The 84,958-nt window shown below is 66.8% G+C and carries 68 protein-coding genes, 1 other RNA gene and 1 riboswitch; of the genes, 28 read left to right on the top strand and 41 right to left on the bottom strand.

Annotation, left to right across the window (positions count from 1 at the left end):
* Positions 1-157: 157 nt before the first annotated feature.
* From ACVOLJ_RS10415 to ACVOLJ_RS10405, 3 genes are all read right to left on the bottom strand, one after another.
* Positions 158-1,318 carry an MFS transporter gene (locus ACVOLJ_RS10415; protein ID WP_481564092.1) on the bottom strand — a complete coding sequence of 387 codons (1,161 nt, stop codon included), beginning with the start codon at positions 1,316-1,318 and terminating at the stop codon, positions 158-160.
* A 193-nt stretch (positions 1,319-1,511) separates the two neighbouring features.
* The gene (locus ACVOLJ_RS10410; protein ID WP_475279193.1) at positions 1,512-2,261 is read right to left on the bottom strand and encodes a TerC family protein; all 750 of its coding nucleotides are present in this window, start codon (positions 2,259-2,261) and stop codon (positions 1,512-1,514) included.
* 32 nt (positions 2,262-2,293) lie between these two features.
* Positions 2,294-2,689 (bottom strand): diacylglycerol kinase, encoded by a 396-nt coding sequence (locus ACVOLJ_RS10405; protein WP_475279194.1) that lies wholly within the window; start codon positions 2,687-2,689, stop codon positions 2,294-2,296.
* A 223-nt stretch (positions 2,690-2,912) separates the two neighbouring features.
* Between ACVOLJ_RS10405 and ACVOLJ_RS10400 the strand changes: the two genes are divergently transcribed.
* Positions 2,913-3,611: an SGNH/GDSL hydrolase family protein gene (locus ACVOLJ_RS10400; protein ID WP_481564091.1), complete on the top strand. Its 699-nt coding sequence runs from the start codon at positions 2,913-2,915 to the stop codon at positions 3,609-3,611.
* Positions 3,612-3,779: 168 nt separating this feature from the next.
* Here the strand turns inward: ACVOLJ_RS10400 and ACVOLJ_RS10395 are convergent, their stop codons facing one another.
* The 3 genes from ACVOLJ_RS10395 to ACVOLJ_RS10385 all read right to left on the bottom strand — a co-directional run bounded on the left by ACVOLJ_RS10395 (position 3,780) and on the right by ACVOLJ_RS10385 (position 6,647).
* Positions 3,780-5,051, bottom strand: coding sequence for a sensor histidine kinase (locus ACVOLJ_RS10395; protein ID WP_475279196.1), 1,272 nt, complete (start codon positions 5,049-5,051; stop codon positions 3,780-3,782).
* Between the two features lie 147 nt (positions 5,052-5,198).
* On the bottom strand, positions 5,199-5,912 hold the full coding sequence (locus tag ACVOLJ_RS10390; RefSeq protein WP_002811889.1) for a response regulator transcription factor: 714 nt from the start codon (positions 5,910-5,912) through the stop codon (positions 5,199-5,201).
* 90 nt (positions 5,913-6,002) lie between these two features.
* Positions 6,003-6,647: an arylesterase gene (locus tag ACVOLJ_RS10385; RefSeq protein ID WP_475279197.1), complete on the bottom strand. Its 645-nt coding sequence runs from the start codon at positions 6,645-6,647 to the stop codon at positions 6,003-6,005.
* A gap of 75 nt (positions 6,648-6,722) precedes the next feature.
* Between ACVOLJ_RS10385 and ACVOLJ_RS10380 the strand changes: the two genes are divergently transcribed.
* Both ACVOLJ_RS10380 and ACVOLJ_RS10375 read left to right on the top strand, forming a co-directional pair.
* Complete coding sequence (locus ACVOLJ_RS10380; protein ID WP_481564094.1) at positions 6,723-7,370, top strand: ABC transporter ATP-binding protein; 648 nt, start codon at positions 6,723-6,725, stop codon at positions 7,368-7,370.
* Positions 7,367-9,880 carry an ABC transporter permease gene (locus tag ACVOLJ_RS10375; protein WP_481564090.1) on the top strand — a complete coding sequence of 838 codons (2,514 nt, stop codon included), beginning with the start codon at positions 7,367-7,369 and terminating at the stop codon, positions 9,878-9,880. The genes ACVOLJ_RS10380 and ACVOLJ_RS10375 overlap by 4 nt, the downstream gene beginning before the upstream one ends.
* Before the next feature lie 1,064 nt (positions 9,881-10,944).
* On the opposite strand, the gene ACVOLJ_RS10370 is transcribed toward ACVOLJ_RS10375, so the two are convergent.
* The 5 genes from ACVOLJ_RS10370 to ACVOLJ_RS10350 form a co-directional block, all read right to left on the bottom strand.
* On the bottom strand, positions 10,945-11,874 hold the full coding sequence (locus tag ACVOLJ_RS10370) for a DUF6607 family protein (RefSeq protein ID WP_475279200.1): 930 nt from the start codon (positions 11,872-11,874) through the stop codon (positions 10,945-10,947).
* 73 nt (positions 11,875-11,947) lie between these two features.
* A complete protein-coding gene (locus tag ACVOLJ_RS10365) occupies positions 11,948-12,547 on the bottom strand; it encodes a Hemin transport protein (protein WP_475279201.1) in 600 nt (199 codons plus the stop codon).
* A gap of 6 nt (positions 12,548-12,553) precedes the next feature.
* Entirely contained in the window at positions 12,554-14,740 is a 2,187-nt protein-coding gene (locus ACVOLJ_RS10360; protein ID WP_481564089.1) for a TonB-dependent hemoglobin/transferrin/lactoferrin family receptor, read from the bottom strand.
* A gap of 152 nt (positions 14,741-14,892) precedes the next feature.
* Complete coding sequence (gene hemP / locus ACVOLJ_RS10355; RefSeq protein ID WP_005412278.1) at positions 14,893-15,087, bottom strand: hemin uptake protein HemP; 195 nt, start codon at positions 15,085-15,087, stop codon at positions 14,893-14,895.
* A gap of 137 nt (positions 15,088-15,224) precedes the next feature.
* On the bottom strand, positions 15,225-16,196 hold the full coding sequence (locus ACVOLJ_RS10350; protein WP_475279203.1) for an aldo/keto reductase: 972 nt from the start codon (positions 16,194-16,196) through the stop codon (positions 15,225-15,227).
* 193 nt (positions 16,197-16,389) lie between these two features.
* Between ACVOLJ_RS10350 and ACVOLJ_RS10345 the strand changes: the two genes are divergently transcribed.
* The 5 genes from ACVOLJ_RS10345 to ACVOLJ_RS10325 all read left to right on the top strand — a co-directional run bounded on the left by ACVOLJ_RS10345 (position 16,390) and on the right by ACVOLJ_RS10325 (position 21,235).
* Entirely contained in the window at positions 16,390-17,688 is a 1,299-nt protein-coding gene (locus ACVOLJ_RS10345) for a NupC/NupG family nucleoside CNT transporter (RefSeq protein WP_475279204.1), read from the top strand.
* Positions 17,689-17,713: 25 nt separating this feature from the next.
* The gene (locus tag ACVOLJ_RS10340) at positions 17,714-18,679 is read left to right on the top strand and encodes a ribokinase (protein WP_475279205.1); all 966 of its coding nucleotides are present in this window, start codon (positions 17,714-17,716) and stop codon (positions 18,677-18,679) included.
* Positions 18,680-18,818: 139 nt separating this feature from the next.
* Positions 18,819-19,229 carry a hypothetical protein gene (locus tag ACVOLJ_RS10335; protein WP_481564088.1) on the top strand — a complete coding sequence of 137 codons (411 nt, stop codon included), beginning with the start codon at positions 18,819-18,821 and terminating at the stop codon, positions 19,227-19,229.
* A 172-nt stretch (positions 19,230-19,401) separates the two neighbouring features.
* Positions 19,402-20,397 carry a tRNA dihydrouridine synthase DusB gene (dusB, locus tag ACVOLJ_RS10330; RefSeq protein WP_481564087.1) on the top strand — a complete coding sequence of 332 codons (996 nt, stop codon included), beginning with the start codon at positions 19,402-19,404 and terminating at the stop codon, positions 20,395-20,397.
* Positions 20,398-20,407: 10 nt separating this feature from the next.
* The gene (locus ACVOLJ_RS10325) at positions 20,408-21,235 is read left to right on the top strand and encodes a methyltransferase domain-containing protein (protein WP_475279208.1); all 828 of its coding nucleotides are present in this window, start codon (positions 20,408-20,410) and stop codon (positions 21,233-21,235) included.
* Positions 21,236-21,272: 37 nt separating this feature from the next.
* Here ACVOLJ_RS10325 and ACVOLJ_RS10320 read toward each other — a convergent pair whose 3' ends face one another.
* From ACVOLJ_RS10320 to olsF, 3 genes are all read right to left on the bottom strand, one after another.
* A complete protein-coding gene (locus ACVOLJ_RS10320; RefSeq protein ID WP_481564086.1) occupies positions 21,273-22,331 on the bottom strand; it encodes a metal-dependent hydrolase in 1,059 nt (352 codons plus the stop codon).
* A 126-nt stretch (positions 22,332-22,457) separates the two neighbouring features.
* Positions 22,458-23,258 carry a UDP-2,3-diacylglucosamine diphosphatase gene (locus tag ACVOLJ_RS10315; protein ID WP_481564085.1) on the bottom strand — a complete coding sequence of 267 codons (801 nt, stop codon included), beginning with the start codon at positions 23,256-23,258 and terminating at the stop codon, positions 22,458-22,460.
* Positions 23,255-24,964 (bottom strand): bifunctional ornithine lipid synthase OlsF, encoded by a 1,710-nt coding sequence (olsF, locus tag ACVOLJ_RS10310; RefSeq protein ID WP_481564084.1) that lies wholly within the window; start codon positions 24,962-24,964, stop codon positions 23,255-23,257. The genes ACVOLJ_RS10315 and olsF overlap by 4 nt, the downstream gene beginning before the upstream one ends.
* Before the next feature lie 312 nt (positions 24,965-25,276).
* Here olsF and metK point away from each other — a divergent pair, with 312 nt between their 5' ends.
* Positions 25,277-26,488, top strand: a complete 1,212-nt coding sequence (gene metK / locus ACVOLJ_RS10305) for a methionine adenosyltransferase (protein WP_475279212.1) — start codon at positions 25,277-25,279, stop codon at positions 26,486-26,488.
* Between the two features lie 139 nt (positions 26,489-26,627).
* Complete coding sequence (locus ACVOLJ_RS10300; RefSeq protein WP_475279213.1) at positions 26,628-27,134, top strand: acyl-CoA thioesterase; 507 nt, start codon at positions 26,628-26,630, stop codon at positions 27,132-27,134.
* A 67-nt stretch (positions 27,135-27,201) separates the two neighbouring features.
* Here ACVOLJ_RS10300 and ppc read toward each other — a convergent pair whose 3' ends face one another.
* Together ppc and ACVOLJ_RS10290 are read right to left on the bottom strand one after the other, a co-directional pair.
* On the bottom strand, positions 27,202-29,913 hold the full coding sequence (ppc, locus tag ACVOLJ_RS10295; protein ID WP_481564093.1) for a phosphoenolpyruvate carboxylase: 2,712 nt from the start codon (positions 29,911-29,913) through the stop codon (positions 27,202-27,204).
* 164 nt (positions 29,914-30,077) lie between these two features.
* The gene (locus tag ACVOLJ_RS10290) at positions 30,078-32,594 is read right to left on the bottom strand and encodes a S9 family peptidase (RefSeq protein ID WP_481564083.1); all 2,517 of its coding nucleotides are present in this window, start codon (positions 32,592-32,594) and stop codon (positions 30,078-30,080) included.
* 123 nt (positions 32,595-32,717) lie between these two features.
* A riboswitch (S-adenosyl-L-homocysteine riboswitch) is annotated at positions 32,718-32,800 on the top strand.
* A 36-nt stretch (positions 32,801-32,836) separates the two neighbouring features.
* Here ACVOLJ_RS10290 and ahcY point away from each other — a divergent pair.
* The 5 genes from ahcY (at position 32,837) to ACVOLJ_RS10265 (ending at position 37,872) form a co-directional block, all read left to right on the top strand.
* The gene (gene ahcY / locus ACVOLJ_RS10285) at positions 32,837-34,282 is read left to right on the top strand and encodes an adenosylhomocysteinase (RefSeq protein ID WP_475279215.1); all 1,446 of its coding nucleotides are present in this window, start codon (positions 32,837-32,839) and stop codon (positions 34,280-34,282) included.
* Between the two features lie 313 nt (positions 34,283-34,595).
* The gene (locus ACVOLJ_RS10280) at positions 34,596-35,363 is read left to right on the top strand and encodes a lysozyme inhibitor LprI family protein (protein ID WP_481564082.1); all 768 of its coding nucleotides are present in this window, start codon (positions 34,596-34,598) and stop codon (positions 35,361-35,363) included.
* 50 nt (positions 35,364-35,413) lie between these two features.
* Positions 35,414-36,781 (top strand): peptidoglycan-binding protein, encoded by a 1,368-nt coding sequence (locus ACVOLJ_RS10275; RefSeq protein ID WP_475279217.1) that lies wholly within the window; start codon positions 35,414-35,416, stop codon positions 36,779-36,781.
* A 114-nt stretch (positions 36,782-36,895) separates the two neighbouring features.
* Entirely contained in the window at positions 36,896-37,369 is a 474-nt protein-coding gene (ybaK, locus tag ACVOLJ_RS10270; RefSeq protein WP_481564081.1) for a Cys-tRNA(Pro) deacylase, read from the top strand.
* Positions 37,369-37,872 carry a hypothetical protein gene (locus tag ACVOLJ_RS10265; RefSeq protein WP_481564080.1) on the top strand — a complete coding sequence of 168 codons (504 nt, stop codon included), beginning with the start codon at positions 37,369-37,371 and terminating at the stop codon, positions 37,870-37,872. Before ybaK ends, ACVOLJ_RS10265 begins: the two co-directional genes overlap by 1 nt.
* Here ACVOLJ_RS10265 and ACVOLJ_RS10260 read toward each other — a convergent pair.
* Positions 37,869-38,501, bottom strand: coding sequence for an energy transducer TonB (locus tag ACVOLJ_RS10260; RefSeq protein WP_481564079.1), 633 nt, complete (start codon positions 38,499-38,501; stop codon positions 37,869-37,871). The genes ACVOLJ_RS10265 and ACVOLJ_RS10260 overlap by 4 nt on opposite strands.
* A 70-nt stretch (positions 38,502-38,571) precedes the next feature.
* Positions 38,572-39,129, bottom strand: a complete 558-nt coding sequence (locus tag ACVOLJ_RS10255) for a DUF3228 family protein (RefSeq protein ID WP_481564078.1) — start codon at positions 39,127-39,129, stop codon at positions 38,572-38,574.
* Positions 39,130-39,265: 136 nt separating this feature from the next.
* On the opposite strand from ACVOLJ_RS10255, the gene ACVOLJ_RS10250 reads away from it, so the two are divergent.
* The 3 genes from ACVOLJ_RS10250 to ACVOLJ_RS10240 all read left to right on the top strand — a co-directional run bounded on the left by ACVOLJ_RS10250 (position 39,266) and on the right by ACVOLJ_RS10240 (position 42,329).
* A complete protein-coding gene (locus ACVOLJ_RS10250; RefSeq protein WP_481564077.1) occupies positions 39,266-40,789 on the top strand; it encodes an amidohydrolase family protein in 1,524 nt (507 codons plus the stop codon).
* Between the two features lie 93 nt (positions 40,790-40,882).
* Positions 40,883-41,710 carry a methylenetetrahydrofolate reductase [NAD(P)H] gene (gene metF, locus ACVOLJ_RS10245; protein ID WP_475279223.1) on the top strand — a complete coding sequence of 276 codons (828 nt, stop codon included), beginning with the start codon at positions 40,883-40,885 and terminating at the stop codon, positions 41,708-41,710.
* A gap of 40 nt (positions 41,711-41,750) precedes the next feature.
* Positions 41,751-42,329 carry a DUF4124 domain-containing protein gene (locus ACVOLJ_RS10240; RefSeq protein ID WP_481564076.1) on the top strand — a complete coding sequence of 193 codons (579 nt, stop codon included), beginning with the start codon at positions 41,751-41,753 and terminating at the stop codon, positions 42,327-42,329.
* Between the two features lie 87 nt (positions 42,330-42,416).
* Here ACVOLJ_RS10240 and ACVOLJ_RS10235 read toward each other — a convergent pair whose 3' ends face one another.
* From ACVOLJ_RS10235 to ACVOLJ_RS10225, 3 genes are all read right to left on the bottom strand, one after another.
* Positions 42,417-43,373, bottom strand: coding sequence for a Nudix family hydrolase (locus ACVOLJ_RS10235; protein WP_481564075.1), 957 nt, complete (start codon positions 43,371-43,373; stop codon positions 42,417-42,419).
* 87 nt (positions 43,374-43,460) lie between these two features.
* A complete protein-coding gene (secA, locus tag ACVOLJ_RS10230) occupies positions 43,461-46,193 on the bottom strand; it encodes a preprotein translocase subunit SecA (RefSeq protein WP_481564074.1) in 2,733 nt (910 codons plus the stop codon).
* Between the two features lie 255 nt (positions 46,194-46,448).
* Positions 46,449-47,402, bottom strand: coding sequence for a M23 family metallopeptidase (locus ACVOLJ_RS10225; protein WP_108267187.1), 954 nt, complete (start codon positions 47,400-47,402; stop codon positions 46,449-46,451).
* Between the two features lie 12 nt (positions 47,403-47,414).
* Here ACVOLJ_RS10225 and ACVOLJ_RS10220 point away from each other — a divergent pair, with 12 nt between their 5' ends.
* The gene (locus tag ACVOLJ_RS10220; protein ID WP_475279227.1) at positions 47,415-47,864 is read left to right on the top strand and encodes a DciA family protein; all 450 of its coding nucleotides are present in this window, start codon (positions 47,415-47,417) and stop codon (positions 47,862-47,864) included.
* Positions 47,865-48,145: 281 nt separating this feature from the next.
* Here ACVOLJ_RS10220 and lpxC read toward each other — a convergent pair whose 3' ends face one another.
* From lpxC to mraZ, 15 genes are all read right to left on the bottom strand, one after another.
* A complete protein-coding gene (gene lpxC / locus ACVOLJ_RS10215; protein WP_475279228.1) occupies positions 48,146-49,057 on the bottom strand; it encodes a UDP-3-O-acyl-N-acetylglucosamine deacetylase in 912 nt (303 codons plus the stop codon).
* A gap of 193 nt (positions 49,058-49,250) precedes the next feature.
* Positions 49,251-50,486, bottom strand: coding sequence for a cell division protein FtsZ (gene ftsZ, locus ACVOLJ_RS10210; RefSeq protein WP_025876577.1), 1,236 nt, complete (start codon positions 50,484-50,486; stop codon positions 49,251-49,253).
* 161 nt (positions 50,487-50,647) lie between these two features.
* Positions 50,648-51,883 (bottom strand): cell division protein FtsA, encoded by a 1,236-nt coding sequence (ftsA, locus tag ACVOLJ_RS10205; protein ID WP_025876580.1) that lies wholly within the window; start codon positions 51,881-51,883, stop codon positions 50,648-50,650.
* A complete protein-coding gene (locus tag ACVOLJ_RS10200) occupies positions 51,880-52,629 on the bottom strand; it encodes a cell division protein FtsQ/DivIB (RefSeq protein WP_475279229.1) in 750 nt (249 codons plus the stop codon). The genes ftsA and ACVOLJ_RS10200 overlap by 4 nt, the downstream gene beginning before the upstream one ends.
* Complete coding sequence (locus tag ACVOLJ_RS10195) at positions 52,626-53,588, bottom strand: D-alanine--D-alanine ligase (RefSeq protein ID WP_481564073.1); 963 nt, start codon at positions 53,586-53,588, stop codon at positions 52,626-52,628. The genes ACVOLJ_RS10200 and ACVOLJ_RS10195 overlap by 4 nt, the downstream gene beginning before the upstream one ends.
* The gene (murC, locus tag ACVOLJ_RS10190; RefSeq protein WP_481564072.1) at positions 53,585-55,021 is read right to left on the bottom strand and encodes a UDP-N-acetylmuramate--L-alanine ligase; all 1,437 of its coding nucleotides are present in this window, start codon (positions 55,019-55,021) and stop codon (positions 53,585-53,587) included. Before murC ends, ACVOLJ_RS10195 begins: the two co-directional genes overlap by 4 nt.
* Positions 55,022-55,061: 40 nt before the next feature.
* Entirely contained in the window at positions 55,062-56,150 is a 1,089-nt protein-coding gene (gene murG, locus ACVOLJ_RS10185) for an undecaprenyldiphospho-muramoylpentapeptide beta-N-acetylglucosaminyltransferase (RefSeq protein ID WP_481564071.1), read from the bottom strand.
* Complete coding sequence (gene ftsW, locus ACVOLJ_RS10180; protein ID WP_475279233.1) at positions 56,147-57,469, bottom strand: putative lipid II flippase FtsW; 1,323 nt, start codon at positions 57,467-57,469, stop codon at positions 56,147-56,149. The genes murG and ftsW overlap by 4 nt, the downstream gene beginning before the upstream one ends.
* A 2-nt stretch (positions 57,470-57,471) precedes the next feature.
* Positions 57,472-58,557 (bottom strand): phospho-N-acetylmuramoyl-pentapeptide-transferase, encoded by a 1,086-nt coding sequence (gene mraY / locus ACVOLJ_RS10175; protein WP_475279234.1) that lies wholly within the window; start codon positions 58,555-58,557, stop codon positions 57,472-57,474.
* A complete protein-coding gene (locus tag ACVOLJ_RS10170) occupies positions 58,547-59,941 on the bottom strand; it encodes a UDP-N-acetylmuramoyl-tripeptide--D-alanyl-D-alanine ligase (RefSeq protein ID WP_481564070.1) in 1,395 nt (464 codons plus the stop codon). The genes mraY and ACVOLJ_RS10170 overlap by 11 nt, the downstream gene beginning before the upstream one ends.
* Entirely contained in the window at positions 59,938-61,434 is a 1,497-nt protein-coding gene (locus tag ACVOLJ_RS10165) for a UDP-N-acetylmuramoyl-L-alanyl-D-glutamate--2,6-diaminopimelate ligase (protein ID WP_475279236.1), read from the bottom strand. The genes ACVOLJ_RS10170 and ACVOLJ_RS10165 overlap by 4 nt, the downstream gene beginning before the upstream one ends.
* On the bottom strand, positions 61,431-63,275 hold the full coding sequence (locus tag ACVOLJ_RS10160) for a peptidoglycan D,D-transpeptidase FtsI family protein (RefSeq protein ID WP_475279237.1): 1,845 nt from the start codon (positions 63,273-63,275) through the stop codon (positions 61,431-61,433). Before ACVOLJ_RS10160 ends, ACVOLJ_RS10165 begins: the two co-directional genes overlap by 4 nt.
* Positions 63,272-63,535: a cell division protein FtsL gene (gene ftsL / locus ACVOLJ_RS10155; protein WP_475279238.1), complete on the bottom strand. Its 264-nt coding sequence runs from the start codon at positions 63,533-63,535 to the stop codon at positions 63,272-63,274. The genes ACVOLJ_RS10160 and ftsL overlap by 4 nt, the downstream gene beginning before the upstream one ends.
* Entirely contained in the window at positions 63,532-64,500 is a 969-nt protein-coding gene (rsmH, locus tag ACVOLJ_RS10150) for a 16S rRNA (cytosine(1402)-N(4))-methyltransferase RsmH (protein ID WP_481564069.1), read from the bottom strand. The genes ftsL and rsmH overlap by 4 nt, the downstream gene beginning before the upstream one ends.
* A 14-nt stretch (positions 64,501-64,514) precedes the next feature.
* Positions 64,515-64,961 carry a division/cell wall cluster transcriptional repressor MraZ gene (gene mraZ, locus ACVOLJ_RS10145; RefSeq protein ID WP_481564068.1) on the bottom strand — a complete coding sequence of 149 codons (447 nt, stop codon included), beginning with the start codon at positions 64,959-64,961 and terminating at the stop codon, positions 64,515-64,517.
* A gap of 323 nt (positions 64,962-65,284) precedes the next feature.
* Here mraZ and ACVOLJ_RS10140 point away from each other — a divergent pair, with 323 nt between their 5' ends.
* Both ACVOLJ_RS10140 and ACVOLJ_RS10135 read left to right on the top strand, forming a co-directional pair.
* The gene (locus tag ACVOLJ_RS10140; RefSeq protein ID WP_475279241.1) at positions 65,285-66,037 is read left to right on the top strand and encodes an NRDE family protein; all 753 of its coding nucleotides are present in this window, start codon (positions 65,285-65,287) and stop codon (positions 66,035-66,037) included.
* 252 nt (positions 66,038-66,289) lie between these two features.
* Positions 66,290-66,769: a DM13 domain-containing protein gene (locus ACVOLJ_RS10135; RefSeq protein WP_475279242.1), complete on the top strand. Its 480-nt coding sequence runs from the start codon at positions 66,290-66,292 to the stop codon at positions 66,767-66,769.
* Positions 66,770-66,858: 89 nt separating this feature from the next.
* Here the strand turns inward: ACVOLJ_RS10135 and rnpB are convergent.
* Together rnpB and rsmI are read right to left on the bottom strand one after the other, a co-directional pair.
* Positions 66,859-67,210, bottom strand: an RNA gene (rnpB, locus tag ACVOLJ_RS10130) — RNase P RNA component class A.
* Positions 67,211-67,319: 109 nt separating this feature from the next.
* Positions 67,320-68,138, bottom strand: coding sequence for a 16S rRNA (cytidine(1402)-2'-O)-methyltransferase (gene rsmI, locus ACVOLJ_RS10125; protein WP_475279243.1), 819 nt, complete (start codon positions 68,136-68,138; stop codon positions 67,320-67,322).
* Positions 68,139-68,219: 81 nt separating this feature from the next.
* On the opposite strand from rsmI, the gene ACVOLJ_RS10120 reads away from it, so the two are divergent.
* The 4 genes from ACVOLJ_RS10120 to ACVOLJ_RS10105 are packed head-to-tail and all read left to right on the top strand — an operon-like array spanning position 68,220 to position 72,334.
* Positions 68,220-69,941 (top strand): penicillin-binding protein activator, encoded by a 1,722-nt coding sequence (locus ACVOLJ_RS10120; RefSeq protein ID WP_475279244.1) that lies wholly within the window; start codon positions 68,220-68,222, stop codon positions 69,939-69,941.
* Positions 69,931-70,299 (top strand): YraN family protein, encoded by a 369-nt coding sequence (locus ACVOLJ_RS10115; protein ID WP_475279245.1) that lies wholly within the window; start codon positions 69,931-69,933, stop codon positions 70,297-70,299. Before ACVOLJ_RS10120 ends, ACVOLJ_RS10115 begins: the two co-directional genes overlap by 11 nt.
* Positions 70,299-70,952: a metal-dependent hydrolase gene (locus ACVOLJ_RS10110; RefSeq protein WP_475279246.1), complete on the top strand. Its 654-nt coding sequence runs from the start codon at positions 70,299-70,301 to the stop codon at positions 70,950-70,952. The genes ACVOLJ_RS10115 and ACVOLJ_RS10110 overlap by 1 nt, the downstream gene beginning before the upstream one ends.
* On the top strand, positions 70,949-72,334 hold the full coding sequence (locus ACVOLJ_RS10105) for an FAD-binding oxidoreductase (protein ID WP_475279247.1): 1,386 nt from the start codon (positions 70,949-70,951) through the stop codon (positions 72,332-72,334). The genes ACVOLJ_RS10110 and ACVOLJ_RS10105 overlap by 4 nt, the downstream gene beginning before the upstream one ends.
* A 56-nt stretch (positions 72,335-72,390) precedes the next feature.
* Here ACVOLJ_RS10105 and ACVOLJ_RS10100 read toward each other — a convergent pair whose 3' ends face one another.
* Together ACVOLJ_RS10100 and ACVOLJ_RS10095 are read right to left on the bottom strand one after the other, a co-directional pair.
* Positions 72,391-74,358 (bottom strand): acyltransferase family protein, encoded by a 1,968-nt coding sequence (locus ACVOLJ_RS10100; protein ID WP_481564067.1) that lies wholly within the window; start codon positions 74,356-74,358, stop codon positions 72,391-72,393.
* A 243-nt stretch (positions 74,359-74,601) separates the two neighbouring features.
* Complete coding sequence (locus tag ACVOLJ_RS10095; RefSeq protein WP_481564066.1) at positions 74,602-77,823, bottom strand: autotransporter family protein; 3,222 nt, start codon at positions 77,821-77,823, stop codon at positions 74,602-74,604.
* Between the two features lie 306 nt (positions 77,824-78,129).
* Between ACVOLJ_RS10095 and ACVOLJ_RS10090 the strand changes: the two genes are divergently transcribed.
* Together ACVOLJ_RS10090 and ACVOLJ_RS10085 are read left to right on the top strand one after the other, a co-directional pair.
* Positions 78,130-80,532, top strand: a complete 2,403-nt coding sequence (locus ACVOLJ_RS10090) for an autotransporter family protein (protein ID WP_481564065.1) — start codon at positions 78,130-78,132, stop codon at positions 80,530-80,532.
* A gap of 446 nt (positions 80,533-80,978) precedes the next feature.
* Positions 80,979-81,389 (top strand): hypothetical protein, encoded by a 411-nt coding sequence (locus tag ACVOLJ_RS10085; protein ID WP_475279252.1) that lies wholly within the window; start codon positions 80,979-80,981, stop codon positions 81,387-81,389.
* A 121-nt stretch (positions 81,390-81,510) separates the two neighbouring features.
* Here ACVOLJ_RS10085 and ACVOLJ_RS10080 read toward each other — a convergent pair whose 3' ends face one another.
* Positions 81,511-83,430 carry an autotransporter family protein gene (locus tag ACVOLJ_RS10080; RefSeq protein WP_481564064.1) on the bottom strand — a complete coding sequence of 640 codons (1,920 nt, stop codon included), beginning with the start codon at positions 83,428-83,430 and terminating at the stop codon, positions 81,511-81,513.
* 670 nt (positions 83,431-84,100) lie between these two features.
* Here ACVOLJ_RS10080 and ACVOLJ_RS10075 point away from each other — a divergent pair.
* Positions 84,101-84,472, top strand: a complete 372-nt coding sequence (locus ACVOLJ_RS10075; protein ID WP_475279254.1) for a DUF805 domain-containing protein — start codon at positions 84,101-84,103, stop codon at positions 84,470-84,472.
* Positions 84,473-84,958: the final 486 nt, after the last annotated feature.

Raw genomic sequence — 84,958 nt, 5'->3', positions numbered from 1 at the left:
GGTTGAGGGGGCGTGAGCCGCATGGATGCGGCGACCGAGCTTACATGGACGTACTTGCAGCGCCCCCCTCAACCGGACCCACCCCGCCATCCCACGGAATGCACGCTGTTGCTTCGGCAGGTGCAGGGCTGCAAGCCCTGCCGGAACCCACCACCGCTCAGCAAGTCTCAGCCAACGCAGCGCGGGGACGCCCCAGCCATGCCAGCAGCAGGCCCGATGCGGCCAACAGGCCACCCGCCACCGGAATGGCGGCATAGCCCAGGCCCGAACTGATCACCGCCCCGCCCAATGCCGCACCCACCGCATTGCCGAGATTGAACGCACCGACGTTGATCGACGACGCCAGGCCTGGCGCCTCGCTGGCCGCCTGCATCACCCGGATCTGCAACGGCGGCACGATCGCGAACGTCGCCGCGCCGAACAGCAGTACACCCAGCGCCGCCGTCGCGTGATTCATGAAAGCCAGCGGCAGCACGAACATCAGCACGGCCAGTACCGCCAGCAGGATCCGGGTGGCGCCATCCAGCGACCAGTCGGCCATGCGGCCACCGATGCCATTGCCGAAGGTGAAGCCGATGCCGATCAGTGCCAGCGACATCGCCACGAAGGCGTTGGACGCACCGGTCAGCTCGGTCAGCACCGGTGCCACGTAGGTGTACAGGGTGAACATGGCACCAGCACCCAGCACCGTGGTGGCCATCGCCAGCAGCACCTGCGGCTGCGCGATCGCCTTCAGCTCGCGGCGCACATCCGGGCGCGGTCCTGCCGCTGAGGGCGGCAGTGCCATCGCCAGCGCGCTGATCGCAACCACACCGAGTACGGCGGTGCCGGCAAAGGCCAGGCGCCAACCCAGCTGCTGGCCGACCCAGGTGGCCAGCGGCACGCCGCCGATGTTGGCGATGGTCAGGCCCATGAACATCGTCGCTACCGCCGCAGCCTGCTTCTCCTTCGGTACCAGGCTGGCGGCAACCACCGCGCCGATGCCGAAGAACGCACCGTGGTTGAGGCTGGTGACCAGCCGTGACAACAGCAGCAGTCCGTAGCTGGGCGCCAACGCCGACAGCAGGTTGCCGACGATGAAGATCGACATCAGCAGCATCAGCGCGGTGCGCTTGCCGAAGCGGCCCATCAGCAGGGTCATGACCGGTGCGCCCAGCATCACGCCCACCGCGTAGGCGGTGATCAGCATGCCAGCGGTTGGGATGCTGACCCCGACGCCGCTGGCAATGACCGGCAGCAGACCCATCGGGGTGAACTCGGTGGTGCCGATGGCGAATGCACCGACAGCAAGGGCGAGCAAGGCGGCTCTGGAATTCATGGGGATTGCCTGCGTGGGGGCAGGCCCTGTGGAAAATGAGCGCGTAGCCTGCGCGCTTTGCCGGCCGGGAGTAAGCCTCGCCCCGGGAAAACACTGTTGACCACGATTCACAGCTGACGGAAACCGCCCCGCCGGGCAAAGCGTGCCGCATAACGCAGAACCCCCGGCGCTGGCCGGGGGTTCGGGAGAGTGCTTACCAGTTGCCGGCGCCCGGCACGTGGTGCTCGCGTGCGCGGCGGCGCATCAGCAGGTTCAACCACTCCACCAGCACCGAGAAGCCCATCGCGGCGTAGATGTAGGGCTTGGGCACGTGCACGTCCAGGCCGTCCAGGATCAGCACCGCACCGATCAGCAGGATGAAGGCCAGGGCCAGCATCTTCACGGTCGGGTTGGCGTCGATGAATCGGCCCAGCGGGTTGGCCGCCAGCAGCATCACCGCCACCGACAACAGGATCGCGGCCACCATCACCGGCACATGGTCGGCGATGCCGACAGCGGTGATCACCGAATCCAGCGAGAACACGATGTCGATGACGGCGATCTGCGCGATCACATAGCCGAACACGGCCGAGGTCTTGGTGGTGCTCGGGTCTTCATCCTCGCCACCGGTGATCATTTCCCTGATCTCCATGCAGCCCTTGATGATCAGGAACAGGCCGCCGACGATCAGCACCAGGTCGCGGATGGAGATGCCCATGCCGGCCACGGTGAACAGGTTGGCTTCCATGTGCGCCAGGTAGGCCAGCGATACCAGCAGGCCGATGCGGGTGATGCAGGCCACGGCGATACCGAGCTTGCGTGCGAACGGGCGGCGATGCTCGGGCAGCTTGCTGACGGCAATGGAGATGAACACCAGGTTGTCGATGCCGAGCACGATTTCCAGCGCGCTCAGGGTGAACAAGGTCAACCAGACGTTGGGATCGGCGAGAAACTCAAGGGACATGGGAAGTCTTCAACAAGGGGGAGGAAGAAGGATCAGGCGGCGCCGGCCGGGAACAACCGCGGCACCAGCACCAGGGCCCAGCACAGCAGCACGTTCATCATCAGCACGAACACCGCTGCCGAACCCATGTCCTTGGCGCGACCGGCCAGCTCGTGGATCTCCGCGCCGTAGCGCTCGATCACCGCCTCGATGGCCGAGTTGGCCAGTTCCATCGCCAGCACCAGCAGCATCGAGCCGATCATCAATGCGCGCTCGACCGGTGTCTGGCCCAGCCACAGCGCCAGCGGCGCCAGCAGCACCAGAAGGTAGACCTCCAGCCGGAACGAGGATTCGTGCAGCCAGGCAGCACGCAGGCCCTGCCAGGACCAACGGGCAGCCTGGAAGATGCGGCGCGGGCCGCGGGGCATGTGGCCGAACTGATCAGCCACGGGAGGAACAACCAGCAACAGGGGCGCGGCGCAGCGACCGCTCAGACGCACGGCAGGGAATCATGGGTGCACAGGGATAGGCAGATGGCCCCCATTTTGCCACAAGGGCGGCAACGGCACCCCCGGACCCCGCTCCGGGGCCCGGGCCAATGGCCCGTCACGGCCAAGCGCGACGCCAGGCCAGCTCCTATGATGGATACCCCCTGCCCTGCCGGAGCGCCTGATGGCCCATCCCCGCACCTGCCTGATCCTCCTTGGCCTGCTGGCCGCGCCACTGGCCCAGGCGCTGAGCCCGCCGGCACCGCCGCGGGTACCCGAACAGGTCTCCAACGTCGCCTGGGCCGGGGATATGGCGACATTCGCCGCAGCTGACCGCACCGCGCCGCCGCCCAAGGGCGGCATCGAATTCATCGGCAGCTCGTCCTTCCGCATGTGGGACAGCCTGGCCCGTGACTTCCCCGGGCAACCGGTGTTCAACCGTGGCTTCGGCGGCTCGGAGGTGCGCGACAGCACCTGGTATGCCGGCCAGGCCATCGTGCCGTATGCGCCCTGCAAGGTGTTCTTCTACGCCGGCGACAACGACCTCAACAGCGGCCGCAGCGCCACCCAGGTGCGCGACGATGTGGTTGCCTTCGTACAGCGCGTGCACCGCGACCTGCCCAGGACAAAGGTCGAGTACGTGTCGATCAAGCCCAGCCCGTCGCGGGCGCACCTGCTGCCGGCGATCAACGATGCCAACGCGATGATCCGGGTGGCGCTGGCGAAGCTGCCCAACACCGGCTACACCGACGTCTACACGCCGATGCTTGGAGCCGACGGCCAGCCCGATGCATCGCTGTTCCGCGAAGACATGCTGCACATGACGCCGGCCGGCTATGCGATCTGGACCAAAGCGCTGGCGCCCAAGGTCAACTGCAACTGATTGATCCCGAGGTTGCCGGCCAGCGGCCGGCACTACCGGAAACGCCCATCCACGCATGGCGTGGATCTACGGTTGGTTCAATCCACGCATGGCGTGGATCTACTGATCGGTCGGTGGCATGGAAATCAGCAGCCGGTAACCTGTCGAAGGCCGGGCGCAGCCCGGCCCTCAGCGGAAAACAACCGTCGCGGCGGTGCCCTTGCCGGGCTCGCTTTCCAGGCTGACCTTCCAGCCGAAGCGATCGCACAGCCGGCGCACGATCGACAACCCCAGCCCCGTTCCCTGCGGGCGGCTCGGTTCGGCGCGGTAGAACGGTTCGAACGCACGTGACAGGGCTTCGGCCGACATGCCGATGCCGGTATCGCGCACCACCACGCGATCGTTGAGCACCTGCACGTCGATCCGGCCTTCGTCGGTGTAGCTGCAGGCATTGCGTACCAGATTGCTGACCACCACCTGCAGCACCCGCGGCGGTGCATGCAGCTGCACCGGTCCGTCGCTGTGCAGGTGCACCGCCACCGGGCGGTTGACCAGCAGTTCGTTGGCGTTGTCGACCTCGTAGCGCACGATATCGTTGACGTCGAACAGTTCGACCTGGGGTTCGACATCGGCCTCGCGGGCCAGGATCAGGAAGGCATCGATCACCGCTTCCATATCGCGGCCGGCACGCTGGATGCGCTGCAGGCTGCGGCGCAGGCGTGGTTCCAGGCTGTCATCGCCCAGCGCCATGTCGCTGGCCACGCGGATGACCGTGAGCGGCGTACGCAGTTCATGGCTGGCATCGCGGGTGAAGTTGCGCTCGCGCGCCACATGCGCGGTGACCCGGTTGGCCAGCGAATGCAGCGCTGCCGCCAGCTGGCGCGTCTCGCCCTGCATGTCTGCGGGCAGCTTGTCCGGTTCCAGATCGGCGGCTTCGGGATGACCCGGGTCCCAGCGCGAGACGCGGCGCGCCAGCCAGTTCACCGGTGATACCAGTCGTTTGGAGGCGCGGTAGGTGATCCACGAGGCGCCGTACACCGCCAGCAGGGTCAGCAGCACCGGCACGATGCCGAACCAGAATGCCAGCATCTCCGCGCGCGAGCGCAGGAACACCAGGTACAACCGGCCCTGCTCGCGGGCATCGACCAGCACCAGCTGGTCATCGTCGGGAAGTTCGTGGAAGCCGGGTTCCAGCGTACGCAGGTTGGCAGGCAGCGACAGGCTGGACTGCCCGCGTTCCAGCAGGTAGCCGCGGATGTTCTGGGTATTGGGAGGCGGTTGCACGGGCGAAGCCTCGTGCAGGGTCCAGTAATAGGCCGCTTCTTCGCGCAGGGCGGCGCCGACCAGGCTGTGCTTGATCACCAGCGACACCAGCCAGGCACCCAGCAGGATGCCCAGGCTGGCCAACACGGCTTGCAGGATGAAGGCGATACGGATCTTGCGCGGCAGGCCGTGCGGCATTGCGATGTCCCGGTCAGAGCGCTGCAATTATAGGCAGCGCGCTGTGCCGTGTTCGTGCATGGACGATGATGACCGGGTCGGCGGAATCTTCCCCCCTTCCCTGCCGACCACCGCCGTACCGGTGCTGCTGTACCGGCACGACGTCGATCAGGCCATCGGCTGGGCGATATCGGCGATGCGATAGCCCGCGCTCTGCACGGTGTGCAGCAGCGGCCGGTCGAACGGCTTGTCGATGATCTTGCGCAGGTTGTACAGATGGCTGCGCAGGGTGTCTGAATCGGGCAGGCCGTTGCCCCAGATCTCGCGTTCGATTTCCTGGCGGGTGACCACGCGCGGCGATTCGCGCATCAGGATGGTCAGCAGGCGCAGGCCGATCGGCGACAGCTGCAGCTCGGTGCCGGCACGGGTAGCGCGCATGCTGACCGGATCGAGCACCAGGTCGGCCACCTTCAGCACTTCCGAACCGACCTGGCGACGTTCGCGGCGGATCAGCGCGCGCAGGCGGGCTTCCAGTTCCTGGATGGCGAACGGCTTGGTCAGGTAGTCATCGGCACCAAAACCCAGGCCGGTGAGCTTGTCGTCCAGCGTGTCGCGCGCGGTCAGCATCAGCACCGGGGTCGACTTGCGCGCATCGTTGCGCAACCGGCGGCATACTTCGATGCCATCCAGTCGCGGCAGCATCAGGTCCAGCACGACCACGTCGTAGCTGTTCTCGGCAGCCAGACGGTAGCCGTCCAGGCCATCCTGCGCATAGTCCACCTCGAAGCCACGGCCTTCCAGGTACTCGCCGATCATCTCGGAGATATTGCGGTTGTCTTCGACCACCAGCACCAAGCCGGAAGTCTCCTTCGTCTGACGCATGAGAATCCCTTTTTCTTCAGCTTTGTGAAACATGCCCGATTGACGGTGCACGCGATGTGAAGCTGCGTCAACGAAAAAGCGATGGCGTACTCACAGCAGCGGTTTCAGCAACGGCCACACGTTGTCCAGCACCTTCGGCTGCGCCTGCGCGGTGGGATGCAGCCCATCGGCCTGCATCAATCCCGGCTGCAGGGCCACCCCTTCCAGCAGGAACGGCAGCAGCGGCACCTTGTACTGGCTGGCCAGCGCGCGATAGGCCGCCGCCAGGCGTTGCCGATAGCCAGGGCCGTAGTTGGGGGGCACGTCGATGCCCAGCAGCAGCACCTTGGCACCGGCTTTCTGGCTGGCCTCCACCATCTTTCCCAGGTTGCCCTGCACCTGCACCGGGGTGAGCCCGCGCAGCGCATCGTTGCCGCCCAGGGCAATCACCACCACGCTGGGCTTCTCCCGGGCCAGCAGGCCTGGCAGGCGGGTCAACGCCCCCGCGGTGGTTTCCCCGCTCATGCTGGCGTTGACGATGCGTGGCGGGGTTTTCGACTGCTGCCTGACCCGCTGCTGCAGCAGGCTGACCCAGCCGGCATCGGCCGGGATATTGTGGGCGGCACTGAGGCTGTCACCGAGCACCAGCACCGTGCCGGCCGGCGCCTTGGCAACTGCCAGTGCCGGCACCAGCAGCACCCCCAGCATCAGCAGCAACATCGCGCCGGCTTGCCGGCTCCATCCTGTCTTGCGCATTGGAGTCTCCTCATCGACAGCCTGTCCCCCCGCAGCGCGCCCGTCGCCATCGCCGTCGACCAGGTCGGCAAATCCGTGCATGGCCCGGAGGGTGAAGTCCACATACTGGACAACATCACCCTGACCGTCCATGAAGGGACCAGCGCGGCGATCGTCGGCGCCTCCGGTTCGGGCAAGACCACCCTGCTCGGGCTGCTGGCCGGACTGGACCTGCCCAGCCGCGGCCGCATCACGCTGGCCGGCCAGGATCTGGCTGCACTGGACGAGGAAGCGCGCGCTCAGCTGCGCGCGCGCGAAGTCGGCTTCGTGTTCCAGAGCTTCCATCTGCTGCCGGCGCTGACCGCCGCCGAGAACGTGGCGCTGCCGCTGGAGCTGGCCGGACGCGAGGACCGTGCGCGGGTGGATGAGGTGCTGGCGGCAGTCGGTCTTTCGCACCGCGCGCGTCATTACCCACGGCAGTTGTCCGGCGGCGAACAGCAGCGCGTGGCGCTGGCCCGCGCGTTCGTCACCCGCCCGCGCATCCTGTTTGCCGACGAACCCACCGGCTCGCTGGACCAGGCCACCGGCCAGCACATCAGTGACCTGTTGTTCGAACTCAATGCCGGCAGCGGCACCACCCTGGTGCTGGTCACCCACGACCTGCGCCTGGCCCAGCGCTGCCAGTACATCCACCGCATCGACAACGGCCGCCTGCAGCCGGTGGAACACGGAGTGCAGGCATGAACCTGCTGCGGCATGCGTGGCGCGCATTGCGCCGCGAAGCCCTGGCTGGCGACCTGCTGACCGTCTTCGCTGCGCTGGTGCTGGGCGTGGCGGTGATGACGGCGGTGGGCACGCTGGTGAACCGGGTCAATCTGGCGCTGACCGGCAGTGCAGCAGAAATGCTCGGCGGCGACCTGGGCGTTGCCGGGCGCGATGAACCGCCTGCGCTGTTTGGCGAAGAAGCCCAACGGCGTGGCCTTGCGCACACACGGCTGGCCAGCTTCGGCAGTGTGCTGTTCCAGGGCGACGCCAGCCAGATGGCCAGCATCAAGGCGGTGGAAGCCGGCTACCCGCTGCGCGGCACACTGCGCGTGCGGGCCGCGCCTGGGGGCGCGCTGATCGCCGGCGCCGGCATGCCGGCCCGGGGCCAGGCCTACGCCGATCCGCGCCTGCTGCAGGCGCTGGGGCTGAAGGCTGGCGACGATCTGGAATTCGGTGCGGGAACATTGCGCATTGCCGGCATCATCGAATCGGAACCCGATACCGGCGGCGATCTGCTGACGCTGTCCCCCACCCTGCTGGTCAACCGTGCCGATGTGGATGGCACCGGCCTGCTGGGGCCCGGCAGCCGCATCAACTACCGGGTGATGTTCGCCGGCCCCGCCGCCGACATCGCCGCACTACGGCAGTGGCTGCTGCCACAGGTAAAGGGCATGCGCCTGCTCGGCATCGACGATACCCAGCGCGGCGTGCGCCAGGCCTTTGACCTGGCCGGCCGCTTCCTTGGCCTGAGTGCCTTGCTGGCGGTGCTGCTGGCCGGTGTGGCGACAGCATTGGCGGCAAACCGGTTCGCCCTGCGCCGCATCGACCAGGTGGCGATCCTGCGTTGCCTGGGCGCGCGTCAACGCGACATCCTGGCTGGCCTGGCCCTGCAGCTGCTGATGCTGGCCGTGCCGGCCTGTGCGATCGGCATTGGCCTGGGCATGGCGGCGCAGGAAGGACTGGTGCAGGTGCTGGGCAGCCTGGTGCCGCAACGCCTGCCGCTGCCCGAGGCGATGCCGGCGCTGACCGGCGCGGGCATCGGCCTGTTGCTGCTGTTCGGCTTCGGCCTGCCGCCACTGCTGCGCCTGCGCGGCGTGCCTCCGATGCGCGTGCTCAACCGCTCCTTCGCCACGTTGCCGCCGGCCTCGCTGCTGGCCTACGTGGCGGCGCTGGCGGCCAGCCTGGTGCTGGCGGTGCAGGTGACCGGCGACCTGAAACTGGCGCTGTGGGTGCTGGGTGGACTGGCCGCGCTGGCCGTGGCTGCCGGCGGCGCCGGTTTCCTGCTGCTGCAGCTGCTGCGCGGCCTGCAGCACCGCCTGCACGGCAACTGGCGGCTGGGCCTTGCCGCGTTGACCCGGCGGCGGATGCTGGCGGTGATGCAGCTGGTGGGGCTGTCGCTGTCGCTGTGCGCATTGCTGCTGCTGGCGGTAATCGGACCCGGCCTGCTGCAGCAATGGCGTGAGCGCCTGCCTGCCGACACGCCGAATTACTTCCTGATCAACATCCAGCCCGAACAGCGCGACAGCGTGCTGGCAACGCTGCGCGGACTGGGCGCCGATGACGCCAGCATCGAACCGATGGCGACCGGCCGCCTGATTGCGATCAACGGCAAGCCACCACTGCGCGTGGACCGCACACCCGGCGGCGACAACGATGCACGCGGCGAGGGTCAGCGCGAGGACGATGACGAGAACCGACCGCTGAATTTCAGCTGGCGCAGCACCTTCCCACCGGCCAATACGCTGGTCAACGGCACCTTCTGGAAGGCCGACAGCACGGCTGCCGAAGCGTCGGTGGAGATCGGCTGGGCCAAGCGCTACGGCGTGTATCCGGGTGACCGCATCACCATTGCGGTGGGCGAGCAGGAACGTGCGTTCACCGTCACCAGTGTCCGCAAGGCCGACTGGAACACCTTCCGGCCGAACTTCTTCGTGCTGCTCAATCCCAACGCGGTGGGCGATACCCCGCACAACCTGCTTTCAGCGTTCCACCTTCCTGCGGGCAACGCCGCCGGGTTGGGCGCGCTGGTGCGTGCGCAACCGAACCTGTCGCTGCTGGACGTGGATGCGGTGATCTCGCAGGTGCGCGGTGTGATGGAACGGGTGGCGCAGGCCGTGCAGCTGGTGATGGTGTTCAGCCTGCTGGCCGGGGTGCTGGTACTGCTGGCCGCGCTGCAGTCCACCGCAGGTGAGCGCCGCTACGACAGTGCGGTGCTGCGTACGCTGGGCGCGACCCGACGCCAGCTGCGTGGTGCGGTGCTGGTGGAGTTCGGCACGCTGGGTGCATTGGCCGCGCTGCTTGCAGTGGGTGCGGCGGCGGTGATCGGCGTGGTGGTTTCGCAGAAGGTGTTCGAGCTGCCGTTGCTGCCGCCATGGCCCGGCCTGCTGCTGGGCGGGCTGGTGGGCATCGGGCTGAGCCTGCTGGCCGGCTGGTGGGGTACGCGGACCATCCTGCATACGCCGCCGGCGCTGGCACTGCGCGAGGCCTAAGGCGATCGCGACACACACGGGTGGGGCGGGCGCCATGCTGCGCGCCCCACCCGATCAGCACCAACGGAAGCGCGGACGGTTGTCCGCTGCGTTCCCGATGCTGGATGCGGTGTGCGATCACCGGCGAAGAGTGTGCCGAGCAAGCCCGGCACCTACCAAAGCAAAGGTCGGCTCGGTAGATCCACGCCATGCGTGGATGCGGTGTGCGATCACCAGCGAAGAGCGTGCCGAGCAAGCTCGGCACCTGCCAGAGCAAAGGTCGGCTCGGTAGATCCACGCCATGCGTGGATGCGGTGTGCGATCACCGGCGAAGAGCGTGCCGAGCAAGCTCGGCACCTACCAAAGCAAGGGTCGGCTCGGTAGATCCACGCCATGCGTGGATGCGGTGTGCGATCACCGGCGAAGAGCGTGCCGAGCAAGCTCGGCACCTACCAGAGCAAGGGTCGGCTCGGTAGATCCACGCCATGCGTGGATGCGGTGTGCGATCACCGGCGAAGAGCGTGCCGAGCAAGCCCGGCACCTACCAAAGCAAAGGTCGGCTCAGTAGATCCACGCCATGCGTGGATGCGGTGTGCGATCACTGGCGAAGAGCGTGCCGAGCAAGCTCGGCACCTACCAGAGCAAAGGTCGGCTCAGTAGATCCACGCCGTGCGTGGATGCGTGTGCGATCACCGGCGAAGCGCGTGCCGAGCAAGGTCGGCACCTACCAGAGCAAAGGTCGGCTCGGTAGATCCACGCCGTGCGTGGATGCGTGTGCGATCACCGGCGAAGCGCGTGCCGAGCAAGCTCGGCACCTACCAGAGCAAAGGTCGGCTCGGTAGATCCACGCCGTGCGTGGATGCGTGTGCGATCACCGGCGAAGCGCGTGCCGAGCAAGCTCGGCACCTACCAGAGCAAGGGTCGGCTCGGTAGATCCACGCCGTGCGTGGATGCGGTGTGCGATCACCGGCGAAGAGCGTGCCGAGCAAGCTGGGCACCTACCAAAGCAAGGGTCGGCTCAGTAGACCCACGCCGTGCGTGGATGCGGTCGTGGAGCCGAGCAGCGCTCGACTCCACCGCTGGCCTTACTTCGGCGCCTTTTCCACGTACTTGGCGAACACTTCGTCGATCTGCTTGTCCTTCACCGTCTTGCCGGCCTGGATCTCCTCGGCCTGGGTGAACAGCGGGATGATCATCGCCATGCCGTCCAGCTTGGTCTTCAGGTGCACGCCCGGCGCCTGGCCGAGGAAGCCGTCCCAGCGCTGGCGGACCTTGGCCCAGTAGCCGGCCGTGGCCTTCCAGTAATCCAGCGCCGGGGTGAAGTCGACCTCGGTGGTCTTGATGTAGTCGTTGAAGCCGAACTCGCGGGCAATCTCGACCTGGCTGCCATCAGCGTTGCGCTGCACCTTGGTGTTGAACTGCTCGTGGGTCCAGCCGTTCGGGGTCAGGGTGTGGCGGTTGATCACGGCCAGCGCGTTGTAGTCACTGCGCTTGGTGTACTCACGGCGCGGCAGCGGGCGCCAGCTCAGGTCGCTGGTCCAGCTGGGGACGTTGTTGCCGTAGCTCCACTTGCCGGTGCCGCAATAGCGCGGCGCATCGCTCACTTCGTACACGCACTGGGTCCAGGCACCCTGGTTGATCGCCGCCGGAATGCTGCGCACCTGCCAGGTCTGGTCGGCACTGAACTCGAAGCGGTTCGGCGCTTCGTACACCCAGTCCTGGCGCCAGTGCTTGGTCACGTGGCCGCTCTTGCTGTCCACCAGCAGGTGCTGCAGCACGATGCGCGTGGGGGTGTCTTCGACCACCACCACCACTTCGTCGCCGCCGCTGCGCATGGCCGGGGCGCGCTCGTAACCGGGCTTCAGCAGCACGGTTTCGTCGAAGGCGAAGTCCACGCTGTACTGCCCCTGCATGGCCAGGATGCTGTCGTGGTCGCGGGCGATGTCGGCGGGCTGCGCGCTGGCTGCGCCACTGCTGGCAAGCAGCAGCATCACGCTGGCTGTCTGGAACTTCATCTGGGCTTTCCTTGAGGGTTTCAGGGTCATTGGGTGGCCGGTCCGTGGCCGTGATCACTCCATGAGGTTCAACTCACAGACGTACCAGTGGCAGATCGCCTGCGGCACGTGGTGCGGGACGGCGGGCGGCCTCGGCGCAGCAGCAGTCATCAATCGAAAGCTCGCCTTCGGCGCTTTCCAGCCGGGCGATGCGGCGCGCGGTGGCCGCACCGAGCGATGACAGGGCAGACAGGCTGGCGGCCAGGGTGCGGCCATCGTCGGCGGCGTGCAGGCGCAGCGCGCACAGGCGCCAGCGCTGCCCCCCCAGGTGGCCGGCAAGGCGTCGCCACAGGCGTTCGCCAACGCTGCCATCGGCGTCGTGTTCCGGGCCAGGCGGCAACGCGGCGACCAGCCGGTCCCAGGCCAGGAAATCGCTGTCGGGCAACAGGTACAGCCGCCACACGCAACGACCGCGCGCGTCCAGGAAGCACAGGCTTTCGCGCAGTCCTTCGCTGTCCACACCCTGGCAGGCATGCACGCGCACCGCCTGCCGCCAGCCGCCGAGTTCGCTGCCATCGGCGTGGTACAGGCACAACACGGTGCCGAGCGTGGCCAGTTGCATGGGCGTCGGCCAAGCGGCGCCATGCGGTGCCTGGGTGACGTCATTCCTGCGTGCGGACAATGCTCGGCTCATGGGCGGTTACCAGGAAACGGCGAGGCTGGCCGACAACGTGCGGCCGGGGCTGGTGAAACGATCGGTGACGCGGCTGCCGGTGGCCAGGGTCGAACCGACCGTGGACCACTCGGTGTAGCGCTTGTCGGCTAGGTTGAAGACGCCGACGTTGAAGGTCGCACCCGGTGCGAAATCCCAGTGCGCCATCAGATCGAGCACGCCATAGCCGGCCGGGCGGAATGCGGTGGCGCTGGCCAGCCGGTCCTTGCGCTTGACGAAGGTGCCCGCCAGTTCCACGCCCCACGCGTCCGCGTCGTACATCAGGCCGACGGTGCCACGCAGCGGGTCGACCGAATCCAGCGGCAGGTCTTCGGTCTTGTTGTCACCACGCGACCACGCCACCGCGCTGCGCAGCGCCCAGCCCTGCAGCGCCGGCGACAGTTCGCCGAAGTCCACGCCGGCCTTCAGTTCGGCACCGTAGATGCGGGCATCGGCGATGTTCTGCGACTGGAACACGGTCAGGCCCTGCGCGTTGCGGCCGACGTCACGGGTGGATTCGATGAAATCCTTGTAGTCGTTGTAGTAGCCGCTCAGGCTGACGTACGCGGCCGGGGTGAGGAAACGCAGGCCCAGTTCGACGCCATCGCTGGTTTCCGGCTTCAGGTCCGGATTGGGAATGGCGGTGTAGCCGAACATGACGTTGGTGAAACCGAGATTGACGTCGTTGTACGGCGGCGAACGGAAGCCGCGCGAGTAGCCTGCAAACAGCGACCATTCGTCGCTGAAACGCCAGACCATGCCGAGCTTCGGCGACACGCTGGTCTTCTTCAGCTGCGACACCGCCACACCCGGGTTGTCATCGGCGAAGATGCTGTCCAGTTCCGGCTTCAGCTCGTAACGGTCCACGCGCACGCCGGGCACCAGCGACAGGCGGCCATCGGCCATGCGCATTTCGTCCTGCGCATACAGGCCCAGCTCGGTGGTCTTGCTGATGGGGAAATCGCGTACCGGGAAGGCGTCGGGCAGGATCGTCGTGCTGACCACGCCGCGGTTGCTGACCTGGTAGCCATCGCGCTTCTGGCGGATCTCGGTGCGCGCGCCATCAAAACCATAGGTCAACGCATGCTCGACACTGCCGGTGCTGAAGGCCTTGTTGAACACCGCCTGCAGGCCATATACACGCTGGTCGAAGCTGAACTCGCGATGGCGGGTGCTGCCGTTGGCACGCGCTTCGTCGGTGCGCTGGGTGGTCTCGCTGTTCTGCGCATACACCTGCCAATGCAGGCTGTCGGCGAAGCCCTTGTCCAGCGCATCCATTTCATGGGCGAACGACACGCGGCCGCGCGTCTGCTTGTCGCGCGCCTTCATGCCGGTGGTGGTGGTGTGGTCGATGGCCGACAGCACGTTGGTGTCGGTGTTGTCTTCATTGCCTTCCACGGTGAGGCGGAAGCGCTGGTCCTCGCTGGGCGCATACACCAGCTTGCTGAGCAGGCTGCGGCCGTCGCGGTCCTGCGGGTTGGCGGCAGTGCGCGTGTTGTCGGCGCTGCGCACGTCGCCCTTGTTGTCGGTTTCCTGGCCCTGGTGGTGGTTGACGTTGACCAGGCCACTCCAGTGTTCGCCACCGAAGGCAGTGGTGGCGCCGCCGAACAGGCCCTTCCATTCGCCGTCATACCCGAACTTCAGCCCAACGTAGCTGTTCTTGCCGTCTTCCAGGTAGTCGGCCGGATCCTTGGTGACGAAGGCCACCACGCCGCCCAGCGCATCGGAGCCATACAGCGAACTGGCCGGGCCGCGCATGATCTCCACGCGCTTGAGCGTATCCAGATCGGTGAAGTTGCGGTTGGCATTGGAGAACGAGCCGATGTTGAAGCTGGTCGGCATGGCGATGCCATCGGTCTGGATGCGCACCCGGTTGCCATCCAGTCCGCGGATGCGGATGCCGCCCAGGCCGAAGCGGGTAACGCTGCGGGTGACCGACAGGCCTGGCTCGTAACGCACCAGATCCTTGAGGTCATGCACCAGTTGCCGGTCCATCTGCTCGCGGTCGATCACATCGACGGTGGCGGCGACATCGCTGACCGCCCGCTCGGTGCGGGTGGCGGTGACCTGCACGCGATCGACCTGGCGTGCATCGGTCGCGGTATCGGCTGCAGCATGGGCAGACAGCGGCAAAGCCATCCACAGGGCAATGGAAAGAGCGTTCGGGCGGGTCATCGGCATCGATCAGTCAGGCAGGGGAACCCCCGGCCACCGCCACGCCATGCAGACGTAAACGGTAGACCGAGGGGGAGAGAGCGGGAGCGGACGGGTCGCCCACCCTGCCGACAACGCCGGCAGGAGGGAGGGAGGCGGGCGACCAGACCGCGTTACTTGGTCAGGATCAGCTTGTCGTTGCTGGTATGACGCAGACGGTAGAAGCGGTCACCGTGCTGGATCAGGATTTCACGACGGCCCTTGAGCAGGGCTTCGCTGTCGATGACCTCTTCCGGCGGAACGACACGGACCGGTCGATCGCGGAGGGTCAGCGTTTCGGGGCGCAGCAGTACAGGTTGAGCATTCATGAGCATCTGGACTCGTGCGAGGGACGAGTTAAATGATAATGATTCTCAGTTGACAATCAACAACCATTCTCAATTCCATTGATGGAATTTATGATCGAAATCGCGAATTCGATAGATATGATCTATCAAAACCAACGTCAGGCGAAGGCGGCTTCCACCCGGGCCCAGCCAGCCTCGTCCACCTGCTCCAGCGTCGCCAGCGCCTGCAGGTTCTGCAGCAGCTGGCTGACCTGGCTGGCGCCGAGGATCACGCTGGACACATTCGGATTGCGCAGGCACCAGGCGATCGCCAGGCTGGCCGGGGCATGGCCGAGATCGCGCGCCACCGCGCTGAAGCGGCGTACCTGGGCCAGGCGCACGGTGGCGTTGTCGCCCAGCACCAGATCCTGCAGCCAGCCCATGCCCTCGCGGCCAAGCCGCGCGTCGGCTGGAATGCCATCATCGTATTTGCCGCTGAGCAGGCCCGAAGCCAGCGGCGAGAAGATCGTCGTGCCCAGCCCGGCGGTGGCGTAGAGCGGTGCGTACTCCACTTCCACGCGCTCGCGGTGCAGCAGGTTGTACTGCGGCTGCTCCATCGAGGGTGCCTGCCAGTTGTGCCGGGCGGCGATGTCCACCGCTTCCTGGATCTGCGTGGCCGACCATTCCGAGGTGCCCCAGTACAGCACCTTGCCCTGGCGGACGAGGGTGTCCATGGCATGCACCGTCTCGGCGATCGGTGCGTCCGGGTCCGGGCGATGGCAATAATAAAGGTCCAGGTAGTCCACCCGCAGGCGCTTGAGCGCGGCATGGCAGGCGTCGGTCACGTGCTTGCGCGACAGGCCGCGCTGGGTTGGCCGCGGGTCCTTGGCGCTGCCGAAGAACACCTTGCTGGACACGCAGAACCCGTCGCGCGGCAACCGCAGGTCGGCGATCACATCGCCCATCACCTGCTCGGCGCGGCCATTGGCATAGCCCTCGGCGTTGTCGAAGAAGTTGATGCCGTGATCCCAGGCCGCCGCCACCAGGTTGCGGGCCTCGTCGCGCGGCACCTGGTCGCCGAAGGTCACCCAGGCGCCAAAGGACAGGGCGGAAACCGGCAGGCCGGTGGAGCCGAGGCGACGGTAGAGCATGCGATTCTCCTGCTGCGGGCCCGCATACGGGCCGGGATCAAGCATCCATTCTACCTGCCCCGGCAGCCGCAACCCCTTGCCGTTGTTGGCCCGATCGCTGGCGATGGACGCGCGCTGCGCGCTTTTCCTTGCTCCTGCCCCGGCCCTGCACTAGGCTTCCCGTTTTTCGCGACGCCCCAGGGGAGTCACTCAGATGGTCGAAGGTTTGGGCAGGATCGGCTTCGGCCTGTTCGGTTTGGCGGTGCTGATCGGCATCACCTGGCTGTTTTCCAACAACAAGCGTGCGGTGGACTGGAAGCTGGTTGCTACCGGTATCACCCTGCAGATCGCGTTTGCCGCACTGGTGATCCTGGTGCCGGGCGGGCGCGACGTGTTCGACGCGCTGGGCCAGGGCTTCGTGAAAGTGCTGAGTTTCGTCAACGAAGGCTCGAAGTTCATCTTCGGCTCGTTGATGGATACCCAGAACTACGGCTTCATCTTCGCCTTCCAGGTGCTGCCCACCATCATCTTCTTCTCGGCGCTGATGGGGGTCATGTACCACCTCAACGTCATGCAGGCGATCGTGCGGGTGATGGCCTGGTCGATCACCAAGGTGATGCGCGTGTCGGGTGCGGAAACCACCAGCGTCTGCGCCAGTGTGTTCATCGGCCAGACCGAGGCGCCGCTGACGGTCCGCCCGTACATCGCCAAGATGACCCAGTCCGAGCTGCTGACCATGATGATCGGCGGCATGGCGCACATCGCCGGCGGCGTGCTGGCCGCGTATGTGGGCATGCTGGGCGGTGGCGACCCGGTGCAGCAGGCGTTCTACGCCAAGCATCTGCTGGCTGCCAGCATCATGGCCGCCCCCGCCACCCTGGTGGTGGCCAAGCTGCTGATTCCGGAAACCGGCACCCCGCTGACCCGCGGCACGGTCAAGATGGAAGTGGAGAAGACCTCCAGCAACATCATTGACGCGGCTGCGGCCGGCGCCGGCGATGGCCTGAAGCTGGCGCTGAACATCGGCGCGATGCTGCTGGCCTTCATCGCCCTGATCGCGCTGTTGAACGCACCGCTGACCTGGTTCGGTGAAGTGACCGGCCTGGCGGCCATGATCGGCAAGCCGACCGACCTGTCGACCATCTTCGGCTACGTGCTGGCCCCGATTGCCTGGGTGATCGGTACGCCGTGGGCGGACGCCACCACCGTCGGTTCGCTGATCGGCCAGAAGGTCGTGATCAACGAGTTCGTCGCCTATACCGAACTGTCGAAGATCGTGAATGGCCAGGTCGCAGGCATGAGCCTGTCCGAGGAAGGTCGCCTGATCGCCACCTACGCGCTGTGCGGCTTCGCCAATTTCAGTTCGATCGCGATCCAGATTGGCGGTATCGGCGGGCTGGCACCGGAACGTCGCCACGATCTGGCCAAGTTCGGCCTGCGCGCGGTGCTGGGCGGTACCATTGCTACCTTCATGACGGCGACCATCGCCGGCGTGCTGACGCACTTCAGTTGAACCCTTGGTTGAGAAAAGATTCCCTATGAGCAGCAGTGTCGTTGTCGTCGGTTCCTTCAATGTCGATCACGTGTGGCGGTGCGAGTCGCTGCCGGCACCGGGTGCGACCATTGCCGGCCGCTACAGCACCGGCCCCGGCGGCAAGGGCTTCAACCAGGCGGTGGCGGCCTGCCGTGCTGGCGCCGACACCCACTTCGTGTGTGCGCTGGGCGATGACGCTGGCGGTGCCACTGCCCGCGAGCTGGCCGCGCAGGATGGGTTTGCACTGATCGCCGAGGCCAGCAGCGAACCGACCGGCACCGCTGGTATCTACGTGGATGCCCGTGGCCGCAACACGATCGTGATCGGCCCGGGTGCCAACGCCGCACTGAGCACCGACTTCCTGCAACAGCAGCAGGCGCTGCTGACCGGCGCCAAGGTGGTGCTGGTGCAGCTGGAATCGCCGGTGCAGACCATTGAAGCTGCGCTGGCCACCGCGCGCGAGGCCGGTGTCACCACCGTGCTCAACACCGCACCGGCCGACGCTCCCTCGACCATCGGCCTGCTCAAGCTGGCCGATGTGATCACCCCGAACGAGACCGAGTTCGCCGCCCTGCTCGGCCGCCACGTGGGCGAGCGCGTGGATGCCAATGACGTCGCCGCGCTGGATGGCGCCAGCCTGCATGCGCTGTGCCGCAAGCTGGTCGGCAACGGTACGGTGGTGGTGACTCTGGGTTCGGTGGGCGTGTTCGTGTCGCATGCCGACGAGAACCTGCGTGGTGATACGCAGCCGTACTACCGCGTGGGTGCCGAGCAGGTGCAGGCGATCGACACCACCGGTGCCGGTGACGCCTTCAACGGTGCGCTGGCCGCGTCGCTGGCGCAGGTGGCCGACGCCCCGTTCGCCCGCCACGTGCGCTTCGCCAACCAGTTCGCCGGTCGTTCCACCGAAAAGGAAGGCGCGGCTGCGGCAATGCCGCGCTTCACCCCGGCCGACGCCGAAGTGAAGTAGATCCACGCCATGCGTGGATGAACGAGCCCGGGCATGCAGATGCCCGGGCTTTTTGTTGCGCGCCAGCCACCCTGGGCAGGGATCAACCGCGACGATCCGACGCATTGCCGGCACCCGCCTCCGCTTCCACCATCGGCACATGAATGGATTCCCCTGGCTGTTGATCGCGGCCGCCGGCACTGCCATTGCGGCCCTGCTGCACATCGGCTGCATCGCCTTCGGTGCCTCGTGGTATGAACGCTTCGGTGCCGGCCAGCGGGTGGTCCAGCTTGCCCAGGCCGGACACTGGTGGCCGCCCCTGATGACAGCCGGCATCACCGCCGTCCTGCTGGTCTGGGGCTTGTATGCACTGGCGGCCGCACGGCATGCGCCGTTGCCCGGTAGTCACTGGGTGCTACCCGCCATCGCCACGCTGTTGCTGCTGCGCGCCGCGATGGGGTTCGTGCTGGCGGTGTTCCGCCCGGGCTACAACGGGCGCCGCTTCTGGCTGCTCAGCTCACTGGCCTGCCTGGCGCTGGGCCTGGCGTTCGCCCTGGGCGCCGCCCGCTGAATCCAGGCGCCTCCGCCCCACCCAGCCCACCACCATCGCCTGCGCATGGGGGCGGTGGAAGCAACCGTCAAGCATCTGCTGATACCCGTGCGGCATGAGACCGGTCCGGATCGGCCTTAACCCGGCCGTGCCAGACACGGTCGCGTGGGCGCCCGCGCCCTACAATGGGCGCATGCAGATCGGCCCGTACTCCATTGCTCCCAACGTCGTGCTGGCGCCCATGGCCGGCGTCACCGACAAGCCCTTCCGCCTGCTGTGCAAACGGCTGGGCGCGGGCCTGGCCGCCTCGGAAATGACCATCAGCGACCCGCGCTTCTGGAACACCCGCAAGTCGATCCACCGCATGGACCATGACGGCGAACCGGCACCGATCAGTGTGCAGATCGCCGGCACCGAGCCGCAGCAGCTGGCCGAGGCGGCGCGCTACAACGTCGACCACGGCGCGCAGATCATCGACATCAACATGGGCTGCCCGGCCAAGAAGGTGTGCAACGCCTGGGCCGGCTCAGCGCTGATGCGCGACGAACTGCTGGTGGCGCGCATCCTTGAAGCCGTGGTCAACGCGGTGGACGTACCGGTCACCCTGAAGATCCGCACCGGCTGGGACTGCGACCATCGCAACGGCCCGCTGATCGCGCGCATTGCCGAAGACAGCGGCATCGCCGCACTGGCCGTGCACGGCCGCACCCGCGACCAGCACTACACCGGCCAGGCCGAGTACGCCACCATCGCCGAGATCAAGGCCGCGCTGCGTATTCCGGTGATCGCCAATGGTGATATCGATTCGCCGCAGAAGGCCGCCTTCGTGCTGCAGCAGACCGGCGTGGATGCAGTGATGATCGGTCGCTCCGCGCAGGGACGGCCGTGGATCTTCCGCGAGGTGGCGCATTACCTGGCCACCGGCGAGGAACTGCCGCCGCCGTCGCTGGGCGAAGTACGCGACATCCTGCTCGGCCACCTGCATGCGCTGCACGCCTTCTATGGCGAGCCGCAGGGCGTGCGCATCGCGCGCAAGCACCTGGGCTGGTACGCCAAGGACCGGCCGGAAAACGCGGCGTTCCGTGCGGTGGTCAACCGTGCCGAAGACCCCGCCAGCCAGATTGCGTTGACCACCGACTACTTTGATCGCCTGATCGCCGGGGAACCGGCGATGCCTTCCGCTGCCTGAGCTCGCCACCATGACGCCGCCGATTTCTTCCCCGACCTACCTGCACGGATTCTCCGGCACCGAGCAGCAGCGACTGATGACCCAGGCGCGCCTGCTGGAATCGAGCATCTTCGGCCAGATCGACTACAGCGGCGCCCGCCGCCTGCTGGAAGTCGGCAGTGGCGTGGGTGCGCAGACCGAGATCCTGCTGCGTCGCTTCCCCGAGCTGCACGTGACCGGCGTGGACCTGAGCGAGACCCAGCTGGAAACCGCACGCGAAAATCTGGCGCGCACGCCCTGGTGCAGCGACCGCTACACGCTGCAGCAGGCCGACGCCGGCGAACTGCCGTTCGAGGCACGCAGTTTCGATGCCGCCTTCCTGTGCTGGGTGCTGGAGCACGTGCCCTCGCCCGCGCGCGTGCTGAGTGAAGTCCGCCGCGTGCTGGCACCGGGGTCGCCGGTGTACATCACCGAAGTGATGAACGCCTCGTTCCTGCTTGATCCGTATTCGCCGCACATCTGGCGCTACTGGATGGCCTTCAACGACTTCCAGTACGACCACGGCGGCGACCCGTTCGTCGGTGCCAAGCTGGGCAACCTGCTGCTGGCCGGTGGCTTCCGCGATGTGCATACCGAGATCAAGACGATCCACCTGGACAACCGTGAGCCGGCGCGCCGCAAGACCATGATCGCGTTCTGGGAGCAGCTGCTGCTGTCGGCGGCCGACCAGCTGCTGCAGGCCGGCCTGGTGGATGAGGACACCGTGGAAGGCATGCGCCGCGAGTTCCGTCTGGTGCAGAACGATCCGAATGCGGTGTTCTTCTACTCCTTCGTGCAGGGCCGCGCGACGGTGTATTGAGCCGACGCGGCACACGCCATCCACGCATGGCGTGGATCTACGGGTGCGCGGCGGCGCCGTCCGCCGCCTCCGGCTCCTGCCAGATCCGCTGCCACATCGCCGCCAACCGGCGCCCGGCATCGGCACGTGCGGCCGGGCTGCTGTAATCCACCCGCAATTGTTCGGGCGTGATCGCCCGCCACTGCCCGTCGACCTGCTCGGCCACCGCGAAGTTGAAGGTGTAGTCCGGTTCCAGGCCCATGCGCAGGTCGCTCAGCACCAGCCTGCCATCCACGACCTGTGCACGCATGAAGCCACGGTTGAACCACTGCAGGCGCTGCACTGCAGGAATACCGTCGGCCTGGCGCAGCGCCTGCACGTTGGACGGATGGCCCTCGAAGTGCATCGGCCCGTGGTCGGCCACCAGCGAGCGGTCACCCACCACATAGCCGCTGGGCGTCATTGCCACCACGCGCCACAACAGCGTGTTGAACGGCATCGGCACCGAGAACCGCGGCGCGTCGCCCAGTCCCATCGCGGCCAGGCTCTGCTGCGCGGCACGGTCGACCTGTGCCTTGGCGATCAGGCCCCAGCCGAGGTAAGCACTGCTGAGCAGCAGCGCCACGCCGAGTACCTTGCCCGCCCACGGCCGCGCACGGCCGAACCAGGCCAGCACACAGCCCAGCAGCAGCCACACGGTATAGCCCGGATCAATGATGAAGACGCTGGAACCCATGGCCGGATGCGGCTGCAGTGGCCACCACAGCTGGGTGCCGTAGACGGTGAAGGCATCCAGCACGGGATGGGTGACCAGCGCCAGCTGGATCGCCCAGAACCAGCGCATCGGTGATTGCGCGACCCGACCGTTGCCGAAGCGCTTGAACAACCACCAGATCAGCGCGGCCACCCACGGCAACACCAGCAACGAATGGCTGAAGCTGCGATGGTCGGTCATGTTCGCCACCGGGTCGGCGGCGGTGAAGCCCAGCCACAGGGCGTCAAGGTCGGGCAGCGTGCCCAGCGCGGCACCGGCCAGCAGGGCCGCACGGCGATGTCCGGGCGGAGCGATGACGGCGGCAACAGCGCCGCCAAGAACGATCTGGGTCAGGGAGTCCATCGGCCGATGCTAACGCGACGGCCGCGCGTTTGTAGAGGCGACTGCCAGTCGACCCTGCGGGCAGCGTGGGGTTTCTGCGTTCTGATCGGAAAGCAGCCGACTGACAGTCGACTCGACAGAAGCAGGTCACGCCGCCTGCGACATGCGTGCGCCGGGCAGTTCCACCAGGGTCTGGCCGTTGTGGTCGAGCAGGCGCAGCGCGCCGTCATGGTCCTCGGCCAACGCGGTCAGGCTCTCCACCCAGTCACCGTCGTTGGCATAGACCAGGCCATCGCGCTCGATCAGCGCCGCGCGGTGGATGTGCCCGCAGACGATCCCGTCCAGGCCGCGCCGGCGCACATCGTCCAGCCCGGCCTGCACGAAACGCTCGATGTAGCGTTCGGCAGCACCACTGCGCTTCTTCAGGAACTCGGACAGCGACCAGTAGCGCATGCCCAGCAGGCGCCGCACCGCGTTCAAGGCCTGGTTGCCGGTGAGGATGCGGTAGTACAGCCAGTCGCCGAAGCGCTCCTGCAGTCCGCCGAAGTGGGTGACGCCGTCGTAGTCGTCGCCGTGCGCGACCAGCAGCCGGCGGCCGTCGGCGGTGGTGTGGATCGCGCGGCGCCGCACCTGCATCGCCGGCAGCATCACGCCGCAGACCTGCCGCAACGATGCGTCGTGGTTGCCGGGAATGTAGATGATCTCGGTACCGGCACGGCGCAACGCGTGCAGGGCCTGGATGACGTCGCTGTGCGACTGCCGCCAGTTGGCGCGTCGATGCGCCATCCACCACAGGTCGATGATGTCACCGACCAGATACAGCCGCTCGCAGCGCAGCGTCCCCAGGAAGCGCGCCAGCTCGCCAGCATGGCAATGACGCGAACCGAGGTGGACGTCGGAAAGGAACACCGCGCGTCGGTTCGGCGAAAGGTTCACCAGCGTGCTCATGCCGGCGCCCCCACGTCGCGCAGGTAGCGCTTGCGCTTGTGCGGCCGGATGGCGTGCAGGTCGACTTCAATCAGGCCATCGATCGAATCACTGAAATCCGGATCGACCCCGAACGCAAGAAAACGGGCACCCCCCGGCTCGCAGAGTTCGGTGTACTGCCGGTAGAGCGTGGGCACACCGGTACCGAGCGCAGCCAGATTGGCCTTGAGCACGTCGAACGCGGCGCCCGCGTCCAGTTCGCCAAAGCAGGGGGGCGCGGCGAAATACTGGAAGGGCAGGTTCGATTCCACCCGCCCGTCTGCCGCACCGTAGTAACGCTGGTAGTAGGCCACCAACTGCTCGCGCGCATCGCGTGGCAGGGCCGCACTGATCGACACGGCCCCGAACAGATAGCGGATGCCCGGCTGGCACTGGAGATAGGCGCCGATGCCCTGCCACAGGTAATCCAGGCTGCGGCTGCCCCAGTAATCAGGCACCACGAAGCTGCGGCCCAGTTCCAGGCCTTCGGCGATACGCGCGATGGCATCATCGGAGTACCGGAACAGCGATGCGCTGTAGAGTCCGGCCAGGCCGCGACGCGCCAGTGCATGTGCGCCGCGCATGATCCGGTAGGCGCCGGCAATCCGCTGTGCAGCACCGTCCCAGATCACGATGTGCTGGTACTGCAGGTCGAAGTCGTCCAGGTCGCGGCTGCGGCCGGTACCCTCGCCCACCTGGCGGAACGTCAGCTCGCGCAGTCGCCCAAGTTCCTGCAGCAGCGGGCATCCTGCCGTGCAGCTGGCCAGCAGGATCTGTTTGCCATCGGCGGTCTGCCCGAGCCGCGCCGCAGCGGCGATGGTGGCAGCGACCTGCGAGGGCGGCATCGGCGCGGCCAGCGGTTCGGGCCCGCTGCGGTGCCCGTCGGCAACCGGCTCGTTGCGGCCCAGCGCATACAGTGCACGGCGCACCGCCAGCAACTGCGCACCAGGGTCTCCCTGATCCACCTGCATCGGCGCGCCGATCCGCAGGCGCAGCGGGCGCCCGCGGCGGGCGAACATTTCCCGTGCCAGCAGGGCGGTGCCGGCTGGCTTGAACAACGTCGAGGCGCCGTAGAACAGTGCCGAGTTGCGCGCCTCCACCCGTACCGGCAGCACCGGTGCGCCGGCAGCGCGGGCGAAGCGCACGAAGCCGCGCTGCCAGCGTCCATCGCGGATGCCCTGCAACGACAGCCGCGAGACTTCGCCGGCCGGGAACACGATCACGCACTGTTCGGCCGCCAGCGCCTGCTCCACCGCATGCAGGCTGCCGCGCTGGGCCAGGCCGCCCAGGATGCGCACCGGCAGCAGCAGGTCCTGCAGCGGCCCGATGGCCGCCAGCAGGTCATTGGCCACGATCCGTACATCGCGACGGACCCGGCCGACCGCATCCAGCAGGGCCAGTGCATCGTGTGCACCAGAAGGATGGTTGGCGACGATCAGCAGGCGGCCCGTGGCCGGAATCCGCGCCAGCGCGGCGGGGTCCACCTGGTAGCGGCTGTCGATGAATTCCAGCCCGGCGGCGACGAAATCGAAGCCCCGCACGGCCGCATTGCGGTGCAGGAAGTCCTCGATACGGTCCAGCTGCGACCAGCGGCCGACGCTGCGCAGCAGCGGCCGGGCAAGCTGGCCACGACGTCCGTGGAACCAATCGGGATAGCGTTGCTGCAAGCGCTGTTCGAGTTCCTGCATGGCCTGTGCCCTCCAGCCCGGCGGCCGGGTTGGCCGAGAGCCTGCGCCCCGCAGGCGGCAGCCAGATGGCGGTTTGGCGGCAGAATGATGACGGCGCTGCGGGCCGCGTCCGGGCCCGGCAGGGAGCTTCACTGGTCACGCCAGTGGAACACTGCCCCTGCACGATGGCACCCCGAAGCCCACCAGGCCTTGTGCTGACGGGCACAACACCTTAACCACCGGCAACCCGTACAGGTTCACAATGCACAGGCGGCGCACCCCGTGTATCATTCGCGCCCATCTTTCCATCCGAATCAAAGGATATTAAGCCTGATGTCCAGCTACCTCTTCACCTCCGAGTCGGTCTCTGAAGGCCATCCGGACAAGGTTGCCGACCAGATCTCCGATGCGGTGCTGGACGCGATCCTGACCCAGGACCAGCGCGCCCGTGTGGCCTGCGAGACCATGGTCAAGACCGGCGTTGCCATCGTTGCCGGCGAGATCACCACCAGCGCCTGGATCGACCTGGAAGCGCTGACCCGCAAGGTCATCGTGGACATCGGCTATGACAGCTCCGACGTCGGCTTCGACGGCGCCACCTGTGGCGTGCTGAACCTGATCGGCAAGCAGTCGCCGCACATCGCCCAGGGCGTGGACCGCAAGAAGCCCGAAGAGATGGGCGCTGGCGACCAGGGCCTGATGTTCGGCTACGCCACCAACGAGACCGACAGCTACATGCCGGCCGCGATCCACCTGTCGCACCGCCTGGTCGAGCAGCAGGCCAAGATCCGCAAGAAGAAGAACTCGCCGCTGTCGTGGCTGCGCCCGGACGCCAAGAGCCAGGTCACCCTGCGCTATGAAAACGGCGTGGTCTCGGCCATCGACGCGGTGGTCCTGTCGACCCAGCACGCCCCGGGCATCAAGCAGAAGGACCTCATCGAGGCCGTCCGCGAAGAGATCATCAAGCCGGTGCTGCCGGCCAAGTGGCTGCACAAGGGCACCAAGTTCCACATCAACCCGACCGGCAAGTTCGAGATCGGCGGCCCGGTGGGCGACTGCGGCCTGACCGGCCGCAAGATCATCGTCGACACCTACGGCGGCTGGGCCCGTCACGGTGGTGGCGCGTTCTCCGGCAAGGATCCGTCCAAGGTCGATCGTTCGGCGGCCTACGCGGCCCGTTACGTCGCCAAGAACGTGGTTGCCGCCGGTCTGGCCGACCGTTGCGAAGTGCAGGTCTCCTACGCCATCGGCGTGGCTGAGCCGACCTCGATCTCGGTCACCACCTTCGGCACCGGCAAGATCAGCGACGACAAGATCGAGAAGCTGATCCGCAAGCACTTCGACCTGCGCCCGTACGGCATCATCAAGATGCTGGACCTGATCCACCCGATGTACCAGCAGACCGCGGCCTACGGCCACTTCGGCCGCAAGCCGAAGGAGTTCAGCTACCTCAACGGCGAAGGCGAGACCGTCAACGCCACGGCCTTCTCCTGGGAGAAGACCGACCGCGCCGCCGCCCTGCGCGCCGATGCGAAGCTGAAGTAAGAAACACGAAGGGCCGCGCAAGCGGCCCTTCTCTTTTCAGGTAGAGCCGGCCGCTGGCCGGCTTTTTCATGCATGTGGGAAGGCATGCGCGGTTGCCGGTCGGCGGCCGGCACTACCCGGTTGTCGATACAATCGCCCCATGTCGACCGAACTCAAAACCCACCAGCTGTCCATGACCGTGCTGATGTCGCCGGAGATGGCCAATTTTTCCGGCAAGGTCCACGGCGGCGCCATCCTGCGCCTGCTCGACCAGGTCGCCTACGCCTGCGCCAGCCGCTACGCCGGCCGCTACGTGGTCACCCTGTCGGTGGACCAGGTGATGTTCCGCCAGCCGATCGCGGTGGGCGAACTGGTCACCTTCCTGGCGTCGGTGAACCACACCGGCACCTCGTCGATGGAGATCGGCGTCAAGGTGGTGGCCGAGGACATCCTCAAGCGCAGCGTGCGCCACGCCAACAGCTGCTTCTTCACCATGGTGGCGGTGGATGAGGAAGGCCGGCCGACGCCGGTGCCGACGCTGCAACCGGCCACCTCCGATGAGAAGCGCCGGCAGGCCGCCGCGTTGATCCGCCGCCAGCTGCGGCAGGAAATGGAACAGCGCCATCTGGAACTGCTGGCGTCGAACCCGCCGTCGCCGGAGGAATGAGGGCGTGCGGGGCAAGCCCCGCACCCACCGAGGCAGGTAGCGCCGGGCCATGCCCGGCGGATGCCGGTCAACCGGTGTTCTGCACGCCCTGCGAAACACCGTTCACGCAGGCCACCAGCGCGCGCAGCAGCTCGTCATCCTCGCGCCCGCTTTCGCGCCAGCGCTGCAGCAGATCCACCTGCAGCACGCTGATCGGATCGACGTAGGGATTGCGCAGGCGGATCGACAGCGCCAGCCGCGCGTCATGGTCCAGCAGCGTCTGCTGTTCCATCAATGCCAGCAGCCAGTGCCGGGTCAGTTCCAGTTCGCGCTGCACCTGCGGGAAGAAGCGCCCGTGCAGATCACCGGACAGCTTCGAGAACTGCTCGGCAATGGTGATATCGCCCTTGGACAGCACCATCGCGATGTCGTCCAGGAAGGTGCGGAAGAACGGCCAGTCACGCGCCATCTCGCGCAGCGTCTGTTCGTGGCCAGCATCGACTGCAGCCTGCAGGCCGCTGCCCACGCCATACCAGCCGGGAATGACCGCACGGGCCTGGCTCCAGGCGAACACCCACGGAATCGCGCGCAGATTGCCCAACGCCGCGTCCTGGCCCAGCCGGCGCGACGGCCGCGAGCCCAGCGTCATCCGCTCGATCACATCGATCGGAGTCGCCGTGCGGAAGTAGTCCATGAAACCGGCCTGGCCGACGAAGGCGCGGTAGACCTCGCTGCTGGAGCCGGCGACCACATCCATCACCGGCCGCCAGTCATCCTCGCGCGGCTCCGCTGCACGCGGGCGCAGGCTGGCGCGCAGTACCGCGCCGGTGGCCTGCTCCAGCGAGCGCAGGGCCAGCGCACGGATACCGTACTTGCGGTGGATCACCTCGCCCTGCTCGGTCACGCGCAGGCGGCCATCGATGCTGCCGCGCGGCGAGGCATCGACCGCGTGCGTGGTCTTGCCTCCACCACGGCTGATCGAGCCGCCACGGCCATGGAAGAAGGTCAGGCGGATGCCCGCCTCGGCCGCCACCTCCAGCAGTTCCACCTGTGCACGTTGCAGGCCCCAGCGTGAGGCGGCAATGCCACCGTCCTTGCTGCTGTCCGAATAGCCCAGCATCACCATCTGCACATCGTCGCGTGCACGCAGGTGCGCGCGGTACACCGGGTCGGCCAGCAGGTCGCGCAGCGTTGCGGTGCCGCGCTTGAGATCGTCCACGGTTTCAAACAGCGGTGCGATGTCCAGCGGCACCGTGTCACTGTCATCGACCAGCCCACCGCGCCGCGCAAGTGCCAGTACCGCCAGCACGTCACTGCGGTCATGCGCCATCGAGATGATGTAGCTGCCCAGTGCGTCACCACCATGGCGTGCGCGTGCATCGGCCAGCGCGGCGAACACCGCATCCAGCCGCTGGTTGCCCTCGTCGCCGCCGGTCGGCAGCGGCACATCACCGCTGGCGTGCGGGCCCAGCAGGTGCGCCCGTCCTGCAACATCCAGGGCGTCCCATGCCGCCTGCCCACCCAGCACCGCGGCGAGCGCGCGCGCATGCACGCTCGATTCCTGGCGGACATCCAGCCGCGCCAGATGGAAGCCAAAGGTCTTCACCCGCCACAGCAATCGCTGCACCGCGAAACCGCCTGCATGCTCGCCGCAGTTCGCGCGCAGGCTGTCCAGGATCAGCTGCAGATCGTCGATCAGTTCATTTGGGCCGGCATAGGCACCGTCGCCATCATCCAGGGTGGCCTGCAGGCGCGCACGCATGCGGTCGTTGAGCAACCGGTACGGCATGTCGGCATGGCGCGGTCGCGACTGCACCTTGGGCAGCAACTGCTGGTAGTGCGCCACCCGCGCCTGCAGCGCATCGCTCACGCCCACCCGCTCGGTGGACTGGCTGAGCAGGCTGGCCAGCTGCAGCAGCTCTTTCTGGTAGCGCCCCAGCACCGCCTGCCGCTGTGCATCCAGCGTATTGCGGATGGTGGTGGCATCCACATTCGGATTGCCATCCATGTCGCCGCCCACCCAGGTGCCGAAGCGCAGCAGTCGCGGCAGCGGCAGTTCCTGGCCATAGGTATCGCGCAGCGCCTGCTGCAGCGATTCGTACAGCACCGGAATCACCCGGTACAGCACCTGCACCAGGTAGAAGCCGACGTGCTCGCGTTCGTCATCGACAGTGGGCCGCACCGGCGAGGAATCGGTGGTCTGCCACGACGCAGTGAGTGCCATGCGGAAGCGCGCGGCATCGGCAGCCGCTTCACCCGGCGTGCGCTGGCCGTCGAGATTGTCGACCAGGCTGGCCACCATCAACTGCTCTTTTTCCAGCAGCGCGCGACGTACCGCTTCGGTCGGGTGTGCGGTGAACACCGGTTCGATATCGATGCGTGGCAACCACTGCGCCAGCTCATCCAGGCCCACACCCTGCGCCTTCAGGTGCTGCAGCGCATCCTGCAGGCCATCGGGCTGCGCCCCTGCGGTACCGGCGCGCTGGTAGTCACGGCGGCGGCGAATGCGATGCACGCGCTCGGCGATGTTGACCACCTGGAAGTAGGTGCTGAACGCCCGCACCATGGTCTCGGCCTGCTGCGGCGCGCGACCGGCCAGGCCATCGGCCAGCTCGGACAACGGCGCCTGGTTCTCGCGGCGGGAGATCGCGCGGGTGCGCACGTCCTCGACATCATCGAGAAACGCGGCCGATACCTGCTCGACCAGCAGATCGCCGACCAAGGCACCCAGCCGGCGCACATCATCGCGAAGCGGAAGATCGGGGGAAGCAAACTCGATACTGCTGCGGTACTCGTTCATCGGCGACGCACAGGCCTCGGTCAACGGATCCAGACCCCAAGCCTAAACCAGAACGGGTGACGTGCTGCGATGCAAAAATGGTTTCATCTGCACGCATCCGCCGGGCATGGCCCGGCGCTACCGTGGGCAGCGGCCCCGTTGCGGGGGCCGCCATCATGCGCGCGTCAGCGCTTCTTCTTCGCCTTGCCCTGCTCGGCCGGGCCGATGGTCTGCTCCAGCCAACGCTCGCTCTCGGCCAGCATCGTCATGATCGATTCGCGCGCGCGGTAAGCGTGCGATTCGTTGGGCAGCATCACCAGCCGCGCGGTGCCGCCCAGACCCTTCACTGCCGCAAACATGCGCTCGCTCTGCATCGGGAAGGTGCCGGAATTGTTGTCGTCCACACCGTGGATGAAGAGGATCGGATCCTTGATCTTGTCGGCGTAATTGAACGGCGCCATCTTCTGGTACACGTCCTGCGCCTGCCAGTAGTTGCGCTCTTCGGCCTGGAATCCAAACGGGGTCAGCGTGCGGTTGTAGGCACCGCTACGGGCGATGCCGGCCTTGAACAGGCGCGTGTGCGCGAGCAGGTTGGCGGTCATGAACGCACCGTAGGAGTGGCCACCGATGGCGATGTGCTCGCGGTCGGTCACGCCACGGCGCACCACTTCATCCACCGCCGCCTGCGCGTTGGACACCAGCTGCTCGATGTAGGTGTCGTTGGGTTCCTTGTCGCCCTCGCCGATGATCGGCATCGACGGGCTGGCCAGCACCACATAGCCCTTGGCCAGGAACGCCTGCGGGCCCCAGTAGCTCACCGCGTTGAAGCGGTACGGCGAGTCGGTCACCTGGCTGGCCGCTGCGGCACTCTTGAACTCACCCGGGTAGGCCCACATCAGCAGCGGGCGCGGGCCATCGCGCTTGGGATCGTAGCCCGGCGGCAGCAGCAGGGTCGCGGTCAGGTCAACGCCGTCCTTGCGCTTGTAGCGGATCTGTTCCTTCTGCACGCCCTTCAACTGCGGCAGCGGATGCGCGAAATGGGTCAGTGCACGTGGCGCGGCACTGGCATCGGCCAGCGACTGCACATACATGTTGGTCGGCTCGTCCGGGCTTTCGCGGCTGATCAGCAACGCGCTGCCCTGCGCATCCAGCAGCGCCAACGGCGCGGCGTAGGTCGGCGCCTGCGAATGGAACAGGCGGGTCGCCTTGCCGCTGGCCACGTCGAAGCGATCAACGAACGGACGGTCGCCTTCCGGCGATGCACCGGCACCGGCCAGGAACAGGCTGCCACCATCGGCGCTGGTGTGCAGCAGCGAGCGGCCGCGATCATCGCTGAGCATCATCGGCCGGCCCGGATCGGCATAGCGGTCCTGCGCATCGCGATCCCACAGCAGCCGTGCCTCGGCATCGGCATTGTCGGGGGCGATCAGCCAGGTCTTGCTGCGGCGGGACTTCCACCATGATTCGTTGAGCAGGGCCAGGTCGCCACGGCCCCAGCTGATGCCCGCGTAGCGACTGCCCAGCTGGGCGATGGTCAGCGGCGGCTTGTCGAACGGCGCAGCCTGCATGAACACTGCATCGCGCACCTTGGCCTCCCTGTTGGGGTCGCCACCATCCTGCGCTTCGGCCCAGACCAGGGTGGCATCGGCATCGCCGCGCCAGCTGATGTCGCGCACGCCGGTCACTTCGGCATCGTTGCCGGTGGGCAGGCCTTCCACCAGCGGGCGCACGGCCACGGTGTGCACCAGCTTGCCGGTGCTGCGCTCGAGCACTTCGATACGGCGCGGGAAGCTGCCCAGCGGCACCACGTAGGAATACGGGCGCTGTACCGGCTGGCTGAGCACGAAGCGCCCGTCCGGGGACACCGCAAAGCCCATGAAGATGCCCGCGGCGCCCACAGCGCGGCTGCTGCCGTCCAGGCTGACTTCCATCGGCTGGGTGGTGGCGTAGTAATCGAACTGACGCGCATCGGCGTCGTTCTTCAGCAGGTCCTGGTAGGTGCGGATGGACACCACCCCGCCCCCCTGCGTGGTCTGCTGCACGGCCGGACCGGTGGGAATGCCGTCCGCTGCCGGTGCCGCGCCCAGGGTGGCCGGACGGGTGAACACCACCAGCCCACGGCTGTCCGGCAACCACTGGTAACCGCTGCCGAGCACCGTGTTCAGGCCAGCAACGAGGCGGCGGGCGCTGCCACCGGCCACGTCCACCAGCCACAGTTCATTGGCGCCGGTGCTGGCATCGACCTGGTTGAAGGCCAGCCACTTCTGGTCAGGCGACCAGCCCAGGCTGGCGATCGACAGCGTGGCCGGCAGGCCGCTGATCTGCCGCTCCTTGCCATCGGCCACGTTCATCAGCCACAGCTTCTGGCCGAAGCTGAAGCGGCTGTCGGAGAAGGTGCGCGGGTTGATGCGCAGGCCGGCCAGCTTCAGCTCCGGCTGTGCCACCACCTGGATCGACGGCAGCGACGGCATCTGCATCAGCGCGGCCACATCGCGGCGCGGTGACAGGTACAGCGAGGGCGCGCGCGGCGCGTCGACCACCGCCTGCAGTGCGGCAGAGGGCAGCTCGTAGCCGGTCACGCCCTGCGCTTGGGTCTGTGCCGCCTGCGGGGCCGCAGCCCAGGCCTGCGGGACCACCGCCAGCAGGGCCATCGACAGGACCAGGCCGGTCAAGCGCCGTTTGCGGCGTGCGTGCATGCTCATCGTTGTTCCACCTGTTCGCTGCGTTAAGCCCTCGACCTTAACAGGCCATGCACATCCGCCCATCTGCCGATGGTTGGGTCATCGCTGTGTCACAGCAGAGGCGCGATATAATGGGCGTCCTCCCCTGCCGAGGGGCGCTGCGACCGGATCCCCTGAGACCGGCCAGGCTCGGCCAGGTGGCTTTGCAACAACGGCGCCCGGCTAGATGCGAGCATCCGCTCGCCCACAACCGGAGCTACTGCATGAATGCTGTTGCCAAGACCTTCTCCACCGAAGGTGATTACAAGATCCGCGACATCACCCTGGCCGACTGGGGCCGCAAGGAACTGGACATCGCCGAGCACGAGATGCCGGGCCTGATGTCGATCCGTCGCAAGCACGCCGCCAGCCTGCCGCTGAAGGGCGTGCGCGTGACCGGTTCGCTGCACATGACCATCCAGACCGCGGTGCTGATCGAGACCCTGAAGGACATCGGCGCCGACGTGCGCTGGGCCTCGTGCAACATCTTCTCCACCCAGGACCATGCCGCTGCGGCCATCGCTGCTACCGGCACCCCGGTGTTCGCCTGGAAGGGCGAGTCGCTGGAAGAGTACTGGGACTGCACCCTCGACGCGCTGACCTTCACCCTGGCCGACGGCACCCTGACCGGCCCGGAGCTGGTGGTCGACGACGGCGGTGATGTCACCCTGCTGATCCACAAGGGCTACGAGCTCGAAAACGGCAGCACCTGGGTCGATGAGAAGGCCGCCTCGCACGAAGAACAGGTCATCAAGAACCTGCTCAAGCGTGTGGCCAAGGAGCGCCCGGGCTACTGGGGCCGCGTGGTCAAGGACTGGAAGGGCGTCTCCGAAGAGACCACCACCGGCGTGCACCGCCTGTACCAGCTGGCCCAGGCCGGCACCCTGCTGATCCCGGCGATCAACGTCAACGACTCGGTCACCAAGAGCAAGTTCGACAACCTGTACGGCTGCCGCGAGTCGCTGGCCGATGGCCTCAAGCGCGCGATGGACGTGATGCTGGCCGGCAAGGTGGCCGTGGTCTGCGGCTACGGCGACGTCGGCAAGGGCTGCGCTGCATCGCTGCGTGCCTACGGCGCGCGCGTGATCGTCACCGAGATCGACCCGATCTGCGCCCTGCAGGCGGCGATGGAAGGCTATGAAGTCAACACCATCGAATCGACCCTGGGCCGTGCCGACCTGTACGTCACCACCACCGGCAACAAGGACATCATCCGCATCGAGCACCTGAGCGCGATGAAGGACCAGGCCATCGTCTGCAACATCGGCCACTTCGACAACGAGATCCAGGTCGATGCGCTGGTGGGCTTCAAGGGCGTGCAGCACGTCAACATCAAGCCGCAGGTGGACAAGTACATCTTCCCCAACGGCAATGCGATCTTCCTGCTGGCCGAAGGCCGCCTGGTCAACCTGGGCTGCGCCACCGGCCACCCGAGCTTCGTGATGTCCAACTCGTTCGCCAACCAGACCCTGGCCCAGATCGACCTGTGGGCCAACAAGGACAGCTACGAGAACAAGGTGTACCTGCTGCCGAAGAAGCTGGACGAGGAAGTGGCCCGCCTGCACCTGGAAAAGATCGGCGTGAAGCTGACCACCCTCAGCCAGGAACAGGCCGACTACATCGGCGTGCCGGTGGAAGGCCCGTTCAAGCCGGACCATTACCGCTACTGATGCCTGCAGGTGCCGGCCCGCGGCCGGCACTGCCCATGCATGCAACACACGGAACGGGCGCCTTCGGGCGCCCGTTCTGCGTTGTGGCAGGCGCCGGCCCGATCCGCGCGCCCTGTCACAGAGCCCTAAGAACCGGCTTGTTACGCTTTACGACCCCGGCGGTCCCCGCCGCAGGGTGTTGCGGTGCCAAGCCCGCTCCGCGGCTGCCACGGTGCCTCCCGTTCCATGGTTCGCCCCATTCCCCTGCAGCGCGCAGGGACGTGCGCCAGGACGCAGACTTCAAAGGATAGACATGCAGCGCAGCAGTGAACGTATGACCCGGGCCATCAAGCCCCTGATGACCCTGTGCTGGGTGGCCCTGCTGGCCGCCTGTACCCCGCCGTCCGGCGACGCCCAGGCCACCGCACCTGCAGCCACCACCGAACAGGCCAGCGCCGACGGCAAGGCGTCCAGCGCCCCGGCAGCGGCGACGGGCAGCAGCACGGCCTGCGCCGAGGGGGCATCGCAGGTGCAGACCCTGATCTGCAACGACCCCGCCCTGGTGCAGCAGCAAGGCGAGCTGGCCAAGGCCGAAGCCAGCGCACGCGAGACCCTCGATGCAGCCGGCAAGGACAAACTGCAGGCCGAGCAGCAGCGCTGGATCCAGCACACGCGCGACCTGTGCGGTGACGCGCATTGCCTGCAACAGGTATCTGCCGACCGCCTGAAGGTGCTGTCGGCCACGCGCGACGGCCTGGTCGACCAGGACGCCTGCGAAGTGCCCGATGGCCAGCAGCAGTGCGTGGACCTGCTGGTGCTGCGCGACCCCAACAGCCAGCTGGCGAACTTCAACACGCTGCTCGGTGAAAACGGCCAGGAAGGCCGGCTGCTGGGCTGCACCGCCACCATCAACAGCGGCGGCGGCCCGAACGCCCTGCTGGCGGCCAACTGCACCCAGGAAACGGCCAGCGGCAAACGCAACGTGCAGCTGTGCAGCAACCAGATGGTCGGCCAGTTCGCCATCGAACCGGCACCGGCTGCTTACGGCACCCAGGCCACCCGCCAGCTGCTCGGCTTCACCCAGCAGCACTGCGCCGGCTGACACCCGTCGGGCAGGCCCGGCACCTTTCTCCTCATTGAAGGACGATGACCATGGCAACGGATTCCACCCTCACCCGCGAGCAGCTGTCCACGCTGTTCCTCAACACCGAACTGGGCGGCAACACCCGCCACCTGGACCATTTCTCATACGCCAAGGAAGGCACCAGCACCTACTCGTTCGGCCTGGTGCAGTTCGACGTCGGCGGCAACCCGCAGGCCAGGCGTTTCCTGCGCGACAACGGCTTCAGCAACGGTGACATCGCACTGCTGTCCCAGCAGGGCGGCCTGAGCACACAGCAGCTGGCCGCGCTCGACGCCAAGCTGCAGGCCATTCCGCAGGCCAACATCGACCAGCTCACCAACGCCAAGCTGGACAGCGCCATCGAGCGCGTCGATGAGGCCATCACCAAGGTGCGTGCGACCAACCCGGCCGCTGCCGATGCCATCGTCGCAAACCCGGAACTGCAGCTGGCCATGGCCGACTATGACAACCAGTTCGGCAGCATGGGCCCGCAGTTCATCAACTATCTGGCCGGCAATGCCGAAAAGCTGCAGGGCGGTACCGTGCAGGCTGGCGATCCGCCGACGCGCGGTGACGTGCAGGCCTTCGTCGATGCGACCAAGTACGGCATCCAGTCGCCCGCGGCGGTGACCAGCCGCGATGCACGCTTCGACACGGCCATGACCCAGCTGGGCATCACCCCCACCCATGCCCCCGCGCATGGGTCACCCACCACACCCGGTGCCCCTGGCAACGGCGTGCTGGTGAACGGCGCCAAGGGTGAGGACGTGCAGGCGATGCAGCAGCAGCTGGCCGACCTGGGCTACAAGGGCAAGGACGGCAGACCGCTGGTGGCCGATGGCGATTTCGGGCCCGGCACCCTGGAAGCCGTCAAGCAGTTCCAGCGTGACCACCACCTCAGCGTCGACGGCAAGGTCGGTGGCGATACGCTTGGCGCACTGGATGCGGCCGCGCAGCAGCGCGCACAGGCGAACGAACAGGAACGCGTCGCAGCAGAACCGACCATGGCCACCCCGGGCCACGCCGACAACCCCCGTTACCAGCAGGTCGTGGAACGGCTGGAAGTGCTGGAAGAACAACGCCGCCAGGGCGGCCTGTCGCCGCTGTTCAATGACCGCGCCCAGCTGGAAAACGCAGCGGGACAGGTGGCGTATGAATCCAAGGTCGCTGGCATGCGCCAGGTCGATACGGTAGTGGCCCGCCCCGATGGCCAGGGTGTGTTCGCGGTACAGGGCCAACTGAACGATCCGGCCGCGCAGCGCACCTACATCGATCTGCCCCAGGCCGTGAGCCAGGACCTGCAGGCGAGCACGCGGCAGAGCCAGGCACTGGATGCCGACCTGTCGCAGCGGCAGGTGCAGGAACAGCAGCAGACCCAGCAGGCGCTGTCGCGCTGATCGCAGCTGCTGCGCCGCAGACGCAACGGGTGCCTGCGGGCGCCCGTTGCGCATCTGCACCTGCGCAGCAGCCTCGGTCAAGGCGGCGCAGCTGGGCCACGCTACGATGTGCGCATGACTCCGGCCATCAACCTGCTCAAGCGCGAACGGATCGCCCATACCGTGCACAGCTACGTGCATGACGCCCATGCCGAATCCTACGGCGGCGAAGCCGTCGAGAAGCTGGGCCTGGACCCCGCACAGGTATTCAAGACCCTGCTGGCCAGCACCGAAACGCACGAGCTGCTGGTAGCCATCGTTCCGGTGGCCGGGCAGCTGGACCTGAAGGCACTGGCCGAAGCCGCTGGTTGCAAGAAGTGCGAGATGGCCGCCGTCGATGCCGCGCAGCGCGCAACCGGCTATCTGGTCGGCGGCATCAGTCCACTCGGGCAGAAGAAGCGCCTGCGCAGTTTCCTTGATGCCAGCGCGCGGTCGCTGCCAACGCTGCACGTCAGCGCGGGGCGGCGTGGCCTCGAAGTGGAACTGGCTCCTGACGATCTGCTGTGCCTGACCGGCGGCCATTACGCCGTGATCGGCAGGTCCCGTTGATGCGCTGGCCGTGGTCCGCATCACCGCCGCCGCGACTGGACGATCCGCAGGCCGACGTGCTGCTGCAGGAACTGATGTCGCGCGATGCCAGCCGTATCCACGCGGCCAGCAGTCGACTGGCACGGTTGTTCAGCACCACCACGCTGGACGCACTGGCACCCCATGCCGAACGCATCGAGCAGGCCTGCCAGGGCGTGCAGCTCGGCGGTGCACTGATCGGCAACGACGTACACCTTGCTGCCAGCCTGCGCCGCCTGCGCTATTGGCGTGAACGCAGCGGATGCCTGTGCGCACTGTTTCCCGACTATCTGTTCTTCAACCCACGCCAGCTGATCGAACAGGGCAATGTGCAGTTGCTGCAGCTGGGCGTGGCCGAAGACGGCTGGGGCGACCGGCATCGTGTGGCCTGCACCCGCTGCGGCCAGCACTGGGATGCCACCGACCGTGAATACCACTATCCGTGGTGGGAGTGGACAGCGCTGACCGGGTCATCGGCCGGCTAGTCGTTCGCAAACGTCGCCGTCGCAGGAACCATGCTCATCTGCGGCGTGCTCAAGGCCGCCCCCTCCCGCTTCCATCGCCATCCCAGCGCGGCCTTCACCGCTGCCTCGTCAAGCAGGGCATGGCCGCTGGATCCCGCCACGATGACCGCTTTGGCGCGTCCCTGGTCATTCAACAGCACGCTCATGCTCACTTTGCCCTGCAGGTTGTCAGCGCGCGCTGCCGCCGGATAACCCGGCATGGAGGGGCGATCAAGGCGCCAGCGCGGGTCATCGTGGACGACCAGCGGCGTACGCGTGGAGAGCGGGCAGCGGGAAGGCATCTGCAGTTCGAAGCCCGCTGCTCCGTCGATCGGCCGGATCTGTGCCGGTGTGCCGCAGGCGATGAGGGCGATCGCCTCCAGCATGCCTTGCTGTCGCTGCAACGCAGCTGCATTGCCACCGGTTGCGCGCAACGTGCAGCGCCCTCCGGCATTGGACGCCTGCAGTTGGTCGACACTGGCATCACGGACCGCCGCCGGCTCGGACAGACGTCCACACGACGCGTCGGCGTCGTATCCCGTCGAGCAACCGCCAGCGGCGAGCACGGCCACCAGCATGGCGGCCCGCGGATTCATGCTTCCCTTCGTCATCCTGCACCTCCTGTACCGGTCTGCCGACATCGTAGCGTGTTGCTGCGCAGTCGTTTTCACAGCGCCCCGATCACGGCCGCCAGTTGGCGTTGCTCTCCCAGAACGCCACCGCGCGCTGGTAGGCCTCACGATCCAGCGGCACGCCCGAGCCGCCCTCTTCCACGCCCAGCGCATTGCGCATCATCGTGATCGGCGCCATCGGCACTTCTTCCGGCTCGGCGGTGTAGATGCAACCGACGATGCCCCAGTCGGCCTCGATCGGCGAACCTTCCTTCGCCAGCTGCTCGGCGCTGTACAGGATCACCACCAGGTAATTCGCGCGTGGCGACTCCACGCCTTCGAACCAGCGCACCAGCACCGGCAGCTCCTCGCGGTTGCGTGCTTCGTAGCCGCTGCGAAGCTGGTGGCGGTTGTCGTCGGTGATCGGCACCGTCAGGCAGCGCGTGCTGGTCCAGTTCTCGTACACGAACAGCTTGCAGAACGGCGCGTAGCCGTCGAGCACTTTCAACGGCGCATGCGCGTTGAGATGCGCCTGGAACTGCTCGGCCGTGCAGTCCTGGATGGTGTTGCCGCGCGGCACGCGCGGGAACAGGCGGGGGCGGGCGAAATCGGTAAGGACGATGGACATGGCGCGGCGTGGTCAGGGAATCCGCTGCACAGGGTAACCGCCCCGACGCCAGGCCGGGCGGGATGGCGCGGGTCACTGGCGTCGCCGCCGAACCTGCGGCACCCTGCCATCGACCCATCGCAAGGATCGCCGGCTCATGGATGCAGCACGTGCGTTGCCCCCGCCACCGCGTCGCGGCCGACGCCGATGGCTGAAGGTGCTGGCTGTCATCGTGCTGGCACCGCCACTGCTGTTCATCGCTGCCCTGCTCTGGCCACTGCCTGCACCGCCACTGCCCGACGCCGGCAACAGCCGCGTGATCATCAATGTGCGGGTGGTGGATGTAGCCAATGGCCAGGCCAGTGAGCCCACAACGGTAACGCTGCGCAACGGCCTGATCGCCGCCGTCGGCGAAGGCGCATATGACACCGCGTTGCCCATACTCGATGCCGGCGGCCGCTGGCTGCTGCCCGGCTTCTGGGACATGCACACCCACGCGCTGCAGCTGTCGCCACAACTGCAGTTCCCGTTGATGCTGGCCAACGGCATCACCGGCACCCGCGACATGATGGACTGCCCGCAGGCTGCCGATCCGCTGATCGCCTGCGTGGCCGACAAGCGCCGCTGGACCACGCAGGCCATCGCCGGGCAGCAGGTTGCGCCGCGCTTCGTGCAGATCGCAAGCTTCTACTTCGAAGATCCATCACTTGCGCCGGAGACCGCCGTCCAGCAAGCACGCACGTACACCGCGCGCGGCGTCGACGCGTTGAAGGTCTACAACCGGCTGCGTGCGGATACCTACCAGCACCTTGCCGTTGAAGCACGGCAGCTGCATCGCCCGCTGGTCGGCCACCTGCCCAAGGCAATCGCGCTGGAGCAGGCACTGCATGCGGGCCAGCACAGCTTCGAGCACGCCCACCTGTTCGTACGCCATTGCTTCGACCACGCCGCCGCATGGCGCGACGGCATGCTGGACGACGTCGACCCGACGGCACTGGCCGAACGCATGGTCGGCGGTTACCAGCCATCCACCTGCGATGAGGCATTTGCCCTGATCCAGGCCAGCGGCGCCGCGTTCGTGCCTACGCATGTCACCCGCGAGGAAGATGCACGCGCGCGCGATCCGGCATTCATCGATGATCCGCGCCTGGCTTATCTGGATCCACTTTCGCGCTGGGCCTGGCGCGATGATCTGCAGGCCACCACCGCGCGCTACCCCGGCCTGCGCGGCGAGCACGCGCTGAAGGCCTACTTCGATCATGGCCTGGCGCTGACCGGCGCTGCGCATCGTGCAGGCGTCATCGTGCTGGTCGGCACCGATACCGGGCTGGGCGGCTTCCGCTATCACGATGAACTGCAGTGGTTGCGGCAGGCAGGCTTGAGCCAGGCCGACGTGCTGCGCGCAGCGACGCTGCAGGCCGCACGTCATCTGGACCTGCAGGCAACGCATGGCAGCGTCGAGGTCGGCAAGGCGGCCGACCTGGTCCTGCTCGATGGCAACCCGTTGCAGGACACCGCCAACACCCGGCGTGTGCATGCGGTGCTGCTGGCAGGTCACCTCTACGACCGCCCGCAGCTGGATGCACTGCTCGCTTACGCCCGCGCGCAGGCACGGTCACCGGCGGTGATGGCGCGCCTGCTGTGGGGCTTCATCACCAGCCCGGTCAGCAGCGAACTGTAGTGCCGGTAGCCGGGGACGACCCACACCCGTATTTTGCACATCCATCTTGATGAAGAGATATACTAAACCGCACCCGCCGCCATTGCCCACGCCATGACCGCCATCAGCTTCGAGTTCTATCCGCCCAAGACCGACGAACAGCGCAGCCAGCTCGACCGTGCCGCGGCGAAGCTGAAGGCCTACGCGCCTGAATACGTGTCCTGTACGTTCGGTGCCGGTGGCTCGACCCTCAGCTACACCTCCGAGACCGTGCGCCATCTCAACCAGCACCACGGCTTCGAGGCAGCGCCGCACCTGTCCTGCGTCGGCGGCACCCGCCAGGAGATCCGCGAGCTGCTGAAGCTGTACCGCGCCATCGGCTGCCGTCGCCTGGTCGCACTGCGTGGCGACCTGCCCTCGGGCATGGGCTTTCCCGGCGACATGCGCTATGCCTCCGAACTGATCGCCTTCATCCGCGCCGAGCACGGCGACGCCTTCCGCATCGAAGTCGGCGCCTACCCCGAGACGCATCCGCAGGCGCAGGATGCCCTGCTCGACCTGAAGCACTTCAAGGCCAAGATCGACGCCGGTGCCGATGCCGCCATCACCCAGTACTTCTTCAATCCCGACGCCTACTTCCACTTCGTCGATGAAGTGCAGCGGCTGGGCGTGCAGGTGCCGATCACCCCGGGCATCATGCCGATCTCCAACTTCAGCCAGCTGCGCCGCTTCTCCGAGCAGTGCGGCGCGGAAATCCCGCGCTGGATCGGCCGCAAGATGCAGGCCTACGGCGACGACGCCGAATCGGTCCGCGCCTTCGGTGCCGAGGTCGTGGCCAGGCTGTGCCAGCGCCTGATCGAAGGCGGTGCACCGGGCCTGCACTTCTATACATTGAACCTGGCCAAGCCGACGGTGTCGGTGCTGAAGCTGCTGCGCGGCTGAAAGTACGCCGCGTTATCGCAATCGGCGCTACGCTGCGTCGATGAAGGTCGTCCTGCCCCTGTTGCTGGTCCTGCTGCTTGCCGGCGTCTGCGCCACCGCGCAGGCGCAGTCCACGCGCTTGAACCGCTGCACCGATCCGCAGGGCCAGAGTGTCTACACCGACCGCCCCTGCGACAGCCTGGGTGCGCAGTCGCGGCGGCCGCCGCCGGCCGCTGCAGGCAATACCCTGCAACGCGACAGCCTCGGCAGCAGCTGCCCGCGTCGCTTGAGCGAACTGGTGCAGGCGTTGCACACGGCGGTCGCCATCGGTGATGTGAACCGGCTTTCTTCGCTGTACCTGTGGGGCGCGGTGTCCGATGCGGGCGCGCAGCGCATTCTGGGCCAGCTGGAATCAGTGGTGCGACGACCGCTGGTGGATGTGCTGCCGGTGTATCCGCAGCAGGCCTCTGCCGCTGGCAACGCCACTGTCGTGCCCGGCATCGAAGCCGAACCCGAGCCGCAGGCAGCTCGCCATCCGGTGGGGCTGCGCCTGGAGCAGACACTGCCGGGCAGCGTGGCGCGCGCCTCCACGGTGCTGGGGCTGCGCCGGCAGTACGGGTGTTTCTGGATCACGCTGTGATCGCGGGCTTGCATCCACGCATGGCGTGGATCTACTGATTCATCCACGCAGGGCGTGGGTCTACTGCACTTGCCGAACGAAGCGGCGCTAAGCCGGCCACAATCCGCGGATCGCGGCAATACCCTGGCCGCCATGACGGCGCGCCTGCGCGACATCGGCAGGCGTCATGCCGCCCAGTGCATAGATCGGCAACGACACCTGCGCGCGCAGCGCTGCGAAGGCCTCCCACCCCAGTGGCGCGGCACCGGGATGACTGGCGGTGGCCTGCACCGGCCCCAGTACCGCGAAGTCGCAGCCAAGATGCTCGGCGCGCTGCAACTGCTGCAGGTCGTGGCACGAGGCAGCCACCGGTTGTCCGGCCGGCAACGGCCGCTCCTGCAACAGCAGCAGCTGCTCGCTGCCCAGGTGCACGCCCACGCCCAACGAGCGCGCCAGTTCAACATCACGGTTCAGCAGCCACTCCACGCCACTGCGGCGATGCGTTCGCAGTGCCTGTTCGATCATCGCCTGGCGCTGGGGATGGTCGCCTGGCAGGCGCAGCTGGATACGCTGCTGTCCCGAGGCGACCGCCTGCTGCAGCTGTGCGTGCCATCGCTGCTGGTCGGGATCTTCGTCGGCCGGCGCCGGTGTGATCAGGTAGCAGCCCGGCTGCCGCAACGCAGCCACCACCGGCAGGTCCGCCGGCGGCATCGAATAGCGGCCCAGCTTGTCCGGCGCCACCCAGGTGATGGCCTGGCCCTCGCGCCCGCGCGGGGTACCCTTCCAGCTGCGTACATGCCGCACTTCCAGGGTCAGGTGCTTGTCCGGGTAGCGCTGCGGCACGTCCATGATCCACTCGCCGACATCGGCTTCGATGCCGAGCTCTTCATGCAGCTCACGCACCAGCGCCTGCTCGGAGGTTTCGCCGGGCTCACGCTTGCCACCGGGAAACTCCCACAGGCCGCCCATGTCACGGTCTTCGGTACGGCGGTTGAGCAGCACGCGGCCGCGGGCGTCAGTGATGACGGCGGCCACGACGTGGATCGATCGTTTCGGGGTGGGCATGGGGGGAGCATGCCCAAAACAGGGGGATGGGCGCAATCGGTCCGGCCCATAACAGGAAAGCCCCGCTTTCGCGGGGCCTTCCGGGGGTCAGCTCAGCTGGCCGTGGCAGTGCTTGTACTTCTTGCCACTGCCGCAGGGGCACGGATCGTTGCGGCCGATCTTCGGCTCGTCACGCTGCACCTGTGCGATGCCCTGCTGGGCGGCCTGCACCTGCGCGGCTTCCTCGTCGGCGCTGTAGCTGCCAACGTCCTGATGCTGGAACTGCGACTGGCTCAGGCGCGCTTCCACCTGCTGCCGTTCGGCCGCTTCCAGTGCCTGCACTTCCTCGTCGCTGCGGATGCGCACGCGGGCCAGCAGGGTCACTACTTCGCGCTTGACGTTCTCCAGCATGTCCGAGAACAGCTCGAAGGCTTCCTTCTTGTATTCCTGCTTCGGCTGCTTCTGCGCGTAACCCCGCAGGTAGATGCCCTGGCGCAGGTAATCCATGCGTGCCAGGTGCTCCTTCCAGCTCTGGTCGAGCACGGTCAGCATCACGTGCTTTTCCAGCGCGCGCATGGTCTCTTCGCCCACGCCCGCTTCCTTCTCGGCGAAGTGCTGGTTGATGCGTTCCTGCACCTTGGCAGCGATGCCCTCGGCATCCAGTTCTTCGTGCGACTTGACCAGGTCGGTCAGCGACATGTCCAGGCCGAAGTCGGACTGCAGGGTAGCTTCCAGGCCGCGCAGGTCCCACTGTTCGTCCACCGAATTGGGCGGCACGAAGCGGGCGACGATGTCGAAGATCACGTCGTCGCGGATGCCGTCGACGTTGTCCTTCACCGACTCGGCATCCAGCAGTTCGTCGCGCTGGGCGTAGATCACCTTGCGCTGGTCGTTGTTGACATCGTCGAAGTCCAGCAGGTTCTTGCGGATGTCGAAGTTGTGGGCCTCGACCTTGCGCTGCGCCTTCTCGATCTGGCGGCTGACCAGGCGGTCCTCGATGACGTCGTCTTCCTTCATGCCCATCATGCGCATGGCCTTCTGCACCCAGTCGGAGGCGAAGATGCGCATCAGGTTGTCTTCCAGCGACAGGTAGAAGCGGGACGAACCCGGGTCACCCTGGCGACCCGAACGGCCGCGCAGCTGGTTGTCGATGCGACGCGATTCGTGGCGCTCGGTGCCGACGATGTGCAGGCCGCCAGCAGCCTTGACCGCGTCATGGCGCTTCTGCCATTCGGTCTTGATCGCTGCCTTCTGCTCGTCGGTCGCGCCTTCGCCCAGCTCGTGGATTTCCGCTTCCAGCGAACCGCCCAGCACGATGTCGGTACCACGACCGGCCATGTTGGTGGCGATGGTCACAGCGGCCGGGCGACCGGCATTGGCGACGATGGTTGCTTCGCGGTCATGCTGCTTGGCGTTCAGCACTTCGTGCTTCACGCCGGCCTTGCGCAGGTGCTCAGACAGCATTTCCGAGGTTTCGATCGAGGTGGTACCCACCAGCACCGGCTGGCCGCGCTTGGCGCACTCTTCAATGTCGGCCAGCACCGCGTTGAACTTGCCCTTGCGGTTGAGGAACACCTGGTCCGGGCTGTCCTTGCGGATGGTCGGACGGTTGGTCGGGATCACCACCACTTCCAGGCCATAGATGCTCTGGAACTCGAAGGCTTCGGTATCGGCCGTACCGGTCATGCCGGACAGCTTCTTGTACATGCGGAACAGGTTCTGGAAGGTGATGCTGGCCAGCGTCTGGTTTTCGCGCTGGACCGGCACGCCTTCCTTCGCTTCCACCGCCTGGTGCAGGCCATCGGACCAGCGACGGCCGGACAGGGTGCGGCCGGTGAATTCATCGACGATGACCACTTCGCCGTCGCGCACGATGTAATCCACGTCACGCTGGTAGATGGCGTGCGCGCGCAGTGCGGCGTTGAGGTGGTGGACCACGGTCAGGTTCTGCGCGGCGTACAGGCCTTCGGTCTCGGCATCGAGGATGCCGGCGTCGACCAGCAGCTGCTCGGCGTGCTCCATGCCCGCTTCGGACAGGTGCACCTGCTTGCCCTTCTCATCCACCCAGAAGTCGCCCTCACCGTCTTCCACTTCCTGCTTGACCAGGTTGGGCACGATGCGGTTGACGCGGATGTACAGCTCCGGGGAATCATCGGCCGGGCCGGAGATGATCAGCGGGGTGCGCGCTTCGTCGATCAGGATCGAGTCGACTTCGTCGACGATGGCGTAGTGCAGGCCGCGCTGGTAACGATCGGCCTTGGACAGCGCCATGTTGTCGCGCAGGTAATCGAAACCGAATTCGTTGTTGGTGCCGTAGGTGATGTCCGAGCCGTAGGCTTCGCGCTTGTCGCTGTGCGGCATGCCCGGGTAGACCACGCCCACGCTCAGGCCCAGCCAGTTGTACAGCTTGCCCATCTGCGCGGCATCGCGGCGCGCCAGGTAGTCATTGACGGTGACCACATGCACGCCCTTGCCTTCCAGCGCGTTGAGGTACACCGGCAGGGTCGCCACCAGGGTCTTGCCTTCACCGGTGCGCATTTCTGCGATCTTGCCCAGGTGGAGGACCATGCCGCCGATCAGCTGCACGTCGTAGTGGCGCATGCCCAGCACGCGGCGACCGGCTTCGCGGCAGACCGCGAACGCTTCCGGCAGCACCTTGTCCAGGCCTTCACCCGCGGCGATGCGCTGCTTGAACTCCGGCGTCTTGGCCTGCAGCTGCTCGTCGGAAAGCTTCTCGATCTCCGGCTCCAGCGCATTGATCTTGGCGACGATGCGGTTGAGCTGGCGCAGCTGTCGTTCATTACGACTGCCAAATACGCGGGTAAGCAGGCTGTTGATCATTGAAGGAACCGGGTTGGATGGGAATGCCGCACGGCTCCGGGAGGATCCGTCCGCCGTAAACGAAACAGGGCGCCTGGCGCCCTGTCGATGGCAACACCCATTGTAGCTTGGGATGGCCGCGAGGGGTTTCAACCCTTTACTGGCCCATCGCGCACCCCGGATGGGCCGCGCTGCGCGCTCGCGGGGCATGGCCCCGCGCTACCGTCCGGCGGCGGCTGCATCCAGGCAGCGCCGGGCCATGCCCGGCGAAGGGGCTCAGCCGCGGGTGATGCGCCCGACCGGGGTATTGCCGCCGTCACCGAGGAACTTGCGCGGATTGACCACGTTGCCGTTTTCCCACACCTCGAAGTGCACGTGGGCACCGGTCGAACGGCCGGTGGAACCGGCCTTGGCCACTTCCTGGCCGGCACGCACCAGGTCGCCGACCTTCACCACCAGGCGCGAATTGTGCGCGTAGCGGGTGACATAGCCGTTACCGTGGTCGACGTCGACAACGTTGCCGTAGCCGCCCTTGACCCCGGAGAAGCTGACCACGCCGTCGGCCACCGACATCACCGGATCGCCAACACGGGCGTGGAAGTCCATGCCCTTGTGGGTGGCGGCACCGCGACCGAACGGGTCGGCACGGGTACCAAAGCCGGAGGTCACGTAGCTGTTGCGGATCGGCATGCGTGAGGGCACGGCGTTCTGCTGCAGCTGGTGGTCGAACATCAGCGATTCCATCACCGACAACTGGCGGCCTGAAGCAGCGAAGCGCTGCTCCAGCACCTGTAAGTCGGCGTTAACGTCCTTGACCGGGATGTCCGCGGTCGGGCCGCCGGCATCGCCGTCACCGAGGCCAGGGGTCTCGTTGAAGTCGAATTCGCCGTCTTCCAGCTTGCCCATCTGGGTCAGCCGTTCGCCCAGTGCGTTCAGGCGGGTGGCCTGTGCCTGCAGCTCGCCGAGGCGGGCGGCCAACGCATTGACCTGGGTCTGCGCATCGCGCTGGACCTTGGCCAGCTCGGCCTCCTGGCGGTCGACCTTGGCCTGCAGGCGCGAGTCATTGAGCGCGCTGGCGCCAATGCCGCCGGCAAGGCCGATAATGCAACCTGCTCCGAGCACGCTGCCCAGCAGGGCCCGGGGGCGGTCCTCGAAGTAGAACCGCAAACGCGTGAGCGCCGATTTGGCCTGTCCTTCACGCGTTTTGATTACGATCTTTTTGAATGCCATCAGTGAGTTTTCATGTCTGAGCCGAAATCCAGCGTTCGTCCCGCATCCCGACCGAAACCGGCCCTGGATGTAGTGATGGCGGACAAAAGCGGGAACCCGCTGCGTCGTGCCTTGTGGCTCGATGCGCTGGACCGTCAGTTGCGCCCCCAGTTACCGCCCGCGTTGCGCAACCGTTGCCGGCTGGCCAATGTGGACGGGGAACACCTCGTTTTTCTCGTCGAGTCCCCGGTCTGGCATGCCAAGTTGCGGCTTGCCGAAGCCCAGTTGCTCGACGCGGCCCGGTCCATCGGGCTGAAGGCCACCAAGGTGACCGTCAAGACTGCGTCTCCCACTCCCACGCGCTCCCCAGCGCTCGACAACCGGAATGGACCCCACGCAGTTTCAGCCGCCACGCACAAAGGGCTACGCGACGCCTTGGCAGCTTTGCAGGACCTTCCTTCGAAGCCGAAGAGGGAAACCTGAAAGCAGCGGAGCGTCCTGCTCCACTCCCCGTCGCGCGTGTCACCGCTGCGTGAAACATTTCGGGGGCCGGGTCGCATCCTAGCTGGGTAAGGTGGGGCAGTCGTTAGAGTTTTGTTAAAAAAACGTTAAATTCAGGCTTCTGATCCATCAGGTTCACAAAAGCGTGACCTCGAACAGACAGTCGCGTCACCTCATGCGCCAGTAGCGACAGTGGTGCCGGAAACAGCATCGCCGCCCTGGAAGGCGGCGATTTTGTTTTTGAATTCAGGGTGTTGCAGCAATCAGGCGTAGGCAGGAACGCCGTAGACCACCGGATCCGGCACGGCCGGCGAGTCGTAGGTGACCCATTCCCAGGCGGTGGCATCGGCCATCAGCGCCCGCACCAGTTTGTTGTTGAGCGCGTGGCCGGATTTGAAGCCCTCATAGGCGCCCAGCACCTGGCCGCCGGCCAGGTAGAGGTCGCCGATCGCATCGAGGATCTTGTGGCGCACGAATTCGTCGGCGTAGCGCAGGCCGTCTTCGTTCAGCACACGGAACTCGTCCAGCACGATGGCGTTGTCCATCGAACCGCCCAGGCCAAGGTTGCGCTCGCGCATGTATTCCAGATCGCGCATGAAACCGAAGGTGCGCGCGCGGGAGATTTCCTTGGTGTAGGCCAGCGTGGAGAACTCGATTTCCTGGCGCGACTGCTTGGCCGGAATCATCGGGTGGTCGAACTGGATGGTGAAGCCCAGCTTGTAACCCTCGTACGGGGTGAAGCGGGCGACCTTGTCACCCTCGGTCACTTCCACGGTCTTCAGCACGCGGATGAAGCGCTTGGGCGCATCCTGTTCCACGATGCCCGCCGACTGCAGCAGGAACACGAACGGGCCGGACGAACCGTCCATGATCGGCAGTTCGGCCGAGGACAGTTCGACGATGATGTTGTCCACACCCAGGCCGGCCAGCGCCGACATCAGGTGTTCGACGGTCTGGATCTTGGCGTCGTTGCAGGTCAGGCCGGTGCACAGGGTCACTTCGGTGACCAGTTCGGCCTTGGCCGGCACTTCCACCACCGGGTCCAGATCCACGCGCCGGAACACGATGCCATGGTTGACCGGCGCCGGGCGCAGGGTCATGTAGACCTTGTCACCGCTGTGCAGGCCTACGCCGGTGGCGCGGATCGTGTTCTTGAGGGTGCGTTGCTGGATCATGGGGGGACGACCGGAAGTGACACATTAGATTAACACGCAGGGTCCCCTACCCCGGCTGAAACGCCGGCAGGACACACCGGCGCGCCGGCAGGACGCGCGTGAAGCAGGGCAGCCGGGCCCATCCTGGCCCGGCGCCCGCGTTTTCAGGACATGGTGGCGCAACCCGGGGGGGACAAGCCCCGGGCAGCGTCGATCAGTCCGCCTGGCGGCGCAGGAACGCCGGGATGTCCAGGTAATCGTTGGGCAGTTCTGCCGCCGCCGGGGCCGACGAGGCCGGCGCCGACGGGGTGGACGCTGCCACGCTGTCACTGCTGGCACGACGCAGGCCCAGGCCCATGCCGCCGACGGCCTTGGACACGGCGTCGCCGCCGTTGTCGAACTCGCCGAACTCCGGCTGGCCGGTGGTGGCGTTGCGGACCAGCTTGATCGGGGCGCGCTCGCCCGGACGCTGGGTCTTGCTGGCCGAGACACGGTTCAGGCCGGTGGCAACCACGGTCACGCGCACTTCGTCCTGCATGTCCGGGTCGAGCACGGTGCCCACCACCACGGTCGCATCTTCCGAAGCGAAGCCATCGATGGTGCGGCCGATCTCGTCGAACTCGGCCATGGTGAAGTCCGCACCAGCGGTGATGTTGACCAGGATGCCGTTGGCACCGGCCAGGTTCACATCGTCCAGCAGCGGGTTCTGGATCGCCGATTCGGCAGCGGCCTGCGCGCGGTCATCGCCACGTGCGGTGCCGGTACCCATCATCGCCAGGCCCATTTCGGACATGACCGTGCGCACGTCGGCGAAGTCGACGTTGATCAGGCCCGGACGCACGATCAGGTCGGCGATGCCCTGCACGGCGCCCTGCAGCACGTCGTTGGCGGCACGGAAGGCCTGGATCATGGTCGCGTTGCGACCCAGCACGGTGATCAGCTTCTCGTTGGGAATGGTGATCAGCGAATCGCAGTGCTGGCTCAGTTCTTCGATGCCCTTCAGCGCGACCTGCATGCGGCGACGGCCTTCGAACGGGAACGGCTTGGTGACCACGGCCACGGTCAGGATGCCCATTTCCTTGGCCAGCTGTGCCACCACCGGCGCAGCGCCGGTACCGGTGCCACCGCCCATGCCGGCGGTGATGAACACCATGTCCGCGCCCTGCAGCGCGTCCATGATGCGCTCACGATCTTCCAGGGCAGCCTGGCGGCCCACTTCCGGGTTCGCGCCTGCGCCCAGGCCCTTGGTCACGTTGGTACCCAGCTGCAGCTGCAACTTGGCACCACAATTCTTGATGGCCTGCGAATCGGTGTTGGCGGTGATGAATTCCACGCCATCCACTGCCGAGTTGACCATGTGCGCCACGGCATTGCCGCCGCCGCCGCCCACGCCAACCACCTTGATCACCGCATTGGGTGCCATCTTTTCGATCAGTTCAAAATGCGCCATGTCCGTGTCCTCGTTGTATCCGCTTTGGATTGCATGGGCATTCGGGCGTCCTGCCTTCGTGCTGCATGCCGTCGTTGCGGCTGTGTGGGTTATATGTTGCTGGTGATGCGCTGTAGTGCCGGTGTTGCAGCCGGGCAAGCCCGGGTGTTGCAGGTCCCACGTCAGAATTCGCCGCGGAACCAGGTCTTGAGTTTCTTGAACATGCTGCCGGCGCGACCGGTCGGCAGCGACGGGCGTCGCGGGTGCTCGATCTGGCTGCCCATCAGCAGCAGGCCGACGCCGGTGGCGTGCACCGGGTTGCCCACCACTTCGCCCAGGCCGGTGACGTGCTGCGGGATACCCACACGCACCGGCATCTGCAGCATTTCCTCGGCCAGTTCGACCACCCCTTCCATCTTCGAGGCGCCACCGGTCAGCACCATGCCGGCGCGCACCAGTTCCTCGAAGCCGGAGCGGCGCAGTTCGGCCTGCACCATTTCAAAGATTTCCTCGTAGCGCCCCTGCACGGCCTGCGCGAGTGCGTGGCGCGGCATGCGGCGCGGCGGGCGATCACCCACTGAAGGCACCTGGATGCTTTCCTCGGCGGTCGCCAGCTGGGCCAGCGCGCAGGCGTAGCGCACCTTGATCTGCTCTGCTTCCGGGGTCGGCGTGCGCAGCATGTGCGCGATGTCGTTGGTGACGTGGTCGCCGGCGATCGGCAGCGAGGCGGTGTGGCAGATCGCGCCCTGCACGAACACCGCGATGTCGGTGGTGCCGGCGCCCATGTCGACCAGCACCACACCCAGCTCGCGCTCGTCGGCGGTCAGCACCGCCACGCTGGAGGCCAGCGAGGACAGCACCAGGTCGTCCACCTGCAGGCCGCAGCGCTGCACGCACTTGCTGATGTTGGCCGCAGCCGACTGCGCGCACACCACCAGGTGGGCATGCACTTCCAGGCGCACGCCGGTCATGCCGACCGGGTTGCGGATGCCTTCCTGCGAATCATCCAGCACGTACTCGCGCGGAATCGCATGCAGGATCTTCTGGTCGGCCGGGATCGCCACCGCCTTGGCGGCATCGAGCACGCGATCCAGGTCGCCCCAGGTCACTTCGCCATCGCGGATCGGCACGATGCCGGGCGAGTTCTTGCACTGCACGTGGTTGCCGGAGATCGAGGCATACACAGAGCGGATCTCGCAGCCGGCCATCAGCTCGGCCTCTTCCACCGCGCGCTGGATAGACTGCACCGTCGATTCGATGTCCACCACCACGCCGCGCTTGAGACCGCGCGATTCATGCGAACCGATGCCGATCACTTCGATCGGATTGCCCGGCGAATACTCGCCCACCAGCGCCACCACCTTGGAGGTGCCGATATCCAGGCCAACGATCAGCGACTTGTCACCCTTGCGATTCATGTTCTTTCCTGCGTCCTTCTTGCCGCGTTGGCCGGCGCGCCTGCCGGCGCGGGCGGAGTACCCCAGCTCAGCGTGAAACCATTGGTGTAACGGAGGTCGGCGCGCTCGATCGGCGCGGCCTGGTTGGCCAGCTGCGGCAGCACGCGCACGAAACGCTGCAGGCGCGAGCGGGCGTCATCGCGGCCGACCACCACTTCGGTGCCATTGCTCAGCAGCAGCGACCAGCTGCCGCGCGCATCCATGGTCAGCCGGCGCACATCAACACCGGCCGGCGCGAACAGTGCGCGCGAATCGTTGTACAGCTTGACCACTTCCTCGGTCTGGCTGTCCGGGCCGTCCAGTTCGGGCAGCTGCAGATCAGCCAGTTTCTTCGGCGTGGGGAACAGCTTGCCCTGTTCGGACAGCAGGCGATCTTCGCCCCAGCGCGCGAACGGCTTGTGCTCGACCAGGGTCACTTCCAGCACATCCGGCCACTGCTTGCGCACCTGCGCGCTTTCCACCCACGGCAGTTTTTCCAGCGCGTCCTGGGCATCCTGCAGCTTCACTGCGAAGAACCCTGCATGCGCGTACGGCAGCAGCACCTGCTGCAGCTGCTCGGCGGGCACCCGCTTGAACTCACCGTGCACGCGCAGCTTCGCCAGCGGCCAGCGCTCGGCGCCGACCCAGCCATTGACCACGGCCACCACCGGCAGTGCAACCACCGACAGCGCCAACAGCCAGACGAAGATGCGCAGCAGCGCGTTCATGCGTGCGATGCCTCCAGGGTCTGTTCCAGCACGCGCCACACCAGTTCCTCGAAACCGATGCCAGCCTGGCTGGCCGCCTTGGGCACCAGCGAGTGGCTGGTCATGCCCGGTGCGGTGTTCACTTCCAGCAGGTAGAAGCGGCCGCTGTCGCGGTCGCGCATCACGTCCACCCGGCCCCAGCCACGGCAACCGGCGGCGCGGAACGCGGCCAGTGCGATGCGGCGGATCTCCACTTCGGCATCACCGTCCAGGCCCGGGCACAGGTACTGGGTGTCTTCGGCAACGTACTTGGCGTTGTAGTCGTACCACTGGCCCTTGGGCACGATGCGGATCGACGGCAGCGCAACATCGCCAAGGATGGCCACGGTCAGTTCGTCGCCCACCACCATCTGTTCCATCAGCAGCTGGCCGTCGTAGCGTGCGGCCAGGGCCACCGCTTCATCCAGGCCGGCATCGTCGGTCACCCGGCTGATACCCACGCTGGACCCTTCGTTGGCCGGCTTGACCACCACCGGCAGGCCGAGCTCGGCTGCGTTGGCATGCACGTCTTCGGCAGTGACCTTGCGGTACTGCGGGGTCGGCAGGCCCAGGGTAAGCCACACCTGCTTGGTGCGGATCTTGTCCATGCTCAGTGCCGAGCCGAGCACGTTCGAGCCGGTGTACGGCACGCCGAAGGCGTCCATCAGGCCCTGCACGATGCCATCCTCACCACCACCGTTGTGGCCGTGCAGGATGTTGAACACGCGGTCGATGCCACCGGCCGCCAGCGCCCTGGCCAAGGCCGGGATGCCGTCGATGGCAACCGCGTCGACGCCGCGCGCCTGCAGCGCTTCAAGCACGTTGCGGCCGGAATCCAGCGACACTTCGCGTTCACTGGAGCTGCCGCCCAGCAGTACCGCAACGCGGCCGAACACGGCCGGGTCGGTGCTGCGCAGCGGCGGGAAGATCAGCGTGCTCACGCCTCGCCCTCCGCCTTGAAGCCTTCCACGGCGATATGGCTGGCGACGGCGCCGATGTCGCCCGCCCCCATCATCAGCAGCAGGTCACCGTCCTGCAGCACATCCGGCAGCACGGTGGCCAGCTCGGACGCCTTGCCCACCACCACCGGTTCGCTGCGGCCGCGTGCACGGATGGCGCGGGCCAGCGCATGCGAATCGGCGCCGGCAATCGGCTCTTCGCCGGCCGGATAGACCTCGCTCAGCACCAGCGCATCGACGCTGGAAAGCACCGCGGCGAACTTGTCGAACTGGTCGCGGGTGCGGCTGTAGCGGTGCGGCTGGAATGCCACCACCAGACGCTTGTCGGCCCAGCCACCCCGGGCGGCGGCGAACACGGCCTCCAGCTCGCTCGGGTGGTGACCGTAGTCGTCGATGATGCGCACCTTTGCACCATTGGCCGTGGTCACTTCACCCAGGTCGTTGAAGCGACGGCCGACACCGGCGAAGCTGGCCAGCGCACGTGCGATCGCATCCGGGGCAACACCCAGCTGCCAGCCCACTGCGGCGGCGGCCAGCGCATTGAGTACGTTGTGCTTGCCCGGCAGCGCCAGCACCACTTCCTGGCTGGTGCCCTGCGGCAGGCGCAGGGTGAAGCGCATGCGCGAGCCCTCCTGCACCACATTCTCCGCTCGCACGTCGGCCTGCGGGCTCATGCCGTAGCTCATCACGTGGCGCGGGGTCCTGGCGGCCAGCGCAGCCACTTCCGGATCGTCGATGCACAGCACCGCCAGGCCGTAGAACGGGAGGCGCTGCAGGAACTCGGCGAACGCTGCCTGCACGCGGGCAAAGTCGTTGCCGTAGTTTTCCAGGTGGTCGGCATCAATATTGGTGATGATCGACATCAATGGATTCAGGCGCAGGAAGCTGCCATCGCTCTCGTCGGCCTCTGCCACCAGCCACTGGCCACTGCCCAGCTTGGCATTGGAACCGGCCGCCAGCAGCTGGCCACCGATCACGAAGGTCGGGTCCAGCCCGCCTTCGCTCAGCACCGCAGCGGTCAGGCTGGTGGTGGTGGTCTTGCCATGGGTGCCAGCCACCGCAATGCCGCGGCGGAAGCGCATCAGTTCGGCCAGCATCGCCGCGCGCGGCATGATCGGGATGCGCTGGCTGCGTGCTTCCATCAACTCCGGGTTGTCTTCGCGGATCGCGCTGGAGACCACCACGCAGTCGGTGCCCAGCACGTTGGCCGCGGAGTGGCCGCGCATGATGCGCGCGCCCAGGCCAGCCAGGCGACGGGTCGCGGCGTTGTCGGCGTTGTCCGAACCGGATACTTCGTAACCCAGCGTCAGCATCACCTCGGCAATGCCGCTCATGCCGGTACCGCCGATGCCAACGAAATGCACGCGCGGGAACGCGCGCACCAGGTCGTTGGTGTCATGCAGGCGGCGGATCATGCGCGGCCTCGCGCAGGGCAGGCGCTGGAGCGTGCCTTCTTCATACAGCTTCCTCAAGAATGATATCGGCGATGCGCTCGGCGGCATCGACCTTGGCCAGGGCACGCGCGGCTTGCGCCATCTGCATGCGACGGGCGGGATTTTCGGACAGTTCGCGCAGCAGTGCGGCAATGCCGTCGGCCAGCGTTCCGTCCTGCTTCAGCAAAACGGCCGCATCGCGCTCGACCAGATACTCCGCATTGCGGGTCTGGTGATCGTCGACAGCGGCAGCGAAGGGCACCAGCACACTGCCGACACCCACCGCACAGAGTTCGGCAAGGGTCGACGCGCCGGAGCGGCACACCACCAGGTCGGCCCAGGCAAACGCCTCGGCCATGTCGGCGATGAAGGGGGTGATTTCGGCGTCCACGCCTGCCTTGGCATACGCTTGGACGGCTTCGGCATGCAGCTTTTCGCCACTCTGGTGACGCACCACCACCGGCACCTGCGCGCCGAGGGACGCCAATGCCTGGGGCACGCCGTTGTTGAGCGCGCGTGCGCCCTGGCTGCCGCCCAGCACCAGCAGGCGCAGCGGACCACTGCGGCCGGCCAGCCGCTGTTCGGGCGGCGCGATGGCGGCAATCTCGGCCCGCACCGGGTTGCCCACGAACTCTTCCCGCTTGGCGAAGGTGCCCGGGAAGCCGGTCAGCAGGCGGCGCGCATAGCGCGACAGGATGCGGTTGGTCAGGCCTGGCGCACGGTTCTGTTCGTGCACGATCAGTGGCAGGCCATGCAGGCGCGCGGCCATGCCACCGGGGCCGGAAGCGAAGCCACCGAAGGCGATCACCGCACGCGGCTGGCGATCGCGGATGATCAGGCCGGCTGCGCGCAGTGCGCGCATCAGCCGCCACGGGGCGGCCAGCAGGGCGAGCTTGCCCTTGCCGCGCAGCCCGGTGATGGCCAGGGTGTCGATGGCGATGTCGTTCTGCGGCACCAGACGGGTTTCCATGGCGCCGTCGGCCCCCATCCAGGTCACCGGCACACCGCGTGCGCGCAGCACGCGCGCCACGGCCAGGCCCGGGAAGATATGCCCGCCGGTACCACCGGCCAGGATCATCACCGGCCGTGCATTGGCATTGGTCGCACTCATGACAGCCTCCCGAAGGTCGGCTCGACGCGCGACTGCAGGCGGCTGGTGCCACGCACCGCCGGCGCCTCGGTTGCGGCCGGTTCGGCGGCCCTCGGTGCGGCCTTCGATGCCGATGCCGGCGCGGCATCCGCGGCGGCGGCTGGAGCGGCGATATCGTCGGCGGCGCCCATGCGCACGGCCTGGCGGCGTTCGGCACGCTTCAGTTCATAGGACACCCGCAGCAGCAGGCCCATGGCCACGCAGGTCATCAGTACCGACGAGCCACCGGACGAGATCAGCGGCAGGGTCAGGCCCTTGGTCGGCAGGATGCCCAGGTTCACGCCGATCGAAACGAAGGTCTGCATGCTGATCCACAGGCCAATGCCGAAGGCGATGTAGCCGGAGAAGTGGCGCTTCATTTCCACGCAGCGCATGCCCAGCCAGAAGGTACGACCGACCAGCAGCGCGTACAGGGCCACGATCACGCAGGTGCCCATGAAGCCGAATTCCTCGGCGGTGACCGAGAAGATGAAGTCGGTGTGCGCTTCGGGCAGGTAGTACAGCTTCTGCACCGAGTTGCCCAGGCCCACGCCGGTCCACTCGCCACGGCCCACCGCCATCAGCGCGTTGGACAGCTGGTAGCCGTCGCCCTGCTGGTCGGCCCACGGGTCCAGGAAGGAGGTGATGCGGCGCATGCGGTACGGCTCGATGATCGCCAGCGCGCTCATGCCCACCAGCCCGATGATCACCGGCATCGACATGCGCGGCATGTTCACCCCGCCCAGCACCAGCATGCCGGCGGTGATGGCCAGCAGCAGGGTGGACGAACCGAAGTCGGGCTGCAGCAGCAGCAGCACCACCAGCGCACCGGCCACGCCCAGCGGCTTGAGCATCGCCGGCCAGGTGGCATTGACCTCGTCGCGGAAGCGCACCAGGTAGCTGGACAGCCAGACGATGTAGAGCACCTTCACCGCTTCGACGGTCTGGAACTTGGACACGCCGAGATTGATCCAGCGGCGGGCGCCGTTGACGCTGCTGCCGAGGCCGGGAACGAACACCACCACCAGCAGCGCGAAGCAGCCCAGCAGCAGCATCTGGTTGTACTGCTCGATGGTCTTCAGCTCGGTACGCGCGGCGACGATCGCCAGCACGATGCCCACCGCCAGGAAGATCAGGTGGCGGTTGAGGTAGTAGAACGGGCTGCTCATCAACGCGATCGAGCTGGACGCCACCATCACCACGCCCAGCCCGGTGAGCGCGATGATCGCGCCCAGCAGCCACTTGTCGTAGCTGCCACCGATGGCTTCAAGGCGTGTTGCCTGGCGCGACAGGTCGTTCATCGTCAGCGCACCTTCAACGTGGCCAGGCCGATCAGCACCAGCACCACCGAGATGATCCAGAAGCGCACGATCACGCGCGGCTCGGGCCAGCCCTTCAGTTCAAAGTGGTGGTGGATCGGCGCCATGCGGAACACGCGCTTGCCGGTCAGCTTGAACGAGGCGACCTGGATCATCACCGACAGCGTCTCGATGACGAACACGCCGCCCATGATGACCAGCACCAGTTCCTGGCGGGTGATCACCGCGATGGTGCCCAGCACCGCGCCCAGCGCCAGCGCGCCGATGTCGCCCATGAAGACCATGGCCGGGTAGGTGTTGAACCAGAGGAAGCCCAGGCCCGCACCGGCGATTGCCGCGCAGATGATGACCAGCTCACCGGCACCGGGAATCTGCGGAATCTGCAGGTAGTTGGCGAACACCGCGTTGCCGGAGGCATAGGCGAACACGCCCAGGCCGCAGGCCACCAGCACGGTGGGCATGATCGCCAGGCCGTCCAGGCCGTCGGTCAGGTTGACCGCGTTGGAGAAGCCGACGATCCAGAAGTAGGCGATGACCACGAAGCTGATGCCGGCCAGCGGCAGCGCGATCGACTTGAACATCGGGATGTAGAACGTCAGTGCCGCCGGTACATCGGCGGTCTGCAGCAGGAAGATGCCCGCAGCCAGGCCGAAGATCGACTGCAGCAGGTACTTCCAGCGCGAGGCCAGGCCGTTCGGGTCACGGCGCACGATCTTGATCCAGTCGTCGTACCAGCCGATGGCGCCGAAGCACAGCATCACCGCCAGCACCAGCCACACGTAGCGGTTGCGCAGGTCAGCCCACATCAGCACCGACAGGGTGACGGTGAGCAGGATCAGTGAACCGCCCATGGTCGGCGTGCCGGCCTTGACGAAGTGGGTCTGCGGGCCATCGGTCCGGATCGGCTGGCCGCCCTTGAACTGGGCGAGCCTGCGGATCACCGCCGGGCCGAGCCACAGCGACAGGAACAGGGCCGTCAACGCGGCAAGGATGGCGCGGAACGTCTGGTAGTTGAACAGCCCGAACAGGCTCTCCAGCTGCTGCAACCATCGAGCCAGTTCATACAACATGCGGGGATTCCTCTCCTTGCGCCAGCAGCGCTTTCACGATCGTGTCCATGGCGCTGCCACGGGAACCTTTGACCAGGCAGCGCACGCCGGCGTGCAACTCGTCCTTCAACGCCTGCGCCAGCGCGTCATGGGTGGCGAAATGGCGGCCGCCCTCGCCGAAGGCAGTGGCGGCGGCGGCACTGAGCGGGCCCAGCGCGTACAGGCGCTTGAGACCAGCAGCGCGCGCGCGCAGGCCGGCCTGGGCATGCAGGGCCTGTGCGTCCGGGCCCAGTTCGCGCATGTCGCCCAGGACCAGCCAACCCTCTTCCGGCGCTGCGGCCAGCGCATCGATGGCAGCGGCCAACGAGCCGGGGTTGGCGTTGTAGCTGTCGTCCACCAGCACCGCGCCATTGCGCAGCTGGTGTGCGATCTGCCGGCCCGGCACCGGTTGCGCGTCGGCCAGGCCGGCCGCCACCAGTGACAGTTCAATGCCTGCGGCCAGCGCCAGGCTGGCGGCAGCCAGTGCATTGCTGATGTTGTGCCGGCCCGGCAGGCCCAGCACCACGCCGGCCTCGCCCACTGGAGTAACCAGCGTGAACTGGCTGCCCTGCGCGCCGGCACGGATGTCACGCGCGGTGACGTCAGCGCTGTGCTCCAGGCCATAACGCAGCAGGCGGCAGCGTGCCGGGGTACCGATGAAATGCTGTTCGAACCAGCGCCCGTAGGCATCGTCGGCGTTGATCACCGCCACGCCATCGGCCGGCAGCGCCGCGTAGATCGCGCCCTTGGTGACCGCCACGCCGAGCAGGCTGCCCATGCGCTCCAGGTGCGCCGGTGCGATGTTGTTGACCAGTGCATAGCGCGGGCGCGCGATGTCGGTCAGGTAGGCAATGTCACCCGGCTTGCCGGCGCCCATCTCGTAGACAGCGTAGTCGGCATCTTCCGGTGCATCGATCACCGCCAGCGGCAGGCCGATCTCGTTGTTGCGGTTGCCCGGGTTGGCATAGACCACTTTGTGCGCATGCAGGGCGACCTGCTGCAGGATCGCCAGCAGCAGGCTCTTCACGCTGGTCTTGCCGTTGCTGCCGGTGATCGCGAACACCTGGGCGTCGCGGTCGCGCTGCATGCCGGTGGCGATCCGGGCCAGCGCCAGTTCGGTGTCGGCCACCAGCACCTGCGGCAGGTCCAGCGGCAGCAGCCGTTCAACCAGCAGCGCACTGGCGCCGCGCGCCTGTGCGTCGGCGGCGAAGTCATGGCCGTCGAAACGCTCGCCACGCAGCGCGATATACAGGCTGCCCGGGCCGAGGCTGCGGGTGTCGTTGCTGAGCGCGTCGATGGCCACGTCGTCGCCGTGGATCTCGCCACCAGCCCAGTGCGCAATCAGTGAAAGCAGGGTGCGTTTCACAGCAGACCCTCCTTGGCCGACAGCGCCGCGGCGGCCACTTCGGTGTCATCGAAGTCATGGCGCACGCCGTTGACCTCCTGGTAGGGCTCATGTCCCTTGCCAGCGATCAGGATGATGTCGCCCGCACCGGCACGCTTCACGGCCAGGCCGATCGCGCGCGCGCGGCTGCGCTGCACGGTCACGGTGGAGGCATCGGTGAAGCCGGCCAGGATGTCAGCGACGATCACATCGCCATCTTCGCCACGCGGGTTGTCGTCGGTGACGATGACCTGGTTGGCCAGACGCTCGGCAATGGCCGCCATCTGCGGACGCTTGCCGGTATCACGTTCGCCACCGCAACCGAACACGCAGAACAGCGTGCCCTGCAGGTGGCCGTGCAGGCTGTCCAGCGCCTGCTCCAGCGCGTCGGGGGTATGCGCATAGTCCACCACCACCGTCGGCAGGCCATTCTCGCCGCCCAGGCGGTTCATGCGGCCGCGGATCGGCTGCAGCGCCGACAGCACTTCGGCGATGCGCGCCAGCGGCTGGCCCAGCGCATGCAGGCTGCCGGCCACGGCCAGCAGGTTGTCGACGTTGAAGCGGCCCAGCAGCGGCGACTGCACGGCAGCGCGCTGGCCATCGATGACCAGTTCGAAACCGATGCCACGGCCATCCAGCTGCAGCGCTTCGGCACGCACGCTGGCAGCCTCGGCACCGCGCGAGCTCAGCCCGATGGCCTGCACGCCTGCCGGCAGGCCGGCGAACAGCTGGCGACCGAAGGCATCGTCCAGGTTGATCACCGCCGCCTTCAGCCCCGGCCGGTGGAACAACCGCGCCTTGGCCGCGCCGTAGCTGGCCATGTCGCCGTGGTAGTCCAGATGATCGCGGGTGAGGTTGGTGAACACCGCCACGTCGTAATGCACGGCATCGACGCGGCCCTGGTCCAGGGCGTGCGAGCTGACTTCCATCGCCACCGCGCGCGCGCCGTCGTCGCGCAGCTGCGCCAGCAGCGCATGCATCTGCAGCACCAGCGGGGTGGTGAAGCCGGTCGGTTCAACCGCACCATAAAGTCCGGCGCCCAACGTGCCGATACTGCCACTGGGCGTACCGAGCAGGTGCCAGGCCTGGGCCAGCAGTTGCACGGTGGAGGTTTTACCGTTGGTGCCGGTCACGCCCACCATGGTCATGGCCCGCGAAGGCGCACCGTGGAACTGGTCGGCCATCGCGCCCAGCCGTGCGCGCAGGTCCGGCACTGCAATGGCGTCGGCCGGTGCGGGCAGCTCGTCCGGCGCCGGCGCCTCGAACAGGATGGCACTGGCGCCGGCGGCGCGTGCCTGCTCGACAAAGCCCAGGCCGTGCGCGCCGAAGCCGGCGATGGCCACGAAGGCGTTGCCGGGGCGCACGGCACGGCTGTCCAGCACCAGGCCGGTCAGCACGGGGTCATGCCCGGTTGCGGCGCGGCCCGCCAGGGCCACGTCCGGAAGCAACTGCGAAAGCAACATCGAAGGACTCATTGCGTGCCTCCCGTCGGGGGCGGCACGTGGGTTTGCGCGGTGGGCAGCGCGGCATCGAATTCAGCGGCCGCGTCGACCGGCAACGCAGCTTCCACCGGCGGTGCCGGCAGGATCGAGGCCGAATGCCCCATCTTCCCGGACTGCTGCGCGGCCAGCCACGACTGCAGGTCATCCAGCGGCACGTCCATCAGGCGCAGGGTGCCTTCCATCACGTTGTGATAGACCGGCGCCGACACCAGGCCGCCGTAGAACTTGCCGCCCTGCGGATCGTTGATGACGATGGCGGTGGCAAAACGCGGATTGGTGGCCGGCACCACGCCGGCGAACAGCGCGTTGTAGTGGCCCCGCTCGTAACCGCCGGGGCCGGTCTTGCGTGCGGTGCCGGTCTTGCCGGCGACGTGGTAACCGAGCACGGCCGCCTGCTTGGCGCCGCCCTGGGTGACCACCGTCTCCATCATCGCCACCACCTGCTTGGCGACGGCCTCATCGATGATCTGCTTGCCTTCGTTGCGCTGGCCCTTCACGAACGTCGGGGCAATCAGCTTGCCGCCATTGGCCAGTGCCGAATAGGCGGTTGCGATCTGCAGCGGCGTGACATTCAGGCCATACCCATAGGACATCGTGGTCTTGGTCGCGCCATCCCAGTTGGCCGGGCGACGCACCACGCCGCCGGACTCGCCGGGGAAGCCGCTGTGCGGCACCGAGCCATAGCCGAAGCGGCGCACGCCGTCATAGAAGGTCTGGTCGGTCATCTTCGCGGCGATCTTGGCCGCGCCGATGTTGGAGCTGCGGGTGATCACGCCGGTGACATTCAGCACACCGTTGTTGCGCGGCACATCGCGGATGGTGAAGCGCGCCACCTGCATGTAGCCCGGGTTGGTATCGATGACGGTGTCCTTGGTCACCGCGCCGGACTGCAGCGCCGTGGCGATGGTCAGCGGCTTCATCGTCGAACCCGGTTCAACCAGATCGGTTACCGCGCGGTTGCGGCGCGTATCGGGCACGGCACCGTTGAGCGAATTCGGGTTGTAGGTCGGCAGGTTGACCATGGCCAGGATTTCGCCGGTGGCCACGTCCATGATCACCATCGAGCCACCGGCGGCCTTGTTGGCCACCAGTGCGCTGCGCAGTTCCTTGAAAGCCAGGTACTGGATGCGGCGGTCGATGCTGAGGGTCAGGTCCTTGCCCGGCTCGGCCGCGCGCAGCAGATCGCTCTCGACGGTTTCGCCCTTGCGGTTGCGGATCACCCGCTTGGCACCGGCCTTGCCGCGCAGCCATTCGTCGAAGGCCAGCTCAAGACCCTCCTGGCCGCGGTCGTCGATATTGGTGAAGCCCAGTATGTGCGCCATCGCCTCACCCTGCGGGTAGAAGCGACGGAACTCGCGCTGTGCGGCCACGCCCGGAATCTTCAGCGCGACCACGCGCTCGGCCTCGTCCGGATTGATCCGGCGACGCAGGTACATGAATTCCTTGTCCGACTTCTGCGACAGGCGGCTGCTCAGCTCGTCCACCGACATGCCCACCGCCTGTGCCAGCTCGGGGATGCGCTCGGGCGAGCGCAGCAGGTCCTGCGGGTTCACCCAGATCGAAGCCACCGGCGTGGATACGGCCAGCGGCTCGCCGTTGCGGTCGGTGATCATGCCGCGCGAGGTCTTGATCGGCAGCTCGCGCAGGTAGCGGGCTTCGCCCTGGCGCTGGTAGAAATCGCTGTTGATGATCTGCACGTAGGCCGCACGGCCGACCAGCGACACCGAGCACAGGCCGAGTGCCAGCGCGACCCAGCGCAGGCGCTGGCGCAGGTTGAAGGCGTTGCGCGGGCGGTTGCGACCGGTCTTGCTCATGGGCGCACCACCACGACGTCGGCGGCTTCAGGGAACTTCATGCCGAGCTTGTCACGGGCGATGCTGTCGACACGGTTGGCCTCGGCCAGGGTCGCCTGCTCCAGCTGCAGACGGCCGAATTCCAGGTTGATGTCATCGCGCTTGCGCTCTGCGCGCGACAGCTCGATGAAGGTCTGCCGGTGACGGTGACGCACGAACACGACGCCGATCGCCGAGGCCACGGTGCAGGCCAGCAGGATGATCAGCAGCAGCCGGCTCATGCCTCGGCCCCCCGCTTCTGGGCAACGCGCAGCACGGCGCTGCGGGCGCGCGGGTTGGCGGCCAGCTCTTCGTCGGTGGCCTTGGTGGCCCCGCCGATCAGGTCCAGGGTCGGCACGAACACTTCTGCCTCGGGCAGCCGGCGGTTGGCCGGCGGCGCCTTGGCCAGGCGGTTCATGTACTGCTTGACGATGCGGTCTTCCAGCGAATGGAAGCTGATCACCGCCAGGCGGCCACCGGGCTTGAGCCGTTCCACCGCTGCGTCGAGGCCGGCTTCAAGATCGGCCAGCTCACGGTTGATGTGGATGCGGATGGCCTGGAAGCTGCGCGTGGCCGGGTGGATCTTGTCTTTCCCACGCGGCATCACCGAGGCGATCAGCTCGGCCAGTTCGGCGGTACGGGAGAACGGCTGCTTGTCGCGGCGGGCCACGATGGCCTTGGCGATGCGGCGGCCCTGGCGTTCTTCGCCGTAGGTCCACAGCACATCCATCAGATCACGCTCTTCCACGCGGTTGAGCCACTGCGCGGCGCTCTCGCCGGTGTCCGGGTCCATGCGCATGTCCAGCGGGCCGTCCTTGCCGAAGCTGAAGCCACGCTCGGCCACATCCAGCTGCGGCGAAGACACACCAAGGTCGAACAGCACACCATCCAGGCCTTCGGCGGTCTCGTTCCACTGCAGCAGCTGGGCGAAGCTGCCACGGAAAATCGACACGCGCGGGTCCGGCGCGAAATCGCGCTCGGCAACGGCGATGGCTTCCGGATCCTTGTCCATGACCAGCAGGCGCCCCTCCGGCCCCAACTGGGTGAGCACGCCACGTGCATGACCGCCACGACCGAACGTGCCATCCAGATAACGTCCGTTTTCGATCACCCTCAGGCCTTCCAGGACCTGGGTGTACAGGACCGGCAGATGCACCGCCGGCGACTGCGACACCGGAAGGTGACCGGTCTGCGCTTCTGGGCGCATCCGGGCACCCCGGCTCACAACTTCAGGTCGAGCAACCCATCACCCAGATCCTCATCAGACAATGTCTGCTGGATCAGGGCCCGATGCGCCTGCTCGCTCCACAATTCGAATTTGTCGCCCATACCGAGCAATACCGCCTTCTTCTCAATGCCCACCGCACCGCGGTGGCTGGCGGGAATGCTGATGCGGCCGTTGGCGTCCAGCTCCAGATGGGCGGCTGAACCGACCAGCTTCTGCTGCAGCAGACGCACGACGCGCTGTGTGTTGGGTTTGGACATGACATCGTCGCGGACCCGTTCCCATTCCGACTCGGCATACAGCCACAGGCAGCCGGATTCGAACGGGTTGTAGGTCAGCACGAGACGGTTGTTGCTGGCGCGCGCGACAAGGTCGCGGTAGGCGGTGGGAACCGCCATGCGTCCTTTGTCGTCAACTGTGATGGCCGTCTCGCCCTGGAACACGACGCGTGCACCTATCCTTCGCCCGGTGAAACATTGAACCACGAAAATCCACAAAACACCCGGATTTCCCTCTGATGCCCACCTTAGCAGCGGGGCAAAGGTTGTCAACACCTTTTCAGGCGGGAAATCGCCAGCCGCATCAATGGCTTGCAGCGATGTTTAGAGAATTGTTCAAGGCTTATCCACAAGTTGCTGATCCGTCTCATTTTTTGAGATTGAACGGAAGTTCAGGGGTGTGCAGAGGGCGTGAAACATCTGCCCCGCATTCAGTCGGACCGGGCTGAAAACGACGCCGGAATGCGCAAACCGGGCACAATGAGCCCATGTGCCTGCTTGCTCTTGGCTGGTCGCACCACCCGCGCTGGCGGCTGGTCATGATCGGCAACCGTGATGAGTTCCACGCCCGCCCGACCGCGGCCCTGGCGCCTTGGCAGGATGAGACGTCCGTCATCGGCGGCCGCGACCTGCGCTCCGGTGGCGGCTGGGCCGGAGTGGGCGCCGGTGGCCGCATGGCGGTGGTGACCAACGTCCGCGATCCGCTGGCGGCCCAGGCCGGTCCCTCACGGGGTGCGCTGGTGGCCGACTTCCTGCGCGGCCGCGACCCGGCCAGCACCCATATGGACAGGTTGGCGGGCGTGGCCAGCGCCTACGCGCCGTTCAACCTGCTGCTGGCCGACGGGTCCGGCGTCGAGTATCTGGGCAATCACCCGGCAGAACGGCAGACCCTCGGCCCTGGGGTGCACGGCATGTCCAACGGCGCCCTGGATGCACCGTGGCCGAAGACGCGCCGCCTGATGGCAGCACTGTCGGCCTGGCTGGATGCCGATAGCGATGGACTGGACCCGCTGTGGCAGGCCCTGGCTGACGAACACCGTCCGCTCGATGGCGAACTGCCCGACACCGGCATCGGCCTGGAACGCGAGCGCTGGCTCAGCCCCGCCTTCATCCGCGGCGACGACTACGGCACCCGTGCCAGCACCGTGCTGTTGATCGACGCCGGTGGCCACGGCCAGATCCACGAACGCCGTTTCGGCCCGCAGGGTGTGTTCAGCGGACAAAGCCAGGTCAGTTTCTGACCGGAACGACCCGCAATCGGCATTGTCGCGATCCGCATGACGGTGGCCGACCGCAAAACAAGCCCGAAGCGTCATTCAGCTTTACGGCGTGACCTCGCCAACACCCGTACCGCAACGGTTGCGGCACGGCAATGCGCCCGCTGTGTCCTTTTCGCATCTGGCTCTGTGTCTATAAATGTCGCACGCGACCTCTGAAGGTGGTCGTGCACGGCCCTGCGCCGCGCACATGTAGGCCCCACACAAGGAGACACCATGCGCCGCATCCTCATCCTGCTCGCCACCCACCTGCTCACCCTTGGCCTCGGCTTCGGCCTGGGCGTGTACTTCCTGCCGATCCTGATCGCCCCCGATGACCCGCCGGTGGCGCAGGTGCAGGCGGCCATGAAGGATGCCCCCTACCAGGCCACCTTCCGCCGCGACCTGAAGGACAGCGATGCGCTGCATTGGGGCGAAGGCAAGGTCACGGTGAGCCCGACCCAGGTTGCCTTCGACGGCAAGATGGCCCCGGGGCCGGACTACAAGGTCTATCTCACCAGGGAATTCGTCGAGACCGAGGCCGACTTCGAGCGCCTGCGCGCCAGCTCCCAGCGCATCGGCGAGGTCAAGACCTTCAACCGCTTCCTGGTGGACGTTCCGGACAACGTGAACGTGGATGAGTACACCACCGTGGTGGTGTGGTGCGAGCGCTTCTCGCAGTTCATTTCCGCGGGCCAGTACCGCACGCCGGGCTGAGCAGCACCCCGGACGACTGAACGGAGAGCAGCCGAGCACGGCTCGGCTCTGCTGTAGCGCCGAGCCATGCTCGGCATACAGGAAGAAAGGGGCGGAGCCGGCCGATAAGCCGGGTTCTGTCGTGGACAGTCATTCCTCTAGGCGTTACGTCGCCGCAACGCTCAAGCAACCTACCCGGATCCAACGCGGGCCGCGCCAAAGGATCCCTATTTGGTCTTGCTCCAGGTGGGGTTTGCCGTGCCGGTCTGTTGCCAGACTCGCGGTGCGCTCTTACCGCACCATTTCACCCTTACCGGCCTTCCGAAGAAGACGTAGGCGGTATCTTTCTGTTGCACTTTCCGTCGGCTTGCGCCGCCCAGGCGTTACCTGGCACCTTGCCCTATGGAGCCCGGACTTTCCTCGGCACCCCCGAAGGGATGACGCGACTGTCTGGCCGACTCCGCCAGCGCGCATTCTACAGTAGAGCCACGCCAAGCGTGGCTACGGACGTGCAGACATCCACGCACGGCGTGGATCTACTGATTCGCCGGGCGTGGCCCGGCGCTGCCGATCAGGACCCGTACAACGCCTTGCGCGGTGCGCCGGTCAACTCCGCCGCCAGCTTGGCTGCGGTCGACGGCGGCAGGTGCTCGCTGAGCTTGGCGTAGACCTGGCGGCCGTGCGCCAGCTGCGCTTCGGCATCATCGCCAGCGCCCTGCACCATCACCACGAATTCGCCCTTGCGCTGGTTGTCATCGGCTTCCACCTTCGCCAACAACCCGGCAAGGTCGCCGTCCAGCACCGTTTCGAACAACTTGGTCAGTTCGCGCGCCAGCACCGCCGGGCGCTCGCCCCCGAAGATCGCGGCCATGTCTGCCAGCGATTCGGTGATGCGGTGCGAGGATTCATAGAACACCATCGTGCGCACTTCACCGGCCAGCGCCTGCAGGCGGTCGCGGCGACCGCTGGCCTTGGCCGGCAGGAAACCCTCGAAGGTGAAGCGATCACTGGGCAGGCCGGCCACGCTGAGCGCGGCGATGGCGGCGCAGGCGCCGGGGATCGGGCTGACCTTGATGCCGGCCGCACGCGCGGCCCGAACCAGCCGGAAGCCGGGGTCGCTGACCAGCGGAGTGCCTGCATCGCTGACCAGGGCCAGCGACTCGCCGGCCTGCAGGCGCGAGACCAGACGCTGCGACAGCGCCTCTTCGTTGTGCTCGTGCAGGGCCACCAGCGGCTGCTGGATGCCGAAATGGGACAGCAGCTGCCCGCTGCGCCGCGTGTCCTCGGCACAGATGGCCGCCACCGAGCGCAGCACCTCCTGCGCGCGCGGGCTCAGATCGGCCAGGTTGCCGATCGGCGTGGCGACGACGTACAGGGTTGGGACACTCATTTCAGCGGTACTCACGGGGCAAGGGTAGAATCCTAGCGTGTACCTGGCCAAGGCCGCTGCCCTCATCGCATGGACCCGATCATGAACAAGCCCGCCGCACGCATCTCTGCCCTGTCGTTGTCGCTGATGTTGTTGGCCGGTTGTGCCACCACCAGCCTCGTCAGCGCCCCGGAATCGCCGGCCCAGAGCCAGGCGCTGGCGCTGATCGACCAAGGCAAGCCGCGCGACGCCGCACTGCAACTGGAAGCCCTGGCCGCCACCCTGCGCGGCAACGCCCGCAGCAATGCGCTGGCCGATGCCGCCTGGGCCTGGCACCTGGCCGGCGACAGCGCGCGCGCGCGCAGCCTGCTGGGCCAGCTCACCGCGCGCCAGCTGTCCGGCGCCAGCCTGCAGCGCTTCCAGCTGACCAGCGCCGAGCTGGCACTGGCCGACAAGCAACCGGCACAGGCGCTGGCCCTGCTGAAGGACCACGGCGACAGCGTGCACCCGGGCCTGCGCACGCGCTGGCTGCTGGCACGCGGCCAGGCGCTGCAGGCCACCGGTGATGCCTTCGGCGCTGCCACCGAACGCGCCCGTGCGCACGCCGGCCTGACCGGCACGGAGCGCAGCGACAACCAGGTAGCCATTTCCGGCCTGCTGGGTACGCTGGACGATGCCACCCTGCGCAGTCGCGCCGCGGCATTGCCGGCCAACGATCCGCTGTACAACTTCGCCGGCCGCGCGTTGATTGCCCGCGGCCTGCCGCTGCCGCGCCCGTTCGATCGCGATGGTGCCGCCCAGTTCGACACCAGCAAGCGTCCGCCGGCGATGAGCGACGGCTACCGCCCACCGGCCAAGCTGGCTGTGCTGCTGCCGCTCAGCGGCCGCCTGGCGACGGCGGCACAGCCGGTCCGCGATGGCCTGCTCAGTGCCTACTACGGCGAGACCCGCCGTCGCCCCGACATCAATTTCTTCGATACCGCCGGCACCGCCGCCGGTGCGGTGTCGGCCTATGACAAGGCGGTGGCCTCCGGCGCCGATTTCGTGGTCGGTCCGCTCGGCCGCGACGAAGTGGATGCGGTGTATGGCCGCCAGCAGCTGCCGGTACCGGTGCTGGCCCTGAACCGCGGCAAGGGTGCACCGCCGGCCGGCAGCGCCGGTTTCTCGCTGGCCCCGGAAGACGACGGCATCGTTGCCGCCGAGTACATGCGCGGCCGCGAGCGCAGCAAGGCGCTGGTGATCAACAGCAGCGACGACACCGGTCGCCGCGCGGCCGCCGCCTTCGCACAGCGCTTCGCCCAGCGCGGCGGCACGGTGGCCGCCACCGTGGCTGTCAGCGAAACAGTGGGAGACGTCAGTGCGCAGGTGCGCAATGCCGGTGCGGTCGATGCCGTGTTCCTTGCGGTGCGCGCGCCGCAGGCACGCCTGCTGGCCCCGCAGCTCGCGCTGGCCGGCGCCGGCGGCGCCACCCGCGTGGGTACTTCGCAGCTGACCACCGGCAGCGGCAAGGTCGAAGAAGACGTGGCGCTGGACGGCATCATCTATCCGAACGAAGCCTGGAACGTGCGCAGCGTCTCCGGCGTGCCCTCGGCCAGCCAGGTCGCACAGACCCTGCCCAGCGCACGCGGCGCCGCCAGCCGCCTGTTCGCCTTCGGTGCCGACGCCTGGAAGATCACCGCCTATCTGGACAAGCTGTCCAACGAGGGCGGCCTGGACGGCGCCACCGGTACGCTGTACCTGGACAGCAACGGCAACATCCTGCGCCAGCCGGCATGGTCCGCCTTCAGTGGTGGCCGGCCGATGCCGATCGCCGGTGGTCGCTGAGCACCTGCAACGTGGCTCGGCGGTGGAAGCCGCCGCCGAGCTCCACCTGCAGCAGGCCGGATTGCAGCCGCGGGCACGCAACGTGCGCTATCGCGGTGGTGAACTGGACCTGGTGATGGATGACGCCGGTACCGTGGTCTTCGTGGAAGTGCGCTACCGCGCACGCCAGGACTTCGGCGGCGCCGCTGCCTCCATTGATGCACGCAAGTGCCGGCGCCTGGTGCATGCCGCGCAGCTGTACCTGCAGGACCACCCCATCCTGGCTGATGCGCCCTGCCGCTTCGACGTGGTTGAAGCGACCGGCGAGCCGCCGCAGCTGCACTGGCTGCGCGACGCGTTCCGGTTGGACGACTGCTGATGCCTTCCATCATCACCCACGCAGCCGTGCCGCTGGCACTGTGGTGCGCCGCCGACCGTGGCCGCATTCCGCCGCGTCTGCTGGCGGCCGGGGTGATCGCGGCGATGCTGCCCGATGCCGACGTGCTCGCCTTCGCCCTGCACATTCCCTATGCCGATGCGTTCGGCCACCGCGGTGCCAGCCATTCGCTGCTGTTTGCCTGCGTGCTGGCGGCACTGGCCGCGATGTTGCATGGCTTTGGTAGAGGCCGACCTTGGTCGGCACCCCACAGCTCCGGTAGTCGCCGACCTTGGTCGGCATCCCACAGCTCCGGTAGTCGCCGACCTTGGTCGGCGGTTTCGTGCCAACCAAGGTTGGCATCTACCGTACAGGCGGCGGCGTTCGTGTTCGTATGCGCGGCCAGTCACCCGTTGCTGGATGCCATGACCTCCGGCGGCCTCGGCGTCGCCCTCGCCTGGCCGTGGAGCGAACAGCGCTTCTTCGCGCCGTGGCGACCGATCCGCGTGTCACCGTTCGCGCCGCAGTTCTTCAGCGCGCGTGGCCTGGCCACGCTGCTGTCCGAGTTGCGCTGGGTATGGCTGCCGCTGGCCTGCGCGGTCGTGGCCTGGAAACTGATTCAACCCGCCCCTGCTGCCCCGCGAGATCCGTCATGAGTACCGCCCTGCCCGCCTCCCTGGTTGTCGAACTGTCCGCCCTGCTGGGTGCCGAAGGGTGGCGCATGGACGAGGCCGCGCTGGAAGCCAATGCGCAGGACAACTCGTGGCGCCATCAACGCCCCGTGGCCGTCGCCCTGCCGGCAGACGTGGCCCAGGTGCAGGCGCTGGTGCGTGCCTGCCGTGCAAATGGCGTGGCCTTGGTCGCGCGTGGTGCCGGCACCGGCACCACCGGCGCCGCCGTGCCGCTGCCGGGCAGCATCGTGCTGTCGTTCACCCGCATGGACCGCATCCTGGAAATCAGCCCTGGCGATCGCTGCGCCATCGTGCAGCCGGGTGTGCTCAACGGCACGCTGCAGCAGGCACTGGCACCGCACGGGCTGTTCTGGGCACCGGATCCTTCCAGCGCGGATATCTGCAGCATCGGCGGCAACCTGGCCTGCAACGCCGGTGGCCCGCGTGCAGTGAAGTACGGCACCAGCCGCGACAACGTGCTGGGGCTTGTCGCGGTAACCGGCACCGGTGAAGTGATCCGCTGCGGCGGCGCCTTCACCAAGGATGCCACCGGTTATGACCTCACCCATCTGCTGGTGGGCAGCGAAGGCACGCTGGCGCTTATCGTGGAAGCGACGCTGAAGCTGACACCGTTGCCGGTTGCCCAGGCCGGGCTGCGCGTGCTGTACCGCGATGCAGACGCTGCCGCCGCTGCGGTGTCGCGGTTGATGTCGCAGCCGGTGGTGCCGACCCGTCTGGAATTCATGGACGCGCGCAGCCTGGAGCTGCTGCGCCGCAACGGCGCCGATGTGCCCCAGGCCGGCGCGATGCTGCTGGTCGAAGCCGATGGTGACCACGACACCCTGCCCTACCTGTTGCAGGCGCTGGCCAGCGCTGCCGAGGGTGAGGGCATGATCGAACTGGACGTGGCGATGGAAGGCCGCGCGCGTGACCAGCTGTGGGCGGCACGCAAGGCACTGTCGCCCGCACTGCGCAGCGTCGCTCCGGGCAAGATCAACGAAGACGTGGTGGTGCCGGTATCGCGCATCCCGGCCCTCGTGGCCGGCGTGCAGGCGCTGGCACGCGAGTACACGCTGACCATCGTCAGCTTCGGTCATGCCGGCAACGGCAACCTGCACGTCAACATCCTCTATCACCCGGACGATGCAGAAGAGAGCGCCCGCGCACATGCCGCGCTGCCGAAGATCTTCGAGCTGACGCTGGCACTGGGCGGCACGCTGTCGGGCGAGCATGGCATTGGACTGGCCAAGCGCGACTTCATGGCGCAAGCGTTCACGCCGGCCACGCTGGCGACCATGCGCGCGATCAAGGCCGCGCTGGACCCCGATGGCATCCTCAACCCCGGCAAGGTACTGCCGCTGGCATGACCCACGAAGAGTGCGGACCGTGGTCCGCACCGATTCCCGCCGGGCATGGCCCGGCGCTACCGGGGCGTGTTGCCCACGCTGTCGATCAGGGCCTGCCGGAAGCTGGGCAACAGCACACGGTTGCCATGGCCGCTCAGGTGATCGTTGTCGAAGAACAGCGGCTCCCCGTCTTCCACCGCCGAACAGGTCTGCGGCCCGCACAGCTGCGGCAGCGGGTCCCATACGGTCAATGAGCGGTAGCGCGCGGCCAGATCGGCCAGCAGTGCCATCTGCGGAGCACGCAGCATTTCCAGATCAGCACGACGCATGGTCAGGCCACCGGCACAGCCCGGATTGCTGCGGTTGAACCAATCCGAGCAACGGTAGGCGCCGGCCTTGAACAACGGCAGTGGCGCGTCGATCACCACATGCACGCCCAGCTTCTGCAGGCGGCCCAGCACCCGTTCGGCCTCCTGGCGTGCGGCCTGCGCGTGGGCACGCGTGCGTTCGGCCAGCAGCTCCCGGTAGATCTGCTGCTCATCCTGGTGTTGCCAGTCGAAGCCGCGCAGTTCCGGCATGCGCAATGCGGCAAGCAGCACGATGTCACCCGGGCGCGCGTCGCGCTCAATGGTCGACAACGCTTCTTCGATGAAGTCCTGGCAGTCTGCCGGGCTGGCCCGCAGCAGGTTGACGAAGCTGCAGCCTCCGCGATCTTCCTGCTGCACCTGCATGCCGGTCTGGCGCGCGACCATGCTGGTCATCGTGCGGTAAGCGGCGGCATGCGAGTCGCCGATTACGAACAGCGTGCGTCCCTCCAGTGCAGGGGTGGCCACCGGTTCGAGCGGGCGCCATTGCGGGAAGCGGCGTGCCTGCCACTGGTAGCCATCGCCGGTAACGCTGAGCGAAACCTGCTCGTGATATTCCACGGTTGCCCAGGCAGCGGCCCCGCAGAGCGCCACCACCGGCAGTGCCATCGCCAGCACCTTGGCCGGTGCCAGCCGCAGCAGCCAACCCGCGCGCCGCAGCGGCTGTTCCACCCAATGATACGAGGCCGCCGATATGCCCAGCAGCAGCACCGGGTACAGCCACAGCGCGGCGCCCTGCAGGCCGTAGGTCCAGCGCAGCAGCACCAGCAGGGGCCAGTGCCACAGGTACAGCGAGTACGACAGCCGCCCCAGATATGCCAGTGGCGACCATGCCAGCGCGCGCCCGATGCGCGATGTGCCGTGCCCGGCGACGGCCGCCAACAGCAACAACGTCCCGACCACCGTCGCCAGCACCCCCGGCACCGGCATCGCCAGCCCTGGTGCCAACACCAGGCCCAGCACAAGCAGCGCCGCCCCTGCCGCGCCCAGCAGACCCGCGCGCCGACTGCCCGTACGCGTGGACATCCATTGATACAGCAGCGCGCCAGCGGCCAGTTCCCAGAAGCGCGCCGGCAGCAGATAGAACGCCGCCGCAGGTGATGCCTTCGCCTGCCACCCCGCCCACAGCAGCGAGGCCAGCGCGGCCACCGGCAACAGCCAGTGCGACCATGGCCAACGGTCACGCCCGCGCAGCCAGACGAAGAACAGCAGCGGGAAGATCAGGTAGAACTGCTCCTCCACCCCCAGCGTCCAGGTATGCAGGAACGGATTGAGTTCGGCACCGGGCGAGAAGTAATCATCCTGCTGCCCGGCCAGAATGAAATTGCTGACGCCGACCAGCGCGGCCCAGCCGGTCTGGTCGAACTGTTCGTTGCGCCAGGCTCGCGGAATGAACAGCGCCGACAGCACGAAGGTCGCCACCAGCATCACCAGCAGAGCGGGCATCAGGCGCAGTACGCGGCGCCGGTAGAAATCGAGCAGCCATGCGCCCAACGGCTGATTGGCGCGCGACGCCAATGCCTGGCTGATCACGAAGCCGGAGACCACGAAGAACAGGTCGACCCCGGTAAAACCGCCCGGCAACCAGGCAGCGTTGGCATGGAAAACGATGACGGCAAGCACTGCCAGCGCACGCATGCCATCGATGGCGGCGTTGTGGCGAAGGTCGGGAGCGGACATGGAGCGTCCAGTGGCGATCGGTCTGCCAGCATCCACAGCATCAGGTGGAAACTGCAATGGCCAATTGCGACGTGGTCAATCGCCGTTCAACCCCGGTCAAGTGTTTGAGGATTCTGCAGACTCGCGCGGTGGGGGCGGACCTTGGTCCGCATCGCCTTCCGCCGGGCATGGCCCGGCGCTACCGATCCGATGGGGGTCAGAGCCCATTGCCAAGGCAATGGGATCCGACCCCGTCATCGCCGCTTACCAGGCCATGCGCATGCCTACCTGGCCGCCCACGTTGCGGTAGCCGTGGTCACCGCGCTGCACGGTCACGCCGCCCCACGCACCCCAGCGCTGGCCCAGCTTCAGCTCGGCACCGGCCTGTACTTCATAGCGGTTGCGCGGCATGTCCGCACCCAGCGTGTCACCGTTGAACTGCAGCGTGCTGGTGCCGCTGCCACGCAGCCAGTTCACGCCCATATAGGGCTGCACGGTGTTGCCTGCCGCCGTGCCATGCCCGAACACGCGCACGCCCAAGCGCCCGCTCAGGCCGCCAGCATCGGCGTTGTCGATCACCGTGCCGTTGGCTTCCACATGGTGGTCGGCGCGGAAGTCGACGTAGTTCAGCTGCAGCTGCGGCTGCACATACAGCCTGCTGGCGGCACCCTGCCACACGTTGAAGGTGTAGCCCCCCTCCAGCGACGCACTGGCCATGCGCGCATCGTAGGTCTCGCGCTCCAGGCCGATGCCCTGCACGCGATTGTCGAAGCGGCCGTACTGCACGCTGCCATCCACGTAGGCACCGCTGAGGCCCGCGGCGTCCTGCAGCCACGTGCCGTACGCGCCCACCGCGCTGCCACGTACACGGCCCTTGGCGCTGTAACCGGTCAGCCCGGACACCACGCTGCTATCGGTGCGACCACTGCCCAGCATCACGCCGAAGGCGGCGTTGCCCCGGCGCAGCAGGTCGCTGCCGATCTGCAGCACCGAGCTGTTGCCGTCCACCGACAGCTGGCCACCGACCGCGCTGACGTCCGCCTGCTGCCGGCCGATGCGTGCCCACGCGGCACGCCCCTCATCCAGCGACACGGCGCCGGTACGGTCGTTCAGGCGATGGGAAAACATGTTGATGGCCGCCGACTGGTTGGCCAGGTAGGCGCCGGCCTCCGGGCGTAGTACCGGCGGCGGCGTGACCGGATTACCGGGATCAAGCGGACCGCCTTCGCCACCGTCACCCGGGTCCGGACCCGGGCCAGGATCGACTGCGCAGCCGGGGGCCGCCGGATCCTCCGCGCAGCGATCGAACCATTGCGAGCGCAAGTACCAGTTGCCGTCGGCCGGGTCGATCAAACCGCCCTGGAACAGGAAGTACTCGTACGAGCCGCCCACCGCGCGCCCCACCAGCGCGTAGTTTGCCAGTGACGCACCGTCGATCTCGATCAGTTGGATGCCATCGACCGTCGGCGCCCCCACCCCACCGATGTTCTTCACCGCCAACAGCGCATCACCGGAGGTGTCACCGCGCACGTGCAGGCGATCCATGGCGCTGTCATCGCCGGCCAATGCCCCGTGGAACAGGAAGTGCGCGCCTTCAGTGTGCAGATCGCCATCCACGGTGAGCGTGTTGAAGCGACCGTTGCCGTCAGACAGGCCCACACCGCTGCCACGTACCTGTAGTTCGCCCACGCTGGCGTCGCCGGTCAGCGTCCATTGGCTGCCGCCTTCGATCGCCATCGTCTGCACCAGGTCGGACGCACCCTGCCACAGCGAACCATCGGCCAGGCGCACATGCACGTCCGACTGCGGCACAAGGCCGGCATCCTCGTCTTCCGGAGTAATGACGATGTCACCCACCATCTGCGAGCGCCCCTCCAGCAGCACGTCGAAACGCCCGGCCACCGCCGCATCCAACGCCAGCGCGATGCCGTTGCCGCCCGATACCAGTGCGCCGTTGGACAGGGTCAGGCCGGGGTCGCGACTGCTGCGCACCCACACACCGCCATGCTGGGCGCTCACCAGCGAGCCACCGTCGATGCTCAGCCGCCCGTTGTCATTGATCAACGCCGCCCATGCACCTTCGCCTTCGGTGCGCACGTGGGTGTTGGCCAACACCATCTGCCCCGCCCCCCCGGAAATGAGACCATGGGAAGATCGACCCAAAGTCTGTAGGCGGCTGTCACTCAACGTGACCGTGCCGCCGGTGCGCGCGATCGCGGCAGCAGAACCGTCACCTTCGGTCAGCACCTGGATGTCGACGGCATCGATCAGAGGTCGGCGTCCCATGTCACCCTGCGCGTACACGCCATGGGCCGAACTGCCATTGGTGGAAAGACGCGTGCCAACAACCTGGGCGTGTCCACCTCGCACATCCAGACCGAGTGCGCGATCGCCCCGCGCCGCCACCAACGAATCGCGCAGCACCAACGTGGAGTCGTTCGGCATCCAGATGGCGGTGCCGTCAGAGGTTGCAAGCGTGCTCCGCTCCACTGTCACTGCATTGCCCCGCCCATTTATATCCAGGGCAATCCACTCGCTGCGGACACTGCTGTCGCGCAGAACGGTTACGCCATTGTCCATGAGCCTCAGTCCCGAGTCGCCGGACAGCTCACTGCCCTGCACCGTCAGTGAACCACCAGACTGTTCCACCGCACGACTGTTCGCACCCTGCACCACGATCCGGCTGTCAGAGAGATGGACGGTCCCCCCCAGCGCCACGCCTGTGGCCGATTGCCCCTGAAGGTGGACGTCCACCTGGTGCATCGCCAACGTTGCGCCACGGTGCGCTGTTGCGCCGACTCCTGAATGCCCCACGCGGCTGATGCTCGAGTTCTGCAGCACCACATCAGCCGTACCAGTGACCAGAACGCCATCTCTCGCATCACCCAGGATGTCGATGTGAACGGCATCGAGCGTTGCAGTACCAGCGTTCGCGTACAGGCCGGACGTACTTGAGCGGCTCACCTGCAGCTGGCCACCCTGCATCTGCAGGCTGCCGCCCAACAGCCGCAGGGCGTCACCTCCACTGCTGCGGACCTGTACGTTCTTCAGCACGGCATCGGCATCCTGCACCTGCACACCGTGCGCGCTGTTGCCGGATGTCTCGATCACAACGTCGGTGGCCTGCAGGCGGGCACCTGCAGCAACCGATGCACCGGCTGCGGACACACCGGCGGTGGTTACCGTTCCGCTATCCAGCCTGATCACGCTGCCACTCCCTTCGGCGTGCGCTGCATGTGCTGCACGCCCAACCGTGGAAAGGTTTACCGGACCCGTCGGCAGGATGCGGCCCCCATTGACGGCATAGAAGGCGTGCCCGGAAGGGTCGGCCGGCAGAACCGGCTCGGTAGTGTGATAGTCGCCTGCCGGTGGCGTCTGCTCGTCTCCGTCGGCCACGATCTGTTGTGCCGCCGCCGGGGCGCTGGCAATCAGAACGATAGCGAGGGCTGTGGCCAAGGCATGGTGTCGGGGAATGGAATTCTGCATGGGGGCACTCGTGAAAGGAGGCGCCATGCTCGGCCCGGTGCTGAACCGTTGCCATCGAATGCGTTGCAACCCGCGACACCTTTTCGCCGATCTGGCTGGCAGCTGAATCGCCCCCGGCATCCAGAGCGCTTTGCAACTTTTTGCATGGGATGGGCGGACCTGCACCCGGAAACTGCGGCCAACCGAGACACGTCCTTTCGCATACGGCCCGCCTCCTTACAGATCCTTCACAACGGCGCGGCCCGCCCGGCAACTGGTCTGAACAGTCGCCGGTGTCTCCCCTACTCCCGCCACAAGGATCCTTCCATGAAGCGCACGGCCACTCAGCCCCCCCTTCGCACCCCGCGCCCGCGTCTGCTGTGCCGCAGTCTGCTGCTGGCCTTGGCCACCCTTCCCGCGGCTACCGCGTTGGCGGGTGAACTTGATGGCCAGACCGCCGAGGTCGGCGCCGCTGACCCGACCGAAGCGTGGACGCTGAAGAACGGATCGCTGTTGACAGTGAACGGTGGGTCGTCGCTGTACATTGAAGCTGATGACTCCACGGTCACGCTCTCCAATGCCACGGTCGGTGCGGGGAGCAGACAACATGCCGTCAGTCTCTTCGGCGGCTCAACGCTGGCCGCACGATCAACCCGGTTCACGGCGGGCATCTTTGTCACCGACAGCAGCACTGCATGGGTCGAAGACAGTGAGATCGTTGTGACTGCGGCAGGCTTAAGTCCCCGCATGGCCAGCGTTGGCATCGGCCTGTCTGGGACTGCCAGCACGCTTCCCGCGGATTCTCTGGCGGTGGTGCGCAACACCTACCTGCGCGTCGAGGACGTACCGGGCACGCCAGACATCAATAGCGGCCTGGGCGTGCGCCTGATGGCCGGAGAAATCCAGCTGCAGAACTCGCGGATCGATGCAGACAACATGGCGGCGTTGCTTGCAATCCACCGCGCCGGCCAGCCACCGATTACCCTGCGTATCGACAACTCTGCGCTGCGGTCCCGCCGCGGCGCTGCCATCCGGATCGCGCCGATCAAGATTGATGCAGAGCACCGAATCATCGTAACGAACGGCTCGCAGCTGCAAGCAGGCGATGGCAATCTTCTGCTGATGAAGTCATGGAATGACATGCTTGTCACTTCTGCAATCCATACGGACTTCACCGTGGATGACGCGCGCTTGATCGGCAACGTCAACGTGGATACCACGACCGTGGTCAATGGCACCCTTGACGTGATCCTGCGCAACAAGGCACAGATCGACGGCCGCTTCATCAATGTCACCTCGGCCGACATCGGCAGCGACAGCACCTGGCTGATGACCGGCGACAGCAATGTCGGCCACCTTGCCTTGGGCAGCACCGGCACCGTGGCACTGGGCAATGGCAGCTCATTCAACACCCTCACCGTGGATACCTTCGACGGCGCCGGTGGCACCCTGCTGTTCAACACCCAGCTGGGTGACGATGCCTCGGCCACCGACAAGCTGATCATCAAGGGCGACTCGAACGGCCAGGCCAATGTGCGCGTGCTCAACGCCGGCGGTGCCGGTGCGAAGACCGACAAGGGCATCGAGCTGATCCGCGTGGGCGGCGCATCGAATGCACAGTTCGACCTGCAGGGCCGCGCGGTGGGCGGGCAGTACGAGTACTTCCTGTTCAAGGACACGACCAATGGCGGTTGGTACCTGCGCTCGGAGCTGGCCGGCACGCCGGATCCGTGTGTGGTGGATCCGTCGCTGCCGGAGTGCAAGCCGATCGACCCGGTGGACCCGGTCGATCCTATTGACCCGATCGACCCCACCCCGGTGCTACGCCCGGAAGCCGGTGCCTACCTGGCCAACCAGTTCGCGATGGACCAGCTGCTGCGCCATGGCATGCGCGACCGCCAGGGGGGCGCTGCCGCAGCAGATGGTATTCGCGGCTGGGCCCGCGTGGATGCGACCCAGAGCAAGCTGTCGGCGGTGGAAGACCAGCTCGACCTGCGCGTGGACCGCTCGCGCCTGCAGCTGGGTGCAGACGTGGGCGTGTTCGACAACGGCCAGGGCCGCGTGGGCGTGATGGGTACGCTGGCCAAGTCCGATGCCACCTCGCGTTCGCAGCTGACCGGCTACAGCGCACGCGGCAAGGTCAACGGTGGTGCGCTGGGCGTGTATGGCAACTGGAGCAACGATGCGCTGTATGTGGATGCCAGCGTGCAGCGTGGCCAGTTCCGCAACCGCGTGCAGGGTGAAGGCCTGGCTGAGGAACGCTACGACTCGGATATCTGGCAGTCGTCGCTGGAAGCCGGCTACCGCTTCGGCATCGGCCAGATCGGCAGCACTGCGCTGAGCCTGCAGCCGGAACTGCAGCTGATCTACACCGACGCCAACACCGACCGCCACGAGGAAACCAACGGCACCGTGGTGCGCAGCCTGGGCGACAGCGGCCTGTCCGGTCGCATGGGCCTGCGCTTGCAGGGCGAAGGCCGCAGTGCAGCGGGTGCGTCGGTCAGCCCCTACGTGGTGGCCAACTGGTACCGCGATGGCGCCAGCAATGGCATGGCATTTGATGATGAAGCGCTGAAAGCCAGCGTGCCGCGCAACCGCTACGCGTTGAATGCCGGTGCGCGCGTGTACTTCCGTTCCGGGCTGAGCGCCTGGGGTGGGTTTGGTGTGATGCGCGGTGACCATGGCTATCGCGAAGCGACGGCCAATGTGAGCGTGGCTTACAAGTGGTGATCTGCCTTCCGTAGCGCCGCGCCATGCTCGGCTGCTTTCCCGTCAGATCGCGATGAGCCGAGCATGAGCTCGGCTCTACAGGAATGTCGCAATTGCCATGACGATACGGGCCTGGCCCATCTGCAACACCTTCAAATTTGAAACTTCTCTGATTGGTACAGCGGCGTTTACGTGCACATCATGGCGTGCCACCGACAACGGGTGGCACGGGCTTGCAATCCCGTTAGGTTGATGTGTTGTTTACGCTTGCCTGTCGGCGTCGCTCTTTCCTTGTTGGGCGGCGTCGGCAGGCAATCCGTCCGTGCCCTATGGCGGGCGGTGCGTGGGGGTCTCGTACCCGCCGGCATTTCTACATCAACCTCCGGTATTGCAACCACGCACCGTCCGCCACCCTCGCGTCCACGCGGCGGTGGCCCCTTGCTTCATGCACAAGGATGCCTGCCACCATGACCGCCTCGACCTACCCGTATCTGTTCGCCACCCTGGGCGATGCTGCCAGTCAGCTGCCCGAGGCAATCGCCCGCGCACTGGAAACCACGCTCACTGCAACCCATGCCGCCAATGCACCCGGCGGCATCACGCTGCTTGACTGCCTGCAGCGCATTCGCAAGGTGGAAGCCGCCGATGGCCAGCCGTGGCCGGGCAAGGGGCGCACGCCCGTGCAGCGCATGGCGCTGGCCCGTATCGACCGCGCCAACGCCGGGCTGACGTTGCTGCTGGAGATGCTGCATGCCACCGAGCGCGTGCGCATCGATGGCGATGATGATCAGCAGGTGGGCGACGACGTGCGCGAAGGGCTGCTGTTGGCCTGCCGTGGGCTGGCCGAGTATGTGGATGTGCAGTTGCACGCGGCGTGACATCTGCAACGAAAAGGCCGAGCATTGCTCGGCCGTACTTCATGGCGGTGGTGCTCACCCGCCGCACCTGGCACAGCAGGCCGAGCATGCGCTCGGCCATGCCGGCACCATCAGCGGCGCATCACCAGGCCTTGCGCAAGCCCAGCTGGGCGCCGACATCGCGGTAGCCGCGATCACCGCGCTGCAGGGTCATGCCACCCCATGCAGCCCAGCGCTGGCCCAGCTTCAGCTCGGCGCCGGCCTGGGCTTCGTAGCGGTTGCGCGGCACGTCTGCACCCAGCGTATCGCCGTTGAATTGAACGGTGCGGGTGCCGCTGCCACGCAACCAGTTCACGCCCAGGTAGGGTTGAACCACATTGCCGGCGGCCGTACCGCGACCGAACACGCGCACACCCACGCGACCACTCAGGCCGCTGGCATCGGCGTTCTCGATGACGGTTCCATTGCTCTCGACATGCCGGTCTGCACGCAGATCCGCATACGAAAGCTGCAGCTGTGGCTGCAGGTAAACGTTGGACGAAGTGCCCTGCGAGATGGCGAAGGTGTAACCACTTTCCATCGACGCACTGGTCACCTGCGAATCGTAGGTTTCCCGGCCCAGGCCGGCACCCTGCACGCGGTTGTCGAAACGACCCTGCTGCACGCTGGCATCCACATAGGCACCTCCGGCCTGGCCGCGATTCTGCACCCAGGTGCCGTACATGCCGATGGCGGTACCACGTACACGGCCCTTGGCGCTGTAGCCGGTCAGCTTGGAAACCACGGCACTGTCGGCGCGCCCGCTGCCCAACATCACGCCAAAGGTGGCGTTGCCACGGCGCAGCAGGTCACTGCCGACCTGCAGCATTGAGGTGGAGCCATCCACCGATAGCTGGCCGCCCACGGCGGTGAAATCGGACTGCTGACGTGCCACCCGTGCCCATGCGTTGCGGCCTTCGCCAGCATCCAACGCACCCACTCGATCGCTCAGGCGATGGTCGAACATCTTCAGTGCAGCAGACTGGTTGGCCAGGTAGGCGCCCACTTCAGGGCGCAGCAACGGTGCGGGCGGATCGATCGGGTCGATCGGGTCAACGGGGTCGATCGGGTCAACGGGGCCGATCGGATCAACGGGATCGATCGGGTCAATCGGCGTGCAGCCCGGCAACGACGGATCACGCTCGCACAGGTCCGGCAGCAGGGCCGAGCGCAGGTACCAGTTGCCTTCGCCCCCAACCACGCCACCCTTGTGCAGGAAATACTCGTGGGCGCCTGCCACCACACGACCATGCACCTTGTAGTCCGCGTTCGAAGCGCCGTCGACCTGGATGACGGTGATGCCCTCGATGGTCTTGGCGCCCAGGCCTCCTACATTGCTCACCCAGATCTGGGCATCACCACTGGTATCACCACGCACATGCAGGCGGTCCATGGCCGAATCATCGCCTTCCAGGCCGCCCCGGAACTGGAACTCGGCGTTCTCGCTGTGCAGATCGCCATCGATCATCAGCGTATTGAAGCCGGCATCGGAGGGGTCGGAGAGATAGACGACGCCCTGGCGCACATCCATCGATTTCACCTGTGAATCTCCGCGCAGCGTCCACCAGCTGCCGCCGTCGATCGCGACGGAATTGACGATTCCCGAGCGCCCGTTCCAGTTTGAGCCGCTGGACAGCTGGACGTGTACATCCGATGCAGGAACCAGCCCGGCGTCGAGGTCCTGCTGGCTGATGACGATATCGCCGCGCAGGATCGAACCATCCAACGCTACGTCGAAGCGGCCCGCCACCGAAGCATCAAGCGCCAGCGCAGTGCCGTTGCCGCCCACCAACAGCGAACCTTCGCTCAGACGCAGGCCAGTGCTGCCGTTGCCACGCACGCGGACAGCACCATGCTGGACACTGTGGATGTAGGCCCCTTTCATGTCGAATGCAGCATCGTCGTGGATGACCGCGCCCCAGGCACCCTCGCCCTGGGTCAGGACATCGGTGCGTTCAAGAACCACCCTGCTGCCGGACTGCGCCACGATGCCGTGCGAGTTGACGCCGATGGTATCGATCACGCTCTCGCTCAAAGCGGCAGACCCACCCGCGATGTCGAGACCGATTGCGTTGTCGCCGCGCGTCTCGATCCGCGATCTCGAGGCCTCAAACGCTCCACCTGCCATGGAAACGCCTGACGACCCATGACCGGTGGTTCGAACAAACGACATTTCATTCAGTGTGATCGAGCTGCCCGTGCCCTCAACCCGTACGGCAGCTGTGTCATCAGCCTCGGTCAGCAGTGACGTGGACATGTCGCCCAGGATGGTGCCGCCATTGAGTGCATGAAATGCATGCTCGCCTGGTTTGGCAGTCCAATAGTCCCCGGCCGGCGGCATCTTGAAGTCGGTTCCACCATCGGCGATGACCTGCTGCGCCATGGCGGGGGAGGCAAGGGAAAGCGCGCCGGCCAGTGAAACGGCCAGCAGATTGCGGCGCTGGAAATGGCGCATTGTTTGAATACCCGCAGGAATTTATTGAGAACCATGGTCGCCATGTCTCACTTGCACCTCCATAGGACAAGTTCGAAATGGACCGCTGGGCTCAGCCTGCAGGACGCGTGGCCGCGGCTACCGCAAACTGTGGGGAAGCAGGCACTTCGTGCCCGCTCTGCCGCTAATTGCAATGATTCCGATAGCCTTGCTTCACAGAGGCATCGATAGTGCGCACTTCTTTCCGAGAGGTGTTCCGATGCAGAAGATGTTGGTGCCATTGAAGCGCTACGCGCAGTTCAGTGGGCGGGCGAGCCGCAGTGAGTTCTGGTGGTTCCAGTTGTTCGTGGTGATCGTTTCGATCCCGTTGTATGTGCTGAGCTTCTATGCCGGTTACAGCGGCTCGGAGGGCCTGGCACTGGCATCGACCGGCCTAAGCGTGGTGATGTGGTTGGTGTTCGCCCTGCCCTGCATCGCGGCGACCATCCGCCGCCTGCACGACACCGATCGCTCGGGTTGGTGGATGCTGTTGGCGTTCGTACCGTTTGCGAGCCTGGTGCTGCTGGTGTTCCTGCTGCTGCCCAGCACCCCCGGCGACAACCGCTTCGGCTCGCCGGTGCCGCACGTGTAACTTCCTCGCTTGGGTAGGTGTCGACCTTGGTCGACACGGTGCTGCCACGGGTGGCTGACACATTCGTGCCAACCAAGGTTGGCACCTACCAGGGCAATGCCGAGGTGCCTCCGCCACCGTGTGGACACGGGTGGCTGACACATTCGTGCCAACCAAGGTTGGCACCTACCAGGGCATTGCCGATGTGCCTCCGCCACCGTGTGGGCACGGGCGGCTGACACGTTCGTGCCAACCAAGGTTGGCACCTACCAGGGCAATGCCGATGTGCCTCCGCCACCGTGTGGACACGGGTGGCTGACACATTCGTGCCAACCAAGGTTGGCACCTACCAGAGCAATGCCGAGGTGCCTCCGCCACCGTGTGGGCACGGGCGGATGACACGTTCGTGCCAACCAAGGTTGGCACCTACCAGGGCAATGCCGATGTGCCTCCGCCACCGTGTGGACACGGGTGGCTGACACATTCGTGCCAACCAAGGTTGGCACC

The organism is Stenotrophomonas sp. STEN046, assembly GCF_056759755.1.
The sequence above is the reverse complement of the archived record's forward strand: the minus strand, read 5'-3'. Positions and strand labels throughout refer to the sequence as shown.

Coding starts and splice junctions, on each gene's coding strand:
- ftsW (WP_475279233.1), bottom strand. CDS start 57,469: ATGAACGACCTGTCGCGCCAGGCAACACGCCTTGAAGCCATCGGTGGC.
- ACVOLJ_RS10300 (WP_475279213.1), top strand. CDS start 26,628: ATGTCGACCGAACTCAAAACCCACCAGCTGTCCATGACCGTGCTGATG.
- ACVOLJ_RS10335 (WP_481564088.1), top strand. CDS start 18,819: ATGAATGGATTCCCCTGGCTGTTGATCGCGGCCGCCGGCACTGCCATT.
- ACVOLJ_RS10090 (WP_481564065.1), top strand. CDS start 78,130: ATGAAGCGCACGGCCACTCAGCCCCCCCTTCGCACCCCGCGCCCGCGT.
- ACVOLJ_RS10225 (WP_108267187.1), bottom strand. CDS start 47,402: ATGGCATTCAAAAAGATCGTAATCAAAACGCGTGAAGGACAGGCCAAA.
- ACVOLJ_RS10235 (WP_481564075.1), bottom strand. CDS start 43,373: ATGCCCACCCCGAAACGATCGATCCACGTCGTGGCCGCCGTCATCACT.
- ACVOLJ_RS10085 (WP_475279252.1), top strand. CDS start 80,979: ATGACCGCCTCGACCTACCCGTATCTGTTCGCCACCCTGGGCGATGCT.
- dusB (WP_481564087.1), top strand. CDS start 19,402: ATGCAGATCGGCCCGTACTCCATTGCTCCCAACGTCGTGCTGGCGCCC.
- ACVOLJ_RS10255 (WP_481564078.1), bottom strand. CDS start 39,129: ATGTCCATCGTCCTTACCGATTTCGCCCGCCCCCGCCTGTTCCCGCGC.
- ACVOLJ_RS10120 (WP_475279244.1), top strand. CDS start 68,220: ATGAACAAGCCCGCCGCACGCATCTCTGCCCTGTCGTTGTCGCTGATG.
- ACVOLJ_RS10365 (WP_475279201.1), bottom strand. CDS start 12,547: ATGAGCCGAGCATTGTCCGCACGCAGGAATGACGTCACCCAGGCACCG.
- ACVOLJ_RS10140 (WP_475279241.1), top strand. CDS start 65,285: ATGTGCCTGCTTGCTCTTGGCTGGTCGCACCACCCGCGCTGGCGGCTG.
- ACVOLJ_RS10160 (WP_475279237.1), bottom strand. CDS start 63,275: ATGAGCAAGACCGGTCGCAACCGCCCGCGCAACGCCTTCAACCTGCGC.
- murG (WP_481564071.1), bottom strand. CDS start 56,150: ATGAGTGCGACCAATGCCAATGCACGGCCGGTGATGATCCTGGCCGGT.
- metK (WP_475279212.1), top strand. CDS start 25,277: ATGTCCAGCTACCTCTTCACCTCCGAGTCGGTCTCTGAAGGCCATCCG.
- rsmH (WP_481564069.1), bottom strand. CDS start 64,500: ATGCGCCCAGAAGCGCAGACCGGTCACCTTCCGGTGTCGCAGTCGCCG.
- ACVOLJ_RS10200 (WP_475279229.1), bottom strand. CDS start 52,629: ATGAACGCGCTGCTGCGCATCTTCGTCTGGCTGTTGGCGCTGTCGGTG.
- ACVOLJ_RS10240 (WP_481564076.1), top strand. CDS start 41,751: ATGAAGGTCGTCCTGCCCCTGTTGCTGGTCCTGCTGCTTGCCGGCGTC.
- ACVOLJ_RS10410 (WP_475279193.1), bottom strand. CDS start 2,261: ATGTCCCTTGAGTTTCTCGCCGATCCCAACGTCTGGTTGACCTTGTTC.
- secA (WP_481564074.1), bottom strand. CDS start 46,193: ATGATCAACAGCCTGCTTACCCGCGTATTTGGCAGTCGTAATGAACGA.
- mraY (WP_475279234.1), bottom strand. CDS start 58,557: ATGTTGTATGAACTGGCTCGATGGTTGCAGCAGCTGGAGAGCCTGTTC.
- ACVOLJ_RS10375 (WP_481564090.1), top strand. CDS start 7,367: ATGAACCTGCTGCGGCATGCGTGGCGCGCATTGCGCCGCGAAGCCCTG.
- ACVOLJ_RS10220 (WP_475279227.1), top strand. CDS start 47,415: ATGTCTGAGCCGAAATCCAGCGTTCGTCCCGCATCCCGACCGAAACCG.
- ACVOLJ_RS10360 (WP_481564089.1), bottom strand. CDS start 14,740: ATGACCCGCCCGAACGCTCTTTCCATTGCCCTGTGGATGGCTTTGCCG.
- murC (WP_481564072.1), bottom strand. CDS start 55,021: ATGATCCGCCGCCTGCATGACACCAACGACCTGGTGCGCGCGTTCCCG.
- ACVOLJ_RS10290 (WP_481564083.1), bottom strand. CDS start 32,594: ATGAGCATGCACGCACGCCGCAAACGGCGCTTGACCGGCCTGGTCCTG.
- ftsA (WP_025876580.1), bottom strand. CDS start 51,883: ATGAATCGCAAGGGTGACAAGTCGCTGATCGTTGGCCTGGATATCGGC.
- ACVOLJ_RS10340 (WP_475279205.1), top strand. CDS start 17,714: ATGAGCAGCAGTGTCGTTGTCGTCGGTTCCTTCAATGTCGATCACGTG.
- ACVOLJ_RS10265 (WP_481564080.1), top strand. CDS start 37,369: ATGCGCTGGCCGTGGTCCGCATCACCGCCGCCGCGACTGGACGATCCG.
- hemP (WP_005412278.1), bottom strand. CDS start 15,087: ATGAATGCTCAACCTGTACTGCTGCGCCCCGAAACGCTGACCCTCCGC.
- ACVOLJ_RS10350 (WP_475279203.1), bottom strand. CDS start 16,196: ATGCTCTACCGTCGCCTCGGCTCCACCGGCCTGCCGGTTTCCGCCCTG.
- ACVOLJ_RS10250 (WP_481564077.1), top strand. CDS start 39,266: ATGGATGCAGCACGTGCGTTGCCCCCGCCACCGCGTCGCGGCCGACGC.
- ACVOLJ_RS10395 (WP_475279196.1), bottom strand. CDS start 5,051: ATGCCGCACGGCCTGCCGCGCAAGATCCGTATCGCCTTCATCCTGCAA.
- metF (WP_475279223.1), top strand. CDS start 40,883: ATGACCGCCATCAGCTTCGAGTTCTATCCGCCCAAGACCGACGAACAG.
- ACVOLJ_RS10385 (WP_475279197.1), bottom strand. CDS start 6,647: ATGCGCAAGACAGGATGGAGCCGGCAAGCCGGCGCGATGTTGCTGCTG.
- ACVOLJ_RS10345 (WP_475279204.1), top strand. CDS start 16,390: ATGGTCGAAGGTTTGGGCAGGATCGGCTTCGGCCTGTTCGGTTTGGCG.
- ACVOLJ_RS10400 (WP_481564091.1), top strand. CDS start 2,913: ATGGCCCATCCCCGCACCTGCCTGATCCTCCTTGGCCTGCTGGCCGCG.
- ahcY (WP_475279215.1), top strand. CDS start 32,837: ATGAATGCTGTTGCCAAGACCTTCTCCACCGAAGGTGATTACAAGATC.
- ACVOLJ_RS10110 (WP_475279246.1), top strand. CDS start 70,299: ATGCCTTCCATCATCACCCACGCAGCCGTGCCGCTGGCACTGTGGTGC.
- ACVOLJ_RS10415 (WP_481564092.1), bottom strand. CDS start 1,318: ATGAATTCCAGAGCCGCCTTGCTCGCCCTTGCTGTCGGTGCATTCGCC.
- rsmI (WP_475279243.1), bottom strand. CDS start 68,138: ATGAGTGTCCCAACCCTGTACGTCGTCGCCACGCCGATCGGCAACCTG.
- ACVOLJ_RS10075 (WP_475279254.1), top strand. CDS start 84,101: ATGCAGAAGATGTTGGTGCCATTGAAGCGCTACGCGCAGTTCAGTGGG.
- ACVOLJ_RS10390 (WP_002811889.1), bottom strand. CDS start 5,912: ATGCGTCAGACGAAGGAGACTTCCGGCTTGGTGCTGGTGGTCGAAGAC.
- ybaK (WP_481564081.1), top strand. CDS start 36,896: ATGACTCCGGCCATCAACCTGCTCAAGCGCGAACGGATCGCCCATACC.
- ACVOLJ_RS10260 (WP_481564079.1), bottom strand. CDS start 38,501: ATGACGAAGGGAAGCATGAATCCGCGGGCCGCCATGCTGGTGGCCGTG.
- ACVOLJ_RS10105 (WP_475279247.1), top strand. CDS start 70,949: ATGAGTACCGCCCTGCCCGCCTCCCTGGTTGTCGAACTGTCCGCCCTG.
- ACVOLJ_RS10280 (WP_481564082.1), top strand. CDS start 34,596: ATGACCCGGGCCATCAAGCCCCTGATGACCCTGTGCTGGGTGGCCCTG.
- ppc (WP_481564093.1), bottom strand. CDS start 29,913: ATGAACGAGTACCGCAGCAGTATCGAGTTTGCTTCCCCCGATCTTCCG.
- lpxC (WP_475279228.1), bottom strand. CDS start 49,057: ATGATCCAGCAACGCACCCTCAAGAACACGATCCGCGCCACCGGCGTA.
- ACVOLJ_RS10135 (WP_475279242.1), top strand. CDS start 66,290: ATGCGCCGCATCCTCATCCTGCTCGCCACCCACCTGCTCACCCTTGGC.
- ftsL (WP_475279238.1), bottom strand. CDS start 63,535: ATGAGCCGGCTGCTGCTGATCATCCTGCTGGCCTGCACCGTGGCCTCG.
- ACVOLJ_RS10275 (WP_475279217.1), top strand. CDS start 35,414: ATGGCAACGGATTCCACCCTCACCCGCGAGCAGCTGTCCACGCTGTTC.
- ACVOLJ_RS10370 (WP_475279200.1), bottom strand. CDS start 11,874: ATGAAGTTCCAGACAGCCAGCGTGATGCTGCTGCTTGCCAGCAGTGGC.
- ACVOLJ_RS10315 (WP_481564085.1), bottom strand. CDS start 23,258: ATGAGCACGCTGGTGAACCTTTCGCCGAACCGACGCGCGGTGTTCCTT.
- ACVOLJ_RS10095 (WP_481564066.1), bottom strand. CDS start 77,823: ATGCAGAATTCCATTCCCCGACACCATGCCTTGGCCACAGCCCTCGCT.
- ACVOLJ_RS10325 (WP_475279208.1), top strand. CDS start 20,408: ATGACGCCGCCGATTTCTTCCCCGACCTACCTGCACGGATTCTCCGGC.
- ACVOLJ_RS10100 (WP_481564067.1), bottom strand. CDS start 74,358: ATGTCCGCTCCCGACCTTCGCCACAACGCCGCCATCGATGGCATGCGT.
- ACVOLJ_RS10320 (WP_481564086.1), bottom strand. CDS start 22,331: ATGGACTCCCTGACCCAGATCGTTCTTGGCGGCGCTGTTGCCGCCGTC.
- ftsZ (WP_025876577.1), bottom strand. CDS start 50,486: ATGGCGCATTTTGAACTGATCGAAAAGATGGCACCCAATGCGGTGATC.
- olsF (WP_481564084.1), bottom strand. CDS start 24,964: ATGCAGGAACTCGAACAGCGCTTGCAGCAACGCTATCCCGATTGGTTC.
- ACVOLJ_RS10165 (WP_475279236.1), bottom strand. CDS start 61,434: ATGAGTCCTTCGATGTTGCTTTCGCAGTTGCTTCCGGACGTGGCCCTG.